85 protein-coding genes, 1 tRNA gene and 3 pseudogenes (1 of these 89 only partly in view) are annotated in these 90,816 nt (G+C 63.4%); 39 read left to right on the top strand and 50 right to left on the bottom strand.

Features of this window, described 5'->3' with window-relative positions; translation table 11 throughout:
* Positions 1-73: 73 nt before the first annotated feature.
* Together CK218_RS26345 and hxlB are read right to left on the bottom strand one after the other, a co-directional pair.
* A complete protein-coding gene (locus tag CK218_RS26345; RefSeq protein WP_095829389.1) occupies positions 74-817 on the bottom strand; it encodes a creatininase family protein in 744 nt (247 codons plus the stop codon).
* Between the two features lie 4 nt (positions 818-821).
* Positions 822-1,388 carry a 6-phospho-3-hexuloisomerase gene (gene hxlB / locus CK218_RS26340; RefSeq protein WP_095779576.1) on the bottom strand — a complete coding sequence of 189 codons (567 nt, stop codon included), beginning with the start codon at positions 1,386-1,388 and terminating at the stop codon, positions 822-824.
* A gap of 188 nt (positions 1,389-1,576) precedes the next feature.
* On the opposite strand from hxlB, the gene CK218_RS26335 reads away from it, so the two are divergent.
* On the top strand, positions 1,577-2,599 hold the full coding sequence (locus tag CK218_RS26335) for an aldo/keto reductase (RefSeq protein ID WP_095829388.1): 1,023 nt from the start codon (positions 1,577-1,579) through the stop codon (positions 2,597-2,599).
* Positions 2,600-2,682: 83 nt separating this feature from the next.
* On the opposite strand, the gene hupB is transcribed toward CK218_RS26335, so the two are convergent.
* The 4 genes from hupB to clpP form a co-directional block, all read right to left on the bottom strand.
* Entirely contained in the window at positions 2,683-2,955 is a 273-nt protein-coding gene (hupB, locus tag CK218_RS26330) for a DNA-binding protein HupB (protein WP_027166452.1), read from the bottom strand.
* Between the two features lie 195 nt (positions 2,956-3,150).
* Positions 3,151-5,562, bottom strand: coding sequence for an endopeptidase La (gene lon / locus CK218_RS26325; RefSeq protein WP_095829398.1), 2,412 nt, complete (start codon positions 5,560-5,562; stop codon positions 3,151-3,153).
* A 274-nt stretch (positions 5,563-5,836) separates the two neighbouring features.
* Entirely contained in the window at positions 5,837-7,111 is a 1,275-nt protein-coding gene (clpX, locus tag CK218_RS26320) for an ATP-dependent Clp protease ATP-binding subunit ClpX (RefSeq protein WP_059185169.1), read from the bottom strand.
* Positions 7,112-7,406: 295 nt separating this feature from the next.
* Entirely contained in the window at positions 7,407-8,036 is a 630-nt protein-coding gene (gene clpP / locus CK218_RS26315; protein WP_066998854.1) for an ATP-dependent Clp endopeptidase proteolytic subunit ClpP, read from the bottom strand.
* 432 nt (positions 8,037-8,468) lie between these two features.
* Here clpP and CK218_RS26310 point away from each other — a divergent pair, with 432 nt between their 5' ends.
* Positions 8,469-9,017: a hypothetical protein gene (locus tag CK218_RS26310; RefSeq protein ID WP_095829387.1), complete on the top strand. Its 549-nt coding sequence runs from the start codon at positions 8,469-8,471 to the stop codon at positions 9,015-9,017.
* A 64-nt stretch (positions 9,018-9,081) separates the two neighbouring features.
* On the opposite strand, the gene CK218_RS26305 is transcribed toward CK218_RS26310, so the two are convergent.
* Together CK218_RS26305 and cysE are read right to left on the bottom strand one after the other, a co-directional pair.
* Positions 9,082-9,285: a DUF3126 family protein gene (locus CK218_RS26305; RefSeq protein ID WP_040969488.1), complete on the bottom strand. Its 204-nt coding sequence runs from the start codon at positions 9,283-9,285 to the stop codon at positions 9,082-9,084.
* Positions 9,286-9,430: 145 nt separating this feature from the next.
* Complete coding sequence (gene cysE, locus CK218_RS26300; protein ID WP_095829386.1) at positions 9,431-10,279, bottom strand: serine O-acetyltransferase; 849 nt, start codon at positions 10,277-10,279, stop codon at positions 9,431-9,433.
* A gap of 136 nt (positions 10,280-10,415) precedes the next feature.
* Between cysE and CK218_RS26295 the strand changes: the two genes are divergently transcribed.
* Both CK218_RS26295 and speB read left to right on the top strand, forming a co-directional pair.
* Positions 10,416-11,015, top strand: coding sequence for a hypothetical protein (locus CK218_RS26295; protein WP_245418585.1), 600 nt, complete (start codon positions 10,416-10,418; stop codon positions 11,013-11,015).
* Positions 11,016-11,057: 42 nt separating this feature from the next.
* Positions 11,058-12,021 (top strand): annotated as a pseudogene (speB, locus tag CK218_RS26290) (agmatinase).
* 117 nt (positions 12,022-12,138) lie between these two features.
* On the opposite strand, the gene CK218_RS26285 reads toward speB, so the two are convergent.
* The 3 genes from CK218_RS26285 to CK218_RS26275 all read right to left on the bottom strand — a co-directional run bounded on the left by CK218_RS26285 (position 12,139) and on the right by CK218_RS26275 (position 14,219).
* Positions 12,139-12,906 carry an alpha/beta hydrolase gene (locus CK218_RS26285; RefSeq protein WP_095829384.1) on the bottom strand — a complete coding sequence of 256 codons (768 nt, stop codon included), beginning with the start codon at positions 12,904-12,906 and terminating at the stop codon, positions 12,139-12,141.
* A gap of 15 nt (positions 12,907-12,921) precedes the next feature.
* Positions 12,922-13,434, bottom strand: coding sequence for a DUF192 domain-containing protein (locus CK218_RS26280; RefSeq protein WP_095829383.1), 513 nt, complete (start codon positions 13,432-13,434; stop codon positions 12,922-12,924).
* Between the two features lie 191 nt (positions 13,435-13,625).
* Entirely contained in the window at positions 13,626-14,219 is a 594-nt protein-coding gene (locus CK218_RS26275; protein WP_066998870.1) for a cold-shock protein, read from the bottom strand.
* Positions 14,220-14,478: 259 nt separating this feature from the next.
* Between CK218_RS26275 and gloA the strand changes: the two genes are divergently transcribed.
* Positions 14,479-14,919 (top strand): lactoylglutathione lyase, encoded by a 441-nt coding sequence (gloA, locus tag CK218_RS26270; RefSeq protein WP_095829382.1) that lies wholly within the window; start codon positions 14,479-14,481, stop codon positions 14,917-14,919.
* Positions 14,920-15,044: 125 nt separating this feature from the next.
* On the top strand, positions 15,045-15,332 hold the full coding sequence (locus CK218_RS26265) for a DUF2218 domain-containing protein (protein ID WP_067328442.1): 288 nt from the start codon (positions 15,045-15,047) through the stop codon (positions 15,330-15,332).
* 12 nt (positions 15,333-15,344) lie between these two features.
* Here the strand turns inward: CK218_RS26265 and CK218_RS26260 are convergent, their stop codons facing one another.
* Together CK218_RS26260 and ilvA are read right to left on the bottom strand one after the other, a co-directional pair.
* Positions 15,345-15,917, bottom strand: a complete 573-nt coding sequence (locus tag CK218_RS26260; protein WP_095829381.1) for a DUF1697 domain-containing protein — start codon at positions 15,915-15,917, stop codon at positions 15,345-15,347.
* Entirely contained in the window at positions 15,914-17,170 is a 1,257-nt protein-coding gene (gene ilvA / locus CK218_RS26255) for a threonine ammonia-lyase IlvA (RefSeq protein ID WP_095829380.1), read from the bottom strand. Before ilvA ends, CK218_RS26260 begins: the two co-directional genes overlap by 4 nt.
* A gap of 216 nt (positions 17,171-17,386) precedes the next feature.
* On the opposite strand from ilvA, the gene CK218_RS26250 reads away from it, so the two are divergent.
* Positions 17,387-18,496, top strand: a complete 1,110-nt coding sequence (locus CK218_RS26250) for an alpha/beta hydrolase (RefSeq protein ID WP_179294602.1) — start codon at positions 17,387-17,389, stop codon at positions 18,494-18,496.
* A gap of 106 nt (positions 18,497-18,602) precedes the next feature.
* Entirely contained in the window at positions 18,603-19,766 is a 1,164-nt protein-coding gene (locus tag CK218_RS26245) for an alpha/beta hydrolase (protein WP_095829379.1), read from the top strand.
* Between the two features lie 59 nt (positions 19,767-19,825).
* On the opposite strand, the gene ade is transcribed toward CK218_RS26245, so the two are convergent.
* Entirely contained in the window at positions 19,826-21,637 is a 1,812-nt protein-coding gene (ade, locus tag CK218_RS26240; protein WP_095829378.1) for an adenine deaminase, read from the bottom strand.
* Between the two features lie 162 nt (positions 21,638-21,799).
* Here ade and CK218_RS26235 point away from each other — a divergent pair, with 162 nt between their 5' ends.
* The 4 genes from CK218_RS26235 (at position 21,800) to CK218_RS26220 (ending at position 23,397) form a co-directional block, all read left to right on the top strand.
* Complete coding sequence (locus tag CK218_RS26235; protein WP_095802230.1) at positions 21,800-22,012, top strand: hypothetical protein; 213 nt, start codon at positions 21,800-21,802, stop codon at positions 22,010-22,012.
* Between the two features lie 90 nt (positions 22,013-22,102).
* Complete coding sequence (locus tag CK218_RS26230) at positions 22,103-22,771, top strand: outer membrane protein (RefSeq protein ID WP_095829377.1); 669 nt, start codon at positions 22,103-22,105, stop codon at positions 22,769-22,771.
* A 246-nt stretch (positions 22,772-23,017) separates the two neighbouring features.
* Positions 23,018-23,191 carry a hypothetical protein gene (locus CK218_RS30785; protein ID WP_156752709.1) on the top strand — a complete coding sequence of 58 codons (174 nt, stop codon included), beginning with the start codon at positions 23,018-23,020 and terminating at the stop codon, positions 23,189-23,191.
* Between the two features lie 117 nt (positions 23,192-23,308).
* Positions 23,309-23,397: transfer RNA gene (locus CK218_RS26220), tRNA-Leu, on the top strand.
* Positions 23,398-23,497: 100 nt separating this feature from the next.
* On the opposite strand, the gene CK218_RS26215 is transcribed toward CK218_RS26220, so the two are convergent.
* Positions 23,498-24,076: an NUDIX domain-containing protein gene (locus CK218_RS26215; protein ID WP_095829396.1), complete on the bottom strand. Its 579-nt coding sequence runs from the start codon at positions 24,074-24,076 to the stop codon at positions 23,498-23,500.
* A gap of 153 nt (positions 24,077-24,229) precedes the next feature.
* Here CK218_RS26215 and CK218_RS26210 point away from each other — a divergent pair, with 153 nt between their 5' ends.
* From CK218_RS26210 to CK218_RS26200, 3 genes are all read left to right on the top strand, one after another.
* Positions 24,230-25,333, top strand: coding sequence for an NADH:flavin oxidoreductase/NADH oxidase (locus CK218_RS26210; protein WP_066998900.1), 1,104 nt, complete (start codon positions 24,230-24,232; stop codon positions 25,331-25,333).
* Between the two features lie 90 nt (positions 25,334-25,423).
* Entirely contained in the window at positions 25,424-25,702 is a 279-nt protein-coding gene (locus tag CK218_RS26205; protein ID WP_066998903.1) for a DUF982 domain-containing protein, read from the top strand.
* 32 nt (positions 25,703-25,734) lie between these two features.
* Positions 25,735-25,974 (top strand): DUF2188 domain-containing protein, encoded by a 240-nt coding sequence (locus CK218_RS26200; RefSeq protein WP_066998906.1) that lies wholly within the window; start codon positions 25,735-25,737, stop codon positions 25,972-25,974.
* Between the two features lie 70 nt (positions 25,975-26,044).
* Here CK218_RS26200 and CK218_RS26195 read toward each other — a convergent pair whose 3' ends face one another.
* Positions 26,045-26,326, bottom strand: coding sequence for a hypothetical protein (locus CK218_RS26195; RefSeq protein ID WP_095829376.1), 282 nt, complete (start codon positions 26,324-26,326; stop codon positions 26,045-26,047).
* A gap of 189 nt (positions 26,327-26,515) precedes the next feature.
* Positions 26,516-27,484, bottom strand: coding sequence for an alpha/beta fold hydrolase (locus tag CK218_RS26190; protein ID WP_095829375.1), 969 nt, complete (start codon positions 27,482-27,484; stop codon positions 26,516-26,518).
* A gap of 127 nt (positions 27,485-27,611) precedes the next feature.
* Here CK218_RS26190 and CK218_RS26185 point away from each other — a divergent pair, with 127 nt between their 5' ends.
* From CK218_RS26185 to CK218_RS26165, 5 genes and pseudogenes are all read left to right on the top strand, one after another.
* On the top strand, positions 27,612-28,352 hold the full coding sequence (locus CK218_RS26185) for a competence/damage-inducible protein A (protein ID WP_066998913.1): 741 nt from the start codon (positions 27,612-27,614) through the stop codon (positions 28,350-28,352).
* A 103-nt stretch (positions 28,353-28,455) separates the two neighbouring features.
* Positions 28,456-29,289 (top strand): universal stress protein, encoded by an 834-nt coding sequence (locus CK218_RS26180; protein WP_067328185.1) that lies wholly within the window; start codon positions 28,456-28,458, stop codon positions 29,287-29,289.
* 210 nt (positions 29,290-29,499) lie between these two features.
* Positions 29,500-30,000 (top strand): xanthine phosphoribosyltransferase, encoded by a 501-nt coding sequence (gene gpt, locus CK218_RS26175; protein WP_095829374.1) that lies wholly within the window; start codon positions 29,500-29,502, stop codon positions 29,998-30,000.
* Positions 30,001-30,184: 184 nt separating this feature from the next.
* Positions 30,185-30,672 (top strand): annotated as a pseudogene (locus CK218_RS26170) (NUDIX hydrolase).
* Between the two features lie 115 nt (positions 30,673-30,787).
* A complete protein-coding gene (locus tag CK218_RS26165) occupies positions 30,788-31,099 on the top strand; it encodes a PilZ domain-containing protein (protein ID WP_095829373.1) in 312 nt (103 codons plus the stop codon).
* A gap of 51 nt (positions 31,100-31,150) precedes the next feature.
* Here CK218_RS26165 and CK218_RS26160 read toward each other — a convergent pair.
* From CK218_RS26160 to CK218_RS26150, 3 genes and pseudogenes are all read right to left on the bottom strand, one after another.
* Positions 31,151-32,957, bottom strand: a pseudogene (locus CK218_RS26160) (ABC transporter ATP-binding protein).
* Between the two features lie 409 nt (positions 32,958-33,366).
* A complete protein-coding gene (locus CK218_RS26155) occupies positions 33,367-35,046 on the bottom strand; it encodes an NAD+ synthase (RefSeq protein ID WP_095829372.1) in 1,680 nt (559 codons plus the stop codon).
* A 104-nt stretch (positions 35,047-35,150) separates the two neighbouring features.
* Complete coding sequence (locus CK218_RS26150; protein WP_095829371.1) at positions 35,151-35,870, bottom strand: DNA-3-methyladenine glycosylase I; 720 nt, start codon at positions 35,868-35,870, stop codon at positions 35,151-35,153.
* Positions 35,871-36,067: 197 nt separating this feature from the next.
* On the opposite strand from CK218_RS26150, the gene CK218_RS26145 reads away from it, so the two are divergent.
* Entirely contained in the window at positions 36,068-36,628 is a 561-nt protein-coding gene (locus CK218_RS26145) for a DUF1003 domain-containing protein (protein ID WP_095779282.1), read from the top strand.
* Positions 36,628-37,236 (top strand): DedA family protein, encoded by a 609-nt coding sequence (locus CK218_RS26140; RefSeq protein ID WP_095829370.1) that lies wholly within the window; start codon positions 36,628-36,630, stop codon positions 37,234-37,236. The genes CK218_RS26145 and CK218_RS26140 overlap by 1 nt, the downstream gene beginning before the upstream one ends.
* Before the next feature lie 23 nt (positions 37,237-37,259).
* On the opposite strand, the gene CK218_RS26135 is transcribed toward CK218_RS26140, so the two are convergent.
* Both CK218_RS26135 and CK218_RS26130 read right to left on the bottom strand, forming a co-directional pair.
* Entirely contained in the window at positions 37,260-37,619 is a 360-nt protein-coding gene (locus CK218_RS26135) for a diacylglycerol kinase (protein WP_095779280.1), read from the bottom strand.
* Between the two features lie 77 nt (positions 37,620-37,696).
* On the bottom strand, positions 37,697-38,116 hold the full coding sequence (locus tag CK218_RS26130) for a GFA family protein (protein WP_095779305.1): 420 nt from the start codon (positions 38,114-38,116) through the stop codon (positions 37,697-37,699).
* Positions 38,117-38,439: 323 nt separating this feature from the next.
* On the opposite strand from CK218_RS26130, the gene CK218_RS26125 reads away from it, so the two are divergent.
* From CK218_RS26125 to CK218_RS26115, 3 genes are all read left to right on the top strand, one after another.
* Positions 38,440-39,510, top strand: a complete 1,071-nt coding sequence (locus CK218_RS26125; RefSeq protein WP_067328165.1) for a diguanylate cyclase — start codon at positions 38,440-38,442, stop codon at positions 39,508-39,510.
* Positions 39,511-39,581: 71 nt separating this feature from the next.
* Complete coding sequence (locus CK218_RS26120; protein ID WP_095829395.1) at positions 39,582-39,959, top strand: antitoxin Xre/MbcA/ParS toxin-binding domain-containing protein; 378 nt, start codon at positions 39,582-39,584, stop codon at positions 39,957-39,959.
* Positions 39,919-40,686 (top strand): RES family NAD+ phosphorylase, encoded by a 768-nt coding sequence (locus tag CK218_RS26115; protein ID WP_095829369.1) that lies wholly within the window; start codon positions 39,919-39,921, stop codon positions 40,684-40,686. The genes CK218_RS26120 and CK218_RS26115 overlap by 41 nt, the downstream gene beginning before the upstream one ends.
* Here CK218_RS26115 and CK218_RS26110 read toward each other — a convergent pair whose 3' ends face one another.
* The 4 genes from CK218_RS26110 to CK218_RS26095 form a co-directional block, all read right to left on the bottom strand.
* Positions 40,687-41,391 (bottom strand): hypothetical protein, encoded by a 705-nt coding sequence (locus tag CK218_RS26110; protein WP_095829394.1) that lies wholly within the window; start codon positions 41,389-41,391, stop codon positions 40,687-40,689.
* A 188-nt stretch (positions 41,392-41,579) separates the two neighbouring features.
* Complete coding sequence (locus CK218_RS26105) at positions 41,580-42,953, bottom strand: 3-deoxy-7-phosphoheptulonate synthase class II (RefSeq protein ID WP_067328161.1); 1,374 nt, start codon at positions 42,951-42,953, stop codon at positions 41,580-41,582.
* A 212-nt stretch (positions 42,954-43,165) separates the two neighbouring features.
* Positions 43,166-46,663, bottom strand: a complete 3,498-nt coding sequence (gene mfd, locus CK218_RS26100; RefSeq protein ID WP_095829368.1) for a transcription-repair coupling factor — start codon at positions 46,661-46,663, stop codon at positions 43,166-43,168.
* A gap of 7 nt (positions 46,664-46,670) precedes the next feature.
* Positions 46,671-46,958, bottom strand: a complete 288-nt coding sequence (locus CK218_RS26095; RefSeq protein WP_095829393.1) for a succinate dehydrogenase assembly factor 2 — start codon at positions 46,956-46,958, stop codon at positions 46,671-46,673.
* A 93-nt stretch (positions 46,959-47,051) separates the two neighbouring features.
* On the opposite strand from CK218_RS26095, the gene recG reads away from it, so the two are divergent.
* The gene (gene recG / locus CK218_RS26090; protein ID WP_095829367.1) at positions 47,052-49,160 is read left to right on the top strand and encodes an ATP-dependent DNA helicase RecG; all 2,109 of its coding nucleotides are present in this window, start codon (positions 47,052-47,054) and stop codon (positions 49,158-49,160) included.
* On the opposite strand, the gene CK218_RS26085 is transcribed toward recG, so the two are convergent.
* The 4 genes from CK218_RS26085 to CK218_RS26070 all read right to left on the bottom strand — a co-directional run bounded on the left by CK218_RS26085 (position 49,112) and on the right by CK218_RS26070 (position 54,476).
* Positions 49,112-49,867, bottom strand: a complete 756-nt coding sequence (locus CK218_RS26085) for a DUF502 domain-containing protein (RefSeq protein WP_067000327.1) — start codon at positions 49,865-49,867, stop codon at positions 49,112-49,114. The two genes, recG and CK218_RS26085, sit on opposite strands and share 49 nt — an antisense overlap.
* Positions 49,868-50,158: 291 nt before the next feature.
* Entirely contained in the window at positions 50,159-51,982 is a 1,824-nt protein-coding gene (glmS, locus tag CK218_RS26080; protein WP_095829366.1) for a glutamine--fructose-6-phosphate transaminase (isomerizing), read from the bottom strand.
* 232 nt (positions 51,983-52,214) lie between these two features.
* Complete coding sequence (gene glmU, locus CK218_RS26075) at positions 52,215-53,582, bottom strand: bifunctional UDP-N-acetylglucosamine diphosphorylase/glucosamine-1-phosphate N-acetyltransferase GlmU (RefSeq protein ID WP_095829365.1); 1,368 nt, start codon at positions 53,580-53,582, stop codon at positions 52,215-52,217.
* A 147-nt stretch (positions 53,583-53,729) separates the two neighbouring features.
* Positions 53,730-54,476 carry a cytochrome c biogenesis CcdA family protein gene (locus CK218_RS26070; RefSeq protein ID WP_067000319.1) on the bottom strand — a complete coding sequence of 249 codons (747 nt, stop codon included), beginning with the start codon at positions 54,474-54,476 and terminating at the stop codon, positions 53,730-53,732.
* 406 nt (positions 54,477-54,882) lie between these two features.
* Between CK218_RS26070 and topA the strand changes: the two genes are divergently transcribed.
* From topA to rpmG, 7 genes are all read left to right on the top strand, one after another.
* Positions 54,883-57,450, top strand: coding sequence for a type I DNA topoisomerase (gene topA, locus CK218_RS26065; protein ID WP_095829364.1), 2,568 nt, complete (start codon positions 54,883-54,885; stop codon positions 57,448-57,450).
* A gap of 6 nt (positions 57,451-57,456) precedes the next feature.
* On the top strand, positions 57,457-59,766 hold the full coding sequence (gene rnr, locus CK218_RS26060; RefSeq protein WP_095829363.1) for a ribonuclease R: 2,310 nt from the start codon (positions 57,457-57,459) through the stop codon (positions 59,764-59,766).
* Entirely contained in the window at positions 59,766-60,206 is a 441-nt protein-coding gene (locus CK218_RS26055) for a DUF983 domain-containing protein (protein ID WP_095829392.1), read from the top strand. Before rnr ends, CK218_RS26055 begins: the two co-directional genes overlap by 1 nt.
* Before the next feature lie 183 nt (positions 60,207-60,389).
* Complete coding sequence (locus CK218_RS26050; RefSeq protein ID WP_095829362.1) at positions 60,390-61,130, top strand: NUDIX domain-containing protein; 741 nt, start codon at positions 60,390-60,392, stop codon at positions 61,128-61,130.
* 19 nt (positions 61,131-61,149) lie between these two features.
* Positions 61,150-62,325 carry an MFS transporter gene (locus CK218_RS26045; RefSeq protein WP_067328142.1) on the top strand — a complete coding sequence of 392 codons (1,176 nt, stop codon included), beginning with the start codon at positions 61,150-61,152 and terminating at the stop codon, positions 62,323-62,325.
* A gap of 98 nt (positions 62,326-62,423) precedes the next feature.
* Positions 62,424-62,882: a hypothetical protein gene (locus tag CK218_RS26040; protein WP_095779270.1), complete on the top strand. Its 459-nt coding sequence runs from the start codon at positions 62,424-62,426 to the stop codon at positions 62,880-62,882.
* 155 nt (positions 62,883-63,037) lie between these two features.
* Positions 63,038-63,205 carry a 50S ribosomal protein L33 gene (rpmG, locus tag CK218_RS26035; RefSeq protein ID WP_040995604.1) on the top strand — a complete coding sequence of 56 codons (168 nt, stop codon included), beginning with the start codon at positions 63,038-63,040 and terminating at the stop codon, positions 63,203-63,205.
* Between the two features lie 509 nt (positions 63,206-63,714).
* On the opposite strand, the gene CK218_RS26025 is transcribed toward rpmG, so the two are convergent.
* Both CK218_RS26025 and CK218_RS26020 read right to left on the bottom strand, forming a co-directional pair.
* Entirely contained in the window at positions 63,715-65,088 is a 1,374-nt protein-coding gene (locus tag CK218_RS26025; RefSeq protein ID WP_067000302.1) for a PleD family two-component system response regulator, read from the bottom strand.
* 15 nt (positions 65,089-65,103) lie between these two features.
* Positions 65,104-65,475, bottom strand: a complete 372-nt coding sequence (locus CK218_RS26020; RefSeq protein WP_027166515.1) for a response regulator — start codon at positions 65,473-65,475, stop codon at positions 65,104-65,106.
* 238 nt (positions 65,476-65,713) lie between these two features.
* On the opposite strand from CK218_RS26020, the gene CK218_RS26015 reads away from it, so the two are divergent.
* Both CK218_RS26015 and CK218_RS26010 read left to right on the top strand, forming a co-directional pair.
* Complete coding sequence (locus CK218_RS26015) at positions 65,714-66,013, top strand: DUF3572 domain-containing protein (protein WP_067000920.1); 300 nt, start codon at positions 65,714-65,716, stop codon at positions 66,011-66,013.
* Positions 66,010-66,663, top strand: a complete 654-nt coding sequence (locus tag CK218_RS26010; protein WP_095829361.1) for a hypothetical protein — start codon at positions 66,010-66,012, stop codon at positions 66,661-66,663. The genes CK218_RS26015 and CK218_RS26010 overlap by 4 nt, the downstream gene beginning before the upstream one ends.
* Before the next feature lie 9 nt (positions 66,664-66,672).
* Here the strand turns inward: CK218_RS26010 and CK218_RS26005 are convergent, their stop codons facing one another.
* Both CK218_RS26005 and CK218_RS26000 read right to left on the bottom strand, forming a co-directional pair.
* Positions 66,673-68,256, bottom strand: a complete 1,584-nt coding sequence (locus CK218_RS26005) for a hypothetical protein (RefSeq protein ID WP_095829360.1) — start codon at positions 68,254-68,256, stop codon at positions 66,673-66,675.
* A gap of 101 nt (positions 68,257-68,357) precedes the next feature.
* A complete protein-coding gene (locus CK218_RS26000) occupies positions 68,358-68,933 on the bottom strand; it encodes a GNAT family N-acetyltransferase (RefSeq protein WP_095829359.1) in 576 nt (191 codons plus the stop codon).
* A 65-nt stretch (positions 68,934-68,998) separates the two neighbouring features.
* Here CK218_RS26000 and CK218_RS25995 point away from each other — a divergent pair, with 65 nt between their 5' ends.
* Positions 68,999-70,327 (top strand): DNA polymerase IV, encoded by a 1,329-nt coding sequence (locus tag CK218_RS25995; RefSeq protein WP_095829358.1) that lies wholly within the window; start codon positions 68,999-69,001, stop codon positions 70,325-70,327.
* A gap of 27 nt (positions 70,328-70,354) precedes the next feature.
* Here CK218_RS25995 and CK218_RS25990 read toward each other — a convergent pair whose 3' ends face one another.
* The 5 genes from CK218_RS25990 to CK218_RS25970 form a co-directional block, all read right to left on the bottom strand.
* Positions 70,355-70,858: a hypothetical protein gene (locus CK218_RS25990; RefSeq protein WP_067000288.1), complete on the bottom strand. Its 504-nt coding sequence runs from the start codon at positions 70,856-70,858 to the stop codon at positions 70,355-70,357.
* A gap of 155 nt (positions 70,859-71,013) precedes the next feature.
* The gene (locus tag CK218_RS25985) at positions 71,014-72,192 is read right to left on the bottom strand and encodes a hypothetical protein (protein ID WP_095829391.1); all 1,179 of its coding nucleotides are present in this window, start codon (positions 72,190-72,192) and stop codon (positions 71,014-71,016) included.
* A gap of 36 nt (positions 72,193-72,228) precedes the next feature.
* Positions 72,229-73,239: a succinylglutamate desuccinylase/aspartoacylase family protein gene (locus CK218_RS25980; RefSeq protein ID WP_095802198.1), complete on the bottom strand. Its 1,011-nt coding sequence runs from the start codon at positions 73,237-73,239 to the stop codon at positions 72,229-72,231.
* Positions 73,240-73,248: 9 nt separating this feature from the next.
* Positions 73,249-73,593 (bottom strand): RidA family protein, encoded by a 345-nt coding sequence (locus CK218_RS25975; RefSeq protein WP_095829357.1) that lies wholly within the window; start codon positions 73,591-73,593, stop codon positions 73,249-73,251.
* Between the two features lie 34 nt (positions 73,594-73,627).
* A complete protein-coding gene (locus CK218_RS25970; RefSeq protein ID WP_095829356.1) occupies positions 73,628-74,953 on the bottom strand; it encodes an alanine racemase in 1,326 nt (441 codons plus the stop codon).
* Between the two features lie 68 nt (positions 74,954-75,021).
* Here CK218_RS25970 and CK218_RS25965 point away from each other — a divergent pair, with 68 nt between their 5' ends.
* On the top strand, positions 75,022-75,966 hold the full coding sequence (locus tag CK218_RS25965) for an amidohydrolase family protein (protein WP_095829355.1): 945 nt from the start codon (positions 75,022-75,024) through the stop codon (positions 75,964-75,966).
* Here the strand turns inward: CK218_RS25965 and CK218_RS25960 are convergent.
* From CK218_RS25960 to CK218_RS25945, 4 genes are read right to left on the bottom strand one after another with little or no spacing between them, the layout of a single operon-like run.
* A complete protein-coding gene (locus tag CK218_RS25960) occupies positions 75,940-76,911 on the bottom strand; it encodes an ABC transporter permease (protein WP_095829354.1) in 972 nt (323 codons plus the stop codon). The two genes, CK218_RS25965 and CK218_RS25960, sit on opposite strands and share 27 nt — an antisense overlap.
* Positions 76,908-77,873: an ABC transporter permease gene (locus tag CK218_RS25955; RefSeq protein WP_095829353.1), complete on the bottom strand. Its 966-nt coding sequence runs from the start codon at positions 77,871-77,873 to the stop codon at positions 76,908-76,910. Before CK218_RS25955 ends, CK218_RS25960 begins: the two co-directional genes overlap by 4 nt.
* Positions 77,870-79,369 (bottom strand): sugar ABC transporter ATP-binding protein, encoded by a 1,500-nt coding sequence (locus CK218_RS25950; protein WP_095829352.1) that lies wholly within the window; start codon positions 79,367-79,369, stop codon positions 77,870-77,872. Before CK218_RS25950 ends, CK218_RS25955 begins: the two co-directional genes overlap by 4 nt.
* Positions 79,370-79,393: 24 nt before the next feature.
* Entirely contained in the window at positions 79,394-80,446 is a 1,053-nt protein-coding gene (locus tag CK218_RS25945; protein WP_067000263.1) for an ABC transporter substrate-binding protein, read from the bottom strand.
* Between the two features lie 239 nt (positions 80,447-80,685).
* On the opposite strand from CK218_RS25945, the gene CK218_RS25940 reads away from it, so the two are divergent.
* Both CK218_RS25940 and CK218_RS25935 read left to right on the top strand, forming a co-directional pair.
* Positions 80,686-81,486 carry an IclR family transcriptional regulator gene (locus CK218_RS25940; RefSeq protein ID WP_067000259.1) on the top strand — a complete coding sequence of 267 codons (801 nt, stop codon included), beginning with the start codon at positions 80,686-80,688 and terminating at the stop codon, positions 81,484-81,486.
* Between the two features lie 80 nt (positions 81,487-81,566).
* Entirely contained in the window at positions 81,567-82,448 is an 882-nt protein-coding gene (locus CK218_RS25935) for a DMT family transporter (RefSeq protein WP_095829351.1), read from the top strand.
* An 84-nt stretch (positions 82,449-82,532) separates the two neighbouring features.
* On the opposite strand, the gene CK218_RS25930 is transcribed toward CK218_RS25935, so the two are convergent.
* From CK218_RS25930 to dnaE, 7 genes are all read right to left on the bottom strand, one after another.
* A complete protein-coding gene (locus CK218_RS25930) occupies positions 82,533-84,224 on the bottom strand; it encodes a hypothetical protein (protein ID WP_143749707.1) in 1,692 nt (563 codons plus the stop codon).
* A 193-nt stretch (positions 84,225-84,417) separates the two neighbouring features.
* Complete coding sequence (locus CK218_RS25925) at positions 84,418-85,551, bottom strand: glycosyltransferase family 4 protein (RefSeq protein WP_095829349.1); 1,134 nt, start codon at positions 85,549-85,551, stop codon at positions 84,418-84,420.
* 12 nt (positions 85,552-85,563) lie between these two features.
* Positions 85,564-86,232 carry a class I SAM-dependent methyltransferase gene (locus CK218_RS25920; RefSeq protein ID WP_179294601.1) on the bottom strand — a complete coding sequence of 223 codons (669 nt, stop codon included), beginning with the start codon at positions 86,230-86,232 and terminating at the stop codon, positions 85,564-85,566.
* The gene (locus CK218_RS25915) at positions 86,229-86,621 is read right to left on the bottom strand and encodes a GtrA family protein (RefSeq protein WP_095826101.1); all 393 of its coding nucleotides are present in this window, start codon (positions 86,619-86,621) and stop codon (positions 86,229-86,231) included. The genes CK218_RS25920 and CK218_RS25915 overlap by 4 nt, the downstream gene beginning before the upstream one ends.
* Positions 86,618-87,193, bottom strand: coding sequence for a methyltransferase domain-containing protein (locus tag CK218_RS25910; RefSeq protein ID WP_197504263.1), 576 nt, complete (start codon positions 87,191-87,193; stop codon positions 86,618-86,620). Before CK218_RS25910 ends, CK218_RS25915 begins: the two co-directional genes overlap by 4 nt.
* Positions 87,194-87,391: 198 nt before the next feature.
* Complete coding sequence (locus tag CK218_RS25905; RefSeq protein WP_095829347.1) at positions 87,392-88,612, bottom strand: glycosyltransferase family 2 protein; 1,221 nt, start codon at positions 88,610-88,612, stop codon at positions 87,392-87,394.
* A 259-nt stretch (positions 88,613-88,871) separates the two neighbouring features.
* Positions 88,872-90,816, bottom strand: partial view of a DNA polymerase III subunit alpha gene (dnaE, locus tag CK218_RS25900; protein ID WP_095829346.1) — the 3' portion only. It continues 1,583 nt past the right edge of the window; 1,945 of the gene's 3,528 nt are visible here — the last part of the coding sequence; its start codon lies beyond the right edge, outside the window; its stop codon occupies positions 88,872-88,874.

Below are 90,816 nucleotides of genomic sequence, written 5' to 3'. Positions count from 1 at the left end.
CCGGACGACACCCGCCGAGTGCTCAAACTACTTCGCCAATGCAGGATACGACCGGAGATGACTTCATCCCGCTCTAGGCCCGCAATATCGCCCGCAAATGCTCAAGGATCATCGCCACACCCTTCCGGCCCAGCTCGGCCGAGGCATCCGATGCGCCTTTTGTGTACCAGCCGGTATTGTCCGCGAAATGACCGGCATCCACCGCTTCGGGACATAGCGCCAGCATCAGCGATGTCTCGCCGATGCCGGCATGGTCGAATGGATATTTGCCGGTCATTGCGGCCGGCATCAGCGGGTGCACCTGCACCCAGTTGAAGACGTTCTCGCCCTGGGCATGGCCGGCATAGTAGTCGACCATCTTCTCCGAGCCCCACCAGCCCTCGCCGCGTTCCTTCTCCAGGAAGCGGAAAATCGCCTGCCGGCCGGCGGTCTTGAAGGCGAGATCGGTCGGCATGCCGGCAACAAAATTCTCGGTCTGGTGATGGATGATGGCGTGGATGTTGCGGAAGCCGATGCGCAGCAGGCCGTAGAACAGTTCCTCCGCAAAGGGCGCCAGCACCGGACCGCCGACCTGCACCGAGCCGCTGCCTTCCGGCGGCGCCACGGCATAACTCGCCGCGCCGTAATAGAAGGGCGGCAGGATGACGATGTCCCGCTCCTTCTCGATAAGCTCGAGCGTCTTGATGACGGCCAGCGTGTCCATGCCGACCGCCATGTGCTCGCCATGGTATTCGAGCACGCCGAGCGGCAGCGCGAGCGGCCAGTTCTCCTCGATCGCGTTGCGGATCTGGTGCGGCAGCATCAGTTCGTAGCGCATGTCCCTACTCCATGTTGGTGTGCCGGGCGCGCATCGTCTCCGGCGTTGCGCCGGTGAGCGCCTCGAGTTTCAGCACCATCACCTCGAACACCAGGAAAAGCGCTGCCTCGAACAGCGAGCCCATGGGCAGCACCGAGCTTCTGGCGGCGCCTTGGTCGCTCGCCATGGTCTGGGCCGGAACGAGCAGCGTGAAGTCCGCAAGCTTTGCCGCGCTGCCCGCCGGTTCGGCCGTGAGCAACACCACCTTGGCGCCGGCCTCCCGGGCCACGCGCATCAAGGTGAGAACGGTGGCGGTCTCGCCCGGTCCGGAACTCGCCAGGAAGACATCGCCCTGGCCGAGGGGCGGCGTGGTCATATCGCCGACCACCGAAACCGGCAGGCCGAGATGGAAGAGCCGCATAGCGAAGCCCTTGACCTGCAGCGCTTCGCGGCCGCAGCCATAGACGACGATCTTGCCAGCGCCGGCGAGCATTGCGCAGGCGGCGTCAACCCGACCGTCATCGATGCGCCCCAACACGGCGCCGAGCTCGCCCAGCGCTGTCGCAAACAACTCCGATCCGGCTTGCGTCATGGCTGCCTAATCCTGTCTGCCGATGTCTTGATAGGCATGCGGCTTTGCGGTCGCGTTCGGCGCGAAACGCTTCTTTTCGTTCATGCTATCACCGCGAAAATTCGTGTCCAACGAGCCTCGGCGCTTTTGCTGTGCCACCGGCGTGATAGTGTCATGTCAGACAAATCAATCCAGGACATCGTGCGGATATGAAGACACGGCATTTCGACCGCATCGACAATGGCGGCATCACCTTCACCGAGCTTGGTTTCGGCACCGCGCCGCTCGGCAATCTCTACCGCGCCGTCTCGGACGAGGATGCCAATGCCACGCTGGAGGCGACATGGAAAACCGGCTGCCGCTATTTCGACACTGCTCCGCTCTATGGCCTCGGCCTTTCCGAAACCCGGCTCAACCCCTTCTTGCGCGGCAAGAAGCGCGACGACTATGTGCTGTCGAGCAAGGTCGGCCGCCTCATGCGCGTCTCTGCGCCCGACCAGCGAACCGGCATCGGCAAGTTCTTCGAGACGCCCTCGCGCCGGGAAGTCTACGACTACAGCTACGACGGCGTGATGCGTTCCTTCGAGGCCTCGCTGGAGCGTCTCGGCGTCGACCGCATCGACATCCTTTATGTGCACGATGTCGACATCTTCACCCATGGCAGCAAGGAGGCTTCCGACCGGCGCATCGAGGAGTTCATGTCTTCGGGCTATTACGCGCTGCTCGCGCTGCGCGACCAGGGCGTGATCAAGGCCTTCGGAGGCGGTATCAACGAGTGGCAGGTTTGCCAGACGCTCGCCGAGCGCGGCGATTTCGACCTCTTTCTGCTCGCCGGCCGCTACACGCTGCTCGAGCAGGATGCGCTTGCGAGCTTCCTGCCGCTCTGCGAGAAGCGCGGCATCGGCATCGTTCTTGGCGGGCCCTACAATTCCGGCATCCTGGCGACAGGGCCGAAGCCCGGCGCCTTCTACAACTACACAGAGGCGCCAAAAGACGTGCTCGATCGCGTGGCACGCATCGAGGCGGTCTGCAAGCGCCATGGCGTGCGGCTGATCGAGGCGGCGTTGCAGTTCCCGCTGCGGCACCCTTCCGTCATGTCGGTAATACCCGGCGGCCAACGCCCGGCCGAGGTCGAAAGCAACCGTGCACTGCTCGACGTGAAGATCCCGGCAGCCTTGTGGGCGGATCTCAAGCAAGAAGGCCTGATGCGCGCCGACGCGCCTACCGGCTGATACCACACATGTGGCCCTGGCGCGGGTCACAAAAAGGAAGAGCCGGGCAAGCCCGGCTCATCTGATCTTAAAAACAAAAGGTCCTAGTTGACCGCGTCCTTGAGGCCCTTGCCGGCCGAGAACTTCGGCACGGTGCGCGCCGGAATCTTCACTTCCGCGCCGGTCTGCGGGTTGCGGCCGGTCGAAGCAGCACGTTTTGACACGGTGAAATTTCCGAAGCCGACAAGCCGGACATCGCCGCCCTTCTTCAGTTCGCCAGTGATCACAGAGAACACCGCATCGACGGCGGACTGCGCATCAGCCTTCGAAATGCTTGCGGAGTCGGCGACGGCGGACACCAGTTCGTTCTTGTTCATAAAAATTCCCTTCCATGAGAAAACCGGAACTACGACTCATCCGGCAGGAAACGGACTTTAGAAAGAAGCGTTCCGGAACCCAAGCCGAAAACCGCAGAATTCCGGGCTTTTTTCCACTTTTTCGGAGATTTTTCACATGAAAAAGCCGGGCTGAAAGCCCGGCTCTCTCTTTGTGCATTGCAACCTTAGAAGAAACTAATGCGCAAGCGACTTGCCGGCGTCGTCGCCGGCGTCCGCGCCGGCCGGCGGATTGACCGGCTCGACCCATTCGATCGGCTCCGGCATCCTGACCAGCGCGTGCCTCAGCACCTCGCCGACCCGCGACACCGGAATGATCTCCATGTTGTTCTTCACATTGTCCGGGATCTCCGCCAGGTCCTTGGCATTGTCTTCCGGGATCAGCACCTTCTTGATGCCGCCGCGCAGCGCGGCAAGCAGCTTCTCCTTCAGGCCGCCGATCGGCAGCACCCTGCCCCGCAGCGTCACCTCGCCGGTCATTGCCACATCGGCGCGGACCGGAATGCCCGTGAGCACGGACACGATCGCCGTCACCATCGCCACACCCGCCGACGGGCCGTCCTTGGGAGTCGCGCCCTCCGGCACGTGGACGTGGATGTCGCGCTTGTCGAACAGCGGCGGCTCGATGCCGAAATCGATGGCCCGCGAGCGGACGTAAGAGGCCGCCGCAGAGATCGATTCCTTCATCACGTCGCGCAGGTTGCCGGTCACCGTCATGCGTCCCTTACCGGGCATCATGACGCCTTCGACGGTGAGCAGCTCGCCGCCGACTTCCGTCCAGGCAAGACCCGTGACGACGCCGACCTGATCGTCGGCCTCGACCTGACCGAAGCGGAAGCGCGGCACGCCGAGATAATCGGCGAGGTTGTCGGCCGTGATCTTCACCGTCTTCTTCTTCGTCTTCAGGATCTCGGTCACCGCCTTGCGCCCGAGCTTCATCAGCTCGCGCTCGAGGCTTCTGACGCCCGCTTCACGGGTGTAGGTCTGGATGATGCCGCGGATCGCGTCCTCGCCGACCGAGAACTCGTTCGGCTGCAGCGCGTGATCGCGGATCACCTTCGGCATCAGGTGCCGCTTGGCGATCTCGATCTTCTCGTCCTCGGTGTAGCCGGCGATGCGGATGATCTCCATGCGGTCCATCAGGGGCGCAGGGATGTTCAGCGTGTTCGCCGTCGTCACGAACATCACGCTCGACAGGTCGTATTCGACTTCGAGGTAATGGTCCATGAACGTCGAGTTCTGCTCCGGATCGAGCACCTCAAGCAGGGCCGACGACGGATCGCCGCGGAAGTCCTGGCCCATCTTGTCGATTTCGTCGAGCAGGAAGAGGGGGTTGGACTTCTTGGCCTTCTTCATCGACTGGATGACCTTGCCGGGCATCGAGCCGATATAGGTCCGCCTGTGACCGCGGATCTCGGCCTCGTCGCGCACGCCGCCGAGCGCCATTCGGATGAACTCACGCCCCGTGGCCTTGGCAATCGACTTGCCGAGCGAGGTTTTGCCGACGCCGGGCGGGCCGACGAGGCACAGGATCGGACCCTTGATCTTCTTCTGACGGCTCTGCACGGCGAGATACTCGACGATGCGCTCCTTGACCTTGTCGAGGCCGAAGTGATCGGCGTCGAGCACGTCCTGGGCGTAGCCGAGATCCTGCTTGACCTTGGAGTTCTTGCCCCACGGGATCGACAGCAGCCAGTCGAGATAGTTGCGCACGACCGTCGATTCAGCCGACATCGGCGACATCGACCGCAGCTTCTTCAACTCGGCTTCCGCCTTCTCGCGGGCTTCCTTGGAGAGCTTGGTCTTCTTGATGCGCGCCTCGATCTCGGCAGCCTCGTCGCGGCCGTCCTCGCCCTCGCCGAGCTCCTTCTGGATCGCCTTCATCTGCTCGTTGAGGTAGTACTCGCGCTGCGTCTTCTCCATCTGGCGCTTGACTCTGCTGCGGATGCGCTTCTCCACCTGCAGCACGGAAATCTCAGCTTCCATGAAGCCCATCGCCTTCTCGAGACGCTCCTTGACGGAAAGCGTGGCGAGCATCTCCTGCTTCTCGGGGATCTTGATGGCCAGGTGCGAGGCAACCGTGTCGGCGAGCTTGGAATAGTCGTCGATCTGACTGGCGGCACCTACCACTTCGGGCGAAATCTTCTTGTTCAGCTTGACGTAGTTTTCGAAGTCGGTGACGACCGAACGGGCCAGCGCCTCGATTTCGACCTCTTCCTCCTCCGGCTCGACCAACGCGGTGGCGCGGGCCTCGTGGAAGTCGGCACGATCGGTGAACGAGACGATCTTGGCGCGCGAGGCGCCCTCGACCAGCACCTTCACGGTGCCATCGGGAAGCTTCAGGAGCTGCAGCACATTGGCGAGCGTGCCGATGTCGAAAATTGCATCGGGCTCAGGATCATCGTCGGCTGCGTTCATCTGGGTGGCAAGCAGGATCTGCTTTTCCTGACCCATCACTTCTTCCAGCGCCTTGATCGACTTTTCACGCCCGACAAAGAGCGGGACGATCATGTGCGGGAACACGACGATGTCGCGCAGTGGGAGGACTGCAAACACGCCGTCGCTGGAAGCCCTGGATATTTTGGCCATTGTCCAACCTTTCATGTCGCGGCCGCTAATTGAGCCAACCGCGAATCTTATATTAACGACCGAGCGTCGTTCCGCCTACCACCGTTTGTGACGGGAATTTTACAGCGCAGAATTCTGGCCCTCGGCCTTCCGCTGTTAGGTGGATGCGGGCGGTGCAAAGATCAAGGGTTAGCATGCTTTGATCAGCCACTCCATCACCTACAGGTAAGCCCCTCACAGCAAAACGGCGCCACACGGGCGCCGTTCCATGAAAATTTGCCGGATCAGTGCCATTTCAGGCGCTGACATTGCCCTTCTTTTCCTTCTGCTCGGAATAGATGTAAAGCGGCCGGGCGTTACCCGAGACCACCTCTTCCGAGATCACCACCTCACGCACGCCTTCCAGCGCCGGAAGCTCGAACATCGTGTCGAGCAGGATCGCTTCCATGATGGAACGCAGGCCGCGCGCGCCGGTCTTGCGCTCGATGGCGCGCTTGGCGATCGCCGACAGCGCGTTCTCGTGGAAGGTGAGATCCACATTCTCCATCTCGAACAGCCGCTGATACTGCTTGACCAGCGCGTTTTTCGGTTCCGTCAGGATCTGGATCAGCGCCGGCTCGTCGAGGTCCTCGAGCGTCGCCAGAACCGGCAGACGGCCGACGAATTCCGGGATCAGGCCGAATTTCAAAAGATCCTCGGGCTCGACTTGGCGGAACAGGTCGCCGGTGCGGCGATCCTCGGGCGACGCCACGGTTGCGCCGAAGCCGATCGAGGTCTTGCGGCCGCGATCCGAGATGATCTTGTCCAGTCCGGCAAAGGCGCCGCCGCAGATGAACAGGATGTTGGCGGTGTCGACCTGCAGGAATTCCTGCTGCGGGTGCTTGCGGCCGCCCTGCGGCGGCACGGAGGCCACCGTGCCTTCCATGATCTTCAACAGCGCTTGCTGAACGCCCTCGCCCGAGACGTCGCGGGTGATCGACGGGTTGTCCGACTTGCGCGAGATCTTGTCGATCTCATCGATATAGACGATGCCGCGCTGGGCACGTTCGACATTGTAGTCGGCCGACTGCAAGAGCTTCAGGATGATGTTTTCGACGTCCTCGCCGACGTAACCGGCTTCGGTCAGCGTCGTGGCGTCGGCCATGGTGAACGGCACGTCGATGATGCGGGCGAGCGTCTGGGCGAGCAGCGTCTTGCCGCAGCCGGTCGGCCCGATCAGCAGGATGTTCGACTTTGCCAATTCGACGTCGTTGTTCTTGCCGGCATGCGCCAGGCGCTTGTAGTGGTTGTGGACGGCCACCGACAGCACCCGCTTGGCGTAGGGCTGGCCGATGACATAGTCGTCGAGAACCTTGAGGATCTCTTGCGGGGTCGGCACCCCCTCGCGCGACTTCACCATCGAGGTCTTGTTCTCCTCGCGGATGATGTCCATGCAGAGTTCGACGCACTCGTCGCAGATGAAGACGGTCGGACCGGCGATCAGCTTGCGCACTTCGTGCTGGCTTTTGCCGCAAAACGAGCAATAGAGCGTGTTCTTTGAATCGCCGCCGTTGTTGCTAACTTTGCTCATTTTTCTGTCCTTTCACCGCCTGCCAGCCGATGGTCTGGCCGCATTGGCGTCTCATCAATCTATCGCAGGAATCCGCCGGCGCCAGTGTCCCGGCTCACACAGCGCATTCCGTCCGAAACACAATCAGAAAACGCGACAATGATTCGCAGCAACCCCATGCAAAGCTAAGCCGTCGAAAATCAACATAGCCTTAACGTAGGCAATCCCGAACCTTGAGGGAACAGGCAATTGTGGCCGAAATGCCGCAAGCCGCGCCAAAAGCGCGTTATCCCGCCATTCAGCCCCCAATCAGAGCCTATGCGGCGGGGGTTTCGCCAAGTTCGCGCGTCGTAATGACCTTGTCGATCAAACCAAACTCCTTGGCCTCGTCGGCGGTCATGAAATGGTCGCGGTCGAGCGTCCGCTCGATCTCGTCATAGCTCTTGCCGGTGTGCTTCACATAGACCTCGTTCAAGCGGCGCTTCAGCTTGATGATGTCCTGCGCATGACGTTCGATGTCCGACGCCTGGCCCTGGAAGCCACCGGACGGCTGATGGACCATGACACGGGCGTTCGGCGTGGCAAACCGCATATCCTTGTGGCCGGCGCAAAGCAGCAACGAGCCCATCGAGGCTGCCTGGCCGATGCAGAGCGTCGATACCGCCGGCTTGATGAACTGCATGGTGTCGTAGATCGCCATGCCCGATGTCACCACACCGCCCGGCGAGTTGATGTACAGGTTGATTTCCTTCTTGGGGTTCTCCGCCTCGAGGAACAAAAGCTGTGCACAAACCAGCGTCGCCATCCCGTCCTCGACCGGGCCGGTGATGAAGATGATGCGTTCCTTCAACAGGCGGGAGAAGATGTCGTAGGCACGCTCGCCGCGATTGGTCTGCTCGACCACCATCGGAACGAGGTTCATGTAGGTTTCGACGGGGTTCTTCATGGACTACCCTTGTTGGATGGATTCCGGCGCCGTAGACCTGAGCAATCGGGCGGAATCGGTTCTGGATCGTTGAATCCTAAATAGGATGCCGGCTCACCCTAGCGCAAGGCCGCCCCTCCTAGCCATCTGGTTAAGTCGAAGCAAGCGGCTCGGCCCAAGGAAATGCTGCAGGTTGCGCCGGAGATGGCCCTCTGCCCGAAATGCGAGGGCGCTACCCGGCCGCCACGGTAGCAGTTTCTTAACCGCGCTGCTTAACGACAAGCCGTGAAATCCCCGTCCATGGCGGACCTTCCGATACGCTCCCGCGTTGAACCGGCGTCCTTTTTTCAACGGGTGAACGTCATGTTTAGCCAGAGTTCCTTTTGCACGAGTTCCTTTTGCAAGAGCTCCCTTCGCAAGGGTGCCGCATCGCTCGCCTCGACCAGCCTCGCAATGCTTGCGGCCGTGTCGCAGGCCGCGGCCGGCGGCCGCACGCTCGAATGCTACGAGCCGGTGCATCGGCCGGCGATCTACGACACGGTCTATGAAGACGTGATGGTGAGCCCCGGCGGCCAGCTCGTCCACTATGACCCGCCGATCTACGGCACGACCGAGAGCACCGAACAGATCGCCACGCCTCGCATCAGCTATGAAGTCGTACCGGCCGTGACGCGCACCGTCTATCACACGGTCAAGGTGGATGACGGCGGCTATGCCTGGGAATGGCGGGTCATCCACGGCCGCAAGGTGCTGTGCAAGGTGTGGCGTAAGGCGCGCTACGCGCGGGTTGCCACAACGGTCATCGTCGAGCCGGAGCGCGTCCGGCGCGTCGTCCTTCCGGCCGAATACGAAGGCGTCGCCCGCGAGGTGCTGGTGCGGCCAGGAGAGCGGCGCATCACGGAAATCGCGCCCTCATACCGGAGGGTGGCGCGGCGGGTGGTGGTGCGGGAAGGCTCGACCGACTGGCGGCGGGTGCATATCCCGCGGCACTGCGTGGACTAGCCGCAAAATCACGCAGGGATGTTTCCGACCGGGGCGGCATGGCGAGCCCGGCCGGAAAGCCGGCTTAGGCCAGGTCGACGTCGAGGATCGCCATCGAGAAATTATAGTCGCCGTCGTCCTCGTCCTTGAAGACGATGCCGAGGAATTCGTCGCCGACATAGACCTCGGCAGAGTCTTCCTTGCGCGGGCGCGCCTTCACCTGCAGCTTGGGATTCTGGAAGACGCGCTTGAAGTAGGCGTCCAGCTTTCTGATTTCGTCTGGCTTCAAAAGTCTTCTCCGAATGCGGCTGTTCGTTGGAACGCGCTTCTGACACGCCGACGATGGCGATGTAAAGGCAAGCCGGCAGCATAACACGCCACAACCGGCGTCTGGAACGGCGACCGGACTCCGGCCGCTGGCGATGACCGCAGAATCAGATGTCGAAGCTGACGACGTGGTCCATCGTCTGCGAGGGCAGGAGCTGGTCCATCTGTCGCGAAGGCTGGTCGCAGCCGGTCTCGCCGACGACACGCGCCGGCACGCCGGCGACCGTCTTGTTGTGCGGCACGGGCGACAGCACCACCGAACCGGCCGCGATCTTGGAGCAATGGCCGATCTCGATATTGCCGAGGATCTTGGCGCCTGCGCCGATCAGCACGCCGCGGCGGATCTTCGGGTGGCGGTCGCCACTGGCCTTGCCGGTGCCGCCCAGCGTCACCCCGTGCAGGATCGACACATCATCCTCGATGACGGCCGTCTGGCCGACCACCAGGCCGGTGGCGTGATCGAGGAAAATGCCCTTGCCGATGCGGGCGGCCGGGTTGATGTCTGTCTGGAACACCGAGGACGAGCGGCTCTGCAGGTAGAGCGCGAAGTCCCTGCGGCCCTGGTTCCACAGCCAATGCGCCAAACGGTGCGTCTGGATGGCATGAAAGCCCTTGAAATAAAGCACCGGCATGATGAAGCGGTCGCAGGCAGGGTCGCGATCGTAATAGGCTTGGATGTCGACGCGAACCGTCGTGCTCCACTCCGGATCGTCGGCAAGCATGGCCTTGAAGGTCTGCCGGATAAGATCGGAGCCGATATCCTGATGCGCCAGGCGCTCGGCCAGGCGGTGAATGACCGCTTCTTCCAGGCTCTCCTGGTTGAGGATGGTGGAATAGAGGAAAGCAGCCAGCAACGGATCGCGGTTTACCGCTTCCATCGCCTCATCCCTGATCGCGCGCCAGATCGGGTCGACCGGCTGCACCATGCTGGGGCGGGCTATCGTAATGCTGTTCATCGACGGTCTCCGGCCTGCTCATTCATCCGGCGGCACATATAGGCCAGATCATAACACGGTTGAACTCAATTTTCCTTAGTGCTTTGTCAAATGGACTTGGTTCACCGAGATTCAAGCGGCGAAGGAAAACGAACCCTTGATCGACGATGCGCTGAAAAGCGAGCTTGCCGCGATCTATCAGACCGCGGATCGCCACTATCACGGCTTGCCTCACATCGAAGCGATGCTGGCGTTGGCAGCCGAACACCGGCACCTTCTTGATGATCCAGAAGCAGTGGAAGCGGCGATCTGGTTCCATGACGCAGTCTATGACAGCCGCGCCAAGGACAACGAGGCAAAGAGCGCGGTGCTGGCAGAAAGGAAACTCTCCGGCCGCACCGACCCGGCCCGGCTTGCCCGGATTCTGGCCATGATCAGCGCCACCGCCACGCACCAGTTGCCGCCGCTCGAAGATGAGGGTGCCGCGAGTGATGCCGCCCTTTTCCTCGACATGGACCTCGCGATCCTCGGTGCCGACCCGAACCGCTTCGACGCTTACGAGAAGGCGGTCCGGCGCGAATATGGCTGGGTCGAGGACCCGATCTGGCGCGCCGGTCGCGCGGCTGTCCTGACGAGTTTCCTGGCCCGTCCGCATATTTTCTACACACAATCGTTTCGCGATCGGTTCGAGGCGCGGGCCAGGGAAAATCTGGTCCGATCGCTGCAGGTCCTGCAAGACCAGTCTCAACAGACCTGATCGCCACGCCGAACGTGAACGCCCTCTGAGATGACCGACACCATGGAAAACAACTTCTTCCAACCCGTCGACGCCGCCCAGGTGCCGCGATTTGCCGGGCTTTCCACCTTCATGCGGCTGCCGGCGGTGCCGAACGCGAAGGGGCTCGATATTGCCCTTGTCGGGATTCCTTGGGAGGCGGCACGACCAATCGGGCCGGCGCTCGCCATGGTCCGCGCGAAATCAGGAACCAGTCGAGCCTGATGCGCCGCGTCCACCACGTATCGGGAACCGAGCCGTTCAGCATTGCCAATGTCGCGGATGTCGGAGACCTCTCGGTCAATCCCATCGACTTGCTCGACGGGTTGAAGCGCATCGAAGACGGCATTGCCGCGATCGTTGCTGACGGCGCTCTTCCTTTGGCCGCCGGAGGCGATCATCTGACGACCTTGCCGGTGCTGCGCGCCATCGCCCGCGAGGGACCCGTCGGCATGATCCACTTCGACGCGCATTCCGACACGAACGACCGCTACTTCGGCGAGAATCCCTATACACACGGGACGCCCTTTCGCCGCGCGATCGAGGAAGGGCTGCTCGACCCGAAGCGGGTTATTCAGATCGGAATTCGAGGCTCGATCTATGAGCCGGGCGAACACGACTGGGCGACCGCTCAGGGCGTGCGCATCGTATATATGGAAGAGTTCGTCAAACGCGGCACCGCTTCCGTCATGCAGGAAGCACGCGATCTTGTCGGCGACAGCCTCACTTACGTGACCTTCGACATCGATTGCATCGATCCGTCGATGGCCCCTGGCACCGGCACGCCGGGGCTCGGCGGCTTCACCACCCGCGAGGTGCAGGAGCTGGTTCGATTGCTCGACGGATTGAATTTCGCCGGAGCCGACGTCGTCGAGGTCGCGCCTCCTTTGATATTGGCGGCATGACGGCGCTTGCCGGCGCGACCATGATGTTCGAGCTGCTTTGCGTCATGGCGAAATCCATCGCCGACAGGAGAACGCGCGGCTAAAGCATTCTCCCCGAAGTGCTTCCAGTTTCGGGAAAAGGACATCGCAAAGGTCAAAAGCAGGTCGCGTTTCGCGCAACCTGCTTTAGACGCGTCGTCGCCCGCAGCGGACGGTATGGGTCAGAGCGGATTTTCGGCGTAGAACTCCAGCACGCGCTGCTTGAAGCTCTTGTCGCCGACGGCGAGCATGTGGTCGCGGCCCTCGATGCGAAAAGCCTCTGCGTGGGGCATCAGCGCGGCAAGCTCGTCGGGCGAGCCGGCGATGTCGTCCTTGGTCCCGACGGCAATCAGGGTCGGCTGGGCGATCCGCGCGACATCGTCCTCGCTCATTGACGCGCGTGAGCCGACTATGCAGACGGCCAGCGCCTGGCGGTCGCTGCGCGTCTGGTCGGCGAAGGCGCGAAACGAGCGACCGCGCGCATGGCTGATCGTACCGGCATCCTCGGCCAGAAGCGCATCGGCGATTGGATCCCAGTCGCCGACGCCGTCGACAAGACCGATGCCGAGGCCGCCGAACACCAGCGTCGCCACCTTGTCAGGATTGGACAACGCCATGAAGGCGGATACCCGCGCGCCCATCGAATAGCCCATGACATGGGCGTGCTCGATGCCGAGGTGATCGAACAGCGCGGCCGCGTCCGAGGCCATCTTGGCCGGCGTGTAGTCGGCCTCCTGGTAGCTCTTCGTCGAAGAACCGTGGCCGCGATTGTCGAGGGCGATGGCGCGGTACCCCGCGTCGTTCAGCGTCTTGAACCAGCCCGGCGAGACCCAATTGACGTAGTGGCTGGAGGCGAAGCCGTGGATCATCAGCACCGGATCGCCCTGCCCGGACGCCGGCGGGCGGTCGAGGTAAGCGAGTTCGAAGCCGTCGTGGGAAAAATATTGCATCTGGCGCAGCCGCGGTCAGTTGGAGCCGGCGCCCGAGGCCTTATCGATCGCCGGGTGACGCAGGAGATCGCCGCCCTTGAGACCGTCCTTGGCGGCCGTTCCCGCCTTCAGCTCAAGCACAAAGCTTACCGGCTGTCCCGGCGAGATGATCGCCTCCGATTCCGGTTCGCCACGCTTGATGGCCTTGATCCTGCCGTCCTGGCCGACAAAGACCAAATCGAGCGGCATCGGTGTATTCTTCATCCAGAAATTCACCTCAGCGGGCCTCTCGAACACGAACAGCATGCCGTGATCGTCGGCCATGTCCTTACGGTACATCAGCCCGGCCTCGCGTTCTTCCGAGCTGTCGGCGATCTCGATTGAGAAGGAATGCTTGCCGGAGCCGGTGATCGCGACGAGCGGCGTCGGATCGGCAGGCAGCATCATCGCCTGACCGTCCGCCGAACTCGGTTTCAAGGCGCTGAAAATGGGGGCCAGAGCGATGGCGGCGCAAAGCGCGCCTGCGGTCAGCCAGTTGCGATGAGCCATGTGATACCTCGTCCAGGCCCTGTCCTAGACCATGATCCGAGCGAGTGGAACTGGTTTTTGGACAGGAACGGCCTTGCACCGGGCAGGGCATCCCGATCGTATTGAGAGAGCCCGATGCATGTCGCCCAAAACTGCCAAGCGGTTTTGGCGAACCTGCATCAAGCAAAAAATAAAGTGCGTCGGGCCGCGCTTTAATGCGAGACCGGCAAGGTGCCCATATCGGGGTGTATTTCGGCGGCCATAAGGCCTTTGTCGCCGCGTCCGAAACGGACCAGAACGACCTGGCCGGGCCTCAGCTCGGTAATGCCGTAGCGGCGCAGCGTCTCCATATGGACGAAGATGTCCTCGGTGCCCTCGCCCCGGGTCAGGAAGCCGAAGCCTTTGGTGCGGTTGAACCACTTCACCAGCGCCCGCTCGAGCCCGCTCTCGGCAGTCACGGTGACATGCGTGCGCTGCTCCTGCTCGGCCGGATGCACCGCTGTCGAGGCGTCCATGGAAAGAACCCGGAACGCCTGCAGGCCACGCTCGCCCTGCTTGACGAGACAGACGACGCGCGCGCCTTCCAGCGCGGTCTGAAAGCCATCTCTTCGAAGACATGTCACATGGAGGAGAATATCACCCGAGACGCCGTCGTCCGGAAGAATGAAGCCGTAGCCCTTGGCCACGTCGAACCATTTGATAGCGCCGGCGATTTCGACAAGCCCGGCGGAGTCGCCGCCACTGTCTCGCGTCAAGGCGTCGTCAAGGCTTCCGTCCCGCCTCGTAAAAGAGGCTTTTTCCCCCATAAGAACGCCCCCTTTTCCAACTGCAACCGCTAGTGATTCTTGCCATCAGATTAACACTGCGGCTTCCGGGGTGTGCAAGACCTGACGTGCCTTTTTTCACCGTTGAGCACCGGAAAGCCTCAATTGTTGTTTACCGGCGCGGCCTGAAGCGCAAAGGGGCGGCTGAAATCGATCCCTCCATCGGTTTTGTCGGACGATTGCCCTTTGGCGGAGCGGCTCCTATGGTGCGCCGCAAACGTAACGCCGCGAGGAATCCGATATGCGCTATCTTCACACAATGGTCCGCGTCGCCGACATTGATCAATCGCTCGATTTCTACTGCAACAAGCTCGGCCTCAAGGAAGTGCGTCGCTACGAGAACGAGCAGGGACGCTACACGCTGATCTTCCTCGCCGCGCCCGATGACGAGCAAAGCGGCATTGCCGAGAAGGCGCCGCTGGTCGAACTGACCTACAATTGGGATCCGGAGGAGTACAAAGGCGGCCGCAACTTCGGCCACCTTGCCTATGAGGTCGACAACATCTACGCCACCTGCCAGAAGCTGATGGACAATGGCGTGACCATCAACCGGCCGCCGCGCGACGGCAACATGGCCTTCATCCGCTCGCCGGACGGCATCTCCATCGAGCTCCTGCAGAAAGGCCCGGCCAAGGCAAAGGCGGAGCCATGGGCCTCAATGTCGAATACGGGAAGCTGGTAGGCGCCTGCCCTTCCCGGGGATTTGACCGGCCGGTCTATGGCGTTTTGCCGGATCGCGCCTATCTAAGCGCTTGTGGCGCCAGCCAGATCAGGCTGGCGCTTTTCTTGATCCGCCGGGAGAATTTCATGCCGACCAGCCGCGCCGACGTCGCCACTGAAAACGCCAGCCGCTATCTGCAGCAGCTCTGCAAGCACTGGGCGCACAAGTTCCCGGTCGAATTCGACCCGCATCACGGCGCCATCCAGCTCTCGCTCGGCCGCACCGTGATGGATGCAGACGACAAGGCTCTCCACATCGCGGTCGCCGCTGACGACGCCGCCTCGCTCGAGCGGCTGGAAACCGTGGTCGCCGACCACATCAAGCGCTTCGCCTTCCGCGAGGAGCTGACCTTCGACTGGCAGAAGGCTGCCTGAAAGAATTGAGCGTCAGCCGGCGGCCTTGCTAGCCATTTCGAGCAGCGCAAGCACGCTGCGCCAGTTCCGCGCCGTGCCCGGCACCTTGAGCGTTCGCCCAATAAGGTTGGCAAACACCGATTTGCCAAGCCCTTCCGGCGCATGCAGGTAAAGCACGTCGCCTTTGATCTCGAAGCGCTCCGGGCCGGCAGACTTTTCCGCCAGCCGCTTCGCCTCTTCCGCGGTCGGCTCTCGCTCCAGCGCATAGGCATGCAGCTTGGTAGGCTCGCCCGCAACCTCCGGATAGGGATTGTCCTTCACCAGGCGCTCGAACCAGCCGGCATTGCGCACCATGATGCGGGAATTGAACCCCCATTTCTTCTCGAAGGCCGCTTCGAGTGCTTTGGTCAGCGCCGCAGCGTCGCTGTTGTTGGCACGAAACACGACGTTGCCGCTTTGCACGTAGGTCGATACGTCTGTGAAGCCGAGGTCTTCGAAGAATGACCTCAGCTCCGCCATCTTGACGATGCGGTTGCCACCGACATTGATGCCGGAAAACAGGGCTACGAACACCGTTCCTTTGTCGCCCGTTTTTGGCCCGCTCATATGATGAACCCCGCGAGCGTCTCGTTGTCGGTGATGTCCTGATACTGCACGCCCTCGGCGTCGAAATTGGCCTTCAGCAGATCGAAATTGCGCCGGTCCTTGGTCTCGATGCCGATCAGCACAGAGCCGAAATTGCGCGCCGACTTCTTGAGATACTCGAAGCGCGTGATGTCGTCGTCCGGGCCGAGCATTTCGAGGAAATCGCGCAATGCGCCCGGCCGCTGCGGGAAGCGGATGATGAAGTACTTCTTCAGCCCTTCGAAACGCAGCGCCCGTTCCTTGACGTCCGGCAGGCGCTCGAAATCGAAATTGCCGCCCGAGACGATCGCGACGATGGTCTTGCCCCTCATCTCCTTGCGGGAAAAGTCCTTGAGCGCGTCGATCGCCAATGCGCCGGCTGGCTCCAGCACCACGCCCTCGACATTGAGCATCTCGATCATCGTCGCGCAAAGTCGGTTTTCCGGGACAAGGCGCACCGCGTCGGCGGTGAATTCCTTGAGATGGCGCAGCGGCTCGCGGCCGATTTCAGCCACCGCCGCGCCATCGACGAAGTTGTCGACCTTGGCGAGCCTGACCCGCTTGCCACCGGCGAGACTCTCGCTAAGGCTAGGCGCCCCCGCCGGCTCGCAGAACACGAAGCGCAATTCAGGTTGCCGGTCGGCGAAATAGTGGGTGACGCCGGCAGCCAGGCCGCCTCCGCCCACCGGCAGCATGACGATGTCGGGCATGCGCCCGCCCGGCATCTGGGTTGCGATCTCGTAGGCGACGGTCGCCTGCCCCTCGATGATGTCCTTGTGGTCGAAGGGCGGCACCATATGCGCGCCGGCGGCTTCGGTGAATTCGAAGGCGGCGCGATAGCAATCGTCGAAGAAGTCGCCGACCAGCCTGATCTCGACGAAATCGCCGCCGAAAAGCCGCGTCTTGTCGATCTTCTGCTGCGGCGTCGTCACGGGCATGAACACCACGCCCTTTTTGCCGAAATGGCGGCAGACGAAGGCAAAGCCCTGCGCGTGGTTGCCCGCCGAGGCGCAGACGAACAGCTCGGCATTGTTGCCGGCGGCGAGCGCCTTGCGGAAGAAGTTGAAGGCGCCCCTGATCTTGTAGGAGCGGACCGGCGTCAGGTCCTCGCGCTTCAGGAGGATGCGGGCGCCGGTCTTTCTCGACAGATAGTCGTTCTCCTGCAGCGGCGTTTCCGGAAAGATCCCGCGGATCGCCTCCGCGGCGCCTGCGACGCGGGAAGAAAAACTGTTCATGAGGCAACCGGCTCCGAGACCATGTGGTTCGCAGCCCAAGCCTATTGCATAGTTTGGTTTTCGCGGCCACCGATGCAGCCGCTCGCCGCCCTCCTGCCGCCACTTTGGTTTTCGCGCAACAGTGCCGAGGCGGTTGGCACCTGCCGATCAAATTTCCGCTGGACACGACTTACTTCCGCCGCACTTCCCCTGTCCGGGAGGATTTCGCGGAGGCGGATGGCCAATTGCGGCCGGAATGGAAGTTTCGACGTGCATTTGAAGACGATTTGCATCATTGCCCTGGCCTTGCTGGTTGCAGGCTGCGCGGGACGACCGTCACAGGAAATCCTGGGCAGCGTCGTGGTGCCGACGACGGCGACCGAGATCGCCGGCAACCATTCGATCTTCATCGCCACCACCCGCAAGCGCTCCGACGACCCGAACAAGGTTTTCGACGGCGAGCGCTCGGCGACGCTCAATTACGCCCGCGTCAACGTCACCGTCCCGCCGGTTCATGAGACTGGTCAGATCGAGCGCCGCTCGCGCGGGACGTCGAACGATCCGACCAAATATTTCATGGCTTCCGAGGTCGTCGGCTACGACACGCAGCCGAAATTCTCCAGCGCGCTCAATGCCGACATCGACGCCCGCGGCGGCCGCGTCATGGTCTTCGTCCACGGCTACAACACCGGCTTCGACGATGCCGTCTACCGTCTGACCCAGATCGTTCACGATTCCGGCTATCCCGGCACGCCGGTGCTTTTTTCATGGGCTTCGGGCGCCAAGACCACCGACTATGTCTATGACAAGGAAAGTGCCGCCGCCGCCCGCGACCAGTTGGAAGTGACGCTGAGAATGCTGGCGCAGACCGGTGCGCGCCGCATCGACATCGTCGCCCACTCGATGGGGACGTGGGTGACGATGGAAACACTGCGACAGCTCGCCATCACCGGTGACCGCGACCTCGGCGGCAAGCTCGGCGATGTTCTCCTGGCCTCGCCCGACATCGACGTCGATGTCTTCAAGAGCCAGATGCGCCGCTACGGCAAGCCCGACAAGCCGTTCATCCTGCTCCTGTCGGACGACGACCGCGCTCTCCGGCTCTCCGGCCTGATTGCCGGTGCACGGCCGCGCGTCGGCGACTACAGAGACGCGGCCGACCTCGCCTCCTACGGCGTCACGGTGGTCGACCTCTCCAAGGTGAAGGGCAACGACAGCTTCAACCACACCAAATTCGCCGACAACCCGATGCTGGTGAAGATGATCGGCCAGCGGCTGCGCCAGGACGACGGCTTTGCCAGCGACCGCGACGTCACCGACCGGATCAGCCAGCTCGCCACTCAATAACCGTGTTCACGCGGTTGCCGCCCTGCACGGACTTTGAACTGGACCAGACCGCCCGCTGGCTTTATCGAAGGAGCCCGAGAGGTTTGCCGCCCTTGGGGGATCCCGGGTGATCGTGCGTTCGAAGATCGTCCTTGGCCTTGCCTTCACGCTTGCCCTGACGGGCTGCGCCGGGCAGAACGCGCATGACCTGCTCAATCGGAAGGCCGTTACCGCACCCGCATCGGACATTGCGGCCAAGCACGAGATCTTCGTCGCCACGACCCGGCAGCAGGCGACCAAGGACCCGCGGCAGGTTTTCGACGGCGACCGTTCGCTGACCACCAGCTACGCCCGCGTCGATGTCACGGTTCCAAGGATCCACCAAGTTGGCGCGATCGAGCGAGCCAAGGGTTCGGCCGACAGCATTCCGGCCAGGCAGTTCACCGCCACCGATGTCGTCCACTATGGGAACGCCTCGCAATTCGCCAAGGCGGTCGGCACCGATATTGCCATACGCGGCGACCGCGCCCTGGTCTTCGTGCACGGCTTCAACAACGGCTTCGACGATGGCGTTTACCGCCTGACGCAGATCGCGCACGACACGAATTATCCGGGCACACCGGTGCTGTTCTCGTGGGCGTCGAGCGGCAAGACGACCGGCTACATTTATGACAAGGACAGCTCCACCGCCGCGCGCGACGACCTGGAAGCGACACTGAGGATGCTTGCCAAGTCCCGCGCCAAAAGCGTTGACATCATTGCCCATTCGATGGGGACTTGGCTGACGATGGAAGCTTTGCGCCAGCTCGCCATCACCGGCGACCGCGATCTCAACGGCAAGCTCGGCTACGTCATCCTCGCCTCGCCTGACATCGACGTCGATGTTTTCAAGAAGCAGATGATCCGCTACGGCAAGCCCGACAAGCCTTTCGCCATCCTTCTCTCGGGCGACGACCGGGCGCTCAAGCTGTCCAGCTTCATCTCCGGCGAAAAGCCGCGCGTCGGCGATTACGACAACGCGGCAGATCTCGCCAACTACGGCGTGACGGTGGTCGATCTGACCCAAACCAAGGGCGGAGACCGGTTAAACCATGCCAAATTCGCCGACAATCCGATCCTGGTGCAGTTGCTCGGCAATCGACTGCGCACGCCTGCCGGTCTTGCCTCCGACGAGCCGGATCCAACGCAGCTCAACAATATCGGCCAGGGTCTCGGCAAGGCGGTCGGCTCGGTCGCCGAGGTGGTCATCACCACGCCGTTCAGGGTGCTGACGATCGCCACCGGCGGCTGAGCACCGGTTAGGCGTATCGAGGTGCGGGTCAGGCCGGCCTCACCCCAACATCGGCGATGCTAGACGAACAGATCGACCTTCTGGAACGACGTCACGTCGACAAGGCCGACATCGGAAATCCTGAGTTCCGGGATGACGACCAGCGCCAGCAGCGAATGCTGCATGTAGGCGTTGTTGAGCGAACAGCCGACCTTGCGCATCGCTTCCGTCAACTGCTCGGCCTTGGCCGCGACGATCTCCGCGCGCTCGTCCGACATCAGCCCTGCGATCGGCATTTCGACGAGCGCCAGTTCCTTGCCCTTGGAGTAGAGCACGACGCCGCCGCCGACCTCGCTCAGCCGGTTGACGGCTAAAGCCATGTCCTCCTTGTTGGTTCCGACGGCGATGATGTGGTGCGCATCATGCGCCACGCTCGAGGCCATCGCGCAGTCTTCCATATAGCCGAACCCCGACACGAAGGCGTTGGTGACGCCGCCCGTGCCCCTGTGGCGTTCGACCAGGGCGATCTGGCAAATGTCGTTGCGGCGATCCATGGCGACCAGCCCGTCCTCGACGGGCAGGTCGGCCTCGAGCGCTCTGGTCGGCGCCTGGTTCTCGATAACGCCGATCACCCGCGCCCGCACCTCGTTGGCACCCTGTGGCGCGGCGATGTCAAAGTCAGAGGCCTTGAGCCTTTTGCCGAGGTTGACCGTGTTTTTCGCCGTCCCGGGATAATCATAGGCCGGAATGTCGATTTCGAGCTTGCCGGCTTTCGCCAGCCTGACGCCGCGGCCATAGACCTCGTCTATCGTCATCTGGGCAAGATCGGAGACGATCAAAAGATCCGCCAGCCGCCCCGGCGCGATCGAGCCGATCTCGCGCTCCAGCCTGAAATGCTGGGCGGTGTTGAGCGTCGCCATTTGGATCGCCGTCACCGGTTTCAGGCCCTGGCTGATGGCGTGCCGCACCACACGATCCATATGACCCTCATGCACCAGCGTGCCGGAATGGCTGTCGTCGGTGCACAGGATGAAGTTGCGCGGGTCGATGCCGCCTTCGGTGACCGCCTTGATCTGCGCAGCGACGTCGTACCAGGCGGACCCCAGCCTAAGCATCGCCTTCAGGCCCTGGCGCACGCGGGCGATCGCATCCTCGGCGCGCGTGCCCTCGTGGTCATCTTCGGCGCCGCCGGCGACATAGCCGTGGAACGGCAACCCGAGATCGCGCGAGGCATAGTGGCCGCCGACGGTTTTGCCGGCCTTCACCGTCTCGGCGATCTCGCCCGACATCACCGGATCGTTGGCGGCGACTCCCGGGAAATTCATCACTTCGCCAAGCCCGATGATGTTCTCCCAGGTCATCGCCTCGGCGACGTCTGCGACCGTAAGCTCGGCGCCGGCATGCTCCAAGCCCGGCGCCGAAGGCACGCAGGACGGCATCTGCACATGGACGTTGATCGGCATCGCGACCGCCTCGTCATGCATCAGCCGAACGCCCGGCAGGCCCAGAACATTGGCGATCTCGTGCGGGTCGATGAACATCGAGGTGGTGCCGTGCGGGATCACGGCGCGGCAGAATTCCGTCACCGTGACCATGCCGCTTTCGACGTGCATGTGCGCGTCGCAGAGGCCAGGCACCAGATAGCGGCCGCCCGCATCGACCACCTTGGTCCCCTGCCCGATCGTATGGCCGGCATTCGGCCCGCAATAGGCGAAACGTCCGGCCGCGACGGCGATGTCGGTGCCCGGAATGATCTCGCCCGAATGGACATTCACCCAGCGTCCGTTGCGGATCACGAGATCGGCAGCCCGGCGCGCCATCGCGACGTCGACCAGTTGCGTCGCCACTTCGGTCCAGGGCTTGGGTTTCGTCGGATTGGTGCGGCTCGCCATGAAGAAACTCCTGTTTGCCCAACTGTGCCAAGCTGGCGCGGTTTTGACCAGTTGGCAAAACTGCTTTGTTTTTAAGGCAGGACCGGTTCCCGACAGATCTCTCCTGCAGCAGGGCGAAATCTCGCCTAGACTGGATCTCCGGCTATTCGGGTTGCAGAAGAGATGGCAAAAACGATCCGGTTCGCAATCTTCATGCTGTCGGCATGTAGCGCCGGCCTGGCCTTCTTCACCTTGCATTCATTCTGGGCATGGGCCGCGCCGATCGCCATCTTCATCGCCGGTTCGTTACTAGCCGAATATGCTTTCACGCGGCTGGCCACTCCCGAGGAGAAACAGCGCGACCTGGAGGATCGCGTGCGCAACCCGCCGAAGTAAACCACTGTTGCAGGAATACAATTCCGTTTTCGGGCGAATAACGCTAGGTTGCACCGAGAAGTTTTCGAAACCGCCATTTCGGAGCGCTCGATGGGTCGCCTGACACTTGCCAGTGCCGGCTTTTTCGCCCTGCTGTCCGGGCCGGCCTTGGCCGCGGACGCGATCGCCGACCTGCCCATGACTGCGCCGGGCTTCGATTGGACAGGCTATTATGCCGGCCTGCAGGCCGGCTATGGCTGGGGCTCATCTGACATCTCCGGCACCGAAGGCGAGCCGTTCGCCGCTTCTCCCGATGTCGACGGCGGCTTCGTCGGCGGCCATGTCGCCGGCCTCTGGCAGTTCAATCAGGCGGTGATCGGCGCGCGCGCTGAGCTCAACTATGCCTCGATCGACGGTTCGGCCTTGCTCGACCCTGGCAATGCCGTCGGCACCCAGGTCAAATGGCTGGGATCGATCAATGCCGAAGCCGGCTTGGCGGTCGATCGCTGGCTGATCTATGGCGTCGGGGGCGTCGCCTTCGCCGGTATCGAGACCTCGCAAGATGTCGGCGGCAGCGGCTTCGCCAGGACACGCACCGGCACCGGCTGGACGATCGGCGCCGGGGTCGACTATGCGCTGAGCAGCAACATCGTCGTCGGCGCCCAATACCGTTACTACGATTTCGGCAACGAGCATTTCGACGTCCCGGACGACTTCTCCGATCGTGATCAGGACCTGAAGCTCCATACCCTGGGCGTAAACTTCAGCTACAAATTCTGATTTGCGGAGCAGCTACGCGGAAAATCCAACCGTATCCTTCAAGGAAAATCCCGATTGGCGGAACTTCATGCCAAAGGGATTTGTCGAGCATGTCAGCGCGCGTGCTAACCCAGCCGCTCCACAATGGTCCTTGCACAAGGTACGCCTCAACAAACGCCCACGTGGCTGCGCCTCTAAGCGCTGAGGAATCCCATAATGATAATGATGGTAGCGGTGGTTGTCTCACTCGGTTTGGCGATCTTCCTAGTGGAACGCTACGACCTGTTCGACGGGAAGAAGTGGCGGCGCGCATCGGAACCGAAGATCGCTCGAGCCTATATGCTGCTATTTGTGACCGTCGCCCTTGCCGGCGCGGCGGTGTTCTTTCACGAGGCCGTGGTTGCTAAAGTGATAACACCGACCGAACGGCTCCCAGGGTAAGTAGCTAGCGCTTCACTTACCCTAGTGCTAATCGGTGCGCCGCGAGCCACACATGAACTCTGGCAATCGTGTGGGATTTTTCGTGGGAGATCGGTGGTAAAACCCCACCATGTGGGAGTGGGCGTGGCGGAACTGGTATACGCAGCAGACTTAAAATCTGCCGGTGTTTCAAGCACTTACGGGTTCAAATCCCGTCGCCCACACCAACTCGTCAAAGGGACTTAAAATCCCTCGATCTCTGATCGTACGGGTTCGATTCCCGTCGTCCGCACCACCCTTCGCTCCTCGCTTCGGGTGGCAGGCCACTCAACCCTTGATCGGATTGAGCTTCAGGTGCTGGATCAAAATGATGGTCTTGGCGTCGACGATACGGCCGTCGGCGATGCCGGCCAGCGCCTCGTCGAGCGGCATTTCCAGCACCTCGATGTCTTCGCCCTCTTCCGGAGCTCCGCCGCCGTCGGAGATACGGTCGGCCGGCGAATAGCGCGCGGTAAAGAACCAGAGCCGTTCGGTCACGCTGCCGGGGCTCATATAGGGCGCGAACAGCCGCTCAACGTTCTTCAAATAATAGCCGAGTTCCTCTTCCGCTTCCTTGCGGATGCAGGTTTCCGGATCGTTTTCGTCGAGCAGACCGGCACAGGCCTCGATCAGCGGCTCGCGATGGCCAGTGACATAGGCCGGATAGCGGAACTGCCGCACCAGCAGCACCGTCGAGCGCTGCGGATCGAAAGGCAGGATCACCGCGCCGTCGCCGCGATCGTAGGTTTGGCGGATCTGCGTCTCCCAGCGCCCATCGCGGCGGCGATAGTCGAGCACCGTCTTCTTGAGCACCGCCCAATCGTCGGACAGGATTTCTTCAGACTGGATGCGGACGCGATCTTCCATGATGGGCTCCATGCTGTCGGCAAGCGTTATCGGCGAACAGGCGCGGGCGCAATCCTGGAAACCGACTGGTCCAGCGTGACTTTCACCGGCTGTTGTCTGGCGCGAAGTGCCGCGGCTGCCTAGATAGCAATATCTCTCCCAGGAGCCGTTTCCATGACATCATCGCTTTTCCAGCCGATCACCCTCGGCGGCCTGACCTTTCCAAACCGTATTGCGGTGGCGCCGATGTGCCAGTATTCGGCCGAGGACGGTTCCGCCAGCGACTGGCATCTGCACCACTGGATGAACCTGGCCATGTCCGGCGCCGGCATGGTGACCGTCGAGATGACCGACGTCGAGCGGCGCGGCCGCATCTCGCATGGCTGCCTTGGCCTCTACTCCGATGACAACGAGGCGGCGGCCAAGCGCACGCTCGATGCGGCCAGGCGCGTCGCCGCGCCCGGCACCAAATTCGGCGTCCAGCTCGCCCATGCCGGCCGCAAGGCATCCAACAGGCGGCCTTGGGAAGGCGGCGGCCCCCTGCAAGCGGGCGAGGATCCCTGGCAGACCGTTTCGGCTTCGGCCATCGCCTATGACACAGGGTGGAATATACCGCACGCATTGGACGAGGAAGAGATCCGGCAAGTCATCCAACATTTCGCCGATGCGGCCAAGCGGGCCGAGCGCGCCGGCTTCGACTTCATCGAGCTGCACGCCGCTCACGGCTATCTGATCTTCCAGTTCCTGTCGCCGCTTTCCAACCAGCGCACCGACCGCTGGGGTGGCTCGCTGGAAAACCGCATGCGCTTCGCCGTGGAGATCGCCAGGGCGGTGAAGAAGGCAGCGCCGGGCCTGATGCTGGGGGCCCGCCTTTCGGTGAAGGAATGGGTCGACGGCGGCTTCGAGATCGAGGAGGCAATCGAAGTGGCCAATGCGCTGAAGGCGGAAGGCGTCGCCTATCTGTGCTGTTCCAGCGGCGGCAATTCGCCGTTGCAGAAGCTGCCCAGCGGCCCCGGCTACCAGGTGCATCTGGCCGAGGCTGTGCGCAAGGGCGCCGGCATTCCGACGCGCGCCGTCGGCCTGATCGACGATCCAGAGCAGGCCGAGGCGATCGTGGCCGACGGCCGCGCCGACATGGTGGCTCTGGCTCGCGCCTTCCTTGCCGATCCGCGCTGGGGCTGGCGCGCGGCGGCGACGTTCGGCGAGGAAATCCGTCCGGCGCCGCAGCTGGCGCGCTCGGTCACGACGATGCAGCACTGGATGAAAGCGGCGGGCTGAACGGCTTGCACAGGTGACGATGGGCTGAGACCTTTGGGCGCAGCCTTCCGCCACCATTGCAACCAAATTGGCCGTTTTACGTTGGCGGCCATGACAGACAGCAAGCCATTTGAGAAGCCGGTGGTGGTCGAACTCGGCCATGTCGGCAAATATCGCCAAATAAGCAGCACCCGCGAAGCGGCCGAGTGCCTGATGACCGTGTGGCCGCTCAATCGCGGCCAGCGGCATCGTGATGCTCTCGATACTTGCCTGAAAGCGCTGGAGGGGTATCGTTCGACGGCGGACGCGCGCCGCGCGCTGATCGAGGCAGCCGAGGAATCTGAAGTGCTGGTTCCCGAAGAAAGGCTGTCCGACGGAAAGCTGCATTGAGCAGGCAAAGGGCTTCTCGACCGGAGGATTCCATGGCGAAACTGACCTACAAGATCGTCGAGCATGACGGCGGCTGGGCCTACATGGTCGGCTCGACTTTTTCAGAAACATTTCCCACCCGCCAGGACGCGCTGCGCGCGGCTGAAATTGCTTCGGCCGAGCAGCAGGTCGCCGGCACCACGGATGGCATCCAGTATGAGGATTCCGAGGGTGTCTGGCATGACGAACTGGCCGATGGCCGCGACCGGCCGCAGACCGAAGTCTCAGAATAGTTTGCGTCGCCCGACCTTGCTGCGACCGACGCTGTAAAAGCTTCACGTCGGTCGCTCGCTGGCGAACGGACTACTTGCCGCAATACTGGTCGTTGACGTTCGGGCCGGCATTCGCGTCGGGGCCGGCCGTATCCGAGGCGCATGGGCCGACGGCACCGTTGCCGAAGCTGTTTAGCGCGCCGGCGTCGCGATCGGAATAAATGCTGCCCGTGGTGTAGGGATCAACCGGCACTTGCTCGCTATGGACCGGGCGATCACGATGCCACCACCACCAAGCGTCCGACGATTGTGCCATAGCCGAGGTGCCCATGGCCAGGACAAGCGCCGAGGCTGCAAAAATCTTCGTAAGCATAATTGGTACTCCATCTGGTGATTTGCCGCATTCTTGCTGGCCGGAAATTCGCCAGCCGACACGGATTAAAACCGAGGGTTGGAGCCGAAGTTCCCGTTGAAAGTGTAGGTGAGGCGGAATGTCCGACACTTTTGCGTGACGGTTCGTGGACGGACGCGATCCCTCTCGGCCTTTGACCGAACGGGATCCTCACGCTGGGAATGCGCGCGCGGCGATGCGCTCGATGAAGGCCACGACGCGTTCCGGTTCCACGAATTGCGGCATGTGCCCGAGCCCTTGGACGCGTTCGAAATCGAGCTCTCTGATCCTGCCCGGCATCGGTTCGCCATGAGCCGCGATGCCGATCACCCGGTCATCCGCGCCGAACAGAATGCCGGCCGGCATCAGGATCTCGCCATAGCGCTGTTCGAGGCGGCCGAGATCCTCTTCCACCGCCACGATATCGGTGGAGGTCGCCTGGAAATGGGCGGGCCGCAACCCGAGCCAACCACCTCCGGCGATCATGTAGTCCCCCGGCACGGCTTGCGGCGCAAAGATGAACTTCATCGTCGGCTCCGCATATTTCAGGCTGTACGGTATCGCTAAAGTATGGGCCAAGATCCAGCGCTTCAGGCGCGAGGGAACGTAGAGCAGGTCGAATTTCTGGCGCATCCTCGCCTCCAGATGCGTTAGCGGCGCGATGAGCGCGATGCCGGAAATCGCCGTCGGATGCTCGATCGCAAGTGCAAGCGCGATGGCGCCGCCCAGCGAATGACCGACGATCAAAGGCCGTTCGAGCCCAAGCTCCTCGATGAAGCGCCGCACCACTTCCGCCTGTTCGGGCAGACGGCCGCTCGCCCCGCCCGCCCGCACCGAGTATCCCGAGCCCGGCCGGTCGAGAGCGATTAGCCGGTAGCCGGCGCCGAAGCGGCCGAACAGCGTGTGCCGGAAATGGTGGAGTTGCGCGCCGAGCCCGTGCAGGAACACGATCGGCCTGCCCTCGCCTGCTTCGACATAGTGGATGCGGCTGCCGCCGATCTCGATGAACTTGCCGCACGCCGGTACCAGCCTCTCGGCCTTGGTCGCGATCCACCATGTTGCGAGCATGAAGCCGAGCACGACGGCGGCGGCCGCAACGAGCAGGCCACCGATCAGCCACGGCAAAATCGATATCAGCATCTTGCACCCGAGCCCTATCGACGCACCTTACTCGCAACCGTGTCTGCCACAAGAGCCCCGCCTCGCGTGCGCATTGCGGCCGGCTGTCCGCCGCGTTATTTCAGGCCACCTGCAGCCGGAGTGAGCCATGCCCGAAATCGTCACCGCCGCCATGCTCGTCATCGGCGACGAGATCCTCTCCGGCAGGACCAAGGACAAGAATATCGGCCATCTCGCCGATATCATGACCGCGATCGGCATCGACCTGAAGGAAGTGCGCATCGTTCCCGACGAGGAGGACGAGATTGTCGCCGCCGCCAACGCGCTGCGCGCCCGCTATACTTATGTCTTCACCACCGGCGGCATCGGCCCCACGCATGACGACATCACCGCCGATTCGATAGCCAAGGCCTTCGGCGTGCCTTGCGAATACGATGCCAGGGCTTACGCCATGTTGGAGGCAAGCTATGCCGAGCGCGGTATCGAATTCACCGAGGCGCGCAAGCGCATGGCGCGCATGCCGCGCGGCGCCGACCACATCGATAATCCGGTGTCGATCGCGCCAGGCTTCCGTATCGGCAACGTTCACGTGATGGCCGGTGTGCCGTCGATCTTCCAGGCGATGCTCGACAATGTCGTGCCGACGCTGAAGACTGGCATCAAGATGCTGTCGGCAACCGTGCACTGCCCGTTCGGCGAAGGCCTGATCGGCGGACCGCTGGCCGACATCCAAAAAGCGCATCCCGACACCATTATCGGCTCCTACCCGAAATATGGCGAGGGCAAATTCTGGACTGAGCTCGTGGTACGTGCCCGCGACGAAGCGGCTCTCGAGGCCGCGCGCCAAGACGTTGCGGCCATGGTGGCGGGCCTGTCGGCCGCGAGCTGACCCCGGAACCAGAAGGCGCGCGCCGACGTTTCTGGCACGGCACTTTCGTTGCGGCCATTGATGCCGGTGGCGATCTTGCGCCGATAAATTTGAGGGATCTGCCATGCGCTTCAAGACGATCGTCGCCATTCTGCAGAACGAACAGGACGCCGAGCGCGTGCTCGATTGCGCCATCCCGCTTGCCGAGCGGTTCGAAAGCCACCTCGTCGGCATCCACGCCGAAGCGCTTCCCGTCCCCTATACGTCGGCAACCGGTTTCCCCGACACCGAATTCCTGCAGGTCTCGGCCGAGATGAACAAGGAGCGCGCCGAGAAGCTGCAGGCGGTCTTTCTCAGGCGCGTCGAGGATTCCGACCTGTCCTTCGAGTGGCGGAGCCTCGAAAGCTTCTCCGGCGACAGCGCGCTGACCGGCATTTCGAGCGTGCGGGCGGCTGACCTGATTATCGCCGCGCAGCGCGACACCGGGGGCGATCCGGGCGCCGATGTCGATACGCTGGTCTACGATGCCGGCCGGCCGGTGCTTGTCGTTCCGCATGCCGGGCCGCTCGTCACCACCTTCAGGCGTGTGCTGCTGGCCTGGAACGGCAGTAAGGAGGCGGCTCGTGCAGCATTCGATGCCCTGCCCTTCATCAGCGAGGCGGACAAGACTGACATTCTCGTCATCGATCCGCCGGAAACGCTCGACGAGGCTCCCGAGGCGGCGGGCGCCGAGATCGCGGCTGCCTTGTCACGCCACGGCGCCAATGTCAGCGTTTCCGTGCAGAAATCGGGGGCAAGCTCGGTCGACGACATCATCCAGGAGAGGATCGCCGAATCCGGCGCCGATCTGCTGGTGCTCGGCGCCTACAGCCACTCATGGCTGCGACAGCTCCTGTTCGGCGGCGTCACCCGCACCGTGCTGCGCACGGCAAACGTGGCAGCCTTCCTGTCGAGATAAGCCTGTCTCCGCGAAGTGGGAATCGGGTTCGGGGGACATGGACATGTACCAAATAGGAACTTGCACCGCGTCGCCTGAACAGCGCGACGCGGTATAAGTACACAGCCATCCCTGGCTGCCACCTTGCCAAGGCCGGCGCTTTCCGGCTAATTCCGGCTGCATTCCATCGTATCTGCGCGCTGCGGCGCGCGCTTGCGGAGTGCACGAACCATGTCCCTTCCCGAAAAAGCCTTTCCGGTCTCCTGGGACCAGTTCCACCGCGATGCCCGCGCGCTCGCCTGGCGGCTTTCCGGCACCAACAAAGGCCAGTGGAAGGCGGTCGTCTGCATCACCCGAGGAGGCCTGGTGCCCGCCGCGATCATTTCGCGCGAGCTTGGCATCCGCGTCATCGAAACGGTCTGCGTCGCCTCCTATCACGACTACACCAGCCAGGGTCAGTTGCAGGTGCTGAAGGAGATCTCGCCTTCGCTTCTTGCCGATGACGGCGCGGGGGTGCTCATCATCGACGACCTCACCGATACCGGCAAGACGGCCGGTATCGTGCGCGCCATAATGCCGAAGGCGCATTTCGCCACCGTCTATGCCAAGCCGAAGGGCAGGCCTCTGGTCGATACATTCGTCACCGAGGTCAGCCAGGACACCTGGATCTACTTCCCGTGGGACATGGGTTTCACCTATCAGAAGCCGATTGCCGACGATCACGCCGGCTGATCGTTGGAAGCTGCTGTTTCCGTCCAGAGCCCGCCCAAATCACTGTTTGCCGCATAGTTTCTCGATTGCCTGGCCCTGGCCGGGTTAACCAACCCGAGTGAAGTTTTTTACTTTTATCGTCCACAATACGTCGTAAGATTCGTTTGATGGCAAATGATTCTAGAGGCTCGGGGCAGCTTCTACGATGTTGACGAGGCCAACGACGCACAACCAGATTGCCGAAAGAGTCCGACGACTCTTCGGCGCAGTGCCCTGCCGCCTGCAGGTTGCGGCCCTGCCTTGGCGCGAGAACGAAAACGGCGTCGAGATCATGCTGATCACCAGCCGCGATACCGGGCGCTGGGTGCTGCCGAAAGGCTGGCGGAAGCCAGGGAGCCGCTTTGTGTAGCTGCCGCCCGCGAAGCGGGCGAGGAAGCGGGATTGCACGGCACGGTCTCGCATCTCGAAGCCGGCCGCTATTTCTACGGCAAGGTCCTGGCATCCGGCGAGGAAGTGCCTTGCGAGGTCCTGGTGTTCCCGCTCAAGGTCGATCGCGTCGCGGACCGCTGGAAGGAAAAGCGCGCCCGCACCCGTAAATGGGTCGGCTCCGCCGAGGCCGCCCGCATGGTCAACGAGCCCGATCTTTGCCAGATCATTGCCTATTTCTGCGCCGATCCGCATAAATTCGCCTGAGTCATCGCTCAAATAACGCATATGTGACCCGACGAGCATGCCGCGCGTTGCGGTGCGCGAACATCGGTGCTTTGTGTGGTTAATGCAGTGCCGATTCGGCTAATGGCGTCGATCGATGACGAACTCCGCGCAACCACTTGAAGAAAACTCCGGCGAACACCGGCGCGAGCACCGCCAGCGCGTGCTCAAGGGCGGGACGATCATCACCGGTATCCAGAATTCCGAGGTCAGTTGCACGTTGCGCAATCAGAATATCGGTGGCGCCGAGCTGAAAGTCGCACCGGAATCACGCGTTCCCGATCGTTTCCTGCTCTACGTCCCGCTCGATGGCGTGGCGTATCGCGCGGAAGTCCGCTGGCGCCGCAACGACCGCGTGGGCGTCAAGTTCACCGGTACCGAGGCCAAGCCCAAGTTGCACTACGGCTGACGGTCGGTCCGCAAGGCGGGAAGGCACCCGGCCGAAGCCGGATGACTTTCCTCAGGCGACCAGGCCTTTGGTGAGTTCGAGCGCCTGGCGCTCGAACAGCCGACGGTAGATACCACCGTTCAGCCGGATAAGCTCGTCGTGCGAGCCTTCCTCGATGATGCGGCCGCGGTCGAAAACCAGCAGCCGGTCGAGTGCCCGCACGGTCGAAAGCCGGTGTGCGATGACCAATGTCGTGCGCCCGACCATCAGCCGCTCCATCGCCTTCTGGATGAGCACCTCCGATTCGGAATCCAGGCTCGATGTCGCCTCGTCCAGGATCAGGATGCGCGCATCGGCCAGGAAGGCGCGCGCGATCGCCACGCGCTGGCGCTCGCCGCCCGACAGTTTCACGCCGCGCTCGCCGGACCAGGGTTCCGTAACCCTTGGGCAGATCGGCAATGAAGTCGTGCGCGCTGGCGAGCTTCGCGGCATGCTCGATCTCGGCCTGCGTTGCGCCCGGCCTGGCATAGGCGATGTTCTCGGCCAGCGACCGGTGAAACAGGATCGGCTCCTGCTGCACGATGGCGATCTGGCTGCGCAACGATGATTGCGCAACCTTCGAGATGTCCTGGCCGTCTATCAGGATCCGGCCCCCGTTCACGTCATAGAGGCGCTGGATCAGCTTGACGAACGTCGTCTTGCCCGATCCCGAATGACCGACCAGCCCGACGCGTTCACCCGCGGCGATCTCGACCGAGAAGTCGCGATAGAGCGGCAGCCTGTGATTGCCGTAATGGAACGTCACCTTGTCGAACGCAATGCTGCCGTCGGTGATCCGGATCGGAGCGGCACCGGGCCGGTCCTCGATGCCGAGCGGTTCGGACTGGAAGTCGACCAATTCCTCCATGTCGTTGATCGAGCGCTGCAGGTTGCGGATATGCGTGCCGATATCGCGCAGATAGCCCTGCAGGACAAAGAACGACGTCAAAACAAAAGCGATGTCGCCGGCACTCGCCTCGCCCCAGGCCCAAAGCATGAGCGCAAGGCCGATCACGGCCGCCCTCATCAAGAGCAGCATCGTGCCTTGCGCGGTGCCGTTGAACGTGCCGCGCACCCAGGTACGGCCCGTGCGCAGACGCCATTTGGCGACCACGCGGGCAAGCCGCGCTTCCTCGCGCGCCTCGGCGCCAAAACCCTTGACCACGGCATTGCAGCTCACCGCGTCGGCCAGCACGCCGCCGAGGCGTGTATCCCAGCTGTTGGCGAGGCGTGCCGCCGGCGCGACGTAGCCAAGCGACAGCATGGCGGTGACGGCGATGAACATCACCGAGCCGATCGCGACCACCAACCCCATCATCGGCCAGAACCAGCCGAGCAGCAGTGTCGAGCCCACCAGCATGACGAACGACGGCAGCAGCGCGATCAGGATCGTGTCGTTGAGCAGGTCGAGCGCCCACATGCCACGCGTTATCTTGCGCACCGTCGAGCCGGCGAAGCTGTTGGCGTGCCAGTCCGTCGAGAAGCGCTGGACGCGGTGGAACGCGTCGGCGGCGATGTCCGACATCATCTTCAACGTCAGTTCAACAATCCCCATGAAGGCGGCGTTGCGCAGCACCACGGCCGCCAACGCCAGCGCCATCAGGATGGAGAACGCCGTCATTGCGGCGTGCCACGCAACCTCGTCGGCGCCGGCGCTGCTGGCGACCGCGTCGACCAGCCGGCCGGAATAGAGCGGCGTCAGCACGTCGGCCAGCGTCGAGAGCAGGAATGCGCCCATGATGAGCGACAGGCGCCACGGCTGGCGGCGCCAGTGGCCAAGCGTGAAGCCGAGCACGCTGCGAAAGGCGCTGGCGCGCAGATCTATTCTGAAACGAGCCATGATGTCATCCGGGCGCAGAGAGGCCCGGTCCCGCTAAAATCAAATTGGAAAACCCGCGCCGGCGCCCTATGGCGCCCTTAAAACGGGGAGGTTCAGTATGGCTGGTCGCGCGCCCTCGGTGGCGACCGGCAGGAGCCAGATGCCTGCCTGCGGATGGCCTTCCGAACGGAGTTCGGACGGCCGGTGCAGATCTAGGCTTCGCGGCCTCGCATAACGATGTCAAATCCTGCCATACGGTCCTCCCGAAAGGGAATCGCGGAAGCGCTCTTATAGAGGCGGCTCACCATCTCGCCAAGGCAGGGCGGCGCCAGGAGGGCTTCTTGTCCGGCCACTGAGACGATTTTGCAACAATGGTGGATTGCGCTGCGAACAGCGCCGGTTCAGGCGAACAGCTTTGCGTTTCAGCGGACTAGCGGCGATCCCGGAACCGATTGGTGATCGGGTAGCGGCGGTCGCGGCCGAAATTCTTCTTCGTGATCTTCACGCCTGGGGCCGCCTGCCGGCGCTTGTACTCAGCAATGTAGAGCAGATGCTCGACGCGCGTCACCGTCGCCCGGTCGTGGCCGCGCGCGACGATGTCGTCAACACCCATCTCGTGCTCGACTAGGCATTCGAGAATGTCGTCCAGCACCGGGTAAGGCGGCAGCGAATCCTGGTCGGTCTGGTTTTCGCGCAGCTCCGCCGACGGCGCCTTATCGATGATGTTCTTCGGAATGACCTCGCCCGATGGGCCGAGCGCCCCCGGCGGCACATGCGTGTTGCGCCAGCGCGCCAGCGCATAGACCTGCATCTTGTAGAGGTCCTTGATCGGGTTGAAGCCGCCATTCATGTCGCCATAGAGGGTGGCGTAGCCGACCGACATCTCACTCTTGTTGCCGGTGGTGACGACCATCGAACCGAACTTGTTCGAGATCGCCATCAGGATCGTGCCGCGCGCACGGCTCTGCAGGTTTTCCTCGGTGATACCTTCCTGAGTGCCCTCGAAGAGCTGGGTCAGCGCATGCCGGAAACCTTCGACCGGCTCGGAGATCGGCACGATGTCGTAACGGCAGCCGAGAGCGCGGGCGCAATCCTCGGCGTCCTTCAGCGAGTCCTTCGAGGTATAGCGATAGGGCATCATGACGGTGCGCAGCCGCTCCTCGCCAAGCGCGTCGACCGCCAGTGCAGCGCAGATCGCGGAGTCGATGCCGCCGGAGAGGCCGAGCACCACGTTCTTGAAGCCGTTCTTGTTCACGTAGTCGCGCAGGCCCAGCATGCAGGCCCGGTAGTCGGCCTCCTCCCGCTCCGGAATCTTCGACATTGGGCCTTCCGAACAGACCCAGGTGCCATCCCTTCGCTTCCAGGTGGTGACGTCGACCGCTTCCTCGAACTGGCTCATCTGGAAGGCAAGCGTCTTGTCCGCGCCGATGGCGAAGGAGGCGCCGTCGAAGATGAGTTCGTCCTGGCCACCAAGCTGATTGGCGTAGATCATCGGCAATCCGCATTCGATGACCTGACGGATCACCACCTGGTGGCGGACGTCGATCTTGGCGCGGTAGTAGGGCGAGCCGTTCGGCACAAGCAGGATCTCGGCGCCGCTCTCGGCCAGCGTCTCGCAGACGGCGACTTCGCCCCAGATGTCCTCGCAGATCGGGACACCGATGCGCACCCCGCGGAAATTCACCGGCCCCTGCAGCTCCGGCCCGGCCTGGAAAACGCGCTTCTCGTCGAACTCGCCATAGTTCGGCAGGTCGAGCTTGTAGCGCTCGGCGATGATCTTGCCGCGATCGGCGAAGACGATGGAGTTATGCGTGCCGGTCCGGCGCTTCAGCGGCGTGCCGATGATGACGCCAGGACCGCCATCGGCGGTGTCGGCGGCGAAATCCTGCGCCGCCTTTTCGCAAGCCTTCAGGAAGGCCGGCTTCAGCACCAGGTCTTCCGGCGGATAGCCGGCGAGGAAGAGCTCCGTGTAGAGCACCAGATCGGCGCCCTGGCGGGCCGCATCCGCCCTTGCCTCGCGCGCCTTGGCGAGATTGCCGGCGACGTCGCCGACGGTCGGGTTGAGCTGGGCGACGGCAATGCGCAGTAGGTCGGGAGCGGTCTGGGTCATGAATTGGATTTAGCGTGGCGGCAATCGCCGGGCAATGGCGATTGCTTGTGCCACCCAGGACTGGCCGGCGAATGCCGGTCATGTCCCGCCTCAGCCGGAGGCGATCAGGCCTGCTCGCCCATGTATTCGCGCAGCGTCTCCGGCGAATGGTTCTCGCCGATCGACATCGCCAGAATGCGCGAGATGTGCCGGCGCGGCAGCCCGGTCGCGGCGGACCATCGGTTGATCTGCGCCTGGATCTTGTCGAGATCCCGCTTCGAAGTCGGGCTTTCGGCGATGTCGAGACCGGCGTCGCGCAGCGCCGCCGCCATGTCGGCGGAAACAATGAAGGTGTCCCACTCCAGCCAGCGCAGAAAATACTGGCCGGTGTTGCCGCCGAGCCGGCTGCCATGCTTGCCGAGATAGGCGGTCAGCCCGACCTGGTCGTCGGCCGGCCAGTCGGCCAGGAACTTGCCGAAGCCGCCATGTTGCTTCGAGACGCGGTCGACGAAAGCCGCGTTGTCGCGCACGGATTTGATCTTTTGCGGGTTGCGCACGATGCGCTTGTCGGACGCCAGCTCGTGCCAGAACTCGTCCGGCTGGAACAGGAGCCGCTTCGGCTCGAAGCCAAGGAACGCCTCCTCGAAACCAGGCCATTTCTGCTCGATCACACGCCAGACGAAACCGGCGGCAAAGATGCGCTCGGCCATGGTGGAGAGGATGCGGTCGTCATGAACTTTCGCCACGGCAGTGTTGTCGGGCATGGGTCCGAGCAGCGACGCCAGCGCCTCTTCACCGCCCTTGCGTTTTGCCGCCCGGGCACGAATTTGCTGGAAGTCGGCCATTTCCGCCCTCGCCTGTTCCGACCAATCTATCACTTCCCGTCAGGCTCGGTAGCCTCTACCTCTATAAGCAATTCCAGGAAAAGTGCGCAGCGGTTTTCCGTCCGGTATTGCGTGAGATAAGTGAGCAATCTCAGGAAAAACGTGCAGCGGTTACCATCCGGATTCTTGGAAACGCGGGCCTGACGACGGAGAGGACGATGAACAAGACGGTCGAGGATCTGTCGAACCGCTGGCTGAAGCGACAGCCGGACGGTCTCTCTCCTCTCGAGAGCCGCGTGCTCAAGTCGACGCTGGAACGCACCACCATCACCAGGGACACCAACAAGGCAGTCGCCTTTCATCAGAGCTATGGGGATCGCGTTGCCGACACGATCGCCCGTATCGGCGGCTCATGGTCCTTCATTCTGGGCTTCATCGCCTTTCTGGTGCTGTGGACCTTTGGCAATGTCTGGCTCTTGTCGCGGAACGCCTTCGATCCCTATCCCTTCATCTTCCTCAACCTCGTGCTCTCGATGGTCGCCGCCTTGCAAGCACCGGTGATCATGATGTCGCAGAACCGCCAGACCGAGCGTGACCGCATCGACGCCGCCCATGACTATGAAGTCAACCTGAAGGCCGAGATCGAGATCATGGCGCTGCATGAGAAGCTCGACGAACTGCGCCACAGTGAGCTCATCGGCATGCGCGACGAGATCCTGCGCATGGCCGAGCAGATCAGGCGGATCGACGAAAAGCTGTCGGCGCGGTCGGCGGGCTGATGACCGAGGCCATCCATCGTCTCATCGAGCAATACGGGCTGATCGCGGTCTTCCTCGGTTGCGTCGCCGAGGGCGAAAGCGCTGCCATCCTCGGCGGCTTCTTCGCCCATCAGCACATATTCGTGCTCTGGCAGGCTTTCCTGGCCGCCTTTCTCGGCGCCTTCGCCGGCGACACGGCTTTCTTCACCCTCGGCCGCAGCTTTGCCGATCATCCCTTTGTCGTCAGGCTTCGCAGGCGGCCGGGTTTTCGCCGCGCCTACCGGGTGCTCAACACCCATCCCAACATCTTCGTGCTGACGAACCGCTACATCTACGGAATGCGGCTTGTCGGCGGCATCGCCGCAGGGCTGTCGACCGTGTCGGTGCCGCGCTTCGTCATCCTGAACGCCATCTCGTCGGCGGTCTGGGCAACCCTCTTCGGCACCCTCGGCTATGTCTTCGGGCTGGGGGCGGAGCGCATGGTCGGCCAGGCATTTGCCCGCCATGAGCGCGTGCTCGTAGCCCTCGCCGTCGGCATCGCTGTGGCCGTCCTGGCCGGACTGGTTGCCCGCCATTTTGCCGGAAGGGAGCGCGCAAAGGACGCAAAAGAGGATCAGGCCGAATCCTAAGCTGTCGGACCGATGCCTCCCGGTCAGATCGGCGCGCCGAGGATGCGCTCGACGATGGCAATGCCCCAGACGCCCGCCGCAATCACGATCGAAATCAGCACCGCCAACGAGCCGCAGTCCTTGGCGAGCTGGATGTCGATGTGGAACTCGCGGGAGATCGCGTCGCACGCCGCCTCGATGCCTGTGTTGAGCACCTCGACCAGGATCATCAGCAGAACCGCGCCGATCAGCAAGGCGTAGCCGCGCCAGGATACCGAGATGAACCAGCCGGCCGGCAGAGCGAGCGCAAGCAGCATCAACTCCTGCTGGAACGCCTTTTCGTGAGCAGCCAGCTTGCGGAAAGCCCGCACCGAATTGATGAAAGCGTCGATCAGCCGCTGCATGCCCAGCCCCGTTTCGAATCACCGTGAGGGGATATCGCAACAGCCGGGTCAAGGGAATAAGGCAGGCGGCCCAAAAGTCACTCGACCGCGACCTTTATCGACGGCGTCGACTTGTCGAACTGCGGCAGGCCGTCGTCGATTGCATAATAGTCGCCCTTGTCGCCGACGAAGATGTGGCTTTCGGCCGAAAGCCCGGTCGGCTTGTCGAACGAGCCGGCCATGATGGAGATCGTGTCGAGCTCGTTGTGCTTCCAGAACAGCACCGAGCCGCAGCTGCGGCAAAAGCCGCGTTTCGCAATGTCGGACGCGCCGTACCAAGCAAGCGCGTCGGCCCCCTCGATGTCGATGTCGGCGTCCCTCGAAGAAGTCGCTGCAACGAAATGGCCGGTTTGCTTGCGGCACTGCGAGCAGTGGCAATAGACCACTCCGCGCAGCGCTCCTCTCGTCGTGAAGCGCACCGCTCCGCACAGGCACGATCCAGTGTGATTTTCGCCCATCCCGGCCTCCTTCAACGCCATTCACCTCGAGCGCGCCGGACAAGATTCCAGTTTTGCGCTCGTCCGGCGCAGGCAAATGCGACACCGAAGCGGCGCGTTTCAAAAGCTGCGCCTGCACCGCAGTGCAACCTGAAGCAGCAAAAAACGGTCTGGAAACGCCCGCCATTAAGGAAACTTTAGCGCAGCTGCATTTATGGTTCCTGCAGGCGATGGTCGTGTTGGGGACGCGGCCTAGCATCGCAATTCTGATTCGATCCCCATATTGGCGGCTCCCGGCGGTGGCAGGTCTCCGGTCGCGCACTGAAGGGGGTAGTGAACAGACTATGCAGCCGGCAGCCGTCCCGAGCGACAGAAATGGCGACATCGCCAGCACCGTTGTGGCGACCATGCGCCAGCTCGGCCTGCTCGGCCTGCCGCGCAACTACGAAATCTTCTATGAAGCGCTGAGCGGCAGCAATCACGAGCTCAGCCTCGCTGTCGTCTCGTTGAGCAATCGGCCGACGCAAGAGGATCTCGATCGCATCGGACGCACCTTCTTCCCGCAGCACCACGGGCCTGCGATCGTCGAACACGCCCGCGAGGTGGTCGCCAAGGAGCTTGAGGACGTCGCCGCGCTGCTGCGCAGCGAGCGCAGCCATATCGAAAAGTACGGCCGCATCCTCGACGAGACGTCGAGCGGCCTGAGCAATCGCAGCCTGCTTTCCCAGGATCTGCTGCAAAAGATCGCCGGCGCGATGTCAGCCGCCACCAGTTCGACGCTGGATCACAACCGCCAGATCGCGAGCACGCTCAGCGAAAAGACGGCCGAGCTCGAGAGCGTCAAATCGAAGTTGGAGGAATACAAGCGGCTCGCCAATACCGATCCGCTGACGCAGATCTGGAATCGCCGCGCCTTCGACAAGGAAATCACGCGCATCTACAACAGCAACCGCGGTATCCTCTTCAACGCGCTCATCCTTGCCGACATCGATCGCTTCAAGGACATCAACGACCGTTACGGCCATCCGGTCGGCGACAGGATCATCCAGATCATCGCCGACATCTTCCAGTCCAGCATCCGCGCCGACATGTTCGTGGCGCGCACCGGCGGCGAGGAGTTCGCGCTGATCGTCGAAGGCGCCAGCGAGGATACCACCTATGAAATCGCCGAGCGCATCCGCGTGCTGATCGAACAGACGCCGTTCACCAGCAGCCAGACCGGGATGAACTATGGCACGGTGACTGTCTCGATGGGCATTTGCATGGCTTCCGAGGCCGACACCCCCGAAGACCTTTACACCAAGGCCGACCGCGCGCTCTATCGCTCCAAGATCGGCGGCCGCAACCGCGTCACCAGGCATTCCACAATGGCCGGCCGTGCCGGCAAGGGCTGGCTGCTCTACAAGAAGGACTGAGTGCACTTTGAAAGCCCTTTCCAAATGAATTTCTGTGGACTATATTTTCCACGGAAATGAAAGGTGCGCTCATGCAACGTCCAGTCGCTGCCGCGACGGCGGCAGAAAATGCCGTCATCACCAAGGCCACGCTGCGCGCGGCCGACCTGCTCGAGATCACGGCGCGAACGCTTGCTCTGGTCATCGGCGTCTCCGAGGCGACAGTCTCGCGGATGCGCAAGCAGGAATTCCTGCTCGAGCGCGGCACCAAGCCGTTCGAGCTTGCGGTGCTGTTCGTGCGGCTGTTCCGCTCGCTCGACGCCATCGTCGGCGGCGACGAGACGGTCGCCCGGACATGGCTGAAGAACCCGAACACGGCGCTCGACGGCACGCCGCTCGAAAAAATCCTGACCATTGCCGGACTTGTCGATGTCATTGCCTACCTGGATTCCCGACGCGCTCTCGTCTGAGGCCGTCAGGCTCGAAGGCAAATATTGGCGGATGGTCGAGGCGCAGCATCGCGTCTCGACCCTGAAGCTCGTCGACAGGCTCGACGAGCAGGGCCTGCTCGAAGACCTCATCGAGGAAAGCAAGCCGCGGATCCCGCTGGAATGCCGCCATCTTCACTATCTTCTGGCGACGCCCTTCCGCTACGGCTCGATTTATCCGTACGGCTCGCGCTTCCGCCGCGCCGGCAAGACCAAGGGCGTCTACTACGCCGCCGAGACGGTGCTGACGGCAGTGGCGGAAATGGCCTTCTACCGCTTGCTGTTCTTTGCGGAATCACCGCAGACGCAATGGCCGAACGACGCGGCCGAATATACCGCCTTTGCCGCGGCGATCAGATGCGAGAAGGCCGTCGACCTCACGCAGCCGCCGCTCGACCGCGACGAGAAGGCTTGGACGGATCCGACTGACTATGCCGCCTGCCAGGCCATCGCCGACGTGGCGCGCGAGGCGGGGATGCAGGCTATCCGCTACCGCTCGGCGCGCGATCCGAAGGGCGCCAACATCGCGCTCTTGACGTGCAGCGGTTTTGCCAAGGCCAAGCCGCTGGAGCCTCATACCTGGCGCATCCGCATCGGCTCGTTCGGGGTCCAGGCAATCTGCGAATTTCCAGACAGGCGGCTGGAATTCGCAAGGACGAGCTTTGTCGATCCGAGGCTGGCGAATATGCGCTGGGAGCGCGGGCGCTAGTTAAGCCAGAATGTTGACCGCACGCGCGGCGACCAGCGCGATCGTCAGCAGCGAGATCATTGCCTCGGCCATCATCAGGAGCTTGGCGCGCTGAGTGAGCGGCAATGTGTCGGTCGGCGAGAACGCCGTCGCATTGGTGAAGGCCAGGAACACGTAATCGACAAAGCCGGGCAGCCAGTCGCGGATCTCGCGATCGGACAGCGTCATCTGCGGGAACAGGAAATCGGCATGCGCGCGCTTGACCAGGCCGCAGGTCGGCGGGCCGCCGCGGTCGGTGCTCCAGAACCACAGCGCGAAGACGATGACGTTGGTGACCCAGATGTTGAGCGCGTCGACAAGCAGCGTCGTGCCGGCGCCGGCATGGCCTGCCAGCAGCTTCTGGACCAGAAAGACCAGCGAGCCGCAATTCATGATGCTGATGACGCCGGTCATGACCAAGGCGGTACGGCGGATGAAGACGCGAAACCGGCTGATCGCATACCAATGCTCGTGATCGACGGCCTTCTGAGTCGCCATTTGCGTCCAGGCCGTTGCGATCGACAAAGGCACGAGCAGCGCCGCCTCGATCGCGCGCGCGAGCCAGCGCGGACCGAAGGACAGGTCGTTGATGACCAGAAGCTGCAGGCAGATGACGACAAGCACCGCCGCCCGCGCCGACCAGAAGTCGATCGCGCGGTGATGAACGATGGCATGCTCGTGGCGCATGGGGGGACCTGTGTCGTGTGCGCGGTTTTCGACCGCGGGCGACACCTCCACCTCAATCTTGGTCTTGCGATGGTCGCGTAACTATAAATTTTCGTAAGGTTTCGGCGGCCGGCGCCTCGCAGGATCGGCCCAAACGAAAAGGGCGTCGGACTTTGTCCGACGCCCCGGTTCGATCGCTGGCAAGCGGCTTAGGCGTTGGCGGCTTGCTTGTGCTGGATCGTATGGCTTTTCTTGAGCAGATCCGAGACCAGGAAGGCCAGTTCGATCGCCTGGTCGGCATTGAGGCGCGGATCGCAATGGGTGTGATAGCGGTCCTGCAGGTCTTCCGCCGTGATGGCCCGGGCGCCGCCGGTGCACTCGGTGACGTTCTTGCCGGTCATCTCGACATGGATGCCGCCCGGATGCGTGCCTTCGGCGCGGTGCACCTCGAAGAAGGTCTGCACTTCCTTCAGGATACGGTCGAACGGCCGCGTCTTGTAGCCGGCCGCCTCGATCGTGTTGCCATGCATCGGGTCGGAAGACCACACCACGTTGCGGCCCTCCTTCTTCACCGCCCGCACCAGCTTCGGCAGATGCTCGGCGACCTTGTCGGAGCCGAACCGCGCGATGAGCGTCAGCCGTCCGGGCTCATTCTCGGGGTTGAGCAGGTCGATAAGCTCCAGCAGGCCGTCCGGCGTCAGCGACGGACCGCATTTCAGGCCGAGCGGATTCTCGATGCCGCGGCAATATTCGACATGCGCATGGTCGGGCTGGCGGGTGCGGTCGCCGATCCAGATCATATGGCCCGAAGTCGCGTACCAATCGCCGGAAGTCGAATCGACGCGGGTCAGCGCCTCCTCGTAGCCGAGCAGCAGCGCCTCATGGCTGGTGTAGAAATCGGTCTCGCGCAGCGCGAAATTGGTTTCCGACGTGATGCCCACCGCGCGCATGAAATCCATCGTCTCGGTGATGCGGTTGGCGAGCGATTCGTATTTCTCGCCCTGCGGGCTGTCGGCAACGAAGCCCAGCATCCAGCGATGCACGTTCTCCAGGCTGGCATAGCCGCCTTGCGCGAAGGCGCGCAGGAGATTGAGGGTCGCCGCCGACTGGCGATACGCCATCTCCTGCCTTGCGGGATCCGGGATGCGCGACGCGGCGTCGAACTCGATGCCGTTGATGATGTCGCCGCGATAGCTCGGCAGCGTCACGCCGGCCTTGGTCTCGCTGTCGGAGGAGCGCGGCTTGGCGAACTGGCCGGCGACGCGGCCGACCTTCACCACCGGCTGCGCGCCGGCGAAGGTGAGCACCACCGACATCTGCAGGAAGACGCGAAAGAAGTCGCGGATGTTGTCGGCGCCATGCTCGGCAAAGCTCTCGGCGCAGTCGCCGCCCTGGAGCAGGAAGGCCTCGCCGGCGGCGACCGCCGCCAGTTGCTTCTTCAGCTTGCGCGCTTCACCGGCAAACACCAGCGGCGGATAGGTGGTGAGCCGGGCTTCCGTGGCCTCCAGCGCCGCAAGGTCCGGATAGGCCGGAACCTGCTTGATCGGCTTTGCTCTCCACGAATTCGGCGACCATTTTGTCATCGCTGCACCCAAAACTCTTCAGAGCAATTCCAGGAAAACTGTGAACGGTTTACGTCCGGAATTGCGTCAAAACAAACTGGCGAGCGGTCTCGCCCGCCATTCCCACCCCAATCAGAGGTCGCGGCTCCTTACACGAAGCCGATTTTCTATTCTAGCCGGGAATTTCAGCAGTGGCGAATGCCTTGAACTGCTCGGATGCCGGTGTGAAGGCGTCAGGCAGCTTTGTCGACCAGCCGCGCCAATTGAGTCATGACAACAGCCGAGCCGGCCAGCCGCTTCTCGGCATTCGGCCAGTCACGCATGAAGACGACGCTGTGGTCGGCCCTGATCTTGGCCAGCGAGCCCTGCTCGCCGATGAATTTGACCAGTCCGACCGGATTGGGGAATTCGCGCTTGCGGAAGTGGATGACGACGCCCTTGGGGCCGGCATCGAGCTTCTCGACATTGGCCTTGCGGCAAAGCGCCTTGATGAAGACGATCTTCAACAGATGCGTCACTTCTTCCGGCAGCGGCCCGAAGCGGTCGATCAGCTCGGCGCCGAAGCCGTCGATCTCCTCGGTGGTCTCCAAGTCGCCAAGGCGGCGGTAGAGCGCCATCCTGAGCTGCAGGTCCGGCACATAGCTCTCCGGGATCATCACCGCGGTGCCCACCGCGATCTGCGGCGACCAGCCGCCATCCAGCACTTCGCCGGAATCCTTCACTTCGGCCACCGCTTCCTCCAGCATCTGCTGGTAGAGCTCGAAACCGACCTCCTTGATGTGGCCTGACTGCTCCTCGCCGAGGAGATTGCCCGCGCCGCGGATATCGAGGTCATGGCTGGCAAGTTGGAACCCAGCGCCGAGCGTATCGAGCGACTGCAGCACCTTCAGCCGGCGCTCGGCCGTATCGGTGAGCTTGCGGTTGGCCGGCAGCGTGAACAGCGCATAGGCGCGCACCTTCGAGCGGCCGACGCGGCCGCGCAACTGATAGAGCTGGGCCAGACCGAACATATCGGCTCGGTGGATAATCAGCGTGTTGGCGGTCGGAATGTCGAGGCCGGATTCGACGATGGTCGTCGACAGAAGCACGTCGTACTGGCCGTCATAGAAGGCGTTCATGATGTCGTCGAGTTCACCGGCCGGCATCTGGCCGTGGGCGACCGCTACTTTCAGCTCCGGCACGGATTCTCTCAGGAAATCATGGATTTCGGCAAGATCGCTGATACGCGGCACGACATAGAAGGAATGGCCGCCGCGGTAGCGCTCGCGCAGCAGCGTCTCGCGGATGACCAGCGGATCGAAGGGCGAGATGAAGGTGCGCACCGCCATGCGGTCGACCGGAGGGGTGGCGATCAGCGACAGCTCGCGAACACCGGTCAGCGCCAACTGGAGCGTGCGCGGAATCGGCGTCGCCGAAAGTGTCAGCACATGCACGTCGTTCTTGAGCTCCTTCAGCCGCTCCTTGTGCTTGACGCCGAAATGCTGCTCCTCGTCGATGATCAGCAGGCCGAGATTTTTGAAGGAGATCGAGCTACCGAGCAGCGCGTGCGTGCCGACGACGATGTCGACCGTGCCGTCGGCGACGCCCTTCTTGGTCTCGGCCAGTTCCTTGGAGCCGACCAGGCGCGATGCCTGCGCGACGCGGATCGGCAGGCCGGAAAAGCGTTGCGAGAAGGTCTTGAAGTGCTGCCGCGACAGCAGCGTCGTCGGCACCACGACGGCGACCTGGAACCCTTCCATCGCCGCGATGAAGGCGGCGCGCAGCGCCACTTCCGTCTTGCCGAAGCCGACGTCGCCGCAAACCAGCCGATCCATCGGCTTGCCGGCGCCGAGATCGTCCATGACGGAATCGATTGCCGTCTGCTGGTCGTCGGTTTCTTCATAGGGAAAGCGCGCTGCGAACTCGCCATAAAGGCCGTCGGCCGGAATCATGGCGGGTGCTGCGCGCATCTGCCGCTCGGCGGCGATGCGGATCAATTGCCCGGCCATGTCGAGCAGCCGCTTCTTCAGCCGCGCTTTGCGCGCCTGCCAGGCGCCGCCGCCGAGCTTGTCGAGTGGCACTTCCGCCGAATCCGAACCGTAGCGTGAGAGGAGCTCGATGTTTTCGACCGGTAGGAACAGCCGGTCGTCGCCGGCATAGTGGATTTCGAGGCAGTCATGCGGTGCGCCGACCGCTTCGATGGTGCGCAGACCAACGAAACGGCCGATGCCGTGGTCCGCGTGAACGACGATGTCGCCGGATGACAGCGACGACGCTTCGGCGATGAAGTCGGAGGCACGCTTTTTGCGCTTGGAGCGGCGGATCAGCCTGTCGCCGAGAATGTCCTGTTCGGCGACGACGACCATGCCGTCGGTCTCGAAGCCGGATTCGAGCGGCAGCACGGCAAGCCCCGCCTGCCCCGGCTCGAGCTTTTCGACCTCGGCAAGCGTAGCGACGGGTTTCAGGTTGCCGAGATGGTGCTCGGCCAGGATCTGGCCGAGGCGGTCGAGCGAGCCCTCGGTCCAGCCGGCGACGATGACGCGGCGGCGCGCGGCGCGCTCGTCGGCAATATGCTTCACCACCACGTCGAAGACATTGCTGTTCGGGTCGGCGCGCTCCTCGGCGAAGCTGCGGCCTTGCCGCGAGCCCGCATGGAAGACCTTCTTGCCGCCGACATCGGGTGCGTCGAAGACGGTGAAATCGATGTCCTCGCGCGGTCCGAGCGAGGCTTTGAGATTTTCCGGCGAGAGATAGAGCAGATCCGGCGCCACCGGCTTATAGGGCACGGCATCCTTCAGCGCGCCGTCAGCCTGCTTCCGCCGCGCCTCATAGTGATCGAGGATCAGCGTATGGCGCTCGGCCAGCGCCTCATGCGCGAGATGATCGAAGATGACCGGCGCGTCCGGCAGATAGTCGAACACCGTCTCCAGTTGCTCGTAGAAGAAAGGCAGCCAGTGCTCCATGCCGGCAAAGCGCCGTCCTTCGCTAACGGCTGCATAGAGCGCATCGTCGCGCGACGGCGCGCCGAAGGCTTCGATATAGGAGCGGCGGAAGCGGCTGATCGTTTCCGGCGTCAGCGCCACCTCGCTCATCGCCTGCAGCGCCATCGACTTGCGCTGGCCGGTCGTGCGCTGGGTCGCCACGTCGAAGACGCGGATCGATTCCAGCGTGTCGCCGAAGAAGTCGAGCCTCAGCGCCTCGCTCCAGCCGGGCGCGAAGAGGTCGAGAATGCCGCCGCGCACCGCGAACTCGCCGACGTCGCGCACGGTCGGCACGCGCTCGAAACCGGAATTCTCCAGCCGCGCGATCAGCACGTTCATGTCGATCTGGTTGCCGGGCTTGGCGTGGAAGGTCTGCGCCTCGATCAGTTCGGCCGGCGGAATGCGCTGCAAGAGCGCATTGGCCGTCGTGAGGATAACGGCGCGGTGCGGCTTTTTCGCCAGCGCAACGATGGCGGAGAGCGCGTCGAGGCGCCGCGCGGCGGCATCCGCGCCCGGCGAGACACGATCGTAAGGCAGGCAGTCCCAGGCAGGCAGTTCCAGAACCGGCAGGCCGGGAGCGGCAAAGGCGAGCGCATCGATGATCGCCGGCAGCCGCTGGCCGTCGCGCGCGACGAACAGCACCGGCTTGTCGGGCGCGATCTCCTGCGCCGTCCGCGCCAGCGCGAAAGCTTCGTAACCGTCAGCGACGCCATCGACGATGAACTGGCCGGCGCGGCCCTTCGGCAGGCCAATGGAGGGAATGAGACTCATGCTTCTTTCAAAATGTCATGGTCCGGCGCGACGCCAGGATCTTCTGCAGCACCGCGCAATCGATATCGGGCGGAACCGGGCGCTCGCCGGTGATCATCGGCAGGAATTCGGTGTCGGGGATTTCGAGGAGCTTTTCATATTGGTCGATTTCGTCGCCGGTCAAGGCGCCGATCTCGGCATCGGCGAAGCATCCCAGGATGAGATCCATCTCGCGCATGCCGCGATGCCAGGAGCGGAACAGCAGCTTGCGGCGGCGGACGTCCAGTCCCTCGCTTGATCGCTGTGTTTCGGTCATCGCGCTGCATCCCTGTTCGAAGCGGCGCATATAGCGTGGATAGCGATTGGTGTCAGCCTTTGCGCTGCGGCCTCCGCGACATAAGCTGACGAGATGCGTCCTTCCATCCTCGATCCCCTGTTCGTCCCGATCACCTCGCTCGCCGGCGTCGGCCAGAAGGTCGGGACCATGATCGAACGTGTCGTGCCGGCCGATCTCGGCGACCGCGCCGCGCGCGCCGCCGATCTTCTGTTCGTGCTGCCCAACACGGTTATCGACCGCCGCAACCGGCCTGGCATCGCGCTAGCGGCCGAAGGCCAGATCGTAACACTCGAGGTGCGGGTCGACCGTCACCAGCCGCCGCCGCGCGGCAACAGGTCCGTGCCCTACCGGATCTACGCCCATGACGACACCGGCGAGATCGCGTTGACCTTCTTCCATGCCCATGCCGCCTATCTGCAGAAGATGCTGCCGGAGGGCGAGCGCGTCGTCATCTCCGGCCGCATGGAATGGTTCAACGGCCGCCCGACCATGGTTCATCCCGACCATATCGCGCCGCTCGACGAGGCCGAGGGCCTGCCGCTGGTCGAGCCCGTCTATCCGCTCACCGCCGGCCTGTCCGCAAAAGTGCTGCGCCGCGCCATCGGACAGGCGCTCGGCCGCTTGCCGGAACTGCCGGAATGGCAGGACGACGCCTTCATGCGCCGCCACACCTTTCCGTCCTTCGGCGATGCGCTCACCCGCATCCACTATCCCAAGGACCCGATCGACGTTGCCGTCGAGGGTGCGGCCTGGCGGCGCCTGGCCTATGACGAGCTCCTGGCAGGGCAGGTGTCGCTGGCGCTGGTGCGCGCCAGAATCCGCCGCCTTTCGGGCCGGCCGCTGGTCGGCGACGGGCGCGTTGTCGAGAAACTGCGCGCTGCCCTGCCCTACAAGCTCACCCCCAGCCAGGAATTCGCACTCGGCGAAATCAACGCTGACCTGGCCGACCCCGAACGCATGCTGCGTCTGCTGCAGGGCGATGTCGGCTCCGGCAAGACGGTGGTCGCGCTGCTTGCCATGGGGCGCGCGGTCGAGGCAGGCGGCCAGGCTGCGCTGATGGCGCCGACCGAAATCCTGGCGCGGCAGCATCTGGCGACCATCGCCCCGCTGGCGGAAAAAGCCGGCCTCAGCGTCGCCGTCCTTACCAGCCGCGAGAAGGGCCGCGAACGCGCCGAAACACTGGAAGGCCTCGCCAGCGGTGCGATCGACATCGTCGTCGGCACGCACGCGCTGTTCCAGGAGACGGTGACCTTCCACGACCTCGTGCTTGCCGTCGTCGACGAGCAGCACCGCTTCGGTGTCCACCAGCGTCTCGCCATCACCGCCAAAGGCGACGCGCCCGATATGCTGGTGATGACGGCGACGCCCATTCCGCGCACGCTGGTGCTGACCGCCTTCGGCGACATGGATGTCTCGAAGCTCACCGAAAAGCCGGCGGGCCGCCAGCCGATACGCACCGTCACTTTGCCAATGGAGAGGCTGGACGAGTTAGTCGGGCGCATGGTCGACGCCGTCGCCGAGGGTCAGAAGATCTACTGGATCTGTCCGCTGGTCGAGGAATCCGAAGAGCTCAAGCTGATGTCGGCGGAAGACCGCTTCGCTTCGCTGAAGCGCCTCTTCGGCGACCAGATCGGCCTCGTCCATGGCCGCATGAAGGGCGCGGAGAAGGACGATGCGATGCGCGCCTTCAAGCAGGGCGAAACGCGCATATTGATCGCCACCACCGTCATCGAGGTCGGCGTCGACGTGCCGGACGCCACGATCATCGTCATCGAGCATGCCGAGCGCTTCGGCCTTGCCCAGTTGCACCAGCTGCGCGGCCGGGTCGGGCGCGGCGACAAGCCATCGTCCTGCGTGCTGCTCTACAAGGATCCGCTCGGTGAGACCGCAAAGCGCCGGCTTTCGGTGATGCGCGAGACGGAGGACGGCTTCCGCATAGCCGAGGAGGATCTGAAGCTGCGCGGCGAAGGCGAACTGCTGGGCACCCGCCAGTCCGGCACGCCAGGTTTCCAGGTCGCGCGCATCGAGTTCCATGCCGATCTGCTGGAAGCCGCCCGCGACGACGCAAGGCTGATCCTGTCGCGCGACCCCGAATTGCAGTCTGGGCGCGGCGAGGCGCTGCGGCTGTTGCTCTACCTGTTCGGGCGCGACGAGGCGGTGCGGCTGCTGCGCGCCGGCTGAGCCGCGCCCAGCGCCGGATTGGCAAGCGGCCCTTCGATCGGCTCGCCGTTCAGCGTCACCAGCTTGGCCTTGACCTCCGGCGCCACCATGCCGGCCGAAACGATCAGCTTGGCGCCGTCCTCGATCGTCATGTCGAGCAGCACGATCTCGGATTTATAAACATACATCAGGAAGCCTGTGGTCGGGTTCGGCGTGCAGGGCATGAACACCGCGATCAACGGATCGCCTTCCTGGTCGAGCTTCTGGTTGATCTCGGTTTCCTTCTCGCTGGCGACGAAGACCAGCGACCAGACTCCCTTGCGCGGATATTCGACCAGCCCGACCTGGCGGAACATGTCGCCCTTGTTTGACAGCACCGTCTCGAAAATCTGCTTCAGGGAGCGGTAGATACCGCGCACCAGCGGCATGCGGCCAAGCAGCCGCTCGCCGAAATTGACGATTGCGCGGCCGACGATGTTGGCCGTCATGAAACCGATGAACGTGATCAGCACCAGCGCCACGATCAGCCCGAAGCCAGGGACCGGAAACGGCAGATAGGTGTCCGGATTGTAGCGGGCGGGAATGTAGGGCTTCACCCAGGAATCGACCCAGCCGATGAGCGACCAGGCGATATAGGCGGTGATCGCCAGCGGCGCGCAGACGATGAAGCCCGTCAGGAAGTAATTCCTGAGCCGGGTCATGCCAGAGGTCTTCAGGGCGTCGGACATAGGATCACCGCGGCGCAGATTGCGGTTGAACTTTAGTGAACCGCAATTCGGTTTGGAACTGCGAAGTTTTTAAAGAGCGCGCTCTATGAAGCGGCTTTCAGCGTTCCAAATGGAAGCTCCTGCGTTCGCGACTGGCTGCAACACCCCTCCCTTCGTCATCCACGCGCGGAGCAAGGAGCGAAGCGACGCGGCGTAGACCCAGGATCCATTCCGCGACGCCCCTCGAGGAGTGAAAGGGCCATCGGCAAGCCATACTTCGAACTACGGTGCCCAAAAGAAGCAGTGACAGTGCTATTCCACCGTGACCGATTTCGCCAGATTGCGCGGCTGGTCGACATCGGTGCCCATGAACACTGCGGTGAAATAGGCGAGCATCTGGATCGGCAGCGCGTAGATGATCGGCGCGATGATCTCAGGTACTTCGGGCAGGATGATCGTCTCCATCGACTTGATGCCGGCCTGGGCCGCGCCCTTGGCGTCGGTGATCAGGATGATCTTGCCGCCGCGCGCCGCGACTTCCTGCATGTTGGAAACCGTCTTTTCGAAGATGCGGTCATGCGGCGCGATCACGATAACCGGCATGTTCTCGTCGATCAGCGCGATCGGTCCGTGCTTCAGCTCGCCGCCGGCATAGCCTTCGGCGTGGATGTAGGAGATTTCCTTGAGCTTCAGCGCCCCTTCCATGGCTAATGGAAAATTGGTGTCGCGGCCGAGATAGAGCACATCCTTGTAGCGGGAAAGCTCACGCGAGATGCGTTCGATCTGCTCGTCGAGCTTCAGCACCTGTGTGGCAAAGCGCGGCGCCTCGGAAAGCTCGCGCACCAGCCGCTTCTCCTCATCGCGCGAGATCGTCCCGCGCGCCACGCCGGCCCGCACTGCGAGCGAGGCCAGCACGGAGAGCTGGCAGGTGAAGGCCTTGGTCGAGGCGACGCCGATCTCCGGCCCGGCAAGCGTCGGCAGCACGACGTCGGATTCGCGCGCCATGGTGGATTCGCGCACATTGACGACCGCGCCGATCTTCATGCCGGCCTGGCGGCAGTAGCGCAGGGAAGCCAGCGTGTCGGCGGTCTCGCCCGACTGGGAGACGAAGAAGGCCGCGTCGTTCGCCGACAACGGCATCTCGCGGTAACGGAATTCCGAGGCGACGTCGATGTCGACCGGCAGCCGCGCATAGCGCTCGAACCAGTACTTGCTGATCAGCCCGGCCAGATAGGCGGTGCCGCAGGCCGAGAGCGCCAACCGGCCGATCTTGGCAAAGTCGAAGGGCAGCTCGAGCGGCCTCGACACGCCGGAGACGAAATCGACATAATGCGCCAGCGTGTGCGAGATCACCTCCGGCTGCTCATGGATTTCCTTTTCCATGAAATGGCGGCGGTTGCCTTTGTCGACCATGAAGCTGGTCGACAGCGACTGCTGGCGCTTGCGGTCGACCTTGTTGCCGTCGGCGTCATAGATGGTGACGCTGTTGCGACGCACTTCCGCCCAGTCGCCATCTTCGAGATAGGTGACTGCGCTGGTGAAAGGCGCCAGCGCGATCGCGTCCGAGCCCAAAAACATCTCGCCGTCGCCATGGCCGACGGCAAGCGGCGGACCGTTGCGGGCGCCGACGATCAGATCCTCGTCGCCCTTGAACATGATCGCCAGCGCAAACGCGCCCGAGAGCCGCTTCAGCGCCTGGTGCGCTGCCTGGACCGGCTTCAGCCCCTTGGCGAGCTCCCGCGCGACCAGATGCGCGATGACCTCGGTGTCCGTCTGAGAGGCGAATTTGTAGCCATCGCGGGAGAGCTCGTCGCGCAGCTCGGCGAAGTTCTCGATGATGCCGTTGTGGACAATCGCGACGCCTTCGGAAAAATGCGGATGCGCATTGGTCTCGTTCGGCACGCCATGGGTCGCCCAGCGGGTATGGCCGATGCCGATCGTGCCTTCCAGCGGATCTTCTTTCAGCCGGCGTTCGAGATTGATGAGCTTGCCTTCGGCGCGGCGGCGGCCGAGCGTGCCATTCTCGATGGTGGCGACGCCGGCCGAGTCATAGCCGCGATATTCGAGCCGCTTCAGCGCATCGACGATCAGCGGCGCGACCTGTGAATGGCCGACAATTCCAACGATACCGCACATGCGCTGCCCCCGATTCCCCGCGAAAACCCAGCGCTATTTACGGATGGCCGGCCTGCCGCGAAAGTCACTTTGCGTTTCGTTCGGTGTCACCCGGAACGGTTTTGCGACTGATGCACCATGACACGCCGCGCTTGCAATCCGGTTACTGCAAATGGTTGGTTTTTCGCGGCGCGGTGCTCGATCATTTATGGTTGGCGCCAGCGGCGCCGGCCCAGCAAACGTCCTTTGACGATCATTCCGCGGCTCTTTTCTTCGCCGCGGCCGCCGACGCGAAGCGCTCGCGCAATTCCTTGCCCTTACCAGGCAGCGTCTTCTGGCGGGCGCGGCCGAAGGCCAGCGCATCGTCGGGCACGCTCTCGGTGATCACGCTGCCCGAAGCGATGTAGCCACCCTTGCCTATCGTGACCGGCGCCACCAGCGCGGAGTTGGAGCCGACGAACGCGCCCTCGCCGATATCGGTGAAGAATTTGGAAAAGCCGTCATAGTTGCAGGTGATGGTGCCAGCGCCGATATTCGCCCCAGCACCGACCCGCGCGTCGCCGATATAAGTCAGGTGGTTGACCTTGGCGCCTTCCTCGATCGTTGCCTGCTTGACCTCGCAGAAATTGCCGACCTTGGCCTTTTGCCGCAGATCAGCGCCCGGCCGCAGCCGCGCGAACGGCCCGACATCGCAATTGGAAGCGATCGTGGCGCCTTCGATATGGCTGAAGGCGTGGATTTTCGCCCCTGAAGCGATCTTGACGCCCGGCCCGAACCAGACATTCGGCTCGACAGTCGTATCGGCGCCGATCTCGGTGTCATGCGAGAAATAGACGGTTTCGGGCGCGATCAGCGTCACGCCGGCAAGCATCGCCTCGCGCCGCCGGCGCGCCTGCCAGATAGCTTCCGCCTCGGCGAGCTCGGCCCGGTTGTTGATGCCGAGCGCGCTTTCGAAGCTCGCCTCGGTGGCCACCACATCGAGCCCGTCCGCGCCGGCGAGCTCGACGATGTCGGTGAGATAGAACTCGCCCTTGGCATTGTTGTTGCCGACCTTGTCGAGCAGCCGAAGCGCCTGGTTGCCGGCCACCGCCATCATCCCGGCATTGCAGAAGCCGATCTTTTTTTCCGCCTCGGAGCAGTCCTTCTCCTCCCTGATGGCGACGAGACGCCCGCCCTTCTCGATCAGCCGGCCGTATCCCGTCGGATTGGGCGGGCGGAAGCCGATCACCGCAACGGCAGCACCCTCCGCCAGCTTCTGCCGCGCGGCAGCCAGCGCTGCCGCATCGATCAGCGGCGTGTCGCCGAACATGACGAGGATGTCGTCGTAGCCCTTCGCTATCGCTTCGCGCGCGGCAAGCACCGCATGGGCCGTGCCGAGCCGCTTCTCCTGCACGAAGGTCTCGGCTTTCGGCGCGAATTTCTGCACCGCCTTCCGCATCTCGTCGGCGCCGTGGCCGATCACCAGCGCCAGACCCGTTGCCCCGGCGGCCTCAGCGGCCTTCACCACATGAGCCACCATCGGCAGGCCGGCAATGGCGTGCAGCACCTTGGGCATCGCGCTCTTCATGCGCGTACCTTCGCCGGCGGCGAGGATGACGGACAGGCAGGATCTCTGGCTCATAGGGCAACCGTATGAAAGGATTCAAATCATCGCATGCTAGCAGCGGCGTGATGCTGCACCAATGCGGTTAAATTCCGGTGAGACAGCGGATCACCTGGACTCTTGATCGTCGGGTCCACAATTCGATCCTGTGCACGAAGTGGCAGATCACCCGAGCCGCCCGAGCGCCGGGAAGTTTTCCAGCAGCCAGTAGGATGCGCTCTGCACGCCACCGGTGAGAAAAAACACGCCGGCGACGACGAGCAGCGCGCCGATCGCTTTTTCCACGCGACCGAGATGGACGCGGAATTTTCCCAGGAAGCGCATGAAGGCGCCGGAAAACAGCGCCGCGATCAGGAAGGGGATGCCGAGCCCGAGCGAATAGGCGGCGAGCAGCAGCGCGCCCTCGCCCACCGTCTCGCGGCCGCCGGCTAAAGTCAGGATCGGCCCCAGCACCGGGCCGATGCAGGGCGTCCAGCCGAAAGCAAAGGCCAGCCCCATGACATAGGCGGCGATCATGCTGGCCGGCTTGCCCTGCGACTGGAAGCGCGCCTCGCGCGACAAGAGCGGGATGCGCACGATGCCGAGGAAATTCAGGCCCATGATGATGATCAGCGCGCCGGCCACCATCGCCAGCGGTTCCTGCCAGACGCGCAGCAGCCGGCCGATCGTCGAGGCGCCGGCGCCAAGCGCGACGAAGACGGTCGAGAAGCCGAGGACGAAGGCAACAGAGGCATAGAGCAGCGCGCCACGTGCGCCTTCCCGCGCCGTCGCGCCGGCGTTGCCGCGGAAATCGTCGACCGAAACGCCGGCCATGTAGCAAAGATAAGGCGGCACCAGCGGCAGCACGCAAGGCGACAGGAACGAGATCGCCCCTGCTCCGACCGCGCTGACATAGCCGATGTCCAATGCCATTTCACGATGCCCCGGTTGTGCTGGCGCCGATATAGCGATGCCGGCGCCCTGGTGCCAATCACCATTGTGTGGCGCGTGGTCGCTAGCCGAGGAAGAAGCGGCGGCCGCTGCGCGTTCAATGGATGGCGCGCCAGTGCCGCGTGCCGTCCGCGTACCGCCGGGCCGATGCTGGTTCTGTCGGCGACTCCCCTCGGTAAAAGACCGAGCCAAGACACGATCCGTCGGTGCGCCAAAAAATGTGTTCTCCGCCATACACTCTAAGAGTGTATCGCTGTCGGCCAGTTCGCAAATTGGGCCTGTCCCCTTGACCGATTGCAAAAGCACGGCCATGTGAGCGACGAAAAGAGTGGGATTTCGTCGTGCGCCGCGGAGCTCTTCCGCCGCCTCACAGCTGATAAGAGACCTCATGGACGTCGTCGTCGTCGAATCGCCGGCCAAGGCGAAGACAATCAACAAATATCTGGGCAAGAACTATAAGGTCCTGGCCTCGTTCGGCCATGTCCGCGATCTGCCGGCCAAGGACGGCTCGGTGCGCCCGGACGAGGACTTCGCCATGTCCTGGTCGGTAGACACCGCCTCCGGCAAGCGCCTCGCCGACATCGCCAAGGCGGTCAAGGACGCCGACGGCCTGATCCTCGCCACCGACCCGGATCGCGAGGGCGAGGCGATTTCCTGGCATGTGCTGGAAGTGCTGAGGCAGAAGCGCGCGCTGAAGGACAAGCCGGTCAGCCGCGTCGTCTTCAACGCCATAACAAAGACCTCGGTAATGGAGGCCATGGCCAATCCGCGCCAGATCGATGCGCCGCTGGTGGACGCCTATCTCGCGCGCCGCGCGCTCGACTATCTCGTCGGCTTCACCCTCTCGCCGGTGCTGTGGCGCAAGCTGCCGGGCGCCCGTTCCGCCGGGCGCGTGCAGTCGGTGGCGCTGCGGCTGGTCTGCGACCGCGAATCCGAGATCGAGCGCTTCGTCCGCGAGGAATACTGGCAGATCGCCGCCATCCTCAACACGCCGCGCAACGACAGTTTCGAGGCGCGGCTGACCGCCTATGCCGGCAAGAAGCTGCAGAAGCTCGACATCGCCAACAAGGTCCAGGCCGACGATATCAAGGCGATGCTCGAAGGTGCGACCTTCAAGGCGCTCTCTGTCGAAGCCAAGCCCACCAAGCGCAATCCGGGTCCGCCCTTCACCACTTCGACACTGCAGCAAGCCGCCTCCTCGCGGCTCGGCTTCTCGGCCAACCGCACCATGCAGGTGGCGCAGAAGCTTTACGAAGGCATGGATGTCGGCGGCGAGACCGCCGGCCTCATCACCTATATGCGAACCGACGGCGTGCAGATGGCGCCGGAGGCGATCACCGCGGCGCGCGATGCCATTGCCAGCGAGTTCGGCGCGAAATACCTGCCCGAAAATCCACGCTATTATTCGGTCAAAGCCAAGAACGCCCAGGAAGCGCATGAGGCGATCCGCCCTACCGATTTCAAGCGCACGCCGGCATCGGTCAGGCAATATCTCGATGCCGATCAGGCGCGCCTCTATGAGCTGATCTGGAAGCGCGCGATCGCGAGCCAGATGCAGCCGGCCGAGATCGAGCGCACCACGGTCGAGATCGAGGCGGTCAACGGCGCCCGCACCGCCGAGCTTCGCGCAGTCGGCTCGGTCATCCGCTTCGACGGCTTCATCGCCGCCTACACCGACCAGAAGGACGAGGACGCAGAGGACGAGGAGAGCCGCCGCCTGCCCGAGATCCGCGCCGGCGAACAGCTTGCCCGCGAGGCGATCAACGCCACCCAGCACACGACCGAGCCGCCGCCGCGCTATTCCGAGGCGTCGCTGATCAAGAAGCTGGAAGAGCTCGGCATTGGCCGGCCGTCGACCTACACGGCGATCCTGAAGACGCTCGAGGACCGCGACTACGTCGCCATCGACCGGCGCAAGCTGGTGCCGCAGGCCAAGGGCCGGTTGCTGTCGGCCTTCCTCGAAAGCTTCTTCGAGCGCTATGTCGAATATGACTTCACCGCCTCGCTCGAGGAAAAGCTCGACGAGATCTCCGACGGCAAGCTCGCCTGGAAGGACGTGCTGCGCGACTTCTGGAAGGATTTTTCGGGCGCCGTCGACGATATCAAGGAGCTGCGCGTCTCAGACGTGCTCGATGCGCTCAACGATGAGCTGGCGCCGCTGGTGTTCCCCGCGCGGGAGGACGGCTCAAACCCGCGCGTCTGCCCGAAATGCGGCACCGGCAACCTGTCGCTGAAGCTCGGTAAGTTCGGCGCCTTCGTCGGCTGCTCGAACTATCCGGAATGCTCCTATACCCGCCAGCTTGGCGACGCCGCCAATCCCAACGGCGAGAACGGCAACGGCGAGGACGGCGTCAAGCTGCTCGGCAAGGACCCATACACCGCCGAGGAGATCACGCTCAGGAGCGGCCGCTTCGGCCCCTACATCCAGCGCGGCGAAGGCAAGGACGCCAAGCGCTCGAGCCTGCCCAAGGGCTGGACCGCCGAGTCGATCGACCATGAGAAGGCGCTGGCGCTACTGGCGTTGCCGCGCGATGTCGGCAAGCATCCGGAAACCGGCAAGATGATTTCGGCCGGTCTTGGGCGGTACGGACCCTTCGTGCTGCACGACGGCACCTACGCAAATCTCGAAAGCATCGAGGACGTGTTCTCGATCGGCCTGAACCGCGCCGTGTCGGTGATCGCCGAGAAGCAGCAGAAGGGCAAGGGCAGCCGCAACGGGAGCACGCCGGCTGCGCTGAAGGAACTGGGCGAGCATCCCGACGGCGGCGGCAAGATCGTCGTGCGCGACGGCCGCTACGGACCCTACGTCAATTACGGCAAGGTCAATGCGACGCTGCCCAAGGGCAAGGATCCGCAATCGGTGACAATGGAAGAGGCAATCGCCCTGATTGCCGAGAAGGAAGCCAAGGGCGGAGGCGGCAAGAAGCCGTTCCGCCGGGCGGCAAAGAAAGGATAGCACGACGTGGCGCGCAGGATCTCCGGAAGAAGTCACGGCGATCCACGCAGCGCCGACACCAGGGCCAAGGTGGTCAAGGACGATTACCGACCCTCGCGCGACGAAATCCTGCGCTACATCGCCGAGAACCCCGACCGCTCCGGAAAACGCGACATCGCCAAGGCTTTCGCGCTGCGCGGCGAGGACCGCATCTGGCTCAAGGATCTGCTTCGCGACCTGCAGGATGAGGGCCTGCTGACCAGGAAGCGCAAGCGGCTCACCCGCGCCGGCTCCCTGCCCCATGTCGCCGTGCTCGACATTTTCGGCCGCGATAACGACGGTGTGCTTCTGGCGCATCCGAGCGAATACACCGGCCAGGGCTCGCCGCCCGTGATCGCCATCCGCATTTCGCGCGGCGCCAGCGGCCCGGTTCCGGGCATCGGCGCCCGCGTCCTCGCCAAGACCTTCCCGACCGACGAACCCTCAGGCCCCGCCTATACCGGGCGGGTCATGAAGATTTTCGAGAAGCGCAGCGAAGCCGTGCTCGGCGTCTTCCGCGTGCTGAAGGACGGCACCTTTCGCATCGAGCCGGTGGAACGTCGCCAGCCCGAACTGATCGTCGACAAGGAATTCCAGAACGGCGCCAAAAACGGCGATCTGGTGGAGGTCGAGCCGGCTCGCGCTTCGCGCTACGGCCTGCCGCGGGCCAAGGTGCTGGCGGTGCTGGGCTCGCTGACCAGCGAGAAGGCGGTCTCGATGATCGCCATCCACGCCCACGACATACCCCATGTCTTTCCGGCCGATGTGATCGCCGAAGCCGACGCCGTGAAGCCGGTTTCGCTTGCCGGGCGCGAGGACTGGCGCGATCTGCCGCTGGTCACCATCGATCCGGCCGACGCCAAGGACCATGACGACGCGGTGTTCGCCACGCCCGATACGGACGAGAAAAATCCCGGCGGCGTCATCGTCACCGTGGCAATCGCCGATGTCGCGGCCTATGTCCGCTACGGCACGCCGCTCGACCGCGAGGCGCTGAAGCGTGGCAATTCGGTCTATTTCCCGGACCGCGTCGTGCCGATGCTGCCCGAGCGCATCTCCAACGACCTCTGCTCGCTGCGCGAAGCGGAGGACCGCCCGGCGATCGCCGTGCGCATGACCTTTTCGGCGGAAGGCCGCAAGCTCAGGCACTCCTTCCACCGCATCATGATGAAATCGGCGGCCAAGCTCGCCTATCCGCAGGCGCAGGCGGCGATCGATGGCGTGCCCGACGACAAGACGGGGCCGATCCTCGAAGGCGTTCTGAAGCCCCTCTGGGACGCCTATGCCGTGCTCAAGCGCGGCCGCGACAGCCGCCAGCCGCTCGAACTGGAGCTGCCGGAACGCAAGATCCTGCTCAAGCCCGACGGCACCGTCGACCGGGTCGTCGTGCCGGAGCGCCTCGATGCCCACAAGCTGATCGAGGAGTTCATGATCCAGGCCAATGTCGCGGCCGCGGAGACGCTTGAAGGCAAGAAAGAGCCGCTCGTCTACCGCATCCACGACGCGCCGTCGCTGGCGAAACAGGAATCGCTGCGCGAGTTCCTGCACACGCTTGGCCTGTCGCTGGCGCGCGGCGCGCAGATGCGGCCCGGGCAGTTCAACGGCATTCTGGAGCGGGTGCGCGGTGCCGACAACGAGGCGCTGGTCAATGAAGTGGTGCTGCGCTCGCAGAGCCAGGCGGAATATTCGCCGAAGAACATCGGCCATTTCGGTCTCAACCTGAGACGCTACGCGCATTTCACCTCGCCGATCCGGCGCTATGCGGATCTCATCGTGCATCGCGGACTGATTGCCGCACTCGGCCTCGGTCCCGGCGGCCTGACGCAGCAGGAGGCGGATCGCCTGGAGGAGGTCGGCGCGCTGATCTCGGCCACCGAACGCCGCGCCATGGCCGCCGAACGCGACACGGTCGACCGGTTGATCGCGGGCTACCTCGCCGAGCGCATCAACGACACCTTCGACGCGCGCATCTCCGGCGTCACCAAGGCGGGACTCTTTGTCCAATTGCCGCAGTATGGCGCCGATGGTTTCATCCCGGTGTCAAGTTTGAACGGCGATTACTATATCTACGATGAAACCGCTCGATCGCTGTTCGGAGAGCGCACCGGCAAGGGCTATCAGCTAGCCGACCGCGTCGAGGTGCGGCTGCTCGAGGTTGCGCCGATGGCCGGCGCGATGCGTTTCGAGATGCTGAGCGACCCGAAGCCGCTGCCAGGCTCGCGACGGTCGTTCCACAAGACCAAGGGCCGCGCCCGCGCGTCGCAGTCGCGCATGGGTACCCGCGGCAGGAGAAGATGATGTCGAAGGGCATGGAAGAACAGGTTTTCGGCGGCGAGCATCATTCCGGCCGCGTCGCGCGTCCGCTGTGGACGGCAATCAAGCGCGGCATGCTTGGCCGCTGCCCGCATTGCGGCGAAGGCAAGCTGTTCGGCGCCTTCACCAAGCCCGTAGACAAATGCGGCGTCTGCGGCGAGGAGCTTCATCACCATCGCGCCGACGACCTTCCCGCCTATCTGGTGATCGTCATCGTCGGCCACATTGTGGTTGGCGCCTTCATGAGCGTGGAGGCCACCACCACGCTTTCGACCTGGCAGCACGCGCTGATCTGGGTGCCGCTGACCATCATTCTGGCCATCGCGCTGTTGCAGCCGGTCAAAGGCGCCGTCATCGGCCTGCAATGGGCGCTTTATATGCACGGCTTCGGCGGCGAGAAGGACGAGTTCGAGCCGCATCCCTAAGCCTGCAGCGGTTCTGCCCTTGAGACAAACAACGACCATCTCCGAGCAGTGGAATTCCAGATCGAGAACCGCTGCGCGTTTTTCCTGGGATCGCTGCGGCAGCGACGTTTGGTCCGGGGCTGGTGCAAAGGCCGGACACGTAAGCCACTTTCGCGTTCGAGAAGTTTCCGCTAGGTCGAGCGCATGGAAGGAATGACCAAGGCGGATGTCGACAAGCTCGATAAAGGCTTGGCCGTGCACGGCGGTCGGCCGCTTCGCCCGCGCGATGCCGCAACCTTGATCCTGCTCGACAGGAGAGCCAGCGACGTTCTGGTGCTGATGGGCCGGCGCCACGCCGGCCACGCCTTCATGCCGGGGAAATTCGTATTCCCAGGCGGCCGCACAGATCCCGCCGACAGCCGCGTTCCGGTGGCTGCCTCGCTTCATCGTGAGGAAGAGGCAAGGCTTGTGAGCGGCCCCGGCCGCGCGAGCGCCGCACGGGCGCGCGCCATCGCCATGTCGGCAATTCGTGAGACTTACGAGGAAGCCGGCCTGCTGATCGGCCGTAAAGGCCCGTTCGCCACCGCCAAGCGCGATTGGCAGGGTTTCGTCGACCACGGCGTCGCACCGTCGCTGGACGCCCTGCGCTTTATTGCCCGCGCCATCACGCCGCCCAACCGGGTGCGCCGCTTCGATACCCGGTTCTTCAGCGCCTGGCGTGAGGATGTCGCCGTCGAATTGCCCGACGGCGGTCCAACCCACGAATTGGAAGAGCTCGTCTGGCTGCCGCTTGATGACGCCCGCAAGGCCGACACACCCGACATCACCCGCATGATCCTGGAAGAACTGGAAAGGCGGCTCGCCCACGATCCGTTGCTGCGTCCGGGCGGCGCAGTGCCGTTCTTCCGCCTCATCCGAAACCGCTTCGTTCGCGAAGTCCTTTAGAAGCAGAGCATCCCCATCGATGACGGTCGATACCCAGCAACAGGGCGACGAACGCGTACACTGGCTGCCGATGACTGCGGCGATCTCCTCGATCAGCGTGGTCGGCATTGCCATCGGCCTCGGCATGCCGCTGCTCAGCGTCATCCTCGAATCGCGCGGCCACTCGGCCTCGATGATCGGCCTCAACACTGCGGTCGCCGGGCTCGCCTCGATCGCCGGCGCGCCGCTCGCCACGCCGCTGGCCATGCGCCTCGGCGTCGCCCAGACCATGCTTTTGATGATCGCCGTTGGCGCGCTCGCTTTTGTCGGCTTTCATTTCGCGCCGGCCTTCTGGATGTGGTTTCCGCTCCGCGTCGCGCTGCACATTTCGCTGACAGTGCTCTTCATTCTGTCGGAATTCTGGATCAGCACCTCGGCGCCCCCGCATCGTCGCGGCCTTGTGCTTGGCATCTACGCTACGGTGCTTTCTCTGGGCTTCGCCGCCGGGCCGTGGCTGTTCGCCCATGTCGGCTCCGGTGGATTCCTGCCGTTCGGCGTCACCATTGCGTTGGTAACGCTTGCTGCCATCCCGGTGCTGGCGGCCCGTAACGAGAGCCCGGCGATCGTCGCCGACGGCGAAACCAGCCATTTCCTGCGCTATATCTGGATGGTGCCCACAGCAACCTTCGCCGTGCTCGTATTCGGCGCCGTCGAGACCGGCGGCTTTTCGCTGTTCCCGGTCTATGGCAGCCGCATCGGCTACTCCGAGGCCGACGCTGCGCTGTTGCTGACCATGATCGGGCTCGGCAACGTGCTGCTGCAGATACCGATTGGCATGATCAGCGACCGAGTCTCGGACCGCCGCTACCTGCTTCTGGCCTGCGCCACGGTCGGCCTCATCGGAACCGTGTTCATGCCTTTCTTCGCCAAGGACTGGCACCTGATGGCGGCGCTTCTGTTCGTCTGGGGCGGTGTGGTCGCGGCCATGTACACGATCGGCCTTGCGCATCTGGGTTCTCAGCTTTCCGGCCATGAACTCGCCTCTGCCAACGCCGCCTTCGTGCTCTGCTATGGGGTCGGCATGGTGATCGGCCCGCAGGCGATCGGCATCGGCATGGACGCCTTCGGCCCTTCGGGCTTCGGCTGGTCGCTGGCGCTGTTCTTTGCCGCGTACATGCTCCTGGTCCTCGTCAGGTTGGTGCGAAAGATCCTCTAGTGAAAATGTCGCCCAGCACCGGGGCATGCTGACATCACCGTGTCAGCAGGCCCCCTGCTATACCCTCGCTCCGATCCAGGAAGAGCGAGGATATAGCGATGATCGACAGCGGCTTTGAAACCAAGTCCCTCAGGATGGAACTGCTTCTGCTCGTCACCTTCCAGGCGCCGGCGGCCGATGTCGAGCGCATCATGGAGGCGGTGGTGGCGATCACGCCGCTGCGCATGGGCAAGTATGACGGCAATGCCTACCAGTCGGCGCAAGGAATAGAGCGCTACCGGACGCTCGAATGCGCTGCCGCGGGCGCCGAGATCGAGTTGCGCAGGCGGCCGGGCACGGTCGAGGTGTCGTTCGAACTGCCCGACGATCAGGCGCTCGCCGCCCGTGTCGCCGAAGCGATATTCCAGGCCCATTCCTACCAGGAGCCTGTGATCCGCATTCAGCCGCTGCTGACCAGCCGTTCCAAGGGACTCGACGACCATACCAATCCGAACCGCTGGTGGAACACCACCGGCGACTGGAAGAAGGCCGATCTGCAGGTCAGGGAGAACGCCTGACGCGGCGAGTTCCGCCACGTCAAAACGGGGCAAGAAGGGGCTTGGGCTTGACTTTCCGGGCGCGTTCTTTATGTGTCGCGCCAAGTTTCCCGCGTCCGGGTGTTTTCCCCGTGCTCCAGCGGCCAAAACTCCACGAACATTAACGGACGAACATCATGGCCAAAGCCGCAAACATCAAGATCAAGCTTCTGTCGACCGCCGACACCGGTTTCTTCTACGTGACCAGCAAGAACAGCCGCACCAAGACGGACAAGCTGTCGTTCCGTAAGTACGACCCGATTGCCAAGAAGCACGTCGAGTTCAAGGAAACCAAGATCAAGTAATCCGGTTTATCCTGAAATGCCGAACGCCGCCCCTTGGGGCGGCGTTTTTGTTTTCAGCGGGCGGACGCTCGAGCAAGAAAGCCCGCGGCTGCCTGACGCTGAATCATGCATGAGAAAAAGGGGGCCGGTCGGCGGTTGGCAGCGGTACGAGGAGGCCACTATGTGCCAGCGCCGGCCGGCCGACCCCACGGACCCAGGAGATGCGGCGGACCTGAGCATCATGGGGTATTTTCTGGATCGAGCCGGGCAGTCTACCCTCGTGCCGGCTTCGTCTTCGTTCTATGCCAAGCAGATTTGCTCAAGAACTTATGAAAATCAACCATTTCTTAACCACGGCTCCCGAATCGCTTGGATTAAGGTAAATTCCTAACCCTATCGGGTTGACGCGGAATTGGGGCTTCCGTGGGTAACCGCATCGCGGCGCAACGATTCAGGCAACGCGCTTAAGTCTTCTGGTCTTGTCCATGTCGGTGCGCCAAAACTGCTGCGCACCAATTGGGTGGCATGGATTAGGCGGCCTTGGCGACAACCCGGTTGCGGCCGCCGCTCTTGGCCTCGTAGAGCGCAAGGTCGGCTCGCTTCATCAACGCCGCGACCGTATCGGCTCCCCTCAGCACCGATGACACGCCGACGCTGACCGTCACCTCGATCGTCTTGCCACCGCTTCCGATTGCGAAGGGCGCCTGCGCGATCTCGGCGCGGATACGCTCGGCCACCTTCTCGGCGATGGGCCCGTCGGTATCCGGCATAACCACGACGAACTCCTCGCCGCCGAAGCGGCAGGCGAGATCGATGCCGCGCACGTTCTTGCGCAGCCGCCTGGCGAATTCACGCAGAACGTCGTCGCCGCCGTCATGGCCATGGGCGTCATTGATGGATTTGAAACGGTCGAGGTCGGTGATCATCACCGAGAGCGGCCGCCGCCGCGCCACGGCGCGGTCGAACAGCGTCTCAAGATGGCTATCCAGGTAGCGGCGGTTGTGCAGGCCGGTCAGCGCGTCGGTCACCGCCATCTCGATGGTCTGGGTGACGCTGGCGCGCAGCTGATCGTTATAGCGCTTGCGCCGCACCTGCGTGCGCAGCCGGGCCGTCAGCTCGTGCTGATCGATCGGCCGCGTCAGATAGTCGTTGATGCCGAGTTCGAGGCCGCGGATGATGCGGCCCTCCTCGCCCTCATCGGCCAAGAGCATGATCGGCAGGAAGCGGGTGCGGTCGAGCGAGCGCAGTTGCGAGCAAAGCCGGAGCGCATCGAAATCGGCGAAGGCCGTCGAGATCAGCACGCATTCATAGGCGGTCTCGGCGGCCTGGAAGAATCCGGCATTCGGATCGGTGGCGACGTCGAGATCGGCGCTGCCGCGAAGCATCTTCTGGATACGCTCGATAGACGACTTGCGCTCGTCCACCAGAAGCACCTTGGGCTTGGTGTCTTCCGTCGCGAAGTTGCGGCTGAGCAGCTCTTCGATGCCGATGTTGCGCGTGGTCGAGGCGCGCAGCCGCAATTCGTCGGTCAGCGACTTCAGCCTGACCAGGCTCTTCACCCGCGTCATCAGTTGCAGATCATTGACCGGCTTGGTGAGGAAATCGTCGGCGCCCGCCTCAAGGCCGCGCACCCGGTCCGATACCTGGTCGAGCGCGGTGATCATGACAACCGGAATATGCGAGGTCGCCGGGTCGCTCTTCAGCCGCTTGCAGACCTCGAAGCCGTCCATGCCCGGCATCATCACGTCGAGCAGCACGACATCGACCTTGCCGTTTTCGCAGGTCTCGATCGCATCCGGGCCGTTGCCGGCCGTCAGCACTTCGAAATATTCGGCCAGCAGCCGAACCTCCAGCAGCCGCACATTGGCGGGGATGTCATCGACGACGAGGATCCGCGCGGTCATCTCAAAGGCTCCGGCTCAGGCATCGCCCAGATAGGATTTGATCGTTTCGATGAAGCGCGGCACCGAGATTGGTTTGGAAATATAGGCCTCACAGCCACCCTGGCGGATGCGCTCCTCGTCGCCCTTCATCGCGAAGGCGGTGACGGCGATGACTGGGATCGAGTGCAATTCGTCGTCTTCCTTCAGCCACTTGGTCACTTCCAGGCCAGAAACCTCGGGCAGTTGGATGTCCATCAGGATCAGGTCCGGCCGGTGCTGGCGCGCGAGATCCAGCGCCTCCAGGCCGTTGCGCGTGCGGACCGTTTCGTAACCGCTGGCTTCGATGAGGTCCCGAAAGAGCTTCATGTTGAGCTCATTGTCCTCGACGATCATGACCTTCTTAGCCATCAATTTCCCGTCCCGACGGTCCCCTGAGCCGAAGACCGCCGTCATGCGTCCTTGCCGGATCGCACCCAACCCGCCTGTACCCTACGTCAATATGATTGACGAAACGCAAACCTGCCGTTGGAAAAGCACACCCATTCCACTTGCGGCTGCAGGGCTGAAGCGGCTGAGACTTGCCGCAAGCGACGCTTGCCATTACTGCGGAAGAAAGACTCAACATGCACATCGGCAAAAGGTAATGATGACGAACGCAGCGTCAATGCGCGAGGAGGCGGAAACCCTTGCCGTCAGGGCGCTTGGCTTCGTCGCCGGCGATCCGGAGCTGTTGCCTCGCTTCCTGGCGATAACCGGCATCGAGGCGCGGTCGATCCGCCACGCTGCCGCGGAGCCGGGCTTCCTTGCCGGCGTGCTGCAGTTCATCCTCGCCCACGAGCCGACGCTTTTGCGCTTTGCCGAGGAAACGGGCACGCCACCGGCTGCCGTCGGCAAGGCCTTGCGGGCGCTGCCGCTCGGCAATGACGATCATGAGCGCTCGACATGAGCGACGATCCCGAAACCGCGCGCCAGATCGAGGAGTTGGCGGCCGACGACCGGCCGCTGCTGGTGCTCGATGTCGATGATGTCGTGCTCGAATTCATCCGTCCCTTCCCGCGCTACCTGAGGTCGCGCGGCTTCGGGCTGACTCTCGCCTCCTTCCGCCTCACCGGCAACATCGCCGAGACGGCGTCCGGCCGGCTGATCGAGCAGGCCGAGGTCACGGCCCTTCTCGGCGATTTCTTCGATGCCCAGGCCGATTGGCAAAGCATCACCGACGGCGCCGCGGAGGCGCTGACGTCGCTCGGACAGCGCGCCGAGATCGTGCTCCTGACCGCGATGCCACACAAGCACCGCGCCGTGCGCCGGGCGTATCTCGACGCGCTTGGCCTGAACTACCCGCTCCTGACCACCGAAATGGCCAAGGGCCCAGCCATCGCCAAGCTGCGCGGCGCCAAGGGCCGGCCCGTCGCCTTCGTCGACGACCAGCCCTCCAACCTGCTGTCGGCGCGCAGCTCTGTCGTCGACGCGCACCTCTTCCACCTGATGGCCGACAACACGCTGCGCGCTTTCCTGCCGCCGACGCCGGACGACATCATCTCGGTCGACAACTGGCGCGAGGCGGCGCCGAGGATTGCGGGCGCGCTCGGGCTATAATTCAGGCGCTCAGGGCTGCAGCTTCGCTCCAGCCCCGCCATTGTCGCCGCCGTCCGAATCGGCCCCGCCGGTTGAATTGTCCGTTCCGTTCGCGCCGTCATCGCCGCTCGAATTGTCGTCCTGCCCCGCGCTGTCGTCCTGGACTTTATCCGGGCCCTTCAGCATGGCGCCGTTGACGACGATGGACCCATCGGCCTTGGTGTTGATCACCCACTCCAGGCGACCGTCAGGCAGTGTCTTGCCAAAACCCTTGACGGCAAGCGCGAACGGGAAGGCCTGCACCATTTGCTCATCGCTCTTTGCCGCTTCCTTCAGGGCATCGACGATCCTGTCGTAGCCGGCGACGTCGATGGTCACGCTCCCATCGGCTTTCTTGCTATCCGGGAAATACACCTCGCCTTCCATGGCGACTTCGATACCGCCATTCTTCACTGTCGAGTGCCCGAACACGAACTTGGGCTTCTTGGCCTTGAAATCCTCGAACAAAGCCTTGCCGAATGCATCCGGCAGCGACGGATTCTTATTGAGATCAAAGGCTTCGATCGTCTTCCTTGCCATCGTATCGAGATCAATATTGGCGCCACCGAAGTTGAGGTCGATATCCGTCGGCAGCAACGCGACGCTCCAGGCGGGCAGCGCTTGCCGCGGGATCGTCAGCCCGGAGGCCTTGATCGCGTAGTCGACTCTGCCGTTCGGTGAGATTCCGTCCATCCCGAACGCGGTGCTGAGCTGCTTCGCCGCGAATTTGCCGACGGGGCTCTCCACCTCGAAATCCTTGAAGCTGTAGTTGCCGTCGATCCTTTCCCAGACGGGCAGCGCGGCCAACAGGAGCGATTTGAGCTCCGCCTGGTTAGCCTTGAGCTTGGCTTCGTCCTCGTTGGCGACGGCAAAGGCAAGAAGGTCGAGCAACGGCTTCGTCCGTACGCCCTTGCCATTCGCATCAACGGAAAGTTCGGGCGTTTTCAGGGTGACTGGAAAATTCATTCCGCTGTTGGGATCGTCGATCTTGATCGTCTCGACGAAGCTCGAGACCTTTTGCGTTGCCTTGAAGTCGACGCCGCCATTGGCCGACTTGGTGGCGGCAATCGTCGCGGTGCCGGCACCGGCGGTGACGTCCGCCTGCTGCTTGGCTTCCCGAGACGTCATCGTCATGCCCGCCATCGAGCTGGTGCCGCTGGTGAACGCAGCCAGGTTCGGATCGTAGACGGCGGAGCCCTTGCCGTCCTTGACCGAAACTTGCATGCTTTGCGGGCCTTCGGGTCCGTTGAATTCGAAGGACATGGTTTGGGAATAATCCGAGGTGACCTCCCAGGATCCATCGCTGCGCGGCTTCACCATCAAGGCATAGGGCGCGAGGTCGATCTTGAACGGCTTCTGCTCCGGCAGGGCGCTGACCAGGGCCTTGACGTCCACTGCGATCTTGTAGGCGTCGCCTTCGACCGAGACCTTGAGCACGCCCTTCTCAAACGCCTGCTTGCCGAAATAGCGCGCCAGATTGTCCGAAAGCTGTTTGGCGCCCTGGCTGTCGACGGTCTGTGCAACGGCCGGCGCGCTGAAAGCAAGAATGAAAACAAGTGGCAAAACACGCTTCACGTCAGTCTCCGTCGGTCTCGGAAGGCAAATCGTTTCGTCTTCTGGTAGAAAAGAAGCATTACAGCCGCAACACGATGAGTGTAAGCCAAATCCTCAAGCGGCTAAAGCACAAGCCGCATCAGCGGCCTACCGGGCTTGCGCTCCAGAAGCCTCTCGAACCCGGCCTTCTCGAACACGCGCGACGAGCCGACGAACAGCCCGATCGAACGCGAATCGCGCGACAGATCGATCGGGCAGGCTTCCAGCAGCCTGGCGCCATTTTCGCGGGCAAAGGCGATGCCGCCGTCGACAAGGCGATGAGTGATGCCCCTGCCCCGCGCCCTGGCGCGAATGAAAAAGCAAGAGATCGCCCAGACGTTCGGGTCTTGGGCATCCGCGGGATCGACAGGCGCCGAGCCCCGGCCTTGATTGTTCCATTCGGGCACGTCGGCGCGCGGGCCGACCTGCATCCAGCCGACGGCCTTGCCGTCCTCGAAAGCCAGAAGCCCGGGCGGCGGGCCGGCTTCGATGCGCGCCTTGATGTGATCCTTGTTGCGCTCGCGGTCGCTCGCCCGCCGCTCCGCCGGGGTCAGCCGGAAATGCGTGCACCAGCAGCCGTAACAGGCGCCCTGCTTGCCGAAGAGATCCTCGAAATCGGTCCAATGCTCAGGACTCAGCGGTACTATGGTCGTGCTCATACGTTCTCCCCAGGCCAAGCTTGTTGCCGGCCCTGCACTGTCGTACCATTGCGTTTGTTCTCTTTATGTTCGCAGCGATGACGGCTCCTGTCAACAATCCCCAACACGGCTTTTGTCGCGACTGCCTGGCTTCTCAGCGCAGCGAGACGCGCCGTTGCGAGCGCTGCGGCAGCCCGCGCCTTGTCCGTCATCCGGAACTCTACCGGCTGCACATCGCTCACATCGACTGCGACGCTTTCTATGCCGCCATCGAAAAGCGCGACAATCCGGCGCTGAAGGACAAGCCGCTGATCGTCGGCGGCGGCAGGCGCGGCGTCGTCTCCACTGCCTGCTACATTGCCCGCATCCAGGGCGTGCGCTCGGCGATGCCGATGTTCAAGGCGCTCGAGGCTTGTCCCGAGGCCGTGGTGATTGCGCCGAACATGGAAAAATATGTCGGCGTCGGCCGCGAGGTCCGCGCGCTGATGCAGGCGCTGACGCCGCTGGTCGAGCCGCTGTCGATCGACGAAGCTTTTCTCGACCTCGCCGGTACCGAGCGGCTGCATGGGATGCCGCCGGCGCTTGTGCTGGCCCGCTTCGCGCAGACCGTCGAGAAGGAACTCGGCATAACCGTTTCCACCGGTCTCTCTTACTGCAAGTTCCTGGCCAAGATCGCGTCGGACTTCCGCAAGCCGCGCGGCTTTTCAGTCATCGGCGAAGCGGAAGCGCCAAGCTTTCTCGCCGGGCAGCCGGTCACGCTGATCTGGGGCGTCGGCAAGGCCTTGGCCGCGACGCTCGAGCGCGACGGCATCCGCACCATTGCCCAGCTGCAGCGCATGGAGCGCGGCGATCTGATGCGGCGCTACGGTGTCATGGGCGACCGGCTCTACCGGCTTTCGCGCGGCGAGGACGACCGCCGCGTCGACCCCGGCGGCGATGCCAAGAGCGTGTCGGCCGAAACCACCTTCGACAACGACATCGGCTCGCTGGCAGAATTGGTGCCGGTGCTGCGCGGCCTGTCGGAAAAAGTCTCGGCGCGGCTGAAGAAATCCGGCATTGCCGGGCGCACCGTGGTGCTGAAGCTGAAGACGCAGGATTTCAAGCTGCGCACCCGCAACCGCCAGCTTGGCGATCCGACACGGCTGGCCGATCGCATCTTCCAGACCGGGCTCGATTTGTTGCGTCGCGAGACCGACGGCACGAAATTCCGCCTGCTCGGCATCGGCGTCAGCGATCTTTCCGACGACGGGAAGGCCGATCCGCCGGATCTGGTCGACGTCCAGTCGCGCAAGCGCGCAATGGCCGAAACCGCGATCGACGAGCTGCGCGACAAATTCGGCAGGAAGGCCGTCGAGACCGGTTACACCTTCGGCAAGGGCCGTGCCGCCAACCCGCCCGAGCCGCTCGAGGACTGAGACCGGCTGGCATTCATGGGGACTTGATCAGGTGCGCTGCAGGTCGATCCGGCTCGTCACCATGGTCTTGCCAGTTTTTGGATCCGTGTCGGTCACTGTCAGCCGCATGCTGTCGCTGCCGGTCTTTTCGACGGTCAACTGCGCTTTGCGGTCGCCATTGACCTCCTTTGCCCAACGGATGCCGAGGTTGAGCGCGTTGCCCGAACGGCTGCCGTTCAATTGCGCCGGCCCGGTACGCGAGCCGATGTAGACGCCGCTATAGCCCCTGCCGGTGGCCTTCAGATCCGCGCTGATCTCCCGCGTCATCAAGATCAGCCCGCGGCATTTGCCGTCGAGCGACAGCGAGGTCGAGGTAGCGCCGGATTTGAAGTCGCAGGAGATATTCACCGTCGGCGCATTCGCGCTCACCTTGAAGGTGCCGTTGCCGGCGAAGCTGCCCTGGAACGAGCGCAGGAAATCTGCATCGTCGGCGTAGGCGCTCGCGGCAGTCATCAGGCAGCCGGCGAGAACGAGCGGAACCACTGGTCTCATCGAAATTCTCCCCCGTTGGAGCCGAAACACGCCTCCTGGCCTCGGAAGGCGCAAACAGACTCAGGAACGCAAGCGATCCTGGCAGGTTCCCCTGCCGATATGACCGTTTTGCAACAATGTCGGTTGGCGTGAGGGTATTTTAAGCCGGCGGCGGCTCAGGCCGAGAGCGCGGCCTTCACCCAATCCAGCCGCGCTGCCGGCACCAGCCCGTAATTATAGAAATTGATGCCATCGACATCAGTTTTCCGCGCCGGGCTGACCTTCGCCGCTAGCAAGTGCGGACCCGCCATTTCCGGGTAAAAAAGCCGGTAGCCGGTGCCGAGAAATTTGCCGGCGCCGAGCGCGGCGCGGCCGTCCGTCACCAGGCTTGCGACATCCTCGGCCTGCATGTCATAGGCGCACAGGATCGCCCCGTCGCAGACCTTGCCGACAGCCGCCAGATCGCAGCCACCCAGCCAGCCTTCCTTGAGGTCGATGATGAGGACCTTGGTGGCCGGATGCGCCACCTCGCGCAGCTCGGCGACCAGACTGGTCACCGGCTCGAAGCGCCAGACCAGATAGGCGTGTAGCTCCGGCCACGGCCCGAAAACTTCGAGTCCACTCGCTGGAAAACCGGGGAAGCGCCGCTCCGGCACTGCGCGCTCGCAGGTCGCGACGATCCATTGCCGGACGAGCGCTCGCGCCCGTTCGGCGTTGACCCCGGCTTTAGCCGCGCGATCGACACAGGACGGACAGAAGCACAGCGACAGCAGGAAATCCTCCTCGGGCGTCAGGCCGACGCCGTCCTTCTCGTGATGGTATTCATGGGCAAATCCCATGAAGGAAGGGCTTTCGAGTTCGATCCTGTCCGGCTTGTAGCCGTGCGAGATGTCCGCAACCAGCGCCCGGACATAGGCGCGCGCATCGGGATGCGAGGGACAGAGATTGTAATAGTTGGGATCGCCGAACGCGTTGCGTGTGACCGCCTCGAGGTGAAGCATGCCGAGGCGGGTGTTGTGCAGGCACACCGTCCAGCAAGAGACCCCGGGGCCGCCCTGTTCCCGCCGGCGGACGAGTTGGCCAAGCACGTCGCCGCCTTCGCTGATCACATCCGCGACCTTGGGCTGGATGGCGAGGTCGGCCCATCGCGCCGCTGACGGCTTGAAATAGATGGTGCCATCCTCTGGAAAATAGGCTTTTCGCCGCGGGCTGCGCGGCTGCAGGAAGCGACCGGCATGATAGGAGGTGGCCAGGCTGATCATGTTGAGGCCGGCGCGCTGGACAATATCGCGCTCGACCGTCTCCAGGCCGAGATCCTGAATGTCCCAGGGATAGGTCCACATCGAAAGCTGCATGCTCATCCTCGGTTCTTCGTCCCTTCCGGGCCGGCGTCAGCCTTCGACCGGCTCGGCCACTTGCATCAGGCAGTCGCCCGCCTCGCACATGGTGTGCAGCCGGCGCGACAGCACAATGCCGCTTTCGGAGAAACGCATCGCCTCCTCGGCAAGCTCCAGCCGTTCGAGATCGTGATACCATCCCGCCAGCTGGCCAGCACTGACGCTGTCGCCGAGGCGGACCGCAGGCTCGAACCAGCCGCGCCGCGTCGAGTAGATGCCCTGGCTGTGCCTCGACAGCGAAAGCAACCGCGTCGGCTTCGCCGGCTCTGCGTCCGATGTGAGCACCGGTGCCGCGACCACGCCCAGCTCGACCATCAGGCGATCGAGCGCGCGAGCGGTAAGCGTCATTGAATTGACGGTAGCGGTTCCGCCGCCGCCGAATTCGCCGCTGACGCCGATGGCGCCCGCCCGGCGCGCGGCACCCATCGAGGTCGGCGAGGCCTGGCCGTTGTCTGCGACGAAGCCGAACGGCATCCCGAGCGCGCGCATTAGCTCGACACCCCGCCGATGGCGCTCGGCATCGGCATTGCGCTCGACCAGCGCCGTCGGCAGATGCTCCATCGAGGTGCCGCCCGAATGGATGTCGAAGACGACATCGTGACGGGGAAACAGTTCCGTTTCCAGGAAATGGGCGAGCCGACTGGTCGGCGTGCCCGACGGATCGCCCGGGAACGCGCGGTTGAGGTTGCCGCCGTCCAGCGGCGAGCAGCGCTTGGCGGCCATAACCGCCGGCGCATTCGCCATCGGCAGGATTGTGATGCGACCGCTGATTGCGGCCGGATCGAGCCGGCGGATCAGCTTGGCCAGCGACAGCTCGCCCTCATACTCGTCGCCGTGGTTGCCAGCCATCAGCAGCAGTGAGGGACCCTTCCCGTTGCGAATGGTGCAGATCGGTACCTTGACCTGGAAATAGGGTGAGCGGTCGACCGAGAACGGAATGCTGAGATAGCCGAGCGTTTTGCCTTCGCGGTCGAAATCGAGCGTGTGGACAAGGCCGGTATGCATGCTGTCCTCTCAAGCGGCCGCAACCGCGGTGACTTCGATGCGCAGATCCGGGTCGGCCAGACGCGCTTCGACGCAGGCGCGTGCCGGCAGGCGCTCGGGATCCACCCAGGCATCGTAGATCTTGTTCATCGCGTCGAAATCGCCGATCTGCGGCAGGAAGATGTTGACCGCCACGAGCTTCGACTTGCTGCTGCCGACCTCATGCAGCAGCGCCTCGACTTTGGCCAGAACATCGCTGGTCTGCGCTTCGATGCCCCCCTTGCGGTCGTTGGCGACCTGGCCGGCTATATGCACCATGCCGCCATACACCACCGCCTGCGACATGCGAGAGCCGGACTGGAAGTATTTGATCATCTCGGATCCTTTCGAGTTCTTTTTGGAGGCCTGGTCAGCCGAAATAGGTCGGAATGGCATGGGCCACACGACCGGTCGCATCCACGCCGAAAAGAACGCGATAGCGGTCGAGGCAGGTGCAGGGATGCGAAATGCCGAATTCGATGACGTCGCCGACCGCGATGTCGTCGCCAGGCTGGAGAGCCAGGAAGGCATGCTGATCGTTGAGCTTGATTACCTGCGATTTCTCAGGTGAAGCCGGCAGCGGCTCGCCCGAACGATACGCCCTGAGCGGCTTGGGAAAACCCTGATCGAAGGAGACGTCGCGCATGCCCATGCCGCAAATGGCGAGATCAGGTTCCGGCCGCGAAAGCACTTCGGCCCAGACACGCAGGACCGGACGGAAAGAATTGCGCGCCGAGGCGGTGGCGCCGCCGAGCTCGAAACCGCTGCGGCTGTCGACCGCGCCAAGCGATCGGTCATAGACGCCGTGGTCGTGGAAGAAGATGGCACCGCTGCGCAGCACCAGCGTCGCCTTGCCGTCCTGTTCGACCAGCGGCGAAAGCGCCGCCACCACCCTGTCGAAGAAGACCGACCCGCCGGCCGTCACGACCAGGGGAGCCTCGCCGCCGAGGCGAGCGCGGAGCCTGAGGAACATGTCGCCCACCGATGCCAGCAGCGCAGAGACCGCTTCATCGGTGCGCAGCGGATCAGGCTGAGCGGCGGCGCCTTCATAGGTGCCGACGCCGGCAATGCACAGCCGTCCGCCGGTCGCAGCGACGGCATCGGCGATTGCCTCGGCCTCGGCCGTGGTTCGTGCGCCGGCCCTCGCCGCGCCGAGCTCGACCAGGACACGCAACGGCGGGAGATCGGCAGCTGCCGGCCACGCATCCGCCAGTGCCCGCACGGCCGCGACCGAGTCGGCGAAGACATAGAGCTCGGCATCCGGCCACGCGCCAGTCAGTTTCGCGAGCCGGCCTGCACCACCGGCGCCGCCGACCTCGTTGGCAATGATCAGTCTCGAGAGACCCGCCTTCAGCATCACCGTTGCCTGCCTTATATCGGCGACCGTCGTGCCCCAGGCACCGGCCTTGACCAGCGAATGGGCGAGATCCGGCGCCATCGGCGTCTTGGCATGCGGCGCGACCGCAGCGCCCTGCTCGCGCGCAAAACGCAGGAACAAGTCGCGATTTGAGGCGAAGGCCGCTTCGTCAAGGGTGAGCAGCGGCAGCGACATGCGGCCATCGGCCGGATGCCAGCCTTGCTGTCCGGCCAGGCTGGAATCCAATCCGGACGTGCCGGGGGGCACGCCACGGATACGATCGTCGAGCATGAAATTTTCATGCACGACAAGCAATTGGGCCGGTGTGTTCTCGCTCATCCGATGCTAACCCTTCCGTCGCCGAACAATGGCTCAACCGATTGCCGGCCAAGGCCTGAGGGAACCGCGTGCCAAATCCCTACTCCGGACCCATCATCGACGCCCATCACCATCTCTGGGATCTCAGCCTCGGCCGCCATCCCTGGCTGGCCGCCTCTGCCGGCGAACGCGGCGGCCTCGGCGAGCTTGATGCCTTGCGCCGCAACTATCTGCCCGAGGATTATCTGCGCGACGCCGCGCGGCACAATATCGTCGCCAGCGTCCATGTCGAAGCCGGCTGGGCGAGCGACGACAGCGTCGGCGAGACCCGCTGGCTCGAGACGCTCGACAAGTCGTGCGGCGGCGTAGCGGCGCGCTACGTCGTCCATGTGCCGTTGGCGAGCCACAACGCGGCGGAGTTGATCGAGGCGCAGGCCGCGTTCGACCGCGTCATCGGCATACGCGACATTCTGAGCTGGGACCCTGATCCCGCCCGGCGCTTCGCCGCTCGCGACGGCATAATGGACGATCCCGCCTGGCGCGCCGGCCTTGGCTCGCTCGCCCGGTACGGGCTCTCCTTCGACCTGATGGTGTTTCCACGCCAACTGGCCGAGGCAGCGCACCTCGCCGCCGCCTTTCCCGACCAGCAATTCGTCCTCAACCATTGCGGCAGCCCGATCGACCGTGACCCCGAAGGCTTGCAGAGATGGCGAGACGGGCTGCGCCTGCTGGCCGAGCGCGACAACGTCGCCATCAAGATATCCGACCTGGTCGCTTACGATCATGACTGGACGCTCGAAAGTCTGCGGCCGATCGTTCTGCATTGCATCGACTGCTTCGGCATGAAGCGCGCCATGTTCGGCTCCGACTTCCCGGTCGCCGGCCTGCACGCCTCGTTCGATGAGGTATATGACAGCTCCAAGGTCATCACCGCCGATCTTTCCCGGGATGAGCAGGCGGCGCTGTTCTTTGGCAACGCCGCTCGCATCTATCGCCTGGACGCCGGGTCATCGCCGGGCTTGCTCCCTGCCTGAGAGCAGCAGCAGCCCGAGGATCAACGAACCGAACAGGATGCTGCGCCAGCCGGGCGATGCATTGACCACGGTGATCAGCGCAGTGATCGTCACCAGCAGGATGGCTCCCGGGATGGTGCCGGCATAGGTGCCGAGCCCGCCGAGGATCGAGGTGCCGCCAAGCACCACTGCGGCGATTGAGGCGAGCAGATAAGGATCGCCGATCCCGACATAGCCCTGCCCGTTCATGCCGAGCACGAGCACGCCCGCGAGCCCCGCCGTGAATCCGCTGATGCCGTAGACAGCCAATGTCGTGGAAATGATCGGCACGCCCGATAACGAAGCCGCAAGCGGATTGGCGCCCGTGGCGAAGATGCGGGCGCCGAAAGGCGTTGCATGCATCAGTGTCAGCACGAGCACGGAAACCGCGATCCATAGCAGGATGCCGGCCGGAATGCCGGCCGGCCGCGCATTGCCAAGCCAATGAACCAGCGGGTTCTCGGCGGTGACGGCACTGCCGCCGGCAATGATGATCAGCAGACCCTGCAGGAATGTCGCCATGGCCAGCGTCATGATCATCGGATGGACGCGCAGCAGCGCCACCCCTAACCCGTTGACCACGCCGATAGCTGTGGTCAGCGCAAGCACCGCGAGCACGGAGGCAAGGCCGGTCGGATCGGCCTGCCATGACAGCAGCGGCAGGCTGATGGCGCTGACGGTGACGATCGCTGCCACGGAGAGATCGATGCCGCCGGCGATCACCACGAAGGTCTGCCCGGCCGCCACGAGGCCGATCACCGCGCCAAGTTCTACCAGGTAGCGCAGATGCCCGTAGGCGCCGAAGCCGCGCGATGCGAAGCTCGCCGCGATCCAGACTGCGACGACGATGGCAAGGGTGAGGAACGGCCGGCTGGTGAGGATCGCCCTGGCGCGTCTGCCGCCGGCGCTGTCGGTCCAGGCTGTCATTGCTGCACCTTGCGGAATTGCGGGATGGCGACGGCGCCGATGATGATCAGCCCTTGCGCGACATACTGCGCTACCGGGGTGAAGCCGAGGAAGAACATCACGCTGATCATCAGGCTAAGCAGCAGGCTGCCGGCGAGCGCGCCGCGCATGGTGCCCTGCCCGCCGAGAAAGCCAATGCCGCCAAGCACGGCAGCGGCAATGGAATTGAGCGTGAAGGCCGTGCCGATGACCGGATCGCCAGACCCCGTTTGCGCGGCGACGAACAGCCCGGCGCCGGTCGACAAGAGGCCGCTGATCGCATAGGCGGCCACACGCGCCGCGTCGACCGGCACACCGGAACGGTAAGCCCCGACCGGATTCTCGCCGGCGGCATAGAGGCTCAATCCAAGCGGCGTGGCGAGATAGAGCTTCCATAGCAGGACGATCACCACCAACAGCACGAACGCCGCTGGCGTGTCGCCGGCAAGCAGGTCGGACAGCCAAGCCGGGATGGAGCCGCCAGGCCTCGGCAGGATCAGCAGTGCGGCGCCACCGATGATGAACGAGCCGGCGAGCGTCACCACGATCGCCGGCAGGCGCAGCCTGACCACGATGAAGCCGGTCGCGGCGCCAATGCCGAGCCCGGCAAGCGCCACGGCGGCCGCGCCGCCGGCGATGCCCAGCGGTCCGCCCATGGTGGTCGCGGCAATGACCGCGCCGAGGCTGACGGTCGCGCCGATCGCAAGGCTGATGCCGCCGGTGAGCATGAGGATCGCCTGCGCCATCGCCACCAGCGCCAGCGGGAACCAGCTCTGGGTGAACTTGGCGAAGCCGGAGACCGTGAACAGGCCCGGAAAAAGCACGGCATAGGCGATGAGAAACGCCAGCACCACCAGGAAGAGGCTGCGAACGCCTATGTTGCGGCGCGCCTGCACCTGCCAGTAGAGCGCGCCGTCGGCTCTCGCGTACGGAATGATGCTCATGCCGCCACCTTCCGCCTCTCTGCACCCATCGCCGCCGACACGATGGCTTCCTCGCTCAGCGCGGCACGCTCGAGCATCCTGACGACGCGGCCTTCACGAACCACCGCGACGCGGTCGCATAGATGCACCAGTTCCGGCGTATCGGAACTGAGCAGCACGACCGCCTTGCCAGCGGCGGCGAAGGCGCGAAGCATCAGATAGATTTCGCGCTTGGTCTCGACATCGACGCCACGCGTCGGATCGTTGAGCAGCAGCACCAGGGGATCGTGCGGCATCCACTTCGCCAGTGCGACCTTCTGCTGATTACCGCCCGACAAGGCCTGCGCCGGACGCTGCAGGTCGCCCTTGATGGAAAGCTGGGCGGCGAGATCCCTTCCCTTCTGGCGTTCAGCCTTGCGGCTGCGCAGCTTCAACGACGGAAGCCTCGCGAGGGAAGGCAACATCATGTTGGTGATGATCGGATGAATAAGGTGGAGGCCCTCGCGCTTACGGTCGGCTGGCACATAGGCGAGCCCCAGCGCGTTGGCTTTCGGCACATTGCCCGGCAGGCCCGACACGCCGTTTACCGTCGCCGAAACCGTCCTCGCCGGGATGGCCCCATAAAGACCGAGCAGCAGATCCTCCTGCCCCTGACCGACCAGGCCGCCTATGCCCAGCACCTCGCCGGTCCCGATGTCGAGGTCGACGTCGTGCATCAGGCCGGCCGAGAAGCCGCGGACCGAGATGGCGGCGCCGGGCGATCCCGACGGCTGCCATTTCGGAAAGAGATCGCCGGGGTCGCGGCCGACCATCAGGCGCACCAATCCAGCCGCGTCGGTTCCCTCCAGCGACCGGTCGGCCGTGCAGGTGCCGTCCTTCAGCACGGTCACATGCTGGCAGAGCGCCATCACCTCGTTGAGCCGGTGCGAGATGTAGAGAATGGCGACGCCTTCTCCACGCAACCGTCCCAACAGGTCGGTGAGGATTTTCGTTTCCGTCGCCGAGAGCGACGAGGTCGGCTCGTCGAGGATGAGCACGCGCGGCCGGCGATAGAGAGCCTTGGCGATCTCCACCATCTGCCGTCGCCCGAGAGATAGATTCCCAACCGGTGTCGACAACGGCTCGTCGAGGCCGACGAGTTTGCATGCCGCCTTCGCCCGCGCGGCAAGCTCCTTGTAATCGACTAGCCCGAAGCGCTTGGGATAGGCGCCAATGCCGATGTTCTCGGCTATCGAAAGGCTGGCCGTCAGGCTGAGCTCTTGCTGCACGACGGCGATGCCGGCCTGCCGCGCGAGCGCTGGCGTCATGCGTGCCACGGCACGCCCATCGACCTCGATGGTCCCGCTGTCCGGGCGCAAGGCGCCCGACAGGAGGTTGATCAAGGTCGACTTTCCGGCGCCGTTCTCGCCGAGCAGCGCATGCACGCGGCCCGGCTGGAGAGCGATGGAAACGTCGCGCAGGACGGGGTTGCCGAAGAACGCCTTCGACACCCCCCGCGCGGCAAGGAGCGGAGCCATGGTCAATGCTGCGACCCTTCCGGCCTACTTCTGCGCCAGCAGCTTCTTGAACAGCTCCTCATCGTAGGGCGAATAGATGTAGCCGTCAGCCGGGAAATCTTTCGCCCGGGCGAGGTATTGATCGATGTTGGAATTATCGATGACCGGCAGCGGAATCTTGACGAAGGCCGGCACGTCCTTGCCCTCCAGCGCCTGGACCGCGGTGTAGGTGGCAAAGGCGCCGAGCCAGTTCGGCTGCATGGTCGCCCAGCTCTTCAGGCCCTTTTCCTTCCACAGCTCGAGGAACTGGCGCGCATTCTCGCCGGTGATCGGCACCTGGTCGCGGCCCTGCTTGTCGAGCGCGAGCACCGCACCGGCCGAGAGCGCGCCGCCGAGCGACAGGATGCCGTCGATCTCGGGATTGGCGAACAGCAGGCTGGTGACGGCTTCCTGGGCCGGCGCGACATTGTACGGCGTGTTGGTCTCGGCGAGGATTTTCACGTCGGGATGGGCCTTGAGCTCGGCATCGGCGCCCTTGCGGCGGTCGTCGCTGACCGAAACGCCGGCCGGGCCGTTGAGGATGAGTATCTTGCCCTTGCCGCCGATGGCGTCGATCAGGAACTTCGCAGCCTGGTCGCCCCACTGCGAGGAATCCGTGTTGACCTTGGCCGTCACCTGGTCGGTATCGACCAGGCTGTCGAAGTTGATGATCGCGATGCCCTTGGCGCATGCATCCGCGATCACGCGCGCCGGAGCGGTCGAGGAACCGGCGATCAGAATGATGGCGTCGACATTGGAATCGATCATCGACTGGATCTGCTGGATCTGCACATTGGCGTCGCCCTGGGCGTCGGTCACGACCAGCTTGTCGACCAGCCCCTGCTTCTTGAGCGCCTCGACCTCGGCTTCGATCGTGCCCTGGGTCTGCTTCATCCAGGTCGGCACGGAATAGATGTTGGCCCAGCCGATCGTATACGGCGCCTTGCGGTCGCCCTTGATGCACTTCGCGGCCGCATCGGCCTGCGAGGCGACACCGACGGCCAGGACGAGACCGAGGCAAAGGGCGCTGGCGGATGCGAAAAACGATGACTTCTTCATGACGGTTCCCCTTCTGTAGCTCTTGTCCGGACGTGCGGAGTCGGGACGGCGAAACACCGCGGTCGCCGCGTCGCGGAAACCGCTCGTTCGTCGTCTGGACTTCTTCTGCCCGGCTCGTTAGTTTGTCCGATATTCCAGACAACATGTCTGTATATCGGACAAACGGGATGCTAGACTGAGCCTTGACATCTTTCAAGCGTCTTGAGACGAGAGCCGAAAATGATTTTTGGGCGGCTGGCATGAGCGAAGGCGCAACTGGTTTGATCGAGGCAGGCGCCGGGGCACAACCACAGCCCGGCGAGCGCCGCCGCGGCATCGACCGCGTCATCATGCTGCTCGAGGCCCTGCTGAAGCATCGCGCGCCGATGCGCATCGGCGACATCGCAAAGATGATCAACGCACCCCGTTCGACGACCTATGAGATCGTCAACAGCCTGCTCGAAGCCGAGATGCTCGAAAATGTCGGGTCCGAGGGCTACGTCTATTTCGGGCGGGCGATGCACTTGTTCGGATGGGCGTACTCGCATCACAACGCACACTATCGCCGCATCCTTGAAACGCTGGACAGGATGGCGGCCGAGACCGGCGAGACCGTTCAGCTCTGTGGTCTGCGCGGCAACAAATATGTCGTTCTCGATTGCCGGGATTCTCCCGGCCCTTTCCGCATCTCGAGCGATGTCGGCGTCGAGGTGCCGATCCCCTGGACGGCGTCGGGGCGGCTGCTGGTCGGCCATATGCAGGAGACGGAACTCAAGGATTTCATTCCTGCCGCCGACTACGAACTCCCCGACGGCCGGGTCATTGCTCCCGACGAATTCTTCGCGGATGTCGACCTGGCTCGCCGGCAGGGCTTCAGCGAGACCTCGGCGCTCGCCGACCGCTTCACCTGGTGCATGGCGGCTCCCATCCGCGACAGCCACGGCGCCATCAACACGACGCTTTGCTTTGTGCTGCCGGTCGATACGCCGGAGCCGCGTCGCAACCAGTTGCTTGAGCTGCTGCGCGAGCGCGCCCGCGCACTGTCGCTCGCCGGAAGCTGAGCCGGAATGCGGCCGTCTGGCCCAGTCGAATGCCGCGACTACCGATTGCGGCACAACGACGGTCTTGCGACATAGCGCCAATGGCACCCGCTCCCTCTATCACCAAGGCCGCGCTCTGGATGGCGCTGTCGATCGCCTCGTTCCTGGCGATGTCGGTCGCCGGCCGCACCGCGACGGCCGCGCTCAATGTCTTCCAGGTGCTGGAGTTGCGCTCGGTGATCGGCTTCTTCATCCTGCTGCCGCTGGTGCTGACGGCCGGCGGCTTTAGGGCGATGCGCACCCAGCGCCCGCTCGCCCACATCGCCCGCAACGTCGTCCACTATGCCGGCCAGGCCGCCTGGCTCTATGCGCTGACCTTGATTCCGCTGGCCGTGCTGATCTCGATCGAGTTCACGACCCCCATCTGGACCGCGATCCTGGCGGTGAGCTTTCTCGGCGAAAGGCTGTCGCGGCCCAGGCTGACGGCAATCGTGCTGGGTCTGATCGGCGTGGTGATCATCGTGCGTCCCGGCGTCGGCTCGGTCGATCCCGGGCATCTCGTCGTGCTGGGAGCCGCAATGTGCTTCGGCGTCTCGGTGGTCATGGTCAAGTCGCTGACGCGAACCGACAGCGTCGTACGCATCATCTTCTGGATGCTGATCATTCAGTCCGTGGTCGGCCTCGTCCCGGCGCTCTATGTCTGGCGCAACCCAGCAGTCGAACTGTGGCCGTCGATATTGGTGGTCGCCTTTACGGGCATGTCCTCCCATTTCTGCATGGCCCGCGCGCTCAGCCACGCCGATGCGACCGTCAATTCGCCGATGGACTTCCTGCGCGTGCCGCTGTCTGCGCTCATCGGATGGCTGCTTTACAACGAGCAGATCGATGTCTTCACCGCCGGCGGCGCCTTGCTGATCCTGACCGGCAATCTGCTCAACCTGCAGCGCAAGGCGCCTCAGCCTGCCGAAGTCGCGACCTCCTAGCTGTGAGGTCAGATGCCCGATTGGTTGCCTGCGACCCGACACGGTGGCTGGCGTCGGCGGGACCGTCATCACTCGCCGCGTCGCTCAATCGTAGACGCCATCAAATAGAAGATCGTTGTCGCCGCCGGCCTTGAAATGTCCGGCGTAGGAGCCCGCTGGCAGCAACAGGGCTTCGCCCGCACTGTTGCGCAATGTTACGGTCTTTGGCCCGGTCGCAAGGTGAAATGGCGGATCAAGCACGGTGCCGTCGATTTCGACCCGGCCCCGCAAAGGCGTTCCATCGGCGCTGTAGAGCGCATAAGTTCCAGCAATAGGAACATCAAAGATCTTCCGCTCACCGGGCTGCAGGCGGAAACCAGCGATCCTGAGGTTTGGCGCCACACGGACATAGCTGTTCAAGATCAGGGGCGCGACTACCGGATAGATATAGTCCATCCGGTAGGACCACAGGATCAGCTTCGGGGGAGACTTGCTAAGCACATTGTAAGCCTCGGAACGCCCGCTTTCCCGCAAGGTGGCGAGCACGTAGTGTTTGTCGAGCCACAAAGTTGTCGGCTCCATTCGATTGGGCAACATTCCTATGCCGTCGAAGTACCGCTCATCGGGTGCAAGCAATGACTCCGCGCGCGCCACCAGCTCAAGTTGGGCGGTATTGTCGAAGCGAAAGTTAAGCAAATTGGCAACGAAGCTTATGGCCATCGCCGTGACCAAGGCTATCCACGCCAGGCGCAGATAACGCGCGCGGGCTGCGAGGCCGTCGAGCATCGTCAGCGACCATAGCGACATGAACGGCAACGCCATAATGAACACGTAGGGCCACGGCTGGTCATGCGCGAAGACCAGCACCGTGATGACGACAGAGAAGATCAGCGCAATTCGCCTCCGCTCGTCGAGCTTCATGATCTGTATCAGAGACAGAGCCATGCCGGCGAAACAGAAGACGTAAAGAACATAATTGCGCGCGAGCGTCTGAACCACGAAGCGCCTCAGCCCCCCGTAGTCACCGCCGCCGCGCGTTGCGACCTCAAGAGGGCCGAACACCAGGCTCTTGGCGATGGGAACAGGGTCGGCGCCGCCGAAGATGAAGCAATATGCGATTATAGGGAGAGTCCATCCCAGCACGAGCCATGCCCCGCGGACCATGCCTGCCAGGTAGCGTCTCATCAAAGCCGCGTCGGCGACCAGGCCAAGGCCTAGCGCAAGGTTGAAGTAGATTGATTTCTGCGTTGCGAGAAACGACAGGCCGCTCAAGGCGCCGGCAGCGACAAGCTGCCATCCCCTCAATTCACGGGCCCGTAGCACGACCAGCAGCGCCCCTACGGCGAAGAACACCGCCAGCGGTTCGGCGATAGTGCGAAAGATGCGCTCCATGAAATTCGAGAAGCACAAGAGGACGAGGACAATGGCCAAGGCACGAACCCGATCCTCCCCAAGCGCGCGAGCGCAGGCGTAGACCAAAGCAATGGTCGCGCATGCCAGCAACGCGGTCTGCATACGACCGACAAGCAGAATGGACGTGGCATCCCAACCGATCAGGTGAGCCAGCTTGTAAAAGGCGGTGGAACCGACCGCCTTGCTTGGCTGCACGGTGGCGAACAGGCCATTAAACAAATGCTTCGCGTATCCAAGCTGACCAAATTCGTCCATGACGAATCGGCAATTCCAAGCCAAGGCGAACAACAACGCGATCTTCAGTACGATCAAAGCGCGTAGAAAGATCGTTAAGCGGCGCGATCCTGCACCGAATAAATCAGTCAGACCTGCTTCTGATCGCATTCAATCCCGCCCTGGAATGAACCTCAGATTTAAGCGACGTTAATTAAGAAAATTGGCTAGGCCACACGGCCCAGACGTTTGGAGCCCTGTTCGGTGTTCGTTGCTGGAAGGCCTCAAGCACAGGCCAGGGCGGAAAGCGCCTGAACTTCGCCCAGATGCGGACGCGACACCGCATCGACCATGGCGAAGTAGGTCAAAGTTTGGCCACTCCTCCGCCTGCCAAGGTCAGCACGCCGAGCGCCGTTGCGCGCCAGTCGTACTGCGCCAACGCGTAACGAGCCATGGCGGCTCGCTCCTCGGAGGTGAGGGCAAGGCTGTCGATAGCATCGGCGCAACGCCTGGCCGACCCGTCGGGATCAGTGAGGTCGATGGCAACGCCACGCAGCCATTTGGCCGCGCCTGGGTCGGCACGGTTGCTCGGTTCGCCGCAGACGACAGGCAGTCCGCAGGCCATTGCCTCTTGAATAACGAGCGGAAAGCCCTCTCCGACGCTCGGCAACAGCAGGAAGTCAGCCCCCCGATAAAGGTCCGCCAGGGCCTGAGGGCTCTGGACACCAAGGTCGTGAACATTGGCAAGTCCCCATTTGCCGGGGTGGATCGGGCCGCTGCCGACCATCAAAAATGCGAGATCCTGGCGGAACGCGGCCAAAGCCCGCAGCACCGACAATCCTTTCTTCTCGACGTAGCGACCAACGAAAAGAATGCGACGCGTACCCGGGGGGATCGAGATCGCCGCAGGGGCCTCCGGCACAGGCAGCGGGCCTGAAGCGGGATGAAAAATCGCACCGTCAACACCGTTGAACAGCAGTTGGAAGGGAATGCGCGCTGGCGTGCCCACAAGATCATGGCGCACGGTGTCGCTGATGAACACAACTGCGTCAGCGGCTCGGAGCATCGGGCGCGTGATGACGATGTTGGCTAGTGCCATCACGGAGCGGAGAATGCGGGAAGAAAAGGGGATGCCGGCGATATGCTGGATCAGCACCACGCGCTTGCGGAAAGCCTTCGACATCAGCAATGCCAGGATCGATGTCATGTACAGCGCATCGTGCACTACGACCGCATTGCTACGGTGCATTTCGCGGGCCAGCGCGCGAATAGCACGGACGCGCGCCAGCGGCATTGGCAGCCCAATGACCTTCTCGATTGGGTCGACGCAGGCAAGAGGGACCGCTTCAACGTCGCTTTCCGGCGGCTGATCGGCATCGCTGGCGGCCCAAACAGCCTGAACGCCCAGTTGCGTGAATTGTCGGCACAAATGCCCGGCCACACGCTCTATGCCGCCGCCGTGACCTTCATAGAAATGGCTGACGGTCAAAATGCGCACCGGACCGACCCATCAAGCGGGCTCGAAGCGCATTGTCACTTCGAGACGATTGGGAAACAGCAGTTCATGGATGCTTTTTCGATATTGCTTCGGCGCAGCGCGACAAGCAATGCGGTAGCCACTTTCGGTTGCTAACTTCCCCCATTCTGCCCGCTTCAAGTAGCGCGCCCAGATCATTCCGCCAAATGGGATATTGCCTATCGCATCCATTGCGGTGAGGCGCAGGTCGTCCAGCCTTCCGCAGCTTTCGTGATCCTTTATGTAAAGCGGACCATCAACCACGCGCCGAATTTCACGCAGCAAGTCCGTACGTGCTGTGACTGGAACGTGATGTACTACATTGTTGAGTGTCGCCGCATCAAAACTACGGTCCGCGAAAGGCAGGGTTTTGCCGTCATACTGCTTGGTCAGCACGCTCAGCGAAGGGCAGAAACGGTCAACCATGTCCACTGTCTGCACCTCATCCACCGGAAAGAGTTCGGCTATGGCTTGAGCGATCACCCCAGTGCCACCACCGACGTCGAGCAATTTGCAATGCCGCTCGTCCCACAGCTCGCGTAGACTATCGAGCATAACCGCCTGATAAGTCGGCGCCTTGTTTCGATAAAAGGCGAGGTGACGCGACAGGATGTCCTGCAGAAGCTTCGGATCGATCGGGCCCATTGCCTTGGCCAAGGTCATGGTCCCCCCGTCATCCAGCGGTTTGGCGTGGCGATAGCCCATCGACCAAGCAGGAAGTTCAGCGCCAGCATGCAGACCGAGGCAAGTGGCGAGGCGAACACCATCGGCAGGCCGGCCTGCTGATGCCAAAACCATATGGTGACAAATGCCAATGGTATGTTGGCGATCATTGCAATGACGTACCGTGCGAAGGTTATGGGAGCCAACGGTCGCCGAAAGGTGAATACGCTATGAAGCACATAGCCAGTGCCCGCCACGACGCAGAAGGACAACAGTACGGCCAGCCACAAACGTATCCCGACCCTGTCAGACAAGATGATGACCACGTTGTGCAGCGCGATGCAGATGCCGGCGATCACCATATAGGCGAAGGGCGTGCGCACGCTCATATCGCTGCCTTCCGAGCGCGGACCAAGAAAACGCAGGCATTGTCGTCGCGTATCTGGGCGGGCGTTAGACGATCTTCCAATTGAGCGCGCAGGTTCATCAACAGGGCAAGGAGCGACGCCAAAATTGCGCCTATGATCGGTAGGCGGCGAAGGAAGAAAGCAAAGCCCGTAAGGCGGATTAGCGTCGTGGTTGCCAAGGGCCCGGCAATCGCATGCACCTCTTCGACTTCGAGGCCGCGATCGGCAAGATCTACGACAAGTCCGGTGCGTGTCCAACGACGATGGTCCTCAGGGTGAGGGTGGTAGAGCCAGCTGCCGTGAGTAGACAACAACAGCACACCGTCATCGCGCAGCAGTCTCCGAATCTCGGCGCAGTACGAGTCAAGGTCGCGCACGTGCTCCAGGACCTGTACTGAAAGTACTGCTCCAGCGATGCCATCTGCTAGTGGCACGCGGCCCTGCTCGTCAATTTTCAGGAAGCTGCCCTCGCCGATATCCGCGCCGCGATAGTCGATCTTCATCTCGAACATCATGTCAGCATAGGGCATGTCACCACAGCCGAGATCGACCATTAGTGTGCCCGGCCTAACATGCGCCCTCGCCTCTTTTCGCAACAGCCGAGCTAGCCCGCGCAAGACCAGCCAGTCCGTATCCCAAATCCGCGGAACCGCCCTGCTTCCCCTCATCCCACCAGCTTTCAATGCACCACGGACCTGCTGGCGCCGACTCTATCTTTTTTCCATCGCTCCAGGCGCTCGATGTCGAAGCGCTCAGAACGCACGCCTATGGTCCAAATTATCAAGCAGCAACTTGAGCACAAAGCCGGACAGCACCATGGACATCCCGGCCACGCAGGCGGTGGTGATCACGAAGGTCAGGTGCACCGATTGCTCCATCGGGCCGCCTATGAAAATCCAATGCAGTGCCAGCAATACGTCCGCGACAAAGCCCGCCACCGCGAGCATGCCGCCGGAAAAGACCAGCCATTCCAGCGGGCGGCCGCGCATCAGCCAAGGCACGACCCGGCCGCCGTGGCCCGGGTGATAGATAGCGATCGCCACCTTGGCCAGCATACCGAAAAGGATGGCCGAAAGGCCAATCAGCGTCGCCATCGCGGAGAGCGCGACGAAGTGAATTCCGAAATACCACCCTCCGATCCGGACAGGTCCCGCCGCGAGGACCGCAAGACCAGCAATACCGGACACCAGCAACGTCGCTCCCGGTATGAGATACATGGTGTTGGGTGCATGGGCCACGATCAGCCGCAGATGTCGCCAACCGTCGCGGAACGAACGCAGGTGAGGTGGGCGGCCGCGCTTGTCCGGATAGAGCTTGATTGGCACCTCGCGGATCACCAGGCCCGCGCGATGCGCGTTGATGACCATCTCCGAGGCGAATTCCATGCCAGGCGAGCGCGCGCCCATTCGGCGAAACGCATCGCGGGTGAATCCTCGCATGCCGCAATGAAAATCGTGTATCGGAGAATGATGAAGCCAGCGGGCAATCGTTGAAAGCGCCGGATTGCCAAGATACCGATGCAAAGGGGGCATGGCGCCGGGCTCGATACCGCCGGCGAAGCGATCGCCCATCACCAGTTCGGCACCACCCTCCAGCGCGTCGATGAAGTCGCCTAGGCTGCTCCAGTCGTAGGAATCGTCCGCATCCGCCATGACGAGGTACTTGCCTCGTGCAGCTTCAGCCGCCGCGCTGATCGCCGCGCCGTATCCCTTGACCCGCTGGTGCACGACACGCGCGCCGAGGGACTCGGCAATCTCCACCGACCGATCGGTCGACCCATTGTCCCCGACGACGACCTCGCCCTTAATGCCCCGCTTCGAAAAAACGTCAAGCGCCTTGCGAATGCAGATGCCGAGCGTGCGCTCTTCGTTCAGGCAAGGGATAATGGCCGACACGAGAGGGGCCCCTGCGTCATCGGCGTGCTGCCCATCGAGATCAGTTGCGACGATCGCGAGATTCGACTTGTCGACCATCGTGCCCGCTCCTGCCCAATCGTCAGCCTTGCTTACAGCTTGGGCCCCAACATTTCCGCAGCCCAGCTGCAAGATTAGCAAGAACAAGTTAGGCAAAGATATACAGAACCATACGTCGTTGAGCGAATGACGTGGTTTGGCCAGCACGGGTGATGGCGGCGGGGCTTGAATGGTGGCCATGCCTCGCGCCAAAGCATTCCAGGAAAAGCGTTGCCCGGTTTTCTGTCCGGAGTTGCGCGAGAACAAGTAGTTGGAACGCTTACACCAGTTCCACTTCGACGACACCCGGCACCGCGCGCATGGCCGACGCGACCTGCGGCGAGATGCGATAGCGGTTGGGGAGTTCGATCTCCACCTCGCCCTGGCCGGCTTCCTTGATCAGCACGAAGCTCACCTGTCCCTCGCCCTTCGCGGCAAGCTGATTGGCAAGGATGTTGATCGGCTGAGCATCGCGCACGAAGATGCGCAGCGCCTTTTGGATGCGGCTTGCTTCGTCCTCCAGCGACTGCACCGTTTGGATGCGCAGATTGATGCCCTCCGGCCGGTCTTCGGCCGAGACGGTGATCACCACCGAACGGCCGGGCTCCAGCATGTCGCGATACTGCGCCAGGCCTTCGGAAAACAGCACCGCCTCGTACTGGCCGGTGGTGTCGGAAAACTGCACGACGCCCATCTTGTTGCCGGTGCGGGTCTTGCGCTCCTGCTTCGTGGTGACGGTGCCGGCGAGCCGGCCGGCCGCGGCGCCGCGTTTGACCGCGGCGGAGAATTCCGCCCAGTTCTGCACCCGCATCTTCTGCAGCGCGGCCTTGTATTCGTCGAGCGGATGCGCCGAGAGATAGAAGCCGACCACCTGGAACTCGCGGTGCAGCCGGTCGGCGGCAAGCCATGGCTCGGCCGCCGGCAGGTTGAGCGCCTGCGATTGCGCGCCGAGCGAGGCGCCGAAAATATCCGTCTGGCCCGAGATGGCGTTCTGCTGCGCCAGCGACGCGAGGCCCATCATCCGCTCCACGCCGGCCATCATCACGGCGCGGTCGTGCCCGAAGCAGTCCAGGGCCCCCGCCATGATCAGGCTTTCGAAGACGCGCTTGCCGACGATCTTCGGATCCACGCGCTCGCAGAAATCGGCAAGGCTCTTGAACGGCCTCTCACCGCGCTTCTCGACAATGTGCTCGACCGCCGCGTCGCCGACGCCTTTGAGCGCCGCCAGCGAGTAGAAGATCTTGTTCTCGCCGACCTCGAAGGGTCGGAAGCTGGTCATCACCGACGGCGCCACCACCTCGATGCCGAGGCGCAGCGCGTCCTGGCGGAAATCGGCCAGTTTGTCGGTGTTGCTCATGTCGAGCGTCATCGACGCCGCCAGGAACTCGACCGGATAGTGCGCCTTGAGGTAGGCGGTCTGGTAGGAAACGACCGCATAAGCCGCGGCGTGCGACTTGTTGAAGCCGTAGTCGGCGAATTTCGCCAGCAGATCGAAGATGAAATCGGCCTGCGCCTTGCCGACGCCGCGCTCGACGGCGCCGGTGACGAAGCGCTCGCGCTGCTTGTCCATCTCGGCGCGGATCTTCTTGCCCATGGCGCGGCGCAAGAGATCGGCTTCGCCGAGCGAATAGCCGGCAAGCTCCTGTGCGATCTGCATCACCTGTTCCTGGTAGACGATGACGCCTTGAGTTTCCTTCACAAGGTGGTCGATCTTGGGGTGGATCGAGGCCATCTCCTCCTCGCCATGCTTTCTGGCGTTGTAGGTCGGGATGTTCTCCATCGGGCCTGGGCGATAGAGCGCGACCAGCGCGATGATGTCCTCGATGCAGTCCGGCCGCATGCCGATCAGCGCCTTGCGCATGCCTGCGCTTTCAACCTGGAACACGCCGACCACCTCGCCGCGCGACAGCATGGCGTAAGTCCCGGGGTCGTCGAGCGGGATGCGGGCAAGATCGATATCGACACCGCGCCGCCGGATCAGTTTCACCGCCGTTTCCAGCACCGTCAGCGTCTTCAGGCCGAGGAAGTCGAATTTTACCAGCCCGGCCTGCTCGACATATTTCATGTTGAACTGGGTGACCGGCATGTCCGAGCGCGGATCGCGGTACATCGGCACCAATTCCGACAACGGCCGGTCGCCGATGACGATGCCGGCGGCATGCGTCGAGGCATGGCGGTAGAGGCCCTCGAGCTTCTGCGCGGTGTCGAGCAGCGTCTGCACGATC

Origin of the sequence: Mesorhizobium sp. WSM3879, from assembly GCF_002294915.1 — a bacterium.
In the GTDB taxonomy this organism is placed as follows: domain Bacteria; phylum Pseudomonadota; class Alphaproteobacteria; order Rhizobiales; family Rhizobiaceae; genus Mesorhizobium.
Note: the sequence above shows the minus strand (reverse complement) of the source record. Positions and strands in the feature narration are given on the sequence as shown.

Bases quoted from the DNA above. Each gene is read 5' to 3' on its own strand.
- ilvA (WP_095829380.1), bottom strand. From the start codon at position 17,170: ATGAACAGTTTTTCTTCCCGCGTCGCAGGCGCCGCGGAGGCGATCCGC.
- CK218_RS26210 (WP_066998900.1), top strand. From the start codon at position 24,230: ATGACATCATCGCTTTTCCAGCCGATCACCCTCGGCGGCCTGACCTTT.
- CK218_RS25930 (WP_143749707.1), bottom strand. From the start codon at position 84,224: ATGCGATCAGAAGCAGGTCTGACTGATTTATTCGGTGCAGGATCGCGC.
- CK218_RS26015 (WP_067000920.1), top strand. From the start codon at position 65,714: ATGACGAACGCAGCGTCAATGCGCGAGGAGGCGGAAACCCTTGCCGTC.
- CK218_RS25920 (WP_179294601.1), bottom strand. From the start codon at position 86,232: ATGACCTTGGCCAAGGCAATGGGCCCGATCGATCCGAAGCTTCTGCAG.
- CK218_RS26150 (WP_095829371.1), bottom strand. From the start codon at position 35,870: ATGGCCGACTTCCAGCAAATTCGTGCCCGGGCGGCAAAACGCAAGGGC.
- CK218_RS26050 (WP_095829362.1), top strand. From the start codon at position 60,390: ATGGAAGGAATGACCAAGGCGGATGTCGACAAGCTCGATAAAGGCTTG.
- topA (WP_095829364.1), top strand. From the start codon at position 54,883: ATGGACGTCGTCGTCGTCGAATCGCCGGCCAAGGCGAAGACAATCAAC.
- CK218_RS26265 (WP_067328442.1), top strand. From the start codon at position 15,045: ATGCCGACCAGCCGCGCCGACGTCGCCACTGAAAACGCCAGCCGCTAT.
- hupB (WP_027166452.1), bottom strand. From the start codon at position 2,955: ATGAACAAGAACGAACTGGTGTCCGCCGTCGCCGACTCCGCAAGCATT.
- CK218_RS25980 (WP_095802198.1), bottom strand. From the start codon at position 73,239: ATGCATACCGGCCTTGTCCACACGCTCGATTTCGACCGCGAAGGCAAA.
- CK218_RS25975 (WP_095829357.1), bottom strand. From the start codon at position 73,593: ATGATCAAATACTTCCAGTCCGGCTCTCGCATGTCGCAGGCGGTGGTG.
- CK218_RS25910 (WP_197504263.1), bottom strand. From the start codon at position 87,193: ATGGTCGATCTCGGCTGTGGTGACATGCCCTATGCTGACATGATGTTC.
- CK218_RS26190 (WP_095829375.1), bottom strand. From the start codon at position 27,484: ATGCTGATATCGATTTTGCCGTGGCTGATCGGTGGCCTGCTCGTTGCG.
- CK218_RS25970 (WP_095829356.1), bottom strand. From the start codon at position 74,953: ATGAGCGAGAACACACCGGCCCAATTGCTTGTCGTGCATGAAAATTTC.
- CK218_RS26000 (WP_095829359.1), bottom strand. From the start codon at position 68,933: ATGAGCACGACCATAGTACCGCTGAGTCCTGAGCATTGGACCGATTTC.
- CK218_RS26055 (WP_095829392.1), top strand. From the start codon at position 59,766: ATGTCGAAGGGCATGGAAGAACAGGTTTTCGGCGGCGAGCATCATTCC.
- hxlB (WP_095779576.1), bottom strand. From the start codon at position 1,388: ATGACGCAAGCCGGATCGGAGTTGTTTGCGACAGCGCTGGGCGAGCTC.
- CK218_RS26280 (WP_095829383.1), bottom strand. From the start codon at position 13,434: ATGGCTCATCGCAACTGGCTGACCGCAGGCGCGCTTTGCGCCGCCATC.
- lon (WP_095829398.1), bottom strand. From the start codon at position 5,562: ATGGCCAAAATATCCAGGGCTTCCAGCGACGGCGTGTTTGCAGTCCTC.
- CK218_RS26205 (WP_066998903.1), top strand. From the start codon at position 25,424: ATGACAGACAGCAAGCCATTTGAGAAGCCGGTGGTGGTCGAACTCGGC.
- CK218_RS26230 (WP_095829377.1), top strand. From the start codon at position 22,103: ATGGGTCGCCTGACACTTGCCAGTGCCGGCTTTTTCGCCCTGCTGTCC.
- CK218_RS26200 (WP_066998906.1), top strand. From the start codon at position 25,735: ATGGCGAAACTGACCTACAAGATCGTCGAGCATGACGGCGGCTGGGCC.
- CK218_RS25995 (WP_095829358.1), top strand. From the start codon at position 68,999: ATGTTCGCAGCGATGACGGCTCCTGTCAACAATCCCCAACACGGCTTT.
- CK218_RS26045 (WP_067328142.1), top strand. From the start codon at position 61,150: ATGACGGTCGATACCCAGCAACAGGGCGACGAACGCGTACACTGGCTG.
- CK218_RS26185 (WP_066998913.1), top strand. From the start codon at position 27,612: ATGCCCGAAATCGTCACCGCCGCCATGCTCGTCATCGGCGACGAGATC.
- CK218_RS26285 (WP_095829384.1), bottom strand. From the start codon at position 12,906: ATGCAATATTTTTCCCACGACGGCTTCGAACTCGCTTACCTCGACCGC.
- CK218_RS26345 (WP_095829389.1), bottom strand. From the start codon at position 817: ATGCGCTACGAACTGATGCTGCCGCACCAGATCCGCAACGCGATCGAG.
- CK218_RS26105 (WP_067328161.1), bottom strand. From the start codon at position 42,953: ATGACAAAATGGTCGCCGAATTCGTGGAGAGCAAAGCCGATCAAGCAG.
- CK218_RS25940 (WP_067000259.1), top strand. From the start codon at position 80,686: ATGAGCGAAGGCGCAACTGGTTTGATCGAGGCAGGCGCCGGGGCACAA.
- gloA (WP_095829382.1), top strand. From the start codon at position 14,479: ATGCGCTATCTTCACACAATGGTCCGCGTCGCCGACATTGATCAATCG.
- CK218_RS26155 (WP_095829372.1), bottom strand. From the start codon at position 35,046: ATGACCCAGACCGCTCCCGACCTACTGCGCATTGCCGTCGCCCAGCTC.
- CK218_RS25960 (WP_095829354.1), bottom strand. From the start codon at position 76,911: ATGACAGCCTGGACCGACAGCGCCGGCGGCAGACGCGCCAGGGCGATC.
- CK218_RS26335 (WP_095829388.1), top strand. From the start codon at position 1,577: ATGAAGACACGGCATTTCGACCGCATCGACAATGGCGGCATCACCTTC.
- CK218_RS26020 (WP_027166515.1), bottom strand. From the start codon at position 65,475: ATGGCTAAGAAGGTCATGATCGTCGAGGACAATGAGCTCAACATGAAG.
- CK218_RS26135 (WP_095779280.1), bottom strand. From the start codon at position 37,619: ATGCAGCGGCTGATCGACGCTTTCATCAATTCGGTGCGGGCTTTCCGC.
- CK218_RS26130 (WP_095779305.1), bottom strand. From the start codon at position 38,116: ATGGGCGAAAATCACACTGGATCGTGCCTGTGCGGAGCGGTGCGCTTC.
- CK218_RS25950 (WP_095829352.1), bottom strand. From the start codon at position 79,369: ATGGCTCCGCTCCTTGCCGCGCGGGGGGTGTCGAAGGCGTTCTTCGGC.
- CK218_RS26250 (WP_179294602.1), top strand. From the start codon at position 17,387: ATGGCCAATTGCGGCCGGAATGGAAGTTTCGACGTGCATTTGAAGACG.
- ade (WP_095829378.1), bottom strand. From the start codon at position 21,637: ATGGCGAGCCGCACCAATCCGACGAAACCCAAGCCCTGGACCGAAGTG.
- CK218_RS25945 (WP_067000263.1), bottom strand. From the start codon at position 80,446: ATGAAGAAGTCATCGTTTTTCGCATCCGCCAGCGCCCTTTGCCTCGGT.
- CK218_RS26180 (WP_067328185.1), top strand. From the start codon at position 28,456: ATGCGCTTCAAGACGATCGTCGCCATTCTGCAGAACGAACAGGACGCC.
- CK218_RS26040 (WP_095779270.1), top strand. From the start codon at position 62,424: ATGATCGACAGCGGCTTTGAAACCAAGTCCCTCAGGATGGAACTGCTT.
- CK218_RS26125 (WP_067328165.1), top strand. From the start codon at position 38,440: ATGCAGCCGGCAGCCGTCCCGAGCGACAGAAATGGCGACATCGCCAGC.
- CK218_RS26115 (WP_095829369.1), top strand. From the start codon at position 39,919: ATGTCATTGCCTACCTGGATTCCCGACGCGCTCTCGTCTGAGGCCGTC.
- CK218_RS26010 (WP_095829361.1), top strand. From the start codon at position 66,010: ATGAGCGACGATCCCGAAACCGCGCGCCAGATCGAGGAGTTGGCGGCC.
- CK218_RS26070 (WP_067000319.1), bottom strand. From the start codon at position 54,476: ATGGCATTGGACATCGGCTATGTCAGCGCGGTCGGAGCAGGGGCGATC.
- CK218_RS25935 (WP_095829351.1), top strand. From the start codon at position 81,567: ATGGCACCCGCTCCCTCTATCACCAAGGCCGCGCTCTGGATGGCGCTG.
- CK218_RS26310 (WP_095829387.1), top strand. From the start codon at position 8,469: ATGCTTGCGGCCGTGTCGCAGGCCGCGGCCGGCGGCCGCACGCTCGAA.
- recG (WP_095829367.1), top strand. From the start codon at position 47,052: ATGCGTCCTTCCATCCTCGATCCCCTGTTCGTCCCGATCACCTCGCTC.
- CK218_RS25985 (WP_095829391.1), bottom strand. From the start codon at position 72,192: ATGCAGCTTTCGATGTGGACCTATCCCTGGGACATTCAGGATCTCGGC.
- CK218_RS26235 (WP_095802230.1), top strand. From the start codon at position 21,800: ATGGCAAAAACGATCCGGTTCGCAATCTTCATGCTGTCGGCATGTAGC.
- CK218_RS26025 (WP_067000302.1), bottom strand. From the start codon at position 65,088: ATGACCGCGCGGATCCTCGTCGTCGATGACATCCCCGCCAATGTGCGG.
- CK218_RS26140 (WP_095829370.1), top strand. From the start codon at position 36,628: ATGACCGAGGCCATCCATCGTCTCATCGAGCAATACGGGCTGATCGCG.
- CK218_RS26165 (WP_095829373.1), top strand. From the start codon at position 30,788: ATGACGAACTCCGCGCAACCACTTGAAGAAAACTCCGGCGAACACCGG.
- CK218_RS26195 (WP_095829376.1), bottom strand. From the start codon at position 26,326: ATGCTTACGAAGATTTTTGCAGCCTCGGCGCTTGTCCTGGCCATGGGC.
- CK218_RS25990 (WP_067000288.1), bottom strand. From the start codon at position 70,858: ATGAGACCAGTGGTTCCGCTCGTTCTCGCCGGCTGCCTGATGACTGCC.
- mfd (WP_095829368.1), bottom strand. From the start codon at position 46,663: ATGAGTCTCATTCCCTCCATTGGCCTGCCGAAGGGCCGCGCCGGCCAG.
- CK218_RS26145 (WP_095779282.1), top strand. From the start codon at position 36,068: ATGAACAAGACGGTCGAGGATCTGTCGAACCGCTGGCTGAAGCGACAG.
- CK218_RS25955 (WP_095829353.1), bottom strand. From the start codon at position 77,873: ATGAGCATCATTCCGTACGCGAGAGCCGACGGCGCGCTCTACTGGCAG.
- CK218_RS26085 (WP_067000327.1), bottom strand. From the start codon at position 49,867: ATGTCCGACGCCCTGAAGACCTCTGGCATGACCCGGCTCAGGAATTAC.
- CK218_RS25915 (WP_095826101.1), bottom strand. From the start codon at position 86,621: ATGAGCGTGCGCACGCCCTTCGCCTATATGGTGATCGCCGGCATCTGC.
- CK218_RS25905 (WP_095829347.1), bottom strand. From the start codon at position 88,612: ATGGTCGACAAGTCGAATCTCGCGATCGTCGCAACTGATCTCGATGGG.
- CK218_RS26260 (WP_095829381.1), bottom strand. From the start codon at position 15,917: ATGAGCGGGCCAAAAACGGGCGACAAAGGAACGGTGTTCGTAGCCCTG.
- rpmG (WP_040995604.1), top strand. From the start codon at position 63,038: ATGGCCAAAGCCGCAAACATCAAGATCAAGCTTCTGTCGACCGCCGAC.
- CK218_RS26095 (WP_095829393.1), bottom strand. From the start codon at position 46,958: ATGACCGAAACACAGCGATCAAGCGAGGGACTGGACGTCCGCCGCCGC.
- clpX (WP_059185169.1), bottom strand. From the start codon at position 7,111: ATGAGCAAAGTTAGCAACAACGGCGGCGATTCAAAGAACACGCTCTAT.
- glmU (WP_095829365.1), bottom strand. From the start codon at position 53,582: ATGAGCCAGAGATCCTGCCTGTCCGTCATCCTCGCCGCCGGCGAAGGT.
- CK218_RS26120 (WP_095829395.1), top strand. From the start codon at position 39,582: ATGCAACGTCCAGTCGCTGCCGCGACGGCGGCAGAAAATGCCGTCATC.
- cysE (WP_095829386.1), bottom strand. From the start codon at position 10,279: ATGAACAGCATTACGATAGCCCGCCCCAGCATGGTGCAGCCGGTCGAC.
- gpt (WP_095829374.1), top strand. From the start codon at position 29,500: ATGTCCCTTCCCGAAAAAGCCTTTCCGGTCTCCTGGGACCAGTTCCAC.
- CK218_RS26275 (WP_066998870.1), bottom strand. From the start codon at position 14,219: ATGGGGGAAAAAGCCTCTTTTACGAGGCGGGACGGAAGCCTTGACGAC.
- clpP (WP_066998854.1), bottom strand. From the start codon at position 8,036: ATGAAGAACCCCGTCGAAACCTACATGAACCTCGTTCCGATGGTGGTC.
- CK218_RS26110 (WP_095829394.1), bottom strand. From the start codon at position 41,391: ATGCGCCACGAGCATGCCATCGTTCATCACCGCGCGATCGACTTCTGG.
- CK218_RS26215 (WP_095829396.1), bottom strand. From the start codon at position 24,076: ATGGAAGATCGCGTCCGCATCCAGTCTGAAGAAATCCTGTCCGACGAT.
- glmS (WP_095829366.1), bottom strand. From the start codon at position 51,982: ATGTGCGGTATCGTTGGAATTGTCGGCCATTCACAGGTCGCGCCGCTG.